This is a genomic window from Ectopseudomonas guguanensis, from assembly GCF_900104265.1.
In the GTDB taxonomy this organism is placed as follows: domain Bacteria; phylum Pseudomonadota; class Gammaproteobacteria; order Pseudomonadales; family Pseudomonadaceae; genus Aquipseudomonas; species Aquipseudomonas guguanensis.
In genome coordinates, this window is record NZ_FNJJ01000013.1 from 56,982 (window position 1) to 168,033 (window position 111,052).

The window sequence follows — 111,052 nt, forward strand, 5'->3', positions numbered from 1 at the left end:
GGCAGAGGGCGAGCAGGGTTTTATTGTTCTTCATGGGCGCTCTCGATGGTTTTTGTTGAGGCAGTCAGCTGCTTCCCGCAACACAGATCGCGTCCATCCCATGACGCGTACCGCGCCAGAACGATGGCAGGAAACATGCCAGCACCTCTGGTTCGCCAGCGAGCGCTCTATCTCGGTGGATTGGCGGCGCCAGAGAAAATCCGGCGGCGGGGTCGCCAGCGGGGTTCTGTTACGTGATGACACGTCGAACCATGCGCAAAACCGCCGCAGAGGAGGGGCTCGCGGTCGCTGGAACGCCCTTATGGCAGCGGCCCGGGATATGGCTCGCCCCTCCGCCAATCGAAGGATGGGGTGGCATTTTGATGCGCCTTGACAGTTCGCCGTGGGCTTCTCTAGGATGCGCCCTGCGCCGATTTAAACAGCTACTTGCGGGGCGCCACAGGGTGTTGTCATCAGCGCCTGAAATTCCGCTAAAGCGCTGGTTCGGTGTCGCCTCCCACCGCTGCCCAGCGGGATTCTCGAGGCGGAGACTCGACCATGATCTGTCCCCAACCGCATATTCGCCTGGCGCCCATCACTTCGGGCCTGCTGCTGCGCAATCCGCGCGTACTGCTTGGCGGTAGCCACCAGCCCACCTTGCTGCGTTATCTCGAAGGCTGGCCCAAACGCTGGGCCGGATCGCGTGCCTTTCGCATCCAGTTCGTGCAGAACGGCGAGTCCCTAAGTCGTCTCGCGCGCGACAGCTTCGATCTGGCCGTGATCCAGGCCCCCGGCGCCGATGAGCTTGAGCAAACGGTTAGCGACCTGGTGCGCGTGGCGCGTCAGGGATTGATCACCCGGGGGTAGGGTGGGACGGCGGTAACTCGTAGGGTGCGCCGTGCGCACCGAATGCCCCGTTTACCGGCGGTGCGCACGACGCACCTACGCTTTAAGTCGATGTAGAGCGGGTGCAACCCGCCAGAGCGACCATGGCGGGTACACCCGCCCTACGCGGCGCAGTGTCTAGGGATATTCGATCTCGACGATGTAGCAGGTTTTCTCGCCGGTGGGCGTGTGCACGCGCACTTCGGCGTCCAGTGGCTTGCCGACCAGAGCGCGGGCCAGTGGCGAATCGATACTGATCAGCCCCTGCTTCAGATCCAGCTCATCCGGGCCGACGATGCGGTAGCGCGACTGTTCGCCGTCCTCGTCCTCGATGGTGACCCAGGCGCCGAAGTACACCTTGTTCGGATCGGACGGTTTTTCGCTGATGACCTTGAGCTTTTCCAGGCGCTTGGTGAGAAAGCGTACGCGGCTGTCGATTTCGCGCAGCATCTTCTTGCCGTAGGTGTACTCGGCGTTTTCCGAGCGGTCGCCCTGGGCTGCCGCTTCGCTCACCGACTGCGTCACCTGAGGCCTGCGCACATGCCACAGCTCGTGCAGCTCGGCGCGCAGGCGCGCTTCGCCTTCAGGCGTGATCAGGGGAGTACCAGCAGGACGAGGGGGGCGATAGCGGCTCATGGCGTCTCTGAAAGATGAAAGGGGCGCCAGTCTAGCAAACCCCTTCCTTCAAGCTCAGCCTTCGCGCAGCACGCTCAAGGGGCTGGCATTCAGTGCGCGGCGGGTGCCGAGCACGCCGGCCAGGCCGATCAGCAGCGCGCCGATCAGCGGCAGCAGGAGCAGCCATGGGTGAGGTTGCCAGCTCATGTCGAAGGCATAGCGATAGAGCAGGAAACTCACCAGCTCACAGCCCAATGCAGCGAGCAGGCCGGCGGCCGCGCCGAGCAGGCCGAACTCGGCACGGCGAGCGCTGATCAGCAACTTGCGCTCGGCACCCAATGCGCGCAGCAGCGCGCCCTGGCGAATGCGCTCGTCCAGCGTGGCCTGCAGCCCGGCCAGCAGTACGGTGATGCCGGCGGCGAGCACGAACAGCAGCACGTATTCGATGGCCAGGGTGACCTGGGCGAGGATGCTGCGCAGCTGCGCCAACAGCGCGTCGACCTGCAACAGGGTGACGCTGGGGAAGGCGCGGCTGAGCTTGATCAGCTCGGCATCCTGGCCAGGCGGCAGGTAGAAGCTGGTCAGGTAGGTGGCGGGCAGGTCCTGCAGGGTCTGTGGCTCGAAGATCATGTAGAAGTTGGGCTGGAAGCTGTCCCAGTCCACCTGGCGCAGACTGGTCACCTGCGCTTCGCGCTCGATACCGCCGACGTTGAAGCGCAGGCGATCGCCCAGTTGCAGTTGCAGGCTTTCGGCCAGCTCGGCCTCGACGGACACGCCAGGCAGCTCGCTGGTGTGCTCGGCTCCCCACCAACTGCCGGCGCTGATCAGGTTGTCCGATGGCAGCTCGTTGGCCCAGGTCAGGCTCAGGTCGCGCTGGATGGCGCGCTCGCCGCGGCTTTCCTTGGTCACCAACTGGCGCACCGGCTCATCGTTGATCATGATCAGCCGGCCCGGCACCACCGGATAGAGCGGCGCAGGATGAGGCGACAGTTCGGCCAGGCGGGCGGCGAAAGCATCACGCTCGGCCGGCAGCACGTTGAGGGCGAAGTGATTGGGCGCATCGTCCGGCAACTGGTCCTGCCAGGTGTCGAGCAGCTCGCCGCGCAGCAGGGCGATCAGCGCCATGGCCAACAGGATCAGGCCGAACGCCAGCGATTGACCGGCCGCCGCCAGAGGATGGCGCAGCAGTTGTCCCAGCCCCAGGCGCCAGGGCAGGGCGGCGCGCTGCAGCAGGCGGCGCAAGCTCTGCAGACCAATCAGGAGTAAGCCGCCTAGCACCAGCGCCGCCAGCAGGCCGCCGCCGAGCAGCGCCAGCGTCAGTTTCAGATCCAGGCTCAGGCGCCACATGATCAGCCCCAGCGCAACCAGCGCCGCGCCGTATACCAGCCAGGAGCTGGCCGGCACCGGCAGCATGTCACGACGCAGCACACGCAGCGGCGGCACGCGGCCGAGAGCTGCCAGCGGCGGCAGGGCGAAGCCGGCCAGCGCCACCAGGCCGGTGGCCATCCCGGCCAGAGCAGGCCACAGATCGGCGGGCGGCAGATCATCGGGAATCAGGCCGCGCAACAGATGGAACAGCACGTGCTGGCCGGCCCAGCCGAGCAGCGCGCCGAGCACGCTGGCGAGCAGCCCGAGCAGGGCCAGTTGCAGGCCGAACAGGACCAGCGCTTCGCGTCGTGACAAGCCGAGGCAGCGCAGCAGGGCGCTGGCGTCGAAGCGCCGTGCGGCGAAGCGTGCCGCCGACAGCGCCACGGCGACGCCAGCGAGCAGCACCGCCGCCAGGCTGGCCAGGTTCAGGTAACGCTCGGCACGGCCAAGTGCGCCACCGACCTGTCGATTGCCATCGCGGGCATCCTCCAGTCGCTGATTGGGTTCCAGGCCGGCCTCGACTGCCTGACGGTAGGCTGCCAACGCGTTGGCATCGCCACGCCAGAGTTCGCGAAAGCGCACACGGCTGCCAGGTTGCACCACCTCGGTCGCAGCCAGGTCGTCCAGATGCATCAACACCCTGGGCGTCAGGCTGTAGAAATCGCCAGCGGTGTCCGGGTCATAGGTCAGCACGCGACTCAGGCGCAGGGTCTTGGCGCCTATCTCCAGCTCATCGCCGATCTTCAGGTTCAGCGCCACCATCAGGCGCGCTTCGGCCCAGACTTCCCCCGGCCGAGGCCCTGGCCCCACCTCTTCGCGGGCATAGGGTTCGGCTGCGCTTCTCAGTTCACCGCGCAGCGGATAAAGGCTGTTGGCGGCCTTGACGCTGGCCAGCTGAATACCATCCTGTGCCGCAACGACGCTGGAGAACTCCACCGCCTGGGCGTGATCGAGGCCCAGCTTGAGTCCCGCATCGATCTGTTCCTGACTGGCTGGCGTGCTGCCGCTCAGGCGCAGGTCGGCGGCGAGAAATTCGCTGGCGCGTAGCAGCATGGCGTCGTTCAGGCGCGCACTGAAGTAGCCGATGGCGCTGCTGGCTGCCACCGCCACCAGCAAGGCGAAGAACAGCACGCGCAACTCGCCGGCGCGGGCGTCGCGCAGTAGTTGGCGGGCTGCGAGCGAAAACAGGCGGGCGAAGGGCACGCGTTTCATCAGGGCTCCACGCGGTCGATCAGATGTCCGGCTTCCAGGCGGATCAGACGCTGGCAGCGGTGCGCCAGGCGCTCGTCATGGGTGACCAGCACCAGGGTGGTGCCACGCTCCTGGTTGAGCTGAAACAGCAGGTCACTGATGCGCTCGCCGGTATGGCTGTCGAGGTTGCCGGTGGGTTCGTCGGCGAACAGCACGTCCGGCTCGGCGGCGAAGGCGCGGGCGATGGCCACGCGCTGTTGCTCGCCACCGGAGAGTTGGCGTGGGTAGTGCGTCAGGCGCTGGCCGAGGCCGACGCGTTCGAGCAATGCGCGCGCACGCTGACGGGCATCGGCATGACCTTCCAGCTCCAACGGCAACATCACGTTCTCCAGCGCATTGAGGCTGTCGAGCAACTGGAACGACTGGAAGACGAAGCCGACATGTTCGGCACGCAGACGCGCACGCTGGTCTTCATCGAGTTCGCTGAGGTTGTTGCCGGCCAGCAGCACGGCGCCGGCGCTGGGCAGGTCGAGGCCGGCGAGCAAACCGAGCAGGGTGGATTTGCCGGAGCCGGAGCTGCCGACGATGGCCAGGCTGTCGCCCTTGTTCAGCTCGAGCTCGAGATCGTGGAGGATGGTCAGCTCGCCTTCCGCGCTCTCGACCACTTTGCTAAGGTTCCGCGCAGCGAGAATGCTCGAAGTCATGGAGATTCCAAATGCGTGCATGGTGGCTCAGTGGTGCCTTGGCCCTGATGTTCTGGGCTCAGGGAGCGGTTGCAGGCACCCTGCTTGTGGTCGGCGATAGTATCAGCGCCGCTTTTGGCCTGGATAGCCGCCAGGGATGGGTCGCAATGCTGCAAGAACGCCTTCGCGAGGAGGGTTTCGAACACTCGGTGGTCAATGCCTCGATCAGCGGTGATACCAGCGCAGGCGGCGCCGCGCGGCTCTCTGCGCTGCTTGCCGAGCACAAGCCGGAGCTGGTGATCATCGAGCTGGGCGGCAACGATGGCCTGCGCGGCCAGCCTCCCGCGCAATTGCAACAGAATCTTGCGTCCATGGTCGAGAAGTCGCAGCAGGCAGGGGCCAAGGTACTCATTTTGGGGATGCGCCTGCCCCCCAACTATGGTCAGCGTTACACCACAGCCTTCGCCCAGGTGTTCGCAGATGTTGCTAAGGCGAAAAAGGTGCCGCTGGTGCCATTCTTCCTCGAGGGCGTCGGTGGCGTGCCGGGGATGATGCAGGCCGACGGCATTCATCCGACTCAGGCTGCGCAGGCGGTGTTGCTGGATAACGTCTGGCCGACGCTCAAACCCTTGCTGTGAACACCGCTTTGCTGCGGGAAAACTGCACGGGCAGAGGCTTTTCCGCCTGAAGCCTTTCGGCTAATGTGGCCGACCTGTCACGGAGCCCCAGATGCCGCGTCCCGCCTGGTCCCTTTATGCCTATCAACTGATCGAGCCGGATGAGCAGCTGGACCTGTTCGCCTGTCGCGAGGTGCGCGTGCATCTGGTGGCTCGTCAGTTGCGCCTGGGTGGGCATGCCGATCGCACATTGTGTGGCGGTTTGTTACCGGCGCAGCCGCGTTGGCGGGCGCTGGAAAAGGTCTGGCTGCGCGATCGCCGGCTCTGTCCTGACTGTCTGGCGACTTTCCAGGCGCAGCGTCAGGGCCTGTGCTCGAACTGGGCGGATGGCTGAGGTCTGCCCGGCCGTTTAACGGCGGTGTACAATCGCCGCAATATTCATTCAATTCTTCAAGGGACTCCCGGATGTTGTCGCGCTTTTCTGCGGTCAACCGCTGCCTGACTCTGGTCGCACTGTGCTCCAGTGCCGCAGTGCAGGCTCTCGAACTTCCATTGCCGCCGCCAGGCGAGGACGTGGTGGGCCAGGTACAGGTGATCAAGGCCAAGTACGAGGACACCTTCGCCGATCTGGGAACGGCCAACGATCTCGGCTATCTGGAAATGGTCGCTGCCAATCCGGGCGTGGACCCCTGGCTGCCGGGCGAGGGCACCGAGATCATCCTGCCGACGCGCTACGTGCTGCCACCGGGCCCGCGTGAGGGCATCGTGATCAACCTGGCCGAGTACCGCATGTACTACTTCCCGAAAGGGCAGAACGTCGTGCATACCTATCCGCTGGGTATCGGTCGTGAAGGTTGGGGCTCGCCGCTGGGCGTCGGCCGCGTGACGCTGAAGACGCCGAATCCGGCCTGGTATCCGCCCAAGTCGATCCGTGAGGAGCACGCTGCCGACGGCGACATCCTGCCCACCGTGGTGCCGCCTGGCCCCGACAACCCACTGGGTCCGTACAAGATGACGCTGTCGTTCCCCGGCTATCTGATCCACGGGTCGAACAAGAAGTTCGGTATCGGCATGCGCGTCAGCCACGGCTGCTTCCGCATGCTCAACCACAACGTGCTGGAGCTGGCTGCCATGGTCCCGGTGGGCACGCCGGTGCGCATCATCAACGAGCCGTACAAGTTCGGTGTCAGTGCCGGCAAGATCTATCTGGAAGCACATGCGCCGCTGGATGACGAGGGCGATCCGTCCGTGGTCGACAAGCACACCGCAGTGATCAACGCCTTGCTCAAGCGCGACGAACTCAGCGGCCTGCGCCTGGATTGGGAAATGGTGCGCGAGGTGGTGGCTTCCGAAGACGGCATGCCGGTGCCCATCGCCACCCAGGCCGAGAGCGTGGTCGCCAGCAGCGACAATCCGTTCTGATCTTCAAGTTGTCCAGAAACCCGCCCGCATTCGCGCCGGCGGGTTTTTTATTGCCGCCATGCCGTGGACATGGCATGGGTTGCAGGCAACAAAAAAGCCGCACCAGTTGCCTGGGGCGGCTTTCGGAAAAACGAGTCGCAGATTACTTGCGGCTGGCTTTTTCCAGCATGCGCAGAGCACGCTCGTTGGCTTCGTCAGCGGTCTGCTGAGCTTTCTGAGCAGCAGCCAGGGCTTCATCAGCCTTGCGGTAGGCTTCGTCGGCACGGGCTTGAGCGCGAGCAGCTGCGTCTTCGGTAGCAGTCAGACGAGCTTCGGTTTCTTTGGACATGCTGCTGCAACCGGTAGCCAGAACTGCGGCCAGAGCCAGAGCAGAGAATTTCAGAACGTTGTTCATCGTGTTCCCCTTGAGGTGGAGTTTTCCATAAAAAGCAATTCCCCAACTGCGGGAAATTAGCCGGCGTACATACTACCTATTACTTTTAGTAAGTAAACGGAGCGAAGGCAAGAGTTGCAATTTTTTTTTCATGTGGCAGGGCGCTAAGGCCTACGGGCTGCGGGGGTTGGCTAAAAAATAGTCAGTTACGCAATCCATACAGCAGGACGCTTGTGCGAACTGTTATAAGTGTCCTGGCTTGCAACTAAAACAATAAAGAGGGGAATGCGGATGCTTGGCAATTTGGGGCTCTTGCTGGGGCTGGCGCTACTTATCTTCATGGCGCTGCGTGGGGTGAACATCTTCATCGCGGCATTGCTTTGTTCGATTCTGGTGGCGCTTACCAATGGTGTCGCCGTACCTCGCGCATTGCTCGAGCACTTTCCATTCGGCCCATTGGGTGCATTCACCTTCGCCGGCAAGTTTTTCGTGCTGTTTCTCTGCGGTGCGATCTTCGGCAAGGTCATGGCGGCGAGTCAGGCCGCAGGCAGTATCGCCCAGGCCATTACCCGTGGATTGGGTACGCAGCGCACGCTGTGGGTGGCGATGCTGGTTTGCGCTGTGCTGACCTACGGTGGCGTGGTGGTCTTCGTGGTGATCTTCACCATGTATCCACTGGGTATCACGCTGATGCGCGAGGCCAATCTGCCCAAGCGCCTGTTCTGTGCCGCCACGGCGCTTGGTGCCGGCACCTTCACCATGACGGCGCTGCCTGGCTCGCCTTCGATTCACAACGTGATCGCCGCCAGTGCGCTGGGCACCGACCTGTTCGCCGGGGCCTGGATCGGGCTGTTCGCCTCCCTGGTGATGATCGTCCTCGGTATGGCTTATCTGCAGCGCGAGTGGCGTCTGGCGCGTGAGCGCGGCGAGGGCTTCGAGCCCAACGCCCAGGACGAGCGTATGCAGCAATTGGCCGGCGCCCCGGGAAGCGGGCCGCACTGGGGGCTGGCGCTGGTGCCGATCGTCGTGGTGCTGGGGATCATCCTGCTGCCGCGCCTGCTTGCCCTGTCCGGTGCGGTCGTGCCGGGCGAGGGGGCGCTGGGTGGGCTTCTGGCCTTCAGTCAGGCGCAGCCGATCCTCTGGCCCAGCCTGGCCCTGGTCATCGCCACGGGGGTGGCTGTGCTGATGTTCCCGGCCTTGCGTCGCAATACCGTGGCTTTGCTGGGGCAGGGGGCGGACGACTCGATCATGCCGCTGCTCAATACGGCGGCGGTGATCGGCTTCGGCGGGGTCGTCACCCAGACCGCAGGTTTCGCCCAGTTCGCCCAGTGGATACTGGCGGTGGACCTGCCGCCGCTGCTCTCGGTGTTCGCCTCGGTCAGCGTGGTGTCGGGGATCGTCGGCTCGTCCTCCGGTGGCTTGCAGATATTCATGCAGACGCTGGCGCCCCGTTACCTGGAGATGGGTGTGGAGCCCGAGGTGCTGCATCGTATCGCCAACATCACCGCTGGCGGTCTGGATTCGTTGCCGCACTGCGGCGCGGTGATCGCGATGCTGATGATCATGGGGCTGACGCACAAGCAGGCGTACAAGGACATCTTCGTCATCACCGTGCTGATACCGGTGATTGCAGCGTTGCTCTGCATCGCGCTGTTGAGCTTCTGATTGCTCGTGGCTGGGTCGACCTGCGCCTGATAAGCTTGGTCAATTACACGGGCGCAAGCAGGATATGAAGTTTGCGCTTTTGCCCAGGCAGCGGTATGAAGTCAAAGCGGATGCGCCGCTAACGGTTGCGGCTAGAGGAGAGAAGATGAGCGAGGGGTTGTCCATTCATCATGACCAGGCGAGTCACCAGTTCGTGACCACGGTCAACGGTGATCGTGCCTATCTGGCCTACATGGATCTGGGCAAGCAGACGCTGGACATCTATCGCACCTTCGTACCCAACGCCCTGCGTGGCCGCGGCATTGCCGCGGCCTTGACCGAGCATGCTCTGCGGTATGCAGAGGGCAATGGGTACACGGTGATTCCATCGTGCTCCTACGTCGAGCGCTATATGGAGCGGCGTTCGCGGCACCAGTAGGACTGCTCGGAGCGGTGGGCTGAAACCCACCCTACGTGTGAATGCGGATATGAAAACGCCGGGCGATGCCCGGCGTTTTCATTGGTGCAGTCTCGGTCAGCCGCGTTGACGCTTGGGCAGTACATCCCTGAGCTTGGCGTGCATGCTGCGCAGACTCTTCTCGGTGGTGTCCCAGTCGATGCAGGCATCGGTGATGGAGACGCCGTACTTGAGGTCGCACAGGTTCTTCGGGATCGACTGGTTGCCCCAGCCCAGGTGGCTCTCGACCATCAGACCGACGATGGAGTTGTTGCCTTCCAGAATCTGGTTGGCCACGTTCTCCAGCACCAGCGGCTGCAGGGCTGGGTCCTTGTTGGAGTTGGCATGGCTGCAGTCGACCATGATATTCGGACGGATGCCGGCTTTGGTCAGTTCCTGCTCACAAATGGCCACGCTGACCGAATCGTAGTTGGGTTTACCGTTGCCGCCGCGAAGTACCACATGGCCGTAGGCGTTGCCCTTGGTGGTGACGATGGACACGCCGCCTTCCTGGTTGATACCGAGGAAGCGGTGCGGGCTGGAAACCGACTGCAGCGCATTGATCGCCACGGTCAGGCCGCCATCGGTGCCGTTCTTGAAGCCGACGGCCGAGGACAGGCCCGAGGCCATTTCGCGGTGGGTCTGGGATTCGGTGGTACGCGCGCCGATGGCTGACCAGCTGATCAGGTCCTGCAGGTACTGCGGGGAAATCGGGTCGAGCGCTTCGGTGGCGGTGGGCAGGCCCATCTCTGCCAGGTCGCGCAGCAGCTGGCGGCCGATGTGCAGGCCATCCTGGATCTTGAACGAGTCGTCCAGATACGGATCGTTGATCAGGCCTTTCCAGCCGACCGTGGTACGCGGCTTCTCGAAATACACGCGCATGACCAGAAACAGCGTGTCGGACAGCTCGGCAGCCAGCACCTTGAGGCGCTCGGCGTACTCGTGAGCGGCCTTGATGTCATGGATGGAGCAGGGGCCGACGACCACGAACAGGCGATGATCCTTGCCGTCGAGGATGTCGCGTACCACCTGACGACCATGGGCGACGGTCTTCAGCGCGGCATCGGTGAGGGGGATTTCGCGTTTGAGCTGATCGGGGGTGATCAGGGTTTCGTTGGAGGCGACGTTGAGGTCGTCGATCGGTAAATCAGCCATCGTGCTATTCATCGGGTCAGGTCGTCAGGTCACGGGTGCCGGCCGCCAGCGATCCCCTATGGCGGTGCACAGCTAGTTGGCGCAGGGGGGAGCCGAACCTTAGCGCGTACCGGGCTGCGCGACAATGGGCGTTAAGTTCAATGGGCCTCATAGTTTGGCCGCATGAGGTAGCGGATGACCGGCTGAGGGGGGCTGTGCTGCCTTCAGGCGAGATAGGGAAACTCGGCGGCATGCTTGGCGATCCAGTCCCGGGCGCATTGCTCGATGGCCATGGGCTGACCTGATTGCTGTTCCAGCTGCTGTCGGTAATGCTGGATCTGGCAGACCTGCTCGACCATGCGCGCGCGAAACAGGGTGTCCTCGTCGATGAAGGCAATGCCCACCAGATAGCCGTTTTCCTGGCGCCGGCACCAGGCCACGACACCCGGATAACGCGCCTGATCGCCCAGCAGCGGAATGCGCAGTTCGACCGAGGTACCGCGGCGAAAGCCGCGCAACGAGTTGCATGCAACCCCGCCCAGGCTGATATTGTTCAGCCGTTGCCGAGGCACGCAGGCCTGTCTGCGCAGGACCAGTTCCACCGGCATATCGCTTGGATGACGCAGAAACTTACGCATGAACACCGACCTTGAATGCAGGCAAACTGACATCAGTGAATTCAGTATAGCGACGCAGCTGGAATTGACCGACCTGAATGCCGACCGCCGCCTGCTCGATCTTCCCGGCACCTCGCTACTGGTGTTCACAAGCACGGGCTGTGCCAGCTGCCGCTGGGCGCGCCGGAGCCTGCCTGGCATGCCGCTTCCGCTCGAGCGCCTGTGCTGGATCGATGCCGGGCACAACGCCGGTTTGGTGGCGCGTTACGAGGTCTTTCACCTGCCCGCGCTGTTTCTGGTCAAGGACGGTCATTTCCTTGGCGCATTGCAGGTGCGCCTTACCCATTCCGATCTGCTAGCCGCCATCGGCGAAGCCCTGCTTCGCCCGGCTGAGGAGCTTCCCTGATGTCGCAACCCCCCGCGCCGCGTATCGGCATCATCGGCACTGGTGCCATTGGCGGTTTCTACGGCATGTTGCTGGCACGTGCCGGCCATGACGTGCACTTTCTGCTGCGCAGCGAGTACCCGGCCGTCGTCGAGCATGGCCTGCAACTGAACAGCGCCGTACACGGCGCCCTGCATCTGGCGCCGGTGCAGGCCTATCGCGATATCGACGACATGCCGCAATGTGACTGGCTGCTGGTGGGCGCCAAGACCACGGCCAATGCCGAGCTGGCGCCGCTGATCGCCCGGGCAACAGCGCCTGGAGCCAGGGTGGTGCTGCTACAGAACGGTCTGGCCGTGGAAGACGAGTTGCGTCCGCTGCTGAATGACGACCTGCATCTGCTCGGCGGGCTCTGCTACATCTGTGTTCACCGCAGTGCGCCGGGCGTGATCGAGCACCAGGCGCTGGGGGCGATCAACCTGGCCTATCACTCCGGTCCGTTGCACGATGATGAAGCGCGCCTGGCGCTGGCCGAGCAGGGCGCGGGTCTGCTGCGCAGTGCCGGTCTGGACTCGGCGGCGATGCGCGATCTGGCGCAGACGCGCTGGCAGAAGCTGGTGTGGAACATCCCGTACAACGGCCTGTCGGTGCTGCTCGATGCCGATACGCGGCGCCTGATGGGGAATGCCGACAGCCGGGCGCTGATCGCCGACATGATGCAGGAAGTGGTACGGGCCGCTCAGGCACTGGGGTATGCGATGCCGGAAAACTATGCGGACAAACTGCTCGCGGCGACCCAGCGCATGCCCGATTACCTGCCAAGCATGTACCACGATTTTGCCCAGGGGCGGCCGGCCGAACTGCACGCCATCTATGAAGCGCCGCTGGCGGCTGCCGATGCAGCGGGTTTCGATATGCCCAAGGTGCGTGCGCTGTATCAGGCGCTGCGTTTCATTCAGGCTCGCCGGGAGGCCTAAGCATGGGCAAGGGGCTGGGGGACAAATTGGTGCTGGCGATTTCCTCGCGGGCACTGTTCGATCTGAGCGAGAGTCACCAGATCTACGAGAGCGAAGGGGTGGAAGCCTACCGCCGCTATCAGATCGAGCATGAGGACGAGGTGCTGATGCCGGGCGATGCCTTCCCGCTGGTGGAGAAGCTGCTCGGCTTGAACACTCGGCTCAGTGAACAGCGCGTCGAGGTCATTCTGGTGTCGCGCAACAGCGCCGATACCGGTTTGCGTGCATTCAACTCGATCCAGCATTACGGCCTCGGCATTTCCCGCGCCGCCTTCGTCGGCGGTCGCAGCCCCGATCCCTATCTGGCGGCCTTTGGTTGCCATCTGTTCCTGTCGACCCATGCCGACGACGTGCGCAATGCACTGAAAGCCGGCTTCGGCGCGGCCACCCTGCTTTCCGGTGGTACCCGGCGGGCCAGCAGCAACGAGCTGCGCATCGCCTTCGATGGCGATGCCGTGCTGTTCTCCGACGACTCCGAACGTGTCTATCAGAGTGGCGGCCTCAACGCCTTTCAGGATCATGAGCGCGAATCTGCCCGGCAAGCCTTGCCAGGTGGCCCGTTCAAGCCGTTTCTCGCCGCGCTGCATGCGTTGCAGCAGGAGTTTCCCGAAGCCGAATGCCCGATCCGGACGGCGCTGGTCACTGCGCGCTCGGCGCCGGCGCACGAGCGGGTGATCCGTACGCTGCGTGAGTGGAACATCCGCCTGGACGAATCCTTCTTCCTTGGCGGGCTGGACAAGTCGGCGGTGCTGGAAGCCTTCGCCGCCGACGTGTTCTTCGACGACCAGACCGGGCACTGCGAAAGAGCGCGCCAGGTGGTGGCGACCGGCCATGTGCCGCATGGCGTCAGCAACGAGTTGCTGCCCTGAACTCGGCGCGCGCAGGCGTGCGCGTGCCTGCATATAGCCATTCGTCCTAAATAACGTCGCCGATCTTGCTTTGTCTGATGCGCTGCTAAGCTCATTCAAGGGCCTGTGCCAGCAGTCGAGGAGGCCGCGTGATCCGCTCGATACTTTATGCCACCGATCTGGGGCTCTACGCCTCCTACGTCCTGCAGCACGCCCTCGCACTGAGCCGCAGCTTCAAGGCCGATCTGTACGTGGTGCACGCGGTGGAGCCCATGGGGTTGTTCGCCGAATCCGTGCTGCAGACCTACCTGGACGAAGATACCCTCGCCGAGCTGCGCAGCAATGGGCTCAATACCGTCATGGCCAGTATCGAGCAGCGCGTACTGGAGGGCTTTCGCGACGAGCTGGGCGACGGTCAGCAGGACCTTCAACTGATCAGCGCGGTGCGTGTGCTGCAGGGAGATCCGCCTGCGGTGATTCTCGAAGAGGCGCAGAAACTTGGGGTGGATCTGCTGGTCGTAGGCAGTCACAGCCATGGCACGGACCTGACCGTACCGCTGGGGCGTACGGCCGCGCGTATCGTGCAGTTGTCGGAGGCACCGGTGTATCTGGTGCCCATGCTGCAGCATCGTGGACACGGGGAACTGTGAAGGACGGAGGTGTAAAAAAGTTCTATGCTGTTCGATTAAACCAATAATATGGTTATATACGGCATTGGCGGCAGTTGCCTGCCTTACTGCTCTGAGGGAAATCTATGAAGCTTCAGCAACTGCGCTACATCTGGGAAGTCGCGCACCACGACCTCAACGTATCGGCTACCGCTCAGAGCCTGTACACCTCGCAACCAGGGATCAGCAAGCAGATTCGCTTGCTCGAGGATGAACTGGGCGTGGAAGTCTTCGCCCGCAGCGGCAAGCACCTGACCCGCGTGACCCCGGCCGGGGAGCGCATCATCACCACGGCCGGCGAGATTCTGCGCAAGGTCGAAAGCATCAAGCAGATCGCCCAGGAATTTTCCAACGAGAAGAAGGGCACGCTGTCCATCGCCACCACCCATACCCAGGCGCGCTATGCCCTGCCGCCGGTGATCAGCGCCTTCATCAAGCAGTACCCGGACGTGTCGCTGCACATGCATCAGGGCACGCCGACACAAATTGCCGAGATGGCAGCCGACGGCAGTGTCGACTTCGCCATCGCCACCGAAGGTCTGGAACTGTTCAACGACCTGATCATGATGCCCTGCTATCGCTGGAACCGCTGCGTGGTGGTGCCGCAGGGGCATCCGTTGACCAAGCTGCCGAAACTGACCCTCGAGGCCCTGGCCGAACATCCCATCGTCACCTACGTATTCGGTTTCACCGGGCGTTCGAAGCTGGACGAAGCCTTCAATCATCGCGGCCTGACGCCCAAGGTGGTGTTCACCGCGGCCGACGCCGACGTGATCAAGACCTACGTACGCCTGAACCTGGGCGTGGGCATCGTGGCCAAGATGGCCGTCGACCCCAAGCTGGACCCGGACCTGGTGGTGCTCGATGCCGACGACCTGTTCGAGCCCAGCGTGACCAAGATCGGCTTCCGTCGCGGTACCTTCCTGCGTGGCTTCATGTGCGACTTCATCGAGCGTTTCGCCCCACACCTGAACCGCGACATGCTGGCCAAGGCGGTGCAGTGCCACAACAAGTCCGAACTCGAGGACCTCTTCGCAGGTGTCGAGCTGCCGATGCACTGACGCAGCACCAGAACGAAACATGGCGCCCAAGGGCGCCATGTTTCGTTTCAGCCGGTGATCAGTGGCTCAGGTGCAGGCCGCACTCACGGTTGTCCTCGCCCTTGGTCGGATCGAAGTAATCGAAGTTGTTCGGCAGGTCGTGAGCGACCAGGTACTGGTAGAGGTCCTTGGAAGACCAGTGCAGCAGCGGGGCGACCTTGATCAGACCGTCCGGGTTGATGCTGATCGGCTCCATCTGCGCGCGCACTGCCGTGTCGGTGGCGCGCAGGGCGGTGAACCAGACGCTTGGCGCGGTTTCGCGCAGGGCGCGGGCGAAGGGCTCGAGCTTCACTTCTTCGGTGAAGGCGGCGTGGCGCGGATCGTCCAGGCCGGGCACCGGGCCGTCGATGGCTTCGCGATGGGCGCGCGAGCGCTTGGGCAGGTAGGTGATCAGATTCAGGTTGAGCTTGCGCGTCACCTCGTCGGCGAAGCGATAGGTGGCTTCGGTGTTGTAGCCGCTGTCCATCCAGACCACCGGGATATCCGGTTTGACCTGGCTGACCATGTGCAGGATCACCGCTTCGAACGGGCGGAAGTTGGTGGTGCAGATGGCAGGTTTGCCCAGTCCGATGGCCCACTGCACCAGTTTTTCAGGCTGGTTGCCGAATTCGGCATTGAGCGCGTCCAGGTCGAGTTCCATGCTGAGGACTCCAGATCGTGTGCGAGAGGGCGCGATGGTAGCAAAGGCCGGTTATGCGGCTAAATAACCAAGACTATTGTCGAGCTTTCTTATGGTTATAAGAGGCCGCATTGCACGAGCCCAGCCCAGCGGCTACAGTGCCGGCTCCTTTTTGGCTCAACCGAGGAGTGGCCTGTGGAAATCGCGTGTCTCGACCTGGAAGGCGTACTGGTCCCGGAAATCTGGATCGCCTTCGCGGAAAAAACCGGTATCGAGTCGCTCAAGGCGACCACCCGCGACATCCCCGATTACGACGTGCTGATGCAGCAGCGCCTGCGCATCCTCGACGAGCACGGCCTGAAGCTCAAGGACATCCAGGATGTGATTGCCACGCTCAAGCCGCTCGACGGCGCGGTGGAGTTCGTCGACTGGCTGCGTGAGCGCTTCCAGGTGGTGATCCTCTCCGACACCTTCTACGAATTCTCCCAGCCGCTGATGCGCCAGCTCGGTTTCCCGACCCTGCTGTGCCACCGCCTGATCACCGACGAGAACGACCGCGTGGTCAGCTACCAGCTGCGTCAGAAGGACCCCAAGCGCCAGTCGGTCATCGCCTTCAAGAGCCTGTACTACCGGGTGATCGCGGCGGGCGACTCGTACAACGACACCACCATGCTCAGCGAAGCCCATGCCGGCATCCTGTTCCATGCGCCGGACAACGTGATCCGCGAGTTCCCGCAGTTTCCGGCGGTACACACCTTCGATGCGCTCAAGCAGGAATTCCTCAAGGCGTCGAACCGCAAGCTGAGTCTGTAAGATCGATGCATGAAAAACGCCGCGATTTCGCGGCGTTTTTCGTTTGCGGGCTTATTCGGCTTCGGCCGACAGGCGCTCCAGCGTCTCCAGCAGCACCTTCACCTTGGTGATCGACTCCTGATACTCGGCCTGCCAGTTGGAGTCGGCGACGATGCCGCCACCGCCCCAGCAGCTGACCACGCCGTCCTTGACCAGCAGGCTGCGGATGGCGATGGAACTGTCCATTTCGCCGCGTACATCGAGATAGAGCAGGGAGCCGCAGTAGAGCCCGCGCCGGGTCGGCTCCAGCTCGTCGATGATCTGCATGGCGCGGATCTTCGGCGCGCCGGTGATGGAGCCGCCGGGGAAGCTGCCAGCGATCAGGTCCAGGGCATCCTTGCCGGGCGCCAGCTCGGCGGTCACGCAACTGACCAGATGATGCACGTTGGGGTAGCTCTCCAGGGCGAACAGCTCGGGCACCCTGACCGAGCCGATGCGGCAGCTGCGGCCGAGATCGTTGCGCAGCAGATCGACGATCATCAGGTTCTCGGCGCGGTCCTTGCGGCTGGCCAGCAGGTCCTGCGCCTGGGCCTGATCGTCGTCTGGGTCATTGCCGCGGCGTCGGGTGCCCTTGATCGGGCGGGTTTCCACCTGGCCCGCGCTGACCTTGAGAAAACGTTCGGGCGACAGGCTGACAATGGCGTCGCCACCACCCAGGCTCTGGAAGCCCGAGAACGGTGTCGGGCATGCCTGGCGCAGCGCCTGATACGCCGCCCACGGATCGCCCGCGCAGGGCGCCTGAAAGCGCTGGGCGAAATTCACCTGATAGCAGTCGCCGGCGAGGATGTAACGCTGGATGCGTTCGATCGCCTGGCGATAGCTGTTCTGATCGAGATCGGCCTGGAACGGCCGGGTCAGTCGGAAGGGAGTCAGGTTTTCGCCATGGGGGGCCTCGAACAGTGCCTGTAGACGCTCGCGCTCGGCCTGCGGCAGGCTCGGGTGATACAGCAGGGCGCTGGTGCGGAGCTGGTGATCGCTGATCAGCGCCCAGGCATAGAGACCGAAGCGCGCATCCTCGAGCCCCAGGTCGTCGACGCTCTGCTCGGGCAGGGCCTCCAGGCGGCGGCCGAAGTCGTAGGACAGGTAACCGATCAAGCCGCCGACGAATGGCACCTCCTGTTGGGCTGGCGCCTCGGCCTGGCCAAGGCTCTGCAGGGCGCTCCGCAGTCGCTGGAGGAAATCGTTGGCCGATTCGTCGGCCGCTGGCGCCAGTTCTGCCAATGGCCAGGCGCTCATAAGGTCATAGCGTCCACGCTCGGCATGCGGACGTCCGGCATCCAGCAGGACGGCACCTGGGGCCTGGCGAATGCGCCGGAAGTAGTCGCTGGGGTCTGTCCGGTAGGGAAGAGGGTGCAGGGAGCAGCTGGGCATGCGTGGCAGTCGGGAGAGATGAAAAGGCGATTGTAGTGCGCCGCTAACATTCATCCTAGAGCTTGCGCCGGGTTTACTCGGCTGCGTGCGGCTGATTAGTATGGCGCTATGCCAGGACGTTGAATCCAGGGGCTGCCTTCGAGTGGAATGAAGAGCGGACCCCGATAACAGAACAATAATTTACAAGGGATCCAGGCCATGGATGTAGTTATAGGTCCAGCCGCCGGAAGCCTGCTGCGCTCGAAACTGTCGCCGCCTCAGGCATCCGCGGACTATCTGGCAAGACCCCAGGTCGAAGCCGCGCTTTCGGCCCATCCCCATGCCCGTCTCGTGCTGTTCTGTGCGCCAGCCGGCTTCGGCAAGACCACCGCACTGGCGATGCTCGGCGAACAGCGTCGGCAGGCCGGCAGTGCGCTCGCCTGGCTATCGCTGGGCTCGGATGATGACGAGCCGGTGCGTTTCTTCCAGCAACTGATCGAAGCATTGGGGCGCGCGCTGCCGGGCCTGGGTGACGACGCCCTGGGCTACCTGCGCAATACCATGCGCGTGCCGGTCGAGGCGGTGATGGAAAGCCTGCTGGCGGACCTTTCGCAGCGCTCGGAGCCGCTGCTGCTGGTCCTCGATGATTTGCATCTGATCCAGGATGGCGAGCTGCTGGCCGCGCTCAATCGCCTGGTCAAGCTGGCACCACCGACGTTCACCCTGGCCATCGGTAGCCGTTCGCAACCGGCCCTGAGCCTGGCCACCTTGCGCGCCAAGGGCCTGCTGCTGGAGCTTGGCAGCGATGAACTCAGGCTCAACCCGCAAGAGGCGCGCAGCTATCTGGAGCGCAGCGGCCTGCAGCTCAACGCCGAGACCTTCGGTGCCCTCTACAGCCATACCGAGGGCTGGATGGTCGGCGTACACCTGGCCGCCCTGTGGCTGCGCAATCACCCGCAGCCGACGGAGCGCATGGCCGAGCTGGGCGCCGACAAGCATGCGGTCGGCGACTATCTGCTGCGCTCGGTGTTCGAGCAGTTGCCCGCCGAGCGTCAGGAGCAGTTGCTCGCCCTGGGCGTGGCGCAGCAGCTCAGTGGCGACCTGGCCAATGCGCTGACTGGCCGCCACGACGGCCAGCAGTTGCTGGAAGACCTGGAAGCGATGCAGCTGTTTCTCCTGCCCATGGACCGCGAGCGCCAGTGGTATCGCTTCCATAACCTGTTCGCCGAGTTCCTGCGCAGCCGCCTCAAGGAGCGTGACCCGGAGCGCTTCAAGCAACTGCACTTCAATGCCAGCCTGTGGTTCACCAATCACCACATGCAGAACCTGGCCATCGAGCACGCCTGCCTGGCCGAAGATGCCGAAATGCTCGCCGCGCTGGTCGATGGCTGCGGCCTGGAACTGATCAACCGCGGCCAGCTCAATCTCATCTACAAGTGGCGTCAGCACGTGCCGGACGAGATCGCCGCGCGCTTCCCGGTGCTGGTGCTCGCCGACGTCTGGACGCGGGCGACCGAGCTGGGGCTTGGCGAAGCCAACCGCATGCTCGACGAACTGCTCGAACGCTGGGGCGAATCGCGCGCCAAGGGGCCCTTGAGTGACAAGGTTCTGGCGACCCTGGCGATCAAGGCGGTGATCGCCCTGCAGAAGGACGACCTGGACACCTGCGTCAGCCTGGCCCGGCGTATCGAGGCGCAGCTCGGGCAGCACACCGCGTTCCTCGAAGTGGCCATCCTCACCGTCGGCGCCCTGGCCAACGTCATGCTTGGCCAGGGCGAACAGGCGCGCAAGCTGCTGGCGCTGGCGCAACAGCGCAATCACTTCCTCGAAGGCCGCTATCTGGACATGCAGCTGGCCAACGTGGAGGTCCTGCTGTGTCTGGAGCAGGGGCGGGTGAAGCAGGCGCAACTGCTGTTCGAGCAACTGCATGGGCGCATGATGCCCTGGTTCGGCGAGAAGTCCCGGGCCCTGGCATTGCCGACCATCACCGAGTCGCTGGTGGCCTACCACCAGGGCCGTGTGGAGGGTCTGCAGGAGCGGCTGCGCTGGGCTCTGGCCACGGTCGACGTGATCAACCCGATCGATCTGTACGCCCAGGCGATGCTTTGCCTGGCGCGCATCCAACGTCTGCAGGAGGCGCCGAAAGAGGCGGTGGCGACCCTGGTGCTGATGCAGAACCTGGCGGCGCGCAACCATTCCTGGCGCTTCTACGCGCAGGCGGTGGGCGAAGAGATCGCGCTGATTCTGCAGGAGCCGGCAGCCGACCGCTGCAAGCGCGCCGAGCAGCGCCTGAAGTCGGTGGACTGGGCCAAGCTGGCGGGCCATTACAGGCAGCGCAGCTTCAATCCGGTGTCATGGGTGCTGGGCCTGACCCGCATTCGCCTGCAGCAGGCACGCGGGCATTACAGCGAAGCGCTGCATGAGATCACCCAGCTGCGCGGCCAACTGCAGAGTGGCTGGCACGCTTTGCAGCGTCTGCGTCTGGACCTGCTGGCGGCGCTGAGCTATCAGCGTCTGGGTTACCAGGAACGTGCGCAGAGCCTGCTGGTGCAGTGCCTGATCGGCGCGGAGCGAGAGGAGGCGCGCAGCCTGTTCATCGAGGAGGGCGAGGCCATCCGCCAGTTGCTCCAGCAACTGGAAGCGGCCGAGCGCCAGCCGGCCTTGCAGGCCTTCATCCGCAGCCTGCTGAGCGCCTGGCCCGGCCAGGATTCGCGGCAGCCGCAGGACGTGCCGGAGGAAGGGCTGACCGAGCGTGAGCGCGAAGTGGTCTGCCTGGCTGCCAAGGGCATGTCCAACGAAGAGATCGGCCAGCAGTTGTCGCTGGCCCTGGGGACCGTCAAATGGCACCTGCACAACATCTACGAAAAGCTCAAGGTGCGTAATCGCACCCAAGCCATCCGCCGTGCCCGCGAGCTGAGCCTACTCGAATCATGACCAGTCAGAATCCCGCCTGCCAAACGGCTGCCCCGCTGTTGCGCACCAAGCTGTATCCCGCCCATGCCGAGGGCGCTCCTCTGCTGCAGCGCTCGGCCTTGCTCGAGCGCCTGCTGGAGGCGCGCGAGCAACGCCTGATCGTACTCAGCGCACCCGCCGGCTTCGGCAAGAGCACCGTCCTGAGCCAGCTGCGCAGTCGCTTGCAGGGGCAGGGCGCGCGCGTCGCCTGGTTGTCCTGCGATGAAAGCGACGGTGAGCCGGCGCGGCTTCTGCAATATCTGGTGGCCGCGATCGGGGCGGTCTGCCCCGGCTTCGGCAGCAGTGCCACGGCGCTGCTGCAGGGCGAGGTCAGCTGGCCGCTGGAGGCGGTCATCGATGCCTTTCTCGACGACCTGCGAGGGCTGTCGGACGACCTCTATCTGATGCTCGACGACTTTCACCGGGTTCACCATCCCTCTCTGGGCCAGTGCTCGCGCTATCTGATCGAGCGTCTGCCCAGGCAGGTGAGGCTGGTGGTCAGCACCCGTCATCAGCCACGCTTTCTCGACGAGCAGCCGGCGCTCGGCGCCTGGGCGTTCTGGCTCAAGGCCGAAGACCTGCGCCTGACGCGTGCGGAGACTGCAGCCTACTTTCGCGACATCAAGTGCATCGTTCTCGAAGAAAGCGAACTCGACCAGCTGTATGCGCGCACCGAAGGCTGGATCACCGCCTTGCATCTGGCGGCCCTTGCCCTGCCGCGTCAGCGCGATCGCGCCGCCTTTCTTGCCGGCCTCTCCGGTGCCGAGCGCAACATCGCCGATTACCTCGCCGAAGACGTGGTGGCCAGCCTGCCCGAAGCCCTGCAGCTGTTTCTCGACCAGACCTCGGTACTCGACGAATTCAATGCCGAGCTGTGCAATGCGCTGACCGGGCGCCAGGACGGCCGCGACATGCTGCGCCGCCTGCAGGGCGAGCAGCTGTTCGTGATCGCCCTGGACGAGCAGGGCGAGTGGTTCCGTTATCACCACCTGTTCGCCGAGTTCCTTCAGGGCCGCCTGGCCAGGCGCGGCGATCCTGCGCACCTGCTGCATGCGGCGGCGCGCTGGTGCGAAAGCCACGACCTGGCGGACAAGTCGATCAAGTACGCCCTGCGCGCACGTGACTATGCCTTCGCCGCCGAACTGCTGGAGCGCCAGGGCGCCAGGCTGATCGCCGGCAACCGCGTCTACGGCATTCTCGCCATTCTCAAGGACATCCCGCCGCTGGTGATCACCGAGCAGCCGGTGTTCCAGATCTTCTATGCCTGGCAACTGGCCTTCGAGCAGAAATTCGCCGAGTCCGAGGCACTGATCGAGGAAGTCAGCACGCGCCTGACCCAGGGGCGTGGCAAGGGCATGCACTTCGGCCTGATCGAACTGCTGGCGGCCGCCCAGGTGCTCAAGGCGCTGGTACTGCTCTATCAGGACAAGCTCGAGGCCTGCCTCAAGGTTGCCGGCCACTGGCTGTCCCTGGTGCCGCAGAACCAGCCGGTGTTCCGCGCCAGCCTGGCCTGCGTGCAGGCCGCGGCATTCGCCCTGCTCGGCGAGTTCGGTGAGGCGGCCAAGGCCATTGCCGTGGCGCGGGAGAACCTGCGCCAGTGCGAGAGCGAATACCTGCACGTGATGGCCAGCCTGATCGAGGCGCTGATCTGCAAGGAATATGGCGAGCTGGAGCGTGGCCGCGCGCTGGCCGAGTCGGCACGGGCGCGGGTCGAGCAGGTGTTCGGCCGGCGCAGCCGGGTCGGCGGGCCGCTCGGGCTGGCCTACGCCGACCTTCTGTACGAGCAGGACCGGCATGGCGCAATCCTCGCCGAGCTGCCGCTGGCCACCACCTGGCGCGATGTCGCCACGCCGGTGGAGCTGATCAGTCGCGGCAAGCTGGTGATGGCACGCGCCCGCTTCTTCGCCGGCGCGGCCGAGCAGGGGCTGGAGGAACTCGATGAGTGGCTGGCCGGTCTGCAGGGGCCGGGCTACGAGCGGGTGTTCGCCATCGCCATGGGCTGCAAGGTGCAGTTCCTGCTGTGGCTGCGCAGGCCCAACGAGGCGCAGCGCATCTACCTGCAGCTGGAGCGCCACCTCGCAGCGCTGCCCATCGAACGCTATGGCGATGCGCATACGGCACTGGCGCTGAGCGAGGCGCGCCTGGCGCTCAGCGAGCGCAGGGTGGAAAAAGCCCAGGCCAGCCTGGAGGCATGCCTGGCCAAGCAGGGCGCGGAGCACCAGCGCGACCGACGCCTGCGTCTGAGCCTGTTACTTTCTGTGGCGTACTGGCGCAAAGGTAACAGCGAAAAAGCCTTCGCGCTGTTGCGGACGACGCTCGAGGAAGCCTGGCAATGCGGCTATCGCCGCCTGTTCCAGGACGATGCGCTGTGGCTGCTGCCGCTCTGGGACGCCTGGAAAGGTGCCGAGCCCAAGCGCGCCGCAGCCTGGCAAGGCGTTGCCGAAACGCTTCGCGAGCAGTGCCGCAGGCTGGCCATCGATCCGGACAGTTTCGATGAAAATCAAGATGTTAGTCATCGCGAGCGAGAAATCCTGCGGCTCGTGGCGGCCGGTCTGTCGAATCGCGATATCGCCCAGGCCGTGCATCTGTCCGAGGCCACCATCAAATGGCACCTGCATAACCTGTTTTCCAAACTGGGCGTACGCAGCCGTACTCAAGCCGTGCTCAAGGGCAAGAGTCTGGGGCTGCTGAGCGAGGCGTGAAGGGCGGCACGGAAAAACGAGCGGCATGCTCCATCCCTTGGATGGGCTGGCAGCTGGATGGCGGGTCAGTAGCTTGTAGCCATCTCGAAGCGCGATGCGTTTCGTGAATCCAAACCTGGCGTACCTAGGGAAGCCGCGACAGGTCTGGTGATCGGCATGGGCCGATCAGGCTGCTCGTGACAGGACGTCACCGGCAGAGCCCGGGGACCCCCCATTTGAACTGTGGAGATAACAACAATGATGACCCTGAAAAAACTCGCTCTTGCCGCCGCCGTCATGACCGTCCCGTTTATGGCTCAGGCGCAGATGCAGTCCCTCGACGACGCAGCCCTGGCCGATGTGACCGGTCAAGCCGGTATCAGCATTGCCGGTAACTTCGATGCCACCATCGGCTCCATCGTCTACACCGACACCGAAGCCGGCGTCACTGACGGCAGCAACAGCCTGAGCCTCAATACCGTCACCCTGTCCGGCTTCAACATCAGTGAAAACAGCCCGCTGACCATCGACGTGGTCGACAACAAACTGGAAATCGGCCTGCCGGGCATCAATGGCGGGGTTTCGGTTGAGTCGGTGAAGATCGGTGCCAACAGCATCGGCGGCGTGGCCATCAACGGTCTGGACATGGCCGGCTCCACCGTCAAGATCTGGGGTCACTGATCCTCGCCTGATCTGTTGCACAGGGGCTCTGCCGCCATGGCGGGGCTCCTGCCTCGTTCTACGCAGTTGCGGATTGACCAATGATCGAGATTCTCGTGGGCAGCCTGATCGGTTTGTACGGTTTCAGCGAGGCTGTCGACATCAAACCGCAGCCCGCCGGCACCGTGAACATCACCCAGCCGCTGGTGCCCAACGGCCCGCTGCGCGAGTCGGTGGTGCTCGAACCGATGAGCCAGCTGCAGTTTCGCAACGTCATTCGCCAGGCCTATGACTACAGCTGCGGCTCTGCGGCGCTGACCACGCTGCTGGATTACTACCTCGGGCGCAATCTGGAAGAGCGCCAGGTGATGGAGGGGCTGCTGCATTTCGGCGAGGCCGAGAAGATCGTCGAGCGCCGCGGTTTCTCCCTGCTCGACATGAAGCGCTTCGTCACTGCCCTGGGCTACAAGAGCGGTGGTTTCCGCGCCGGCTTCGATGACCTGGCGCAACTGGAGCATCCGGCCATCGTGCCCATCGAATACGCCGGCTTCAAACATTTCGTGGTGGTGCGCGACGTCTACAACGAGCACGTGTTCGTCGCTGACCCGGCACTGGGCAACATCAGTTTCACGCGCGTGCGCTTCGAGGAAATCTGGGATCAGAACGTGCTGTTCGTGATCTTCCCCAGCGGCAACGAGCCGCCCAACGCCATGGCGCTGACCGACCGCGACCTGCGCATCATCGACGACCGTACCATCAGCATGCTGGCTTTTCGCGAGTTTCCGCAGATGGCCAAGTTCACCACGAATCAGGCCGACCAACTGGGGTCGGGAGGCGACATCCAATACATTCGCCGCAAGTGATTTGCCCGGCATAACAATAACGATCTGGGGATAGCGTCATGGGAGTTTGGGGGTATGCATGGCTGGCCATGCTGACGCTGGTCGCGGCACAGCCTTTGCTGGCCGAGGAGGCCACGGTCGACGATGCGCGCGATGCGTTGAGCAAGAAGGAGGATGACGCCGACAGCGCCAAGGCGCTGGAGGAGGTCTTCCAGGCGGCAGAGAAGAGCTACACCTTGCTCAAGAAGGGCGAGCGCACCCTGACCTACGGCTTCGACTATTCGCTGCTGCGCGACACGCAGATCCAGACCGTGCGCACCGGGCAGAACGTGTTCAGCGTGATCGGCCAGAGCGAGGCGCAGCACACCTTCACCAACTCCTTCACCTTCGACTACGGGGTCTGGGACAACCTCACCTTCAGCATGCGCCTGCCGTTCGTGGCCAAGTACGACACCGAGCGTGACCTGAACAGCTACAGCCTGGGCGATATCTCCGCCAGTTTCCGCTGGCAGCCCTGGTCGTCGGTACGCGGTCGGCCGGTCACCACGCTGTTCGCCACCCTCGGCCTGCCCACAGGCGACAGCCCATACGACGTCAGCCTGGACAACGGCCTGGCCACCGGTAACGGCTACTACAGCCTGGGCGTGGGGGCCAACCTGTCCTATGTGATCGATCCGGTGGTGCTGTTCGGCTCGCTTGGCTACACCTACAACCTGCCGGTGCGTGATGCTGATCAGGTGCGCGGCGGCCGCCTGCTGAAGGAGGTCGATCCGGGCTCCAGCCTGTCGATGAGCATGGGCTTCGCCTATGCACTGTCCTATGACGTGTCCCTGGCCACGTCCTTCCAGATGGCCCACAACCTGGCGCCGAAGTTCAAGTTCAGTGACGCCACGCTCGAGGGCCGGGAGCAGACCAGTGCGGTGATGAACTTCTCACTGGGGCTGCGTACCGCGCCCAATACCATCGTCAACGTCAATGCCGGTTTCGGCATGACCGAAGATTCGCCCGATGTCCTGCTCGGGGTTTCCATGCCCCTGGATATCAAGGGTCTCAAGGCCGAGTAAGCAGCGAGCGAACCTGACATGACTCATCTAGCCAAGCTGCAGGCGCTGCTGCTGGTGGGGCTCGGCGCGGCCTGCGTCCTGCCTGCCCAGGCGCAACTGGCCAACAACCTGACCATCGGCAACCCCAAGGCCATGGCCATGGGCAACGCCGTCACTGCCGATGTCACCGGCATCGATGCGGTGCACTACAACCCGGCGGCGCTGAGCAAGCTCAAGGGGCGGCAGACCACGGTCAAGCTGCTCAGCGGCGTGATGGACATCCGCGCCAAGTTCGACGCCAAGGAAGACTACGGCTTCATGGGCTACGACGATGACCCCTTCAAGCATTCCAGCAGCCGCACGCTGACGCCGACCATGTATCTGCCAGGCCTCGGCGGCATGACCGAGCTGCCGGTGCTGGTGGCGCCGCTGGCCGGGCTGTCGATCAACCCGCCGGGTTCGAAATTCACCTTCGCCACCAACGTCTATGCGCCGATGGCTCTGGGTTATTCGCGCGATTCGGACAGCGATCCCGGGCGTTTCCAGGGGCGTCAGGTGTCGTTGCAGCGCATCACCTACTTCTCGCCATCGCTGGCCTATCAGGTCAATGACGAGCTGTCGCTGGGGTTGTCCATCGGCTTCTCGCATCAGGCCGTGGCGCTCAACCAGGACTTTCGCAACCCCGGCATGCTCACCGGTCTGACCCGAATCCTCAACGAGGCGCTGTGCCTGCCGGGGCTGGAAGAGATCACCGGGCCATTCATCAACGTCTGCAATGGCAAGATCGGCCCCTTCGACTCGCTGGCCAATCTCGATCTGGATCTGCAGCAGAGCCTGTCGCCGACCTACAACCTGGGCATTCTCTGGGAGCCCAGCGACTGGTTCGCCTGGGGAGCGACCTACCAGAGCGAGGCGCGCATGAACCTGCAGGGCAAGTACCGCGTCGACTACAGCGAGGACTGGGCAGGCTTCTGGTCCGGCCTGCAGGGCTCGCTGTTCGGTCAGATCCTCAGCCCGCTGTTTCCCTACGGCGCGGACGAGGAGAGCGGCAACGCCTCGCTGAAACTGACCTATCCGGACGCCTTCAGCACCGGCATCAAGCTGCGCCCGTTCGACAAGTGGCAGTTCAACCTGGACCTGCGCTGGGTCGGCTACAGCGACTGGAACAGCTTCGAGATCGAGTTCGATCGCGAGCTGGATCTGCTGCGCATCGCCAAGACCTTCGGCGGTGGCAAGGCCACCGATCGCAGCCTCATTCTCGACCGTGGCTACCGCGATACCTGGAGCTGGGGCGTCGGTGCGCAATACGACGTCAATGATCGCCTGGCCCTGCGCGCCGGCTACGAATATCGCCCCTCGGCCATCCCGAAGAACCGGGCGGACGTGCTGGCGCCGGTGGGCGATGCCGATCTCTACGGGCTCGGTCTGGGCTATCGCTGGGACAAGGACACCACCATCGACGTCGGCTTCAACTACTTCGTTTCCAGGCAGAGCATTCCCGCGGGCAGCAGCTGCAACGTCAGCTGCGAAGGCCTGGACAACCTAGTCTACAACCCCTATGCCGGGCTCAATATCGAAACCACGGTCAAGGCCTATATCTTCGCCATGACCTATACCTCGAGGTTCTGAGGCGATGCGCAGTCTGATCTTCATCCTGGCCTTGCTGCCCCTGATGCCGGCCACGGCCGGCAGCCGCTACCTGACCTGGGTCGATGACCTTGGGCGGGTGCACAACACCTTCGTCGACGGCCGTTTCGCCGAGCAGCAGAGCCAGGCCAGGCGCCGCGCCGAACAGAGCGACCAGGCGCGGCTCGGTGACGGTGGTGCCTGGCCGGGCAGTGCGCCAGGCACGGGGGAGAGCAAGCGCCGCTATTTCACCTGGGTCGATGGCAATGGCCAACTGCACAACAGCTTCTATGCCGGCACGCAGCTCGCCGGTGCGTCGGGTCGCGATCAGGTGCTGGCCAGCGGGGAGCGGGCAGGGGAGTACATCGACTCGGCCGTGCTGGAGGGGCGCGGCTTTGCCCGCGACAGCTACGACAGCCCCTATTACACCTGGGTCGACGAACAGGGAAGGACGCACAATTCGCCCGTACCCGCCCAGCCGCGGGCCGTTGCTTCCAGTACGACTGCTTCATCGGTGCGCTACAGCGAAGGCCGGCAGATCGAATTCGAGCGCAGCAAGCCTTCGTTGCCGATGCTCGATGGCCAGCCCACGGCAGCCATGCAGGCGCTGCTGGAAGGCAGCCAGGCACGTGGCGAGAGCCTGTACGGCGAATTGTCGACACGCTGCTGCGGGCAGTTGCGCGATAGCGATTTCAGCGTGCTGTCGGTGGAGGAGCCGCGCTACGAAGAGCTGGATCGTTTCTCGCCCAGCTTCGACTTTCCCATGGGCCGCAGTTACTACGCGGCGCTGAAACTGCCGGCATCGCGGCAGAGTTACGGCCTGCGCGTGCGCAGTTTCGCCAACCGCCAGGTGGTCTACCCGTCGCTGCTGTTTCTCGACGAGGCCAAGCGACCGACCCGCCTGGTCAGCGATGCGGTGTACCGGCTGCACCCGGAAACCTGGTATCGCTACGCCTTCATCGAGGGCACGGTGCAGGTGCGGGCCGAGCGTGGCGAGCGCTATGTCCTGCTGATCACTACCGATGAAGATCGCAGCCTGCAGACGCTGGACAACAAGCCGTTCAAGCGGCCGCTGCAGGATCTGGCGGTGGATGAGGCGGGCATGCAGCGACATGCGCATGCCGACGAGGGGGCGTTCGAGCTGGCGATCGTGCGCTGAGCGCGAGGCGCACGCAGGCGCCATGGCGGGATGTACCTGCCGTGCGCACCAGTGGCGCGCACGGCGTACGAGTCAGATTTCCTTGCTGACGACGTGGCCGAACAGTTCCTGGGAGAAGCGCACGCGCTCCTCCGGGGTTTCCTGAATGCCCTTGGCTTTGAGTTCCTCCAGGTGGGCTTCCACGGCGTGGGCGCGATGGGTCAGGCCGCAGTCGTTGGCGATCTGGATGTTCAGGCCGGGGCGGGCGTTGAGCTCGAGAATCAGCGGGCCCTTGTCCTGGTCCAGCACCATGTCCACACCGATGTAGCCCAGGCCGCACAGCTCGTAGCAGCCGGCGGCGAGCTTCATGAAGCCGTCCCAGTTCGGCAGTTGCACGCCGTCCACCGCATTGGTGGTGTCCGGGTGCTTGCTGATCTTGTTGTTCAGCCAGGTGCCGCGCAGGGTCACGCCGGTGGCCAGGTCGACACCCACGCCGATGGCGCCCTGGTGCAGGTTGGCCTTGCCGTTGGACTGGCGCGTCGGCAGGCGCAGCATGGCCATCACCGGGTAGCCCATCAGCACGATGATGCGGATGTCCGGCACGCCTTCGTAGCTGATGCTCTTGAAGATGGTGTCCGGGGTCACACGGTACTCGATCAGCGCACGGTCGCGGTGGCCGCCGAGCGAGTACAGGCCGGAGAGGATGCTGGAAATCTGCTGCTCCAGCTCCTCGTGGCTGACGATCTTGCCGGATACCGTCTTGAAGCGATCCTCGAAACGGTCGGCGATGACCATGATGCCGTCACCGCCGGCGCCCTGCGCCGGCTTGATGACGAAGTCGTTGCGCCCGGCGATGATCTCGTCGAGCTTGTCGATTTCCTTCTCGGTTTCGATGATGCCGTACAGCTCCGGCACATCGATGCCGGCCTCGATGGCCCGCTCCTTGGTGATGATCTTGTCGTCGACGATGGGGTACAGGTGCCGTTTGTTGTACTTCAGCACATAGTCCGCATTGCGTCGGTTGATGCCCATGATGCCTTTGGCTTCAAGGGCCTTCCACGTCTTGATCAGGCCGAACATGGCGTTAGTCCTTGAGGAAGGCTTTGAAGCGGAACAGTTCGGTCAGGCGGTAGCCGCGGTAGCGACCCATCGCCAGCATGAAACCCACCAGGATCAGCAGGACCGCCGGGAAGGTGAACACGAAGTACACCAGCTCCGGCACGCTCATCAGCAGATGGGCGATGGTGGCGGCGAACAGGGTGCCGATGGCGACCTTGAAGGCGTGGCTGCCGCCACGCTCTTCCCAGGTGATCGACAGGCGTTCGATGGTCATGGTCAGAATCACCATCGGGAACAGCGCCACCGACAGGCCGCGCTCCAGGCCCAGCTTGTGGCTGAACAGGCTGATGGCGGCGATCAGCACCACGACGAAGGTCAGCACCACCGACAGGCGCGGCAGCATCTGCAGTTTCAGGTGCTCCAGATAGGAGCGCAGCGACAGGCCGAGCGCGGTGATCACGGTGAACAGGAAGATGCCGAAGCCCAGCTGGGTTTCGCGGAAGGCGAGGGCGATCAGCACCGGGGTGAAGGTGCCGAGGGTCTGCAGGCCGCCCAGGTTGCGCAGGATCAGGATGACCAGCACGCCGATCGGGATCATGACCATGATCATGAAGGTCTGCTGGGTCTGCAGCGGCAGGCCGTACAGCGAGTATTCGAGGAAGCTGGCGTCGGTGTTCTCGTCGGTCAGCTTGGCCAGGCGGATGGCGTTCATCTCGCTGTTGTTCAGGCTGAAGCTGACCTGCGCCTGGCGGCCGCCTTCGAGGCTGACCAGATCGCCATCGCCGATCCACCAGACCAGGCGGTCGGCCGGCAGACCCTGCTCACCGGTCTCCGGGTTGAAGTACAGCCACTTCTGGCCGTTGAAGCTGCGCAGCCACAGCTCCGGCGACTGCGCCACCTCGGCCTGCAGGCGAATGGTGTGCACGCGCTCCATCGGCACGTGGGCGATGGACAGCAGCAGGTCGACCACCTTGGCCTTGTTGGCGGTGGAGGCATCGCCGCCGAGCAGCAGCTTGACGTTGTCGTCATTGGCGTTGTTGACGCGCTTGATGGTCTCGCTGATGAAGGTTTCGACGTCGGCCGAGTGCTGGCGAATCGGCGCTAGCAGGGCTTCGGCGGCGATCTTCTCGGGGCCTTCGACCGGGATGCTGTCGCGGAAGATCGGCCCTTTGGCCGGCGGTTGTTCGCCGCTGTAACGCTTGGTCAGCACCAGGCGGTAGTAGAGCGTTTGCTTGCCGTTGGCACGACGGGCCGACCAGGTGACGCGGCGGTTGCCGTCGACGCGGTTGACGCTGACGCCGTAATTGTTGGAGATGAAGCTCTCGTTGAGGCTGACGTAATCCTGGTTCAGCGGCGGCACGAACATCTGCAGCTTCACCGGCTCGCGCGGGGTGGCCTGGAATTCGACCTTGGCGTCGATGTTCCACAGATCGTCGGTCTCGTCCTCCGTCACCGGAATGCCGAGAATGAAGATTTGGTATGCCGTAATCAGAACGCCCAGGGTCACCAGGAGGGTGATCAGGACTTTCAGATGCAGGTTCAGAGAGCGCATGGGAATTACTCGCCAGGGGTTGCGTCGTCGGTGCAGTCGGGTTTGCCGGCCGCGTATTTAAGGCTTGGGTCGACCATGGCCTCGAAGTGCTTGAGCGCTTCGGAGCCAATCAGAAGCGGGTATTGGAATGCGCTTCGGTCGGTCAAGTTCACTTCTATCGTGCGCAGGGTCTGCCCCATGCACAGTTCGAGGTCGATTACCGGGCGTGCGGTGTAGGTCTTGTCTTCCTCGGGATCGAAGTCGCCTGCACGTCGTTTGATCTTGCTGATGCGCGCCAGCGGCCGTTCGATGGTCCGCTCGTGGGCTTCGTCGATGGCCAGCACGAAACGCACCCAGGTCTCTCCGTCACGTTTGAAGCGTTTGATGTTGCGAGCGCTCAGGGACGCGGTCTTGGCTCCGGTGTCGAGCTTGGCCGCGACCTGCAGGTCCAGTTCTTCTATGTGGATGTATTCGTTCAGGCCATAGATCGACTTGCCCATGGCCAGAGCCGGGCAGGACAGGGTCAGCAGGCAGAGCAACAAGGAGAAGGGTTTCAGTCTCATGGGTCCTTGAGAGGGTGTTGCCAGGGGCGGGTGAGCGACAGCGTCTGGCGGCATCCTGCCATATAACTGTCTGCCGGGAATTCTAGCAGGCATGGCAAAAGGCGTTGGCCGGGCGTGAGTGCGCGGATTCTAACATGGGGATTTTCCGTGCTGACAGAAGGTTATGCAGCTTTCTGCAAGTCAGGTCTCGCGTTGATGCACTTGTCGACGTGAAACTATTGTCGACAATATGCGATTTATTGTTTGACAGCCATGCTTGTCTGCCATAATTTTTGGGCGTCTAAAGCCATTGGTGTCGACAATCATGCTGCTTGAATCAGATGCTGCCGCCGCGCCTCAAGTGGATTCGGAAACACTTTCCGAGCACGTTTTTCGCCTGATCCAGGCGGCCATCGTCAAGGGCGAGATCGCTCCTGGCAGCAAGATCTCCGAACCCGAGCTGGCGCGCACCTATGGGATCAGTCGCGGTCCGCTGCGTGAGGCGATCCACCGGCTGGAAGGGCAGAAGCTGCTGGTGCGCGTACCACATGTGGGTGCACGGGTGGTGGCGCTCAGCCATGCCGAGCTGATCGAGCTGTACGAAATCCGTGAATCCCTCGAGGGTATGGCCTGCCGCCTGGCGGCCGAGCGCATGACCCAGCAGGAGATCGACGAGCTGCGCCGGGTGCTGGAGCTGCACGAGCAGGACGCCGCCTTCAAGGCCGGCGTCGGCTACTACCAGCAGGAAGGCGACTTCGATTTCCACTACCGGATCATCCAGGGCAGCGGCAACCGCACCCTCGCCAAGCTGCTATGCGACGAGCTGTACCAGCTGGTGCGCATGTATCGCCTGCAGTTCTCCGCCACGCCCAATCGTCCGCGCCAGGCCTTCGCCGAACACCACCGCATTCTCGATGCCATCGCCGATCGTGACGGCGAACTGGCCGAATTGCTGATGCGCCGTCACATCGGCGCCTCCAAGCGCAATATCGAGCGCCACTACAAGGAAGCGCTCGCCACTTCATCCAAGACCCGAGGTGATTCATGATCCAGCTTTCCGCCGGCCAGCGCTTCCGCCAGGCCCTCGCCGAAGAGCAACCGCTGCAGGTGATCGGCGCGATCAACGCCAACCATGCGCTGCTGGCCAAGCGCGCGGGCTTCCGTGCCATCTACCTGTCCGGTGGTGGCGTGGCGGCCGGCTCCCTCGGCCTGCCGGACCTGGGCATCAATACCCTCGATGACGTGCTCACCGACGTACGCCGCATCACCGACGTGTGCGACCTGCCGCTGCTGGTAGACATCGACACCGGCTTTGGCCCCTCGGCCTTCAATATCGAGCGCACCATCAAGAACCTGATCAAGGCCGGCGCCGCCGCCGCGCATATCGAGGATCAGGTCGGCGCCAAGCGCTGCGGCCACCGCCCGGGCAAGGAGATCGTCTCCTGCGAGGAGATGGTCGACCGCGTGCGCGCCGCCGCCGATGCCAAGACCGACCCGGACTTCTTCCTCATCGCCCGTACCGATGCGATCCAGGCCGAGGGCGTGGACGCCGCCATCGAGCGCTGCCAGGCCTACGTCGAGGCCGGTGCCGACGGCATCTTCGCCGAGGCTGCCTACGACCTGCCGACCTACAAGCGTTTCGTCGACGCGCTGAAGGTGCCGGTGCTGGCCAATATCACCGAATTCGGCGCCACGCCGCTGTTCAGTCGCGACGAGCTGGCTTCGGTCGGCGTGGCCATCCAGCTCTACCCGCTGTCGGCCTTCCGCGCGGCGAACAAGGCGGCAGAAAGTGTCTACACCTCGATCCGCCAGAACGGCCACCAGAAAGACGTGATCGAGCTGATGCAGACCCGCGCCGAGCTGTACGACCGCATCGGCTATCACGCCTTCGAGCAGAAGCTCGACGCGCTGTTCGCTGCCGGCAAGAAGTAAACAGTTGGGTGGGCCGGGTGACGATTCGCTTCAGCCCACCGCATCAGCGCTGCCGGTGGGCTGAGGTGGTGGGCTGAAGCCCACCCTACGCACTACGCAGAGCACAGCAGAACAAAAAGAGTCGAGGAGATATCGATGAGCACCACCGAAACCACCACTCCGGGCTTCAAACCGAAGAAATCCGTCGCCCTCTCCGGCACTGCCGCCGGCAATACCGCGCTGTGCACCGTTGGCCGTACCGGTAACGATCTGCACTACCGCGGCTATGACGTGCTGGATTTCGCCAATCGCTGCGAATTCGAGGAAATCGCCCACCTGCTGGTGCACGGCAAACTGCCCAACGTCGCCGAACTGGCCGGTTACAAGGCCAAGCTCAAGGCCCTGCGCGGCCTGCCGGCCGGGGTCAAGGCCGCGCTGGAGCAACTGCCGCCCTCGGCGCACCCGATGGACGTGATGCGCACCGCCGTGTCCGTGCTCGGCTGCCTGGCCCCGGAGAAGGACGACCACAATCACCCCGGCGCCCGCGACATTGCCGACAAGCTGATGGCCTCTCTGGGCTCGGCGCTGTTGTACTGGTACCACTACAGCCACAACGGCAAGCGCATCGAGGTGCAAACCGACGACGACTCCATCGGCGGCCACTTCCTCCATCTGCTGCACGGCGAGAAGCCCCGCGAGTCCTGGGTGCGCGCCATGCACACCTCGCTGAACCTGTACGCCGAGCACGAGTTCAACGCCTCCACCTTCACCTCGCGGGTGATCGCCGGCACCGGCTCCGACCTGTTCAGCTGCATCGCCGGTGCCATCGGCGCGCTGCGCGGCCCCAAGCACGGCGGCGCCAACGAGGTGGCCTTCGAGGTGCAGAAGCGTTATGACAGCCCGGACGAAGCCGAGGCCGACATCCGCGAGCGGGTAGGGCGCAAGGAAGTGGTGATCGGCTTCGGTCACCCGGTCTACACCGTCAGCGACCCACGCAACAAGGTGATCAAGGAAGTGGCCCGTGAGCTGTCCGTGGAGCAGGGCAACACCAAGATGTTCGATATCGCCGAGCGTCTGGAGAGCGTGATGTGGGAGATCAAGAAGATGTTCCCCAACCTCGACTGGTTCAGCGCCGTGAGCTACCACATGATGGGCGTGCCCACCGCCATGTTCACCCCGCTGTTCGTCATCGCCCGCACCGCCGGCTGGTCCGCTCACGTCATCGAGCAACGCATCGACGGCAAGATCATCCGCCCGAGCGCCAACTACACAGGCCCCGAAGACCTGAAGTTCGTGCCGCTCAAGGACCGTAAATAAGATGAATGACACCGTGAATAGCCAATATCGCAAGCGCCTGCCCGGCACCGCGCTGGATTACTTCGATGCCCGTGAGGCGGTCGAGGCGATCCAGGCCGGCGCCTGGGACAAGCTCCCCTACACCTCGCGCGTGCTCGCCGAGCAGCTGGTGCGCCGCTGCGATCCGCAGGATCTGACCGCCTCGCTGGAGCAGCTGGTCTACCGCAGGCGCGACCTGGACTTTCCCTGGTACCCGGCGCGCGTGGTTTGCCACGACATCCTCGGCCAGACCGCGCTGGTCGACCTGGCCGGCCTGCGCGATGCCATCGCAGAAAAAGGTGGTGACCCGTCCAAGGTCAACCCCGTGGTGCCGACCCAGTTGATCGTCGACCACTCGCTGGCCGTCGAGGCGCCGGGCTTCGACCCGGACGCCTTCGAAAAGAACCGCGCCATCGAGGATCGCCGCAACGAGGATCGCTTCCACTTCATCGACTGGACCAAGACCGCGTTCAAGAACGTCGACGTGATCCCGGCCGGCAACGGCATCATGCACCAGATCAATCTGGAGAAGATGAGCCCGGTGATCCAGGCGCGCGGCGGCATCGCCTTCCCCGATACCTGCGTCGGTACTGACTCGCACACACCGCACGTCGATGCCCTGGGCGTGATCGCCATCGGTGTCGGCGGCCTGGAGGCCGAGACCGTGATGCTCGGCCACCCGTCGATGATGCGTCTGCCCGATATCGTCGGCGTCGAGCTGACCGGCAAGCGTCAGCCGGGCATCACCGCCACCGATATCGTTCTGGCGATCACCGAGTTCCTGCGCAAGGAAAGGGTGGTGGGCGCCTGGGTCGAGTTCTTCGGTGAAGGAGCGGACAGCCTGTCCATCGGCGATCGCGCGACCATTTCCAATATGTGCCCCGAGTATGGTGCGACGGCTTCGATGTTCTATATCGACGGCCAGACCATCGATTACCTCAAGCTCACCGGTCGCGAGCCGGAGCAGGTGGCATTGGTTGAGAACTACGCCAAGACCCTTGGCCTGTGGAGCGACGCGCTGAAAACCGCCGAGTACGAGCGTGTGTTGCGCTTCGATCTGGGCAGCGTAGTGCGCAATATGGCCGGCCCAAGCAACCCGCATCGTCGCCTGCCCACTTCGGCGCTGGTCGAGCGCGGCATCGCCGACGAGGCCAAGTTGCAAGCCGGCAAGGGCGAGGAGGCCCAAGGGCTGATGCCCGATGGCGCGGTGATCATCGCCGCTATCACCAGTTGCACCAATACCTCCAACCCACGCAACGTCATCGCCGCCGGCCTGGTGGCGAAGAAGGCCAATGCACTGGGCCTGGTGCGCAAGCCTTGGGTCAAGACCTCCTTCGCGCCAGGCTCCAAGGTCGCCAAGCTGTATCTGCAAGAGGCCGGTCTGCTACCAGAACTGGAGAAGCTCGGTTTCGGCATCGTCGCCTACGCCTGCACCACCTGCAATGGCATGTCCGGCGCGCTGGAACCAAAGATCCAGAAGGAAATCATCGACCGCGACCTGTACGCCACCGCCGTGCTCTCGGGTAACCGCAACTTCGACGGGCGCATCCACCCCTACGCCAAGCAGGCTTTCCTCGCCTCGCCGCCGCTGGTGGTGGCCTATGCGATCGCCGGTACCGTGCGCTTCGATATCGAGCAGGATCCACTGGGCAGCGATGCACAGGGCAACCCGATCACTCTCAAGGACTTGTGGCCGAGCGACGAGGAGATCGACGCCATCGTCGCTGCCTCGGTGAAGCCCGAGCAGTTCAAGCAGATCTACATCCCGATGTTCGATCTGGGTAGCGTGCAGGAGGCAGAGAGCCCGTTGTACGACTGGCGCCCGATGTCCACCTATATCCGCCGCCCGCCTTACTGGGAGGGTGCATTGGCCGGTGAGCGTACGCTCAAGGGCATGCGCCCGCTGGCGATCCTGCCGGACAACATCACCACCGACCACCTGTCGCCGTCCAACGCCATCCTGGCGGATTCGGCCGCCGGTGAGTACCTGGCGAAAATGGGCCTGCCGGAAGAGGACTTCAACTCCTACGCCACCCACCGTGGCGACCACCTGACCGCGCAGCGTGCCACCTTCGCCAACCCGCAATTGGTCAATGAGATGGTCGTGGTCGACGGCCAGGTGAAGAAGGGCTCGCTGGCTCGCGTCGAGCCTGAAGGGCAGGTGATGCGCATGTGGGAAGCCATCGAAACCTACATGAATCGCAAGCAGAACCTGATCATCGTTGCCGGTGCCGACTACGGCCAAGGGTCATCGCGGGACTGGGCGGCCAAGGGCGTGCGCCTGGCGGGCGTGGAAGTGATCGTGGCCGAAGGCTTCGAGCGCATCCACCGCACCAACCTGGTGGGCATGGGCGTGCTGCCGGTGGAGTTCAAGCCGGGTACCACGCGCCTGACCCTAGGTCTGGATGGCACCGAGACCTATGACATCGAGGGCGAGATTTCGCCGCGCTGCGACCTGACCCTGGTGGTCAATCGCCGCAATGGCGAGGTGCTGCGTGTGCCAGTCACCTGCCGTCTGGATACCGCGGCGGATGTCAGCGTGTACCAGGCCGGTGGCGTGCTGCAGCGCTTCGCCAAGGACTTCCTCGAAGGCGCGGTGGCGTGATCGCTCCCTCTCCCATTTATGGGAGAGGGCTGGGGAGAGGGTGGTGCAGGCGGCTCGGTGTTGTCTGATAGACCCTCTCCCCCGGCCCCTCTCCCGCAAGCGGGAGAGGGGAGACAAGCGCGTAGCCCGGATGAAATCCGGGGCAAGGTTGAATGATTCGATCCCGGATTGCATCCGGGCTACTTCAGGACTGCACTCATGGCTCATCTGCCTCAAGTGAAAATCCCCGCCACCTATATCCGTGGCGGCACCAGCAAGGGCGTGTTCTTCCGCCTGCAGGACCTGCCCGAGCGCTGTCAGGTGCCGGGCGAGGCCCGCGACAAGCTGTTCATGCGCGTGATCGGCAGCCCCGACCCCTATTCGGCGCATATCGACGGCATGGGCGGTGCCACCTCGAGCACCTCCAAGTGCGTGATCCTGTCGAAAAGCAGCCAGCCCGAGCATGACGTCGATTACCTCTACGGCCAGGTGTCCATCGACAAGGCTTTCGTCGACTGGAGCGGCAACTGCGGCAACCTGTCCACGGCGGCTGGCGCCTTCGCCATCCATGCCGGCCTGGTCGATCCCGCGCGGATTCCCGAGAACGGCACCTGCGTGGTGCGCATCTGGCAAGCCAATATTCAGAAAACCATCATCGCCCATGTGCCGGTCACGGATGGCCAGGTGCAGGAAACCGGCGATTTCGAGCTGGACGGCGTGACCTTCCCGGCGGCGGAGATCGTGCTGGAGTTCCTCGACCCGTCCGACGATGGCGAGGACGGTGGCTCCATGTTCCCCACCGGCAACCTGGTCGATGACCTGGAAGTGCCCGGTATCGGCAGCTTCAAGGCGACCATGATCACCGCCGGCATCCCGACCGTGTTCGTCAATGCCGAGGACATCGGCTATCGGGGCACCGAGCTGCGCGAGGATATCAATGGCGATCCGGCGCAACTGGCGCGCTTCGAGCAGATCCGCATTGCCGGTGCGCTGCGCATGGGGCTGATCAAGACGGCCGAGGAGGCTGCGACACGTCAGCACACCCCGAAGATCGCCTTCGTCAGTCCGCCCAAGGACTACCGCACCTCCAGTGGCAAGGCGGTGAAGGCCGGCGAGGTCGATCTGCTGGTGCGTGCGCTGTCCATGGGCAAGCTGCACCACGCGATGATGGGCACCTGCGCGGTGGCCATCGGCACGGCGGCGGCGATTCCCGGCACGCTGGTCAACCTGGCTGCCGGTGGCGGCGAGCGCGAGGCGGTACGTTTCGGCCATCCGTCCGGCACCCTGCGTGTCGGCGCGCAGGCCAAGATGGTCGATGGTCAGTGGACGGTGACCAAAGCCGTAATGAGCCGCAGTGCGAGGGTTCTGATGGAAGGCTGGGTGCGCGTGCCTGCTGAAAGCTTCTAGGTTCTGAATGAGAAAAGGCTCGAGGTGTCGAGCCTTTTCCCTTTGTAAACATGTGCTTGCAGCGGTTATTTGAGGCGCCTTTCAACACCTTTCTCCACCAGGATCTTGGCGGAGATTTCCTCCACCGAGAAATGCGTGGAGTTGATGAAGGCGATGTTTTCGCGGCGGAACAGGTTCTCCACCTCGCGCACTTCGAACTCGCACTGGGCGAAGCTGGCGTAGCGGCTGTTGGGCTTGCGCTCGTGGCGGATGGCAGTGAGGCGATCCGGGTCGATGGTCAGGCCGAACAGCTTGTCGCGGTGCTTTTTCAGCGAGTCGGGCAGTTGCAGACGCTCCATGTCGTCTTCGGTCAGCGGGTAGTTGGCGGCGCGGATGCCGTACTGCATCGCCATGTACAGGCAGGTGGGCGTTTTGCCGCAGCGCGAGACGCCTACCAGGATCAGATCGGCCTTGTCGTAATAATGGGTGCGCGCGCCGTCGTCATTGTCCAGGGCGAAGTTCACCGCCTCGATGCGCTCCATGTAGTTGGAGTGCTGGCCAATGGAGTGCGACTTGCCGACGGAATAGGAGGAGTGCGAACTCAACTCCTGTTCCAGGGGCGAGAGAAAGGTGGAGAAGATATCGATCATGAAACCATTTGCGGTATCGAGGATCGCACGAATATCGCGATTGACGATGGTGTCGAAGATGATCGGGCGTGCACCGTCCCTTTCGGCGGCAGCATCGATTTGTTGTACCATGGCGCGCGCTTTATCGACGCTGTCGATATAAGGACGCGTAAGTTTGGTGAATTGAATATTCTCGAACTGCGCGAGAAGGCTCTGGCCCAGGGTTTCGGCCGTGATGCCGGTGCCGTCGGAGATGAAGAAAGCGGTTCGTTTCATTTGCGCCAAAGGCCTTAAGCTGAGATCGATTCTTGGCTATGATAGGCCGCGTTTTTCGCCGGGCCCATGGGGTTCAGGCATTGTTACTTATTCAAGGGCACGGCCACAATCGCGCGACTTCGGTCGTTCGACATTGCGCAGCCCACTGAGCTTTTCCAACACCGTTAGTGGAGAGATCACCTTGGTAGAGTACGTAGTTTCCCTCGATAAGCTCGGCGTCCACGATGTAGAGCATGTGGGGGGCAAAAACGCATCCCTCGGCGAGATGATCAGCAACCTGGCCGGCGCCGGCGTCTCGGTTCCCGGCGGTTTCGCCACTACGGCTCAGGCCTACCGCGACTTCCTCGAGCAGAGCGGCCTGAATGCCCAGATCCACGCGGCCCTCGACGCGCTCGACGTCGACGACGTCAACGCCCTGGCCAAGACCGGCGCGCAGATTCGCCAGTGGGTCATGGAAGCCGACTTCCCGGCCGAGCTGGACAAGCAGATTCGCGAAGCCTTCGCCACCATGAGCGCGGGCAACGACAACATGGCCGTGGCCGTGCGTTCCTCCGCCACCGCCGAAGACCTGCCGGACGCTTCCTTTGCCGGCCAGCAGGAAACCTTCCTCAACATCCGCGGCGTGGACAACGTGATCCGCGCCACCAAGGAAGTCTTCGCTTCCCTGTTCAACGACCGTGCCATCGCCTACCGCGTGCACCAGGGCTTCGACCACAAGCTGGTCGCCCTGTCCGCCGGCGTGCAGCGCATGGTGCGTTCGGAAACCGGCACCGCCGGGGTGATGTTCACCCTCGACACCGAATCCGGCTTCCGTGACGTGGTGTTCATCACCGGTGCCTACGGCCTCGGCGAGACCGTGGTGCAGGGCGCGGTCAACCCTGACGAGTTCTACGTGCACAAGCCGACCCTGGAAGCCGGCCGTCCGGCGATCCTGCGTCGCAACCTGGGCAGCAAGGCGATCAAGATGGTCTACGGCGACGAGGCCAAGGCCGGTCGTTCGGTCAAGACCGTGGAAGTCGACCGCGCCGAGCGTGCGCGCTTCTGCATCAGCGACGCCGAGGTCAGCGAGCTGGCCAAGCAGGCGCTGATCATCGAGAAACACTACGGCCGCCCGATGGACATCGAGTGGGCCAAGGACGGTGACGACGGCAAGCTGTACATCGTGCAGGCCCGTCCGGAAACCGTGAAGAGCCGCTCCAGCGCCACCGTGATGGAACGCTACCTGTTGAAAGAGAAGGGCACCGTGCTGGTGGAAGGTCGCGCCATCGGTCAGCGCATCGGCGCCGGCAAGGTGCGGGTGATCCACGACGTGTCCGAGATGGACAAGGTGCAGCCGGGCGACGTGCTGGTTTCCGACATGACCGACCCGGACTGGGAGCCGGTGATGAAGCGCGCCAGCGCCATCGTCACCAACCGCGGCGGTCGTACCTGCCACGCGGCGATCATCGCCCGTGAGCTGGGCATCCCGGCGGTGGTCGGCTGCGGCAACGCCACCAGCGTACTGAAGGATGGCCAGGGCGTGACCGTCTCCTGCGCAGAAGGCGATACCGGCTTCATCTTCGAGGGCGAGCTGGGCTTCGACATTCGCAAGAACTCGGTCGACGCCATGCCCGAACTGCCGTTCAAGATCATGATGAACGTCGGCAACCCGGATCGTGCCTTCGACTTCGCCCAGCTGCCGAACGAGGGTGTGGGCCTGGCCCGCCTGGAATTCATCATCAACCGCATGATCGGCGTGCACCCGAAGGCGCTGCTGAACTTCGCCAGCCTGCCTCCGGAAATCAAGGACAGCGTCGAGAAGCGCATCGCCGGCTATGGCGACCCGGTCGACTTCTACGTCGAGAAGCTGGTCGAGGGCATCAGCACCTTGGCCGCTGCCTTCTGGCCGAAAAAGGTTATCGTGCGCCTGTCGGACTTCAAGTCCAACGAGTACGCCAACCTGATCGGCGGCAAGCTGTACGAGCCGGAAGAAGAAAACCCGATGCTCGGCTTCCGTGGCGCTTCACGCTACATCAGCGAATCCTTCCGCGACTGCTTCGAGCTGGAATGCCGTGCGCTGAAGAAGGTGCGTGGTGAAATGGGCCTGACCAACGTCGAGATCATGGTGCCCTTCGTGCGTACCCTGGGCGAGGCCTCGCAAGTGGTCGAGCTGCTGGCGAGCAACGGCCTGGCCCGCGGTCAGGACGGCCTGAAGGTCATCATGATGTGCGAACTGCCGTCCAACGCGCTGCTGGCGGAAGAGTTCCTGGAGTTCTTCGACGGCTTCTCCATCGGCTCCAACGACCTGACCCAGCTGACCCTGGGCCTGGACCGCGACTCCGGCATCGTCGCCCACCTGTTCGACGAGCGTAACCCGGCCGTGAAGAAACTGCTGGCCAATGCCATCGCCGCCTGCAACAAGGCCGGCAAGTACATCGGCATCTGTGGCCAAGGCCCGTCGGACCATCCGGATCTGGCCAAGTGGCTGATGGAGCAGGGCATCGAAAGCGTGTCGCTGAACCCGGATTCGGTACTCGATACCTGGTTCTTCCTGGCCGAAGCGCAGCCCGCCTGATACCCGTCGCTGAACCGGAAAAAAGGGCGGGTCGAACCCGCCCTTTTTGCTGATCAGTCCCCGAGCCGTCGCCAGCGATTCGAACATCGCTCCGGCGGTTTTTTATGAGTGTCGTTCCTCTTTGTGGCACAGCGCCAGTGCGGTTTCCGATTCATGCAAAGCAGTAGTGAGCTTTTTCCCGTTGCCCTGATCAGCGCCGAACTGCGTGGCGATCTGAGCGAAGACGTCTATCTTCTCAAACCCAACAACAGCCCGGACTCCAGCGTCGAGCTGGCCCTGACCCGGCTGGGGCTGGCCGGCAGCGAAGGGGCGCGCGGCGTGCCCGTGGTGTTGCTGCATGGCAGCTTTTCCAACCGGCGTTTCTGGTATTCACCCAAGGGCATCGGCCTGGGCGCCCACCTGGCGCGTTCTGGTTTCGATGTCTGGATCGCGGAAATGCGCGGTCACGGTCTGTCGCCACGCAATGACAGCTACCGCGACAACAACGTGGCGCAATACGTGCGCTACGACCTGCCGGCCATCGCGGGCTTCATCTTCGAACAGACAGGACAGGCCGCGCACTGGATCGGCCATTCCCTGGGCGGGGTGATCCTGGCGGCGGCGCTGGGTGGCGGTTATCTCGGGCAAGCGCACGCGCGCTCGGCTGCCCTGTTCGGCAGCCAGATAAGCCGCATCTACTGGCCGCTGAAGGTGCCGCCGGTGGAGTGGGGCGGGCGCCTGCTGCTGCGCGCCTTTCCCTACCTTTCCGGGCGCCGTTTGAAGCGCGGGCCGGAGGACGAACCGATCGGCCTGGCGCTGGAAACCCTGCGCTGGCTCAGGCTGTTCGGGCGTTTCGGCGATGCCGAGCGTGATTGGTGGGCAGGCCTCGCCCAGGTGCGTATACCGATCCTGGGCGTGGCGGCTGCAGCCGATCATCAGGATCCCGCCTGGGCCTGTCGCAAGCTGCTGGAGCAATGCAGCGCCGCGCCGACGCAATTTCTCCTGCTGGGCAAGGACACGGGATTCACCAGCGACTTCGGACATGTCGAAATGCTGGTCAGCAAGGACGCCCAGCGCGAGGTCTGGCCACTGGCCGAATACTGGCTACGGCATCTGCAACTGCCCGCGGAGTTTGCCGAGCAGGCCTCTGCGGCGGGTGCTTGAGCTAGAGTGACCGTTCCTTCGGCGATTGCTAACCGGTACTATGACGCATCATGCGTTGGTGGTCATTTCCGGGGCTATCGCCCGTTCGCCGTTCATTGCGAGCGAAGCGCGGTGCTGAATTGTTCCGTTGCAAGCAGGTCCATGCAGGTGGCTGCGTTCATCCATTCTCGAAAGGAGTTTTGTCATGCACTACATCACCCCTGATCTGTGCGATGCCTACCCGGAGCTGGTCCAGGTCGTCGAACCGATGTTCGCCAATTACGGTGGTCGTGACTCCTTTGGCGGCCAGATCGTGACCATCAAGTGCCACGAGGACAATTCGCTGGTCAAGGAACAGGTCGATCTGCCCGGACAGGGCAAGGTGCTGGTGGTCGACGGCGGCGGTTCGCTGCGTCGCGCGCTGCTGGGTGACATGCTGGCCGAGAAGGCCGCCAGGAACGGCTGGGAAGGCATCGTGGTGTACGGTTGCATTCGTGATGTCGACGTGATCGCCCAGACCGACCTGGGGGTCCAGGCGCTGGCCAGCCACCCGATGAAGACCGACAAGCGCGGTATCGGCGACCTGAACGTGCCGGTGACCTTCGGCGGCGTAACCTTCAAGCCGGGCGAATACCTGTATGCCGACAACAACGGCATCATCGTTTCCCCGCAAGCGCTGAGCATGCCGGAATAAGTCGATGCAGGATCAGGATTCGTCGCTGCTGCACGCCTTCGTGCTCGATGGGCGGGGCGGGGCGCGCAGCATCAGTCGCAGTGAGCTGGACTGCCTGCAACTGAGCGGGCAGGAAAGCCTCTGGCTGCACTGGGATCGCAGCCACGAGCAATCGCGGCGCTGGCTGCGCGAAAGCAGTGGGCTGGATGAGTTCAGCTGCGATCTGTTGCTGGAGGAAAACACCCGACCGCGTCTGTTGCCGTTGCCGGGCAACGAGATGCTGATCTTCCTGCGTGGCGTCAATCGCAATCCCGGCGCCGACCCGGAAGACATGGTCTCGGTGCGCATCTTTGCCGATGCCCGCCGGGTGATCTCCCTGCGCCTGCGTCCGCTGCTGGCGACCGATGTGCTGATCGCCGATCTGCTGGCGGGCAAGGGGCCGAGGACCTCTTCCGAGCTGCTGCTTGAGCTGGCGCGCCAGCTCACCATTCGTGTCGATGATCTGGTCAACGAGCTGAGCGAGCAGCTCGATGTCGAGGAGGTCGGGCTGGATGAGGATGAGCGTTACCGTCCCAACCACGCTCTGATGCTGCAGGTGCGCCGACGTGCGGCCAGTCTGCGCCGCTTTCTCGCGCCGCAGCGCGATCTCTATGCGCAGTTGGCGCGCAACCGGCAACCCTGGTTCGTCGAGGACGACGGCGATTACTGGAATGAGCTGAACAACCGCCTGACCCGCTATCTCGAGGAGCTGGAGCTGATTCGCGAACGCGCCAATCTGGTTCTCGAGGCGGAAAGCCGGCGCCTGAACGAGCGCATGAACCGGCTGATGTATCGCTTCAGCATCACTGCCGTACTGTTTCTGCCCTTGACCTTCATTACCGGTCTGCTGGGCATCAATGTCGGCGGCATTCCCGGTGCCGAAAGCTCAGTGGGTTTTCTTGTCGCCTGTGGCCTGATATCTGCGCTGGCGCTGGGGCTGCTGGTACTTTTTCGCCGTTGGCGTTGGCTGTGATGTGTGACTCATCCGCTGGCTGCTGCGTCTAGCCGTGACATCCCGTGAGGTGCGCATGCACGATCCATTCGAAGAGTCTCTACGCGATTTGCTCAAGTCCTCGCCGTCCAGCCATGACGACGATGCTTGCCTGCACCGGGTTCTCAAGACCGCCAACCGCCAGGTCGGTGCTGGTGATCTGTTCAGCCTGATGGGGCACTGGGCGCAGGCCCTGATGATCGCCCTGAACAACGGTTCGGCGCATGTCGCGCCGGTATCGCGCCGTACCCAATCCTCTGCTTCTGCTGACAAGGCCGACTGAAATGGAACTCGATCCCTGGACCCAAAGCCTGATCTCCGCGATGACCGCCCTGTGGACCAAGGTGGCCGGATTCATTCCCAACCTGTTCGTCGCACTGGTGCTGGTGCTGCTCGGCTTCGTCGTCGCCAAGTTGCTCGACACCCTGTTGTCCAAGCTGCTCGGCAAGGTCGGACTGGATCGCCTGATGATGGGCACCGGCCTGACCAAGCTGCTGGCGCGCGTCGGTATCCACGCCTCGGTTTCGACGCTGATCGGCAAGATCGTCTACTGGTTCGTGCTGCTGATCTTTCTGGTTTCCGCCGCTGAATCGCTCGGCCTGCAGCGTGTCTCCGCCACTCTCGACGTGTTGGCGCTGTACCTGCCCAAGGTTTTCGGCGCGGCTCTGGTGCTGCTGGCAGGCGTGCTGCTGGCGCAACTGGTCAGCAGCCTGGTGCGTGGCGCCGCCGAAGGGGTGGGTCTCGAGTACGCCAATGGCCTGGGCCGGGTGGCGCAGGGGCTGGTGATCATCATCAGCATCTCGGTTGCCATCGGCCAGCTGGAGGTCAAGACCGATCTGCTCAACAACGTCATCGCCATCGTGCTGATTTCCGTCGGCCTGGCGGTGGCGCTGGCGCTGGGTCTGGGCAGCCGCGATATCGCCAGCCAGATCCTGGCCGGCATCTACGTGCGCGAGCTGTATCAGGTCGGGCAACAAGTGCAGGTTGGTGATGTCGAAGGCCAGATCGAAGAGATCGGTACAGTGAAAACCACCCTGTTGACCGATACCGGCGAGCTGGTATCGGTGGCCAATCGAGTGATGCTCGAGCAACGCGTGAACAGTCGCTGACGCCAATCTGTTATTTTATGCAGCTGCCCGACAGGTGTGACCTGCCGGGCACTTTTCGTCCTGACCGTCGGCCCGACTCGTTTTGAACAAAGCTCAAGCCCTGCCCACGCGCTACGACCCCCGCGAGCTCACCGATGAAGAGCTGGTGGCGCGCGCCCACGACGAGCTGTTTCACATCACTCGTGCCTATGAAGAGCTGATGAGGCGTTACCAGCGCACATTGTTCAACGTTTGTGCGCGCTACTTGGGGAACGAAAGAGATGCCGACGATGTCTGTCAGGAGGTGATGCTCAAAGTTCTTTATGGCCTCAAGAACTTCGAGGGCAAGTCCAAGTTCAAGACCTGGCTCTACAGCATCACCTACAACGAATGCATCACGCAGTATCGAAAAGAGCGACGCAAGCGTCGATTGATTGACGCCTTAAGTTTGGATCCGCTCGAAGAAGCTTCCGACGAAAAGACACCCAAAGTCGAGGAGCGAGGCGGTCTGGATCGCTGGTTGGTGCACGTCAACCCGATCGACCGCGAGATTCTGGTGCTACGTTTTGTCGCAGAGCTCGAGTTTCAAGAGATTGCCGACATCATGCACATGGGCTTGAGCGCAACGAAAATGCGCTACAAGCGAGCATTGGATCGGTTGCGGGATAAATTTTCGGAAAATTCCGAAACTTAGTTCAGCTTCCTGACCACTAAGGGAGTGGCGAACCCTGATAAAATCGCCGCCAAGTTGCCGACTGATGTTCGCGGCGACTTATTAACCACCAAGATGGGGATTTAACGGATGAAAGTAAAAAACACCTTGGGCGTAGTCATTGGCTCTCTCGTTGCCGCTACTTCCTTCGGCGCGCTGGCACAAGGCCAAGGCGCTGTCGAGGTGGAGGGCTTCGTCAATCGCTACTTCGCCGACTCTCAGCGTGACTTCGCTCACGATGAAGGCAACCTGTTCGGCGGCAGCATTGGCTATTACCTGACCGACGATGTAGAGCTGGCGCTGTCCTACGGCGAGTACCACGACATTCGTGGCACTGGCGCTCTCGGCAGCAAGAACATCAAGGGCAACCTGACCGACCTGAAGGCCATCTACCACTTCGGTCAGCCGGGTGTGGGTCTGCGTCCCTACGTCTCCGCCGGTTTCGGCCATCAGAGCATCGGCGACGCCAACAGCGGCGGCCGTAACCACTCGACTCTGGCCATCGCTGGCGCCGGTGCCAAGTACTACTTCACCGAGAACTTCTACGCCCGTACCGGCGTCGAGGCTCTGTACAACATCGACCAGGGCGACACCGAGTGGCAAGCTGGTGTGGGTGTGGGTCTGAACTTCGGCGGCGGCAGCAAGCCGGCCCCGGCTCCGGCTCCTGTAGCCGCAGCTCCGGCTCCGGCACCCGAGCCTGCTCCGGAGCCGGCTCTGGAAACCGTTCGCGTCGAGCTGGACGTCAAGTTCGACTTCGACAAGGACCGCGTGAAGGAAGAAAGCTACGGTGACATCAAGAACCTGGCTGACTTCATGAACCAGTATCCGCAGACCACCACCACCGTTGAAGGCCACACCGACTCCGTTGGTACCGACGCCTACAACCAGAAGCTGTCCGAGCGTCGCGCCAACGCCGTACGTAACGTGCTGGTCAACCAGTACGGTGTAGACGGCAGCCGTGTGAACGCTGTTGGTTACGGCGAGTCCCGTCCGGTAGCCGACAACGCCACCGACGCTGGCCGCGCCATCAACCGTCGCGTTGAAGCCGAAGTGGAAGCCCAGATCAAGCAGTAATGCTTCTGGTGCTGTAAGGAGAAACCCGGCCTCGGCCGGGTTTTTCTTTTTCTATTGGCTGTTGCTGGGGGCAAGGAAAGCTCGGAAGCCTTGTACGGGGCGATCCGCTTTAGCTGACCAACCACTGCTGGTGGGCTGAAGCCCACCCTACGGCCTTAGCATCCGCCCCAACACTTCAGGCAAACATAGCCTTTCTTTTAAACGTTTTACTGACGACAAAAAGCCCGCCGGGGGCGGCGGGCAAAAGACGACTTCGCAGGAGCGCGAAGCGGTCAGGCATGCAGGAGCTGGGGCATACCGAGCTGGCTACTGGCGCGGGCGACTTCGCCGATCACCAGAATGGCTGGACTGCGCAGAGCGAAGGCGCGGGCGTCTGCGGTCATATTGGCCAACTGGCTGCGGCATTCGCGCTGCTCGGGTAGCGAGGCGTTCTCGATCATCGCCACCGGCATTTCGCCGCTCATGCCGCCGACGAGCAGGCCGGCCTGAATGTCGGCCAGCTTGGCCACGCCCATATAGACCACCAGCGTCGTACCGCTCTGCGCCAGCGCCTGCCAGTTCAGCGAGCTGTCATCCTGGGTATGGGCGGTGACCAGGGTCACGCCGCGCGCCACGCCACGCAGGGTCAGGGGAATGCCGCAGTTGGTGGCGCCAGCCAGACCGGCAGTGATGCCGTTGACCATTTCCACTTCGACGCCGTACGAGGCGAGCCAGTCGGCTTCCTCGCTGCCGCGGCCGAAGATGCACGGATCGCCGCCTTTGAGGCGCACCACGCACTTGCCCTGGCGTGCGTAGCGCAACATCAGGCGATGGATGAAGGCCTGCGGGGTGGAGCGACAGCCGCCGCGCTTGCCCACCGAGACGATACGCGCGCCCGGGCAATGTTCGAGCACGGCCGGGTTGACCAGATCGTCGATCATCACGATCTCGGCCTGATTCAGCGCCTTGACCGCCTTGAGTGTCAGCAGCTCGGGGTCACCAGGACCAGCGCCAACCAGCCAGACTTTCGCATTCATATCGCTTACCTCTCGTTGGGTGTCGCGGGGGCGCCTAGGTCGTGCGCACCTGGATATCGGTGTGATTGGTGCGCATGGCGCACCCTACGCATGTGTCGCCATCCGCTGTTGAGCCAGCAGGCGTTTGATTTCGGGTACGCAGGAGCCGCAGCTGGTGCCGCACTTGAGCTCGCGTTTGAGGCCGTCCAGGTCCAGGCCACGTGCGATGCCGGCGCATACCGCGCCTTCGCTGACGTTCAGGCAGTTGCACAGGGTCTTGCCGCGCGTGTTGACGCCAGCGTTGCCCGGCGGTGCGGAAACCGGGGCGAGCAGCCAGCGGCGCAGGTCGGCGTCGGCCTGGCCGTCCAGCCACAGGCTTCTGAGCCACTCGCTGGCGGCGGTTTCCCCGGCCAGGCGGATGCTGACGATGCGCCCGTCCTCGATGCGCACGCGCTTGCCCACCGCGCGGCGCGGATCGTCGTAGGCCAGTACCGGGCCCTGGTTCAGGCGCAGTTGGCGGTCGATCTGCGCCAGCAGTTCGGGCTGTGGCGCCACGGCGCTGGCAGCGCGGATCAGCAGGGCGGGACGCTCGCGGCCGGTGAGGGTGAGGCTGGCGTAGGCGAAGCTCTCGAACAGCGGGCGCAGGGCCTCGAAGCGACTCTGCACCTCGCCCTCGACCAGGGCGAACAGCTGCCAGGGCAGCTCGACCTTGTCCACCTCGACGCCGGCATGCTTGAGTTCCGGCTGCTTTGACAGGGGGTCGAAGGCCGGCTGGGTCAGCACGTTGGTGCCCAGGCCCTTGAGGAAGCGGTCGCCCCAGTGCATCGGTAGCCAGGCCTGGCCTGGGCGCACCGACTCGTCGGCCTCTACCTGCAGGATCAGGCTGCCGCGGCGGCTGCGCAGCCTGACCAGATCGCCATCGCGCAGGCGGCGGCGACGCAATTCATCCGGATGCAGGCCGAGCACGGCGGCCTCGACATGGCCGAACAGGCGCGCCGCGGTGCCGGTGCGGCTCATCCCGTGCCACTGATCGCGCAGGCGGCCGGTGTTGAGGGTGAGCGAATAGCGCGCCTCGCGCTTTTCCTTCGCCGCGCGGTACGGGTCGGCATGGAACTGCGCACGCCCGCTGACGGTGGGGAAGCGGCCGTCGGCATAGAGCCGCGCGGTGCCTTGGCGCGCGCCAGGCGCAAACGGCCATTGTTGGGGACCTTGATTATCCAGCAGCGCGTAGCTCAGCCCCGAGAGGTCGAGGTCGCGCTGGGCGGTCAGGTGCTTGTATTCCTCGAACAGCGCTTCGCTGTCGGCGAAATCGAACAGGCTGGGCAGGCCGGGGCGGAGCAGAGTTTCCAGGCGACGGGCGAAGTCGCAGGTGATCGACCAATCGGGCCGCGCATCGAAGGGCGCTGGCACGGCGCGGCGTACATGGCTGACGCGGCGCTCGGAGTTGGTCACCGTGCCTTCCTTCTCGCCCCAGCTGGCGGCGGGCAGCAGCAGGTCGGCGTAGCGGCAGGTCTCGGTGGTGAAGAAGGCTTCCTGCACCACGACGAAGGGGCAGGCGGCCAGGGCCTCGTGCACCTTGCTCTGGTTCGGCAGCGACTGCGCCGGGTTGGTGCAGGCGATCCACAGCGCCTTGATGCGGCCGTCGTGCACTGCATCGAACAGCTCGATGGCGGACAAGCCGGGCGTCTGCGGCAGGGCGTCGACGCCCCAGTAGGCGGCGACTTCGGCGCGGTGCTCGGCATTGCCGGCCTCGCGGTGACCCGGCAGCAGGTTGCTCAGGCTGCCGGTCTCGCGACCGCCCATGGCGTTGGGCTGGCCGGTCAGGGAGAAGGGGCCGGCGCCGGGCTTGCCGATCTGCCCGGTGGCCAGATGCAGGTTGATCAGCGCGCTGTTCTTGGCGCTGCCGGAGCTGGACTGATTGAGCCCCATGCACCACAGCGAGAGGAAGGAGGGCGCGCGGCCGATCAGTTCGGCGCAGCGCTGCAGATCGTCCAGGCTGATGCCGCAAAGGTCGGCGGTGACCGCCGGGCTGTAGTCGCGCACCAGCTTCTTCAGTGCATCGAAGCCTTCGGTGTGGGCGTCGATATAGGCGCGGTCGATCCAGCCCTCCCATAGCAGGATATGCAGGATGCCGTGGAATAGCGCCACATCGGTGCCGGGCAGGATCGCCAGGTGCAGGTCGGCCAACTCGCAGGTGTCGGTGCGCCGCGGGTCGACGACGATGATCTGCATCTCCGGACGGCGGGCCTTGGCTTCTTCCAGGCGGCGGAACAGCACCGGATGGGCGTAAGCCATGTTGGAGCCTGCGATCAGCAGGCAGTCGCTCTGCTCGATGTCCTCGTAATTGCAGGGTGGGGCGTCGGCGCCGAGGCTGCGCTTGTAGCCGACCACCGCCGAGCTCATGCACAGGCGCGAATTGCTGTCGATATTGTTGGTTCCCACCAATGCTCTGGCCAGCTTGTTGAAGGCGTAGTAGTCCTCGGTCAGCAACTGGCCGGAGATATAGAAGGCGACGCTGTCGGGGCCGTGCTCGCGGATGGTCTCGGCGAACACCGCTGCCGCGTGATCCAGGGCGCTGTCCCAGTCGGTGCGCGAACGGGCCAGGCCCTTGCCCAGACGCAGCTCGGGATGGAGGGCGCGGGCGTCGAGGTCGCCGGTCAGGTGCAGGGTCGAGCCCTTGCTGCACAGTTTGCCGAAGTTGGCCGGGTGGCTGGGGTCGCCGGCGACGCCGAGAATCTTCTCGCCGTCGTGCTCGATCAGCACGCCGCAGCCCACGCCGCAGTAGCAGCAGGTGGAGGCGGTGACTTGAGTGGGGCTGGCCATATTCGTGGTTCCTGCAAGGCGCGGGGAAGTTCTGGTGGGAGGGGCTTCAGCCGCGACCGTCGCCGCTGAAGCGCCTCCCACGAGGCGGGCTAGTTGCGTTGCGCGAATGCCAGCAACACGCGGCCGCTCTCCACCTTGGCATGGTGCCGGTGGGCACAACCGACATCCGGCGCCACGGCCTCGCCGGACTCCAGCTCGATCTGCCAGTTGTGCAGCGGGCAGGCCACGCGCTTGCCGTAGATCAAGCCCTGGGACAGCGGGCCGCCCTTGTGCGGGCAGCGGTCATCCAGCGCGAAGACCTCGTCGGCGGCGGTACGGAAGATGGCGATATCGCCCTTGGGACCGCTGACGATGCGCGAGCCGAGCACGTTGATTTCGTCCAGGGCGCAGATATCCAGCCAGTTCATACGGTGGCCTCCTCGATTTGCACCACCTTGATGGTGTCGAACTCTTTCTTCAGTTGCGGCGTCTCGATGCGCTCCTTCCACGGGTCCTGCTCGAACGACAGGGCGTAGTGCAGGCGCGCGGCCAGGGCCTTGCGGTTGGCTTCGTCTTCCAGCACCGCCTTCTTGATGTGCTCCATGCCGACGCGCTGCATGTAGTGCACGGTGCGCTCCAGGTAGAAGGCCTCCTCGCGGTACAGCTGGAGGAAGGCGGCGTTGTATTCGCGCACTTCCTCGGCGGTCTTCACCTTGACGAAGAACTCGGCCACCTCGGTCTTGATCCCGCCGTTGCCGCCGATGTACATCTCGAAACCGGAGTCCACGCCGATGATGCCGACGTCCTTGATGCCGGCCTCGGCGCAGTTGCGCGGGCAGCCGGAGACCGCCAGCTTGACCTTGTGCGGCGACCACATGTTGAACAGGTCGTGCTCCAGGTCGATGCCCAGCTGGGTGGAGTTCTGCGTGCCGAAGCGGCAGAACTCGCTGCCGACACAGGTCTTCACGGTGCGGATGGACTTGCCATAGGCATGGCCTGAGGGCATGTCCAAGTCCTTCCACACGGCCGGCAGATCGTCCTTCTTGATACCCAGCAGGTCGATGCGCTGGCCGCCGGTGACCTTGACCATGGGCACGTTGTACTTGTCGGCGACGTCGGCGATGCGGCGCAGCTCGGACGGGTTGGTCACGCCGCCCCACATGCGCGGCACCACCGAGTAGGTGCCGTCCTTCTGGATATTGGCGTGGGCGCGTTCGTTGATCAGGCGCGACTGCGGGTCGTCCTTGGCCTCGCCCGGCCAGGTGGAGATCAGGTAGTAGTTCAGCGCCGGGCGGCAGGTGGCGCAGCCGTTGGGCGTGCTCCAGTTGAGGAACTCCATGGTCTGCGCCATGGAGGTCAGATGCTGCTCGCGGATCGCCTTGCGGATCTGCCCGTGGTTGAGCTCGGAGCAGCCGCAGATGGCCTTCTCGCTCTTGGGCTTGACGTCGGCGGCGCCGCCGACGGTGCTGATCAGGATCTGCTCGACCAGGCCGGCGCAGGAGCCGCAGGAACTGGCGGCCTTGGTGTGCTTCTTGACCTCGTCGACCGAGAACAGGCCGTTCTCCTGAATCGCCTTGACGATGGTGCCCTTGCACACGCCGTTGCAGCCGCAGATCTCCATGCTGTCGGGCATGTTGGCGGTCTTGTCGGCGCCCTGGTGGCCGACGTCGCCAATGGCGCCTTCGCCGAACATCAGGTGGTCGCGAATCTCGCTGACGTTGTGGTTCTCGCGGATCTGGCGGAAGTACCAGCCGCCGTCGGCGGTATCGCCGTACAGGCAGGCGCCGACCAACACGTCGTCCTTGATCACCAGCTTCTTGTAAACGCCGCCGATGGGGTCGGACAGCGTTATCGTTTCCGTTCCCTCGCCGCCCATAAATTCGCCGGCGGAGAACAGGTCGATGCCGGTGACCTTGAGCTTGGTCGAGGTCACCGAGCCCTGATAGCGGGAGAAACCGAGCTGGGCCAGGTGATTGGCGCAGACCTTGGCCTGCTCGAACAGCGGTGCCACCAGGCCGTAGGCGATGCCGCGGTGGCTGGCGCACTCGCCGATGGCGTAGACGCGCGGGTCGAAGGTCTGCATGGTGTCGTTGACCAGGATGCCGCGGTTGCAGGCGATGCCGGCGCTCTCGGCCAGTTCGGTGTTGGGACGGATACCGGCGGCCATCACCACCAGGTCGGCGGGAATCACCTCGCCGTCCTTGAACTTCACCGCGCAGACGCGGCCCTCGCCGTTGTCCAGCAACTCGGCGGTGTGCTTGGGCAGGAGGAACTTCAGGCCGCGGTCTTCCAGGGACTTCTGCAGCAGCTCGCCGGCGGTGCGATCCAGCTGGCGCTCCAGCAGCCAGTCGCCGATATGCACCACGGTGACGTCCATGCCGCGCAGCTTGAGGCCGTTGGCCGCCTCCAGGCCGAGCAGGCCGCCGCCGATGACCACCGCGTGCCTGTGGGTCTTGGCGGTTTCCATCATGGTCTGGGTGTCGGCGATATCGCGGTAGCCGATCACCCCCTGCAGGTCCTTGCCCGGAATCGGCAGGATGAAGGGGTTGGAGCCGGTGGCGATGAGCAGGCGGTCGTACTCGGCCTCGCTGCCGTCGTCGGCAATCACCAGGCGCTTCTTGCGATCGATCTTGACCACCTTGCGCCCGAGCAGCAGTTTGATGCCGTTATCGGCGTACCAGTTGAGATCGTTGAGTACGATCTCCTCGAAGGTCTGCTCGCCGGCCAGTACCGGCGAGAGGAGGATGCGGTTGTAGTTGGGGTGCGGCTCGGCGCCGAACACGGTGATGTCGTAGAGATCGGGGGCGAGCTTGAGCAGCTCCTCGAGGGTGCGCACACCCGCCATGCCGTTGCCGATCATCACCAGCTTGAGTTTTTGCATGCCGGCCATCTCCTGAAAAATCACGGTAGAAAAGAAAAAACAAAAAAGGCGTCCCGCTAGTCACCTAGCGAGGACGCCTTTGTCCAGGTCCCGTTCTATCGGGAAGTGCAGCCTTCTTCGTTGAAGGTCGCGCTTTATGTGTTTGCTGCCAGTAACAATGCAGTGCCTGTGCCAACTTTCTCGAAGCTCGGTTTTCCCGGCTTTTCAGCGACTTGGCGTGTCTGCCGGACGGGGCTTGTGCACCTTTGCGAGGCGTTTTGCGCTGCTTTGGTGCGGCTCGGGCTATTTAAGCAGCAACACGGCCAACAGCAGGTTGAGCAGCAGCGACACCAGCGCCACGCTGCGCCAGACCAAAAGCGGCTCGCGTTCCAGCAGCGGTCGTGGGTGGTTATTCAGGGATTGGCGCTCGCCGCTTTCCAGGGCCAGTAGCCATTCCTCGGCGGTTTCGAAGCGCTGCGCCGGGGTGGCGGCTACCGCGCGGTTCAGTACCTCGTCGAGCCAGGCCGGCAGGTCCGGGCGATAGCGGCTGGCCGGGGTCGGCTGGCCGAAGCGCGGGTGCTGGAAGGCCTCGACCTCGCCATAGGGATAGTGACCGGTTAGCAGGTGATAGAGGGTCACGCCAGCGGCGTAGAGATCCTGCTGCGCGCTGGGCGGGCTGCCGGCGAAGGCTTCCGGGGCGATATAGCTGGGGGTGCCGGGCAGGGCATGCGCCTCGTCGCGGGTCAGGCCCGGGCAGTAGGCCAGGCCGAAGTCGAGCACGCGCAGTTCGCCGTCGTCGCCGAGCAGGAGGTTCTCCGGCTTGATGTCGCGGTGGATGATATTGCGTCGGTGCAGCAGGCCGAGGGCCTTGATCAGCCGCGGCGCCAGGTCCTGCCAGTCGGCCAGGCTCAGCGGGCCGGCCTGCTGCAGGCGTGCGGCCAGGGTCTGGCCAGCGTACTCGCGCTGCACGTAATACAGGTGCTGGCGCTGCGGCAGGGCGTGCAGCTCGGGAAAGTGGCGGCCGGCGACGCGACGCAGGAACCATTCCTCCTGCAGTAGCGCCGGGCCGGCCTGCTCTTCACCGGCGCGACTGGGCGGCAGGGTCTTGAGCAGCCAGGGCTGGTTGTCCGCGTCGCGCACCCGGTAGATCAGCGACTGGCGCGATTCGCCGAGCAAGCTTTCGACCTGCCAGCCCTCGAACTCCTGGCCGTCGCGCAGACGCGGCGGCAGCGGCCAGTGCTCGAGCTGGGCCAGGGTGTCGGCCAGCGCGGCTTCCGGGAGCTGCTCGACCTGCACCAGCAGGGCGCTGGCGTTGTCCTGGCTGCCGGCACGGTGCGCCTCGTCGACCAGCGCCTGGCAGATCGCCTGGGCATCGTCGCCCTGTAGCAACTCGCCGATGCGCTTGTCGCTGAGGCTGGCCCAGACGCCATCGCTGACCAGCAGGACACTGTCGCCGGCCTGCAGCTCGCCGTCGCGGTAGTCCACCACTAGGTGCTGGTCCAGGCCCATGGCGCGCTTGAGCACGTGCTGCATGCCCGGCTGTTCCCAGACATGGTCCTCGGTCAGGCGCAGCAGCTGGCCGTCACGCCACAGGTAGGCACGGCTGTCGCCGATATGCGCCAGGGTATAGCGGCGGCCGCGCAGCACCAGGGCGGTGAGGGTGGTCAGCAGCGGCTGGCCGCCGCCGTTAGCCTGCAGCCAGCGGTTATGCGCGGTGAGCAGACGGTCCAGGCTGTGCTGCACCGGCCAGGTTTCCGGCGTGGAGTAGTAATCCAGGGCCAGCGCCTGCAAGGTGGCGCGCGCGGCCAGGCCGCCGTCGGCGCACTGGCTGACGCCATCGGCCAGACCCAGCAGGTAGCCCTTGCTGGCGGCCAGGGCCGGCGCTGGAGTTACCACCCGCAGGGCGTCCTGGTTCTCGCTGCGCGGGCCGATGGCGCTGGTTTCGCCGATGCTCAGTTGCAGGGGCATGGGACGGTTTCCGCAGATCGTTGATTTGCCTCGGTGCTTCGGGTCGTAGGGTGCGCCGTGCGCACCAGGTTCGACGATAGAACGCTGGTGCGCATGGTGCACCCTACGGTGGAGAATCGCCCAAGGTTCGCTTACACCCGCGCGGCGGTGACCGCGGCGCTGCCCCAGGTGGTGCGCCAGCGCTGCTTGACCCCGTGCAGGCCGATCCAGGCCAGTACGCCGAGGCTGGCGAACAGCCACAGGCCCAGCTGGTAATCGCCGGTGTGCTGCTTGATGGTGCCTAGGCCGGCGGCGAGGAAGAAGCCGCCGATACCGCCGGCCATGCCGATCAGCCCGGTCATCACGCCGATTTCCCTGCGAAAGCGCTGCGGTACCAGTTGGAACACCGCGCCGTTACCGGCGCCGAGGCCGAGCATGGCGGCGACGAACAGGGCCAGGGCGGCGGTCGAGCTGGGCAGGTTGAAGCCCACCACAGCGATGCACAGCGAGGCGATGGTGTACATCATCAGCAGCGTGCGAATACCGCCGATGCGGTCGGCCAGGGCGCCGCCGAGCGGACGCAGCAGGCTGCCGGCGCAGACGCAGGCCGCGGTGTAGTAGCCGGCGGTCACCGGGTTCAGCCCGTACTGGTCGCTGAAGTAGCCGGGCAGGGCGCTGGCCAGGCCGATGAAGCCGCCGAAGGTGACGCTGTAGAAGAACATGAACCACCAGCTGTCGCGGTCTCCGAGGGCCTTGAGGTAGTCGCCGAAGGCTTTGGGTTTGGGCCGCTCCGGCGCGTTCCTGGCCACCAGGGCGAAGATCACCAGGGTCGCCAGCAGCGGGATCAGCGCCCAGCCGAACACGTTCTGCCAGCCGGACAGCGCCGCCAGGCCTGGGGCGAACAGCGCCGCCAGCACGGTGCCGGAGTTGCCGGCGCCGGCGATGCCCATGGCCTTGCCCTGATGCTGCGGTGGGTACCACTGCGAAGCCAGCGGCAGGGCCACGGCGAAGGCGGCGCCGGCGAAGCCGAGGAACAGGCCGAGCAGCAGCGCCTGCTCGTAGCTGCCGATGCCGATCTGCCAGGCGCAGAACAGCGCGACGATCACCACCACCTGGCCGAGCAGGCCGGCGGTCTTCGGTGACAGGCGGTCGCAGAGAAAGCCCATCAGCAGGCGCAGCACGGCTCCGGCAAGGATCGGCGTGGCCACCATCAGGCCGCGTTGCTGGGCGTTGAGTTCGAGGTCGGTAGCGATCTGCACTGCCAGCGGGCCGAGCAGGTACCAGACCATGAAGCTCAGGTCGAAATAGAGGAAGGCGGCGAACAGGGTGGGGGCGTGGCCGGCTTTCCAGAAACTTGTATTCATCGATCACCTCATCAGCGAGAAGGAGCCCGGCCTGGCGCGGCGAACCGTGGTCGTGGACACGGCGGCCGCGCCTGCCGGGGAGGCCGTGCACTTGTGGTGCAGGGCCCTGCGGCCGAGGCCACAGCAGGGTTGAACGATTGCAGTGCAGGCTCGGATCGCGACGCCTGCGCCGGCCCCGGACGCTGGGGCGAACACGAAAAAAAACGCCGCTTCACCGCAGGCCATGAAGGCCGGGTGAGGCGACGTCTTTGTCGTGAGGGAGGTGGCCGCCGTTGGCTACCTGGTATCAGGGACTAAGCAAGTGCCGGGCCAACCGATCGAAGGCCCTGATAGGGGGCGTTGCGGCATTTCGGCGAGCGCAGGGCTGCCGCAAAACGAGGCGTTTGCGCCGTCAATGCACCCGAACGGGGCGGGTGCTTCGCTCAGCTATGCGACGAGCTGAGTGCAGTTCGTGCTTCGATGCTGGCCAGTTGAGCGATGCTGGTTGCGTGAGTCGGTAGCGGCAGGGTCAGCAGGGCGATTGCCAGCAGATTGCTCAGCAGCCCAGCCTGACGGGCACGGCGGTAGGTGTCGGTCATCCTCGATCCCCCTTTTTCTGTTCTGACCTAGCAGGCTGTTGAAAAACTACCTGCGTTGCCATTGCTGCGTTAAAAACAGGCTCAAAATGCTCATTTACAACTCGTAAACTCCGCTTTTTCGCCTGTTTTTGCCTTGCACTGGCTGCCTCGCCTACGTTTTTCAACGGCCTTCTAGGCGTAGCAGACGATTGGCGATGTGTCACGGTGCTTGCAGCAATAACTGTGCAAGTTCCTGCCAGGGCCTGCTTCGTCAGCGTGCGCCTGGCGCATGAGGAACCCGCTCAGTCGAGCCGATTGACCTTGGGGAACTTGGCACTGAAGGCGTCCGGCATCGGCACCACCTTCGACTGGCGGTAATCGAAGAACACGAAGCCGGACTTGGCCATGGCCACCAGTGTGCCGTCGGCCGGGCGGGTGATGCGGAAGGTGATATCGCCGCCATAGCGGTTGAAGTCCATCACCCCGACTTCGAACAGCAACTGGTCGCGGGCATGGGCTTCGGCTCGGTAGGTGGTGGCCAGATCGGTGACGATGATGCCGGTGCCGTCCTCGTCGGTCTCGCGAATGCCGAACTCGTAGAGAAAGCGCGCCCTGGCTTCGGAGATCATCGAAATCATCGAGTCGTTACCCAGGTGGTTGGCACCGTTGATGTCGGTGACCCGCACGGTGAGCTGGGTGCTGTAGCAGTACTGGTCTTCGGGAAATTCCAGGGTCAGGCGGGCCATGGTCGAGCCTTCGTCGAGAAAAGCGGCGATTGTATGTCGCCGCGTGCCTTAGCGGTGCGTGCTGTTGAGGTGATAGAAGGTGACCCGGCCGCCTTCTTTGTCCGGGCCGTAGTTGTCCTGAATGTAGGCGCCGGCCTTGAAGTAAAGGTACTGGGTGTTCCAGCGGCTGCTGAGCTGGCGATAGACGGCACCCTCGTCGCCGTCGCTGCTGGCTACGCTGACACCGAGGCGGCCGCTGGGCGTGACGCGCAGGTCGTAACCGAAGCGTTCGCCGAGTTGCACGTTGTCGGCCAGCAGTATGTTCTGCACTTCGCTATCACCGGGACGGGGGCGCAGTAACAGTTCCACTCGCCCGACGCCGCGGCGATAGTGGTACTGCACCTTGGCCAGCGGATCGTTCTGGCTGCCCGGCACATCTGTGCTGTGAATCTGACCTATCACCACCTTGTTGCGGCTGGGCACCTGATCCACCTGCAGCACGGCGCTGAGGTAGCTGTCGTTGCTGGCGTGCTGCCAGTTGCTCAGGCTGCCATCGCGCTGGGTTTCGCGCAGTTCGCTGCGGGGGTAGCGGGCGTCTTCGGTGGTCGAGCCGGTGACGGGGACCCAGAACGTCACGCTGCCATCGCCGTTGCGGCGAAAATAGCGGCTCTGGTAGCCGTTGTTCAGACGTTCGGTGGTGATGGTGGTGGGGGTGGGTTCAGTGGGAATCGACAGGTTCCAGGTGGTGAGGTCTAGCACGGTGTTCTCTGCTCGTCGGTTTAAGGCACAGCTTCGTCCGTGAAATACCCCAGAGGTTCCCCGCCCCAGCGCCCGCGCCAGAGCGGTTGTCGTAAACTCAGGCGGCCGGGCGCTGCTGACGCTGGTAGAGGAACTCCAGCACGGCGGTGCGGTAGGCGTGGTACTGCGGGTCGTTGGCCAGCGCCAGGCGGTCGCGCGGGCGCGGCAGCTCGACGGCGAGAATTTCGCCGACGGTGGCCGCCGGGCCGTTGGTCATCATCACGATGCGATCGGACAGCAGCACGGCTTCGTCGACGTCATGGGTGACCATCACCACGGTGCTCTGGGTCTGCCCGACGATGCGCAGCAGCTCGTCCTGCAAGTGCGCGCGGGTCAGGGCATCGAGGGCGCCGAACGGCTCGTCCATCAGCAGCACCTTGGGCTCCATGGCCAGGGCGCGGGCGATGCCGACGCGCTGCTTCATGCCGCCGGAGATCTCGTTGGGGTGCTTGTGCATGGCATGGCTGAGGCCGACCATGTTCAGCGCCTGCTCGGTGCGGGCCTTGAGCTGGGCCTTGCTTTCGCGCGCGCCGAAGACCTTCTCCACGGCCAGATGGACGTTGCCGAAGCAGGTCATCCAGGGCAGCAGGCTGTGGTTCTGGAACACCACGGCGCGCTCCGGGCCGGGCCCGTCGATCTCGCGGCCGTTGCAGATCAGGCCGCCTTCGTTGGCCTCGAGCAGGCCGGCGATCAGGTTGAGCACGGTGGATTTGCCGCAGCCGGAATGGCCGATCAGCGCCACGAACTCGCCGCGGGCGATGCTCAGGCTGACGTCTGCCAGGGCCTGGAAGCGGCCTTTCTTGGTGTCGAAGTGCTTGCTGACGGCGGTCAGCTCCACGAATTTGTCCATCGGAGTTCTCCCGTTATGGCGCTGTGTCCCGGAGTAAATCAGAGACACTTTCATTTAAAACAAAGACTTGGAATCTATTGTTGAACTGCCTTGTAAGCTTGCGTAGCCCGGATGCAATCCGGGGAAACCGAGATCGCACTCCTGATTGCAGCCGGGCTACGGGGTTGGCGAAACGCGCCTCTTCAGCTTGCGTAGTCAAAGCGTTTGGCGATCAGCAGCAGCGTCTGCTCCAGTGCCAGGCCCACCAGGCCGACGATGATGATGGCGATGAGAATGTGCTCGACATTGAGGTTGTTCCACTCATCCCACACCCAGAAACCCAGGCCGATGCCACCGGTGAGCATCTCCGCGGCGACGATCACCAGCCAGGCCACGCCGATGGCCAGGCGGATGCCGGTCATCAGGTGCGGCAGCACGGCGGGAAACAGGATGCGCGTCAGCACCTTGAACTCCGACAGCTTGAGCACGCGGGCCACGTTCAGGTAGTCCTGTGGCACGCTGGCTACGCCGGCGGCGGTGTTGAGGATGATCGGCCAGATCGAGCTGATGAAGATCACCCAGATCGACGCCGGGCCGGCCGCCTCGAACACCAGCAGGCCGATCGGCAGCCAGGCCAGCGGCGAGACCGGGCGCAACAGGCTGATGATCGGCGCCAGCATGCCGGCCAGGAAGGCGAAGCGGCCGATGGCGAAGCCCAGGGGAATGCCCACCAGCGCGGCAAGGCCGAAGCCGACGCCGACGCGGCCAAGCGAGTTGAGGATGTTCCAGCCGATGCCCATGTCATTGGGGCCGTTGTCGTAGAAAGGATCGGCGAACAGCACCAGGGCGGCTTGCCAGGTGCTCAAAGGCCCGGGCAGGCCCTCGCTGTGCTGCGCCAGCAGCGACCAGAAGCCGATGAAGGCGAGGATGCCCAGCAGCGGAGCGATGCCGGCCTTGAACAGCGTGCCGAGGGTTTGCGCGTCGGGTAGCAGCGTCGCGATGCTCGCGTGCTGCTTGGCGACTGGGGGTAATGGCGTTTTCAGGGGCGCATTCATGCTCACCTCCGATCAGGCTTTGATGGCGAAGGAATCGGCGTAGGCGGCCGGGTTGCTGCCGTCCCAGACCACACCGTCGATCAATGTGCTGCTGCGCAGCGGGCTGCTCGGCACGGCCAGTTTCAGCGCGCCGGCGGCCTCGGCGTAGAGCGCGGTCTGGTTGATCTGCGCAGCCACGGCCGCGTAATCCGGTGCGTCCTTGAGCAGGCCCCAGCGCTTGAACTGGGTGAGGAACCACATGCCGTCGGAGTGATAGGGGAAGTTGACGCTGCCGTCCTTGCAGAAGGCCATGGCATGTTCGTCCTTCCAGCTGTTACCCAGACCATCCTCGTACTGGGCGAGGAAGCGTGGCTCGATCACCTGCACCGGGGCGTTGACGTAGGCCTTGCCGGAAATCAGCTTGGCGGTGCTCTTGCGGTTCTCCTCGCTGGCCTCGATGAAGCGGCTGGCGTCGAGAATGGCCATGATCAGCGCGCGCGCCGCGTTGGGATACTGCTCGATGAAGGCGCGGGTGGTGCCGAGCACCTTCTCCGGGTGGTCCGGCCAGATCTGCTGGGTGGTGGTGGCGGTGAAGCCGATCTTGTCGAAGATCGCCCGCGCGCCCCAGGGCTCGCCGACGCAGAAGCCGTCCATGTTGCCGACGCGCATGTTGGCGACCATCTGCGGTGGCGGCACGACGATGGTCTTCACGTCGCTCATGGGGTTGATGCCCAGGCTGCCGAGCCAGTAGTACAGCCACATGGCGTGGGTGCCGGTGGGGAAGGTCTGGGCGAAGGTCAGCGGCGTGCCGCCTTTCTTCACGTGCTCGGCCAGCTGCGCGCCGTTGGTCACACCGGCGTCGCGCAACTGTTTGGAAAGGGTAATGGCCTGGCCGTTCTGGTTCAGGCCCATCAGCACCGCCATGTCCTTCTGCGGGCCGGCCAGGCCGAGCTGGGCGCCGTACATCATGCCGTAGAGCACGTGGGCAGCGTCCAGTTCGCCGGTGTTGAGCTTGTCGCGCACGCCGGCCCAGGAGGCCTCCTTGCTCGGGTTGATGGTCAGGCCGTATTTCTCGCCGAAACCCTGTGTCGCAGCCACCACCACCGAGGCGCAATCGGTCAGGGGAATGAAGCCGACCGTCAGCGCGGCCTTCTCTGGCGCATCGGAGCCGGCGGCCCAGACCGCGCTGCGCAGCGAAGCAGGGGCGGACAGGCCGAGCGCGGCGATACCGCTCACGGCGCCGGCCAGGGCGATGGATTGCTTGAGGAAGTTGCGGCGGCTGGTGTCCAGCGGCTTGTTCGAATCACGATCAGTCATGGGTCTAATCCTTGTCAGGCGCATAAACAAAAACGGCGTACGCCAGGCCACCTCAAATGAGAGGGGGTGACCTGACGGACGCCGTTGTCCGTGATCCTCGGCCCGCCGCCGTTGGCGTGCTACGCAGGATGGTTGACAGGGACTTAGCAAGGGGCTTGCCAGCTTTCATGCAGAACGGCCGAGCAGCGCCATGCGGCGCCTGGCAGGTATAGGCTGGATATAAGCCGGCCAGCAGCTAGCCTTTTTTAATCAAGAAGTTGCGGCTGCTTGTTGAGATCGCTTGGCAACATGCACGGCGAGCGAGCGCGCGGCTCGCCGTGCATGTTTCTGAGCCAATGCCGTGCATGGGCAGGCGACGCTGAGCCTTTTTGGTTCGCCTGGAGGGCTCAGGACGCCGGTTGAACGCGCGCCTCCTCGACGAAATCGCGCAGCCAGCGCAGCACTTCGACGGCTTCCCAGCGGGCCGGATCGAACAGTGCGTAGGCCAGCCCCTGATAGCCGACCACGTCCAGCTGGCGGTGGTAGCCGGCGCGCTGCAGCAGGGCCTCGATCTCGGCGAAACAGGTATTGAAGTGCTGACGATTGAAGGGGGTGCGGCTCTCGGTGACGATGCCCTCGAGCTGCAGCTCCTCGACCATCTCGCGCACCCGCTCCAGCGGCATGCGGTTCACCCGGTGTTTCAACTGCAGTACGTCCAGCATGGTAGCGCTCCTGTGCAAACGGTCATTTACCTGTGATGCCAAGCCTAATCTAAAAATACTGTACAAATAAACAGTATTGAGGAATAGTAAGGCCACTGCAGACCTGTCCGCCCGCAAGACGGGCGCCTTGCGAGAGGAGAATTGGCAATGCAACAGATGCTGATGACGATTGTGCTATCGGTCTTCCTGTACGGCTGCGCTCAGCCCCAGGTCGAGCGACCGCAGGCCAATGGCGCGTACCTGGTAATCGAGGGCGAGCAAGCCTGGGCCGTGCTGGTGTCCGATGGTCGCAGAGTGGAGGAAGCCGGTCGGGTGCTGGATGTGATTCGCCTGCCCAGCCATCACTCCAACATCGCCGCCAGTTACGTGATCGACACCCCCAATTGCGGCAAGCTGCAATGGCTGACCGAGCGACATGGCGCCGCGGAGGGTGAAACCACGCTGCTGCCGGCCGCCTTCAACGAACAACTGGGCAACCCCAACTGCGTATTGAACCAGGGGCTCAGCCGGGCCTGGACGGCGCTGGACTATTCCGGCTGAGCGCAGCGCGCCCCGACATTCGACAGCCGAGACGCGCAAAGAAAAAGCGCCGCGACCTTAACGGAAGCGGCGCTTTTCATTTATGCGTTAGCGCGTGCTTACAGCAGGTGTTGCTTGTCCATCTCGATGGCGGCGTCGAGGGTTTCCAGCAGCGCCTTGCGCACCTTCAGCTTGGTGTTCTTGTGCGCGGTCATGTTGATCTTCTTCATCTGCTGCGCCACTGCCTGAGCGGTGGCCAACAGTTGTTCGGCCGGCACGATCTTGTCGAGGAAGCCGGCATCCACTGCCCCGGCAGGGTCGAACATCTCGCCATTGATCACCGAACGATGGAAGGCCGACTTGCGCAGGCGGTCGCGGGCCAGCTCGATGCCGACATGGTGCATGGTCATGCCGATCTGCACTTCGTTCAGGCCGATGTTGAACGGACCTTCCACGCCGATACGGTAATCGGCGGACAGCAGGATGAATGCCCCCTTGGCCACGGCATGACCCGGGCAGGCGACGATGATCGGGTAGGGGTGAGCGAGCATACGCCGCGCCAGGGTAGAGCCGGCAGCCACCAGGTTGATCGCATTCTGCGGGCCAGAGGTCATCACCTTCAGGTCATAGCCGCCGGAAAGAATGCCTGGCTGACCAGTGATGATGACGATGGCGCGATCCTGCTCCGCACGATCGAGCGCGGCATTGAAGGCAGCGATCACGTCAGGGGAGATGGCATTGACCTTGCCGTTGCTCAGGGTGAGGGTGGCGATGCCGTCCTCGAGTTGGTAGCTGATCAGGTCGCTCATGGCAGTTTTCCTTGTTAGGGCCTTTGGGGCGAATGTGGGCAGAAGGTACTCAGCCGGGCCGCTCTGGTAAAGCGCCGTGGCTGACTGGTGGGTCAGTGTTTTTGCCTATCGCGCCGATGCCGGATGGCAATTGGCGGAACGATGTCGCGCGGCAATAAGGTGTAGCGAACCTAAGGAGAGCTACCCATGAATGTCCTGTACTCCATCCTTTATGTCATCGCCGTGATTGGCCTGTTGCTGGCAGCAGTCCTGTTCAGCGAGAACCAGCTGCTGCGCAGCCCTACGGGCGTCCTTATGCTGTTCGGCGCTGGCCTGTTCGCCTCGCTGGGCTTCCTGTTGTTTGGCCATACGCGCTTCGACGAGCAACCCTCCAGCGAGCAGGACGAAAACCCGCTCCGCTCTTAAGCGCATGAATCCTTTAAAAAAAATTTGCCATCGGGAAAACATTCGACTACATTAGCGCGCCTCGACGGGGTAAACGCCAAAACGTCGAGATCCGGTGAAGTGTCCGAGTGGTTGAAGGAGCACGCCTGGAAAGTGTGTATACGGGAAACCGTATCAAGAGTTCGAATCTCTTCTTCACCGCCACTTTCGCAATACCTAAAGCCCTGAAAGCTGAGAAGTTTTCGGGGCTTTTTGCTTTCTGGCTTTGGGCAGGTGTCGAAGAAGTGTCGAAAGCCCGGTTTACTCGTAGTGCGACCAGAGGCGGAGCACTTTGACGGTCTGTTCATCCTGCAGCACCTGATAGACCAGGCGATGCTGGATGTTGATACGTCTGGAGTAAGCGCCGGCCAGATCCCCGACAAGCTTTTCGTAGGGCGGAGGGTTCTGGAACGGGTTTTCTCGCACGACTTCCAGCAGTGCCTTTGCTTTGTCTTTCAAGCCCGCCGAAGCGAGCTTCTGTGCGTCTTTCTGTGCCTGTTTCGTGTAAACGAGCTGCCAAGTCACCAGTCCAGTTCCTTCGCACATTCATCTACAGGTTCGGCCATGCCTTCCTTGATGGATTCGCGCATGCCAGGAATAGAGAGCAGGTACAGGGTTTCCTGAATGGCGTCCCAATCCTCAGCCGAGAGCAGGACAGCATTTGTCCGCTTGCCAGAGATCAGAATGGGCTGGTGAGATTCGGCGGATTGATCCATCAGCCGATAGAGGTTGGTGCGTGCTTCGCTTGCTGTAAGGGTGCGCATGGAGCAGTTCTCCTGAGTCATGCCGCAAGCGTACGCCAAAACGTACGACATGTTAATGCCCCTCGTCGGTTAGTGGGTTAAGTCGTAATGCGTCCTGCAGGTGATCGGGCGACAGGTGCGCATAGCGCATGGTCATTGCCAGTGACGTATGCCCAAGGATTTTCTGCAGCGTCAGGATATTCCCGCCCCGCATGACGAAGTGACTGGCGAAGGTGTGCCGCAATACGTGCGTGGCCTGGCCGGCCGGGAGCTTGATCGAGGTCTTCTCCAGTACGCGGCTGAAAGTCAGCATGCAATTGGTGAACAGACCGTGTCGTTTGAAGTAGACATGCAGGGCTTTCTCCAGTGCGCTATCGATCGGAATAGACCGGGTCCGCTTCGACTTGGTGTTGGCGAAGGTCACCATGCCGTTTCGCACTCGCTCAGGTGTCAGCGCCTGGGCCTCTCCCCACCGGGCACCCGTACTCAAGCAGACGCGAGCGATCAGGCCAATACCTGGGCTGGTAGTGCGTTCATCCAGGGCATCGAGTAGTTCAGCTATCTGGCAGGTCGAGAGGAAGGAAATAGGGCGTTCCTGTAGGCGTAGCGGACGGACCTTGGCCAGTGGGTTGGGGTAGTCGATATCGCCCAGGCGGTGCAGCTCGTTGAACAAGGCTTTCAGATAGCCGAGCCGGTTGTTGAGCGTCTTGCCCTGGATGCCAGCCTTGAGCAGCGCGTTTCTGGTTTCACAGAAGGCGTTGCCGGTGAGCTTGACCGCGATGGGGTCGCCGAGGTCTTTGGCCAGGTTCTGCAGGGTGCGGAGGATCGCGGCACCATCAGCCAGGGCATGGCCGTGCAGTTCGTGATACCGGATGCAGAGTTCTGAAAGGCGGCGACGGTCTTTCGGCTTGGGCGTCCAGGCGGGCGACTCGATGCAATTGGCCCTGCAGGTCGCTTCGAAGCGCTGAGCCTCACCCTTGGTCTTGAAGGTCTTGCGAAAGCGCCGGCCTTTGATGGGTTCAACGTCGACCTTCCAGCGGCCATCGCTGAGTTGCTCAATTGCCATGATGTCGGCCCCGGCCAAGAGCGTGAACGTCAGCGTGTTTGTCTTGTTTGTGTATTTGGCAAACAAACATCAGACAGCACGCCCCCAACGCACATGCCGTTCTTCAAGGATGCCCTTGATGTGCTTATACAGGCCGTCTTCGTCCATGCCTTTGGCGGCATAGTGGTCGCGGATCACCGGCCAGCACTCCCAATCCTTGAGCCGATAGAAAGCCTTTCTAGCGCCCACTCGCTCCCGTGCCAGCAGGCTGACGAAGTTTCCCAGGAATAGCTCGACGTTCTTGCCGGAGAAGCCCCGCGAGGTCTTGTATTGGCGCTTGTACTCGGTTTCGTCCACCAGGGAATCGACCGGCAGATCCACGCGCACATCGTCACGGATCAGCGTCCAGATGGGTTCGAAGTAGCCAGGGCGAGCCAGCAGCTTGAATTGGCGCAGGCCATAGCGCCACAGGCCGTCTAGGTGCGGAGCAAAGGCAGCGTAGCTGTTGGTTTCGATGGTCTCGCCGCTGTGCAGATCGAACGAGCCGGAGGCGAACTGCTGGATAACCGAGTGGTGGTAACGCAGCTCGACGCGCCACACGTCCTGATCAGGGTTGTAGTTATCCGGGTCGCCTTCATCGAAGCTATCGCGACGTTTCCAGATGCCTTCCCAATAGTCGAGCTTGTCAATGGAGCGGGCCTGTTCGGTCTTGTTGTAGATCCCGAGCTGGACGCCTCCCGCTGAGCCGAACAGGTAGGACTGGCCTTTGCCGTAGGTGGCTGATTCCAGCGTCCACTGGATTTCCTTGATACCGGAGATATCACGGGCAGCACGTGCGCGGCAGTGCATGCGGGCGACCAGATCAGCAGGCGGTTGCCATCCCTGCAGGTCTAGCGCGAGGTGAACGGCGCACTGGTTACGCTCGACGTTGGTCAGGACGTGGCTGGCGTAGTAGTCGAGGCGCTCCTGCAGGCGCTCGGGGCAGAATTGGTCGATAGCGTGGGGCGAGACTTCGATTTTCAGGTGGGGGCCGATGTTCTCGATTTTGGCGTTGAAGTTCTTCACCAGCAGGATGATGCCCAGGTCAGCATTCTGGAGCTTGTACTGGTAACCAGAATCCTTGCTGACGCGACCCGAGTGCCAGCGCTGGCCAGCGAAGTCGACGATGGTCCCTGGCTTGTCGAAGAGACACATGATTTCCGGGCGGATCAGGCCGCGATACAGCTGGCGGACGGTATCGACGCTGCAAGCCAGGATTCGGACGTTGGAAAGGTCAGTTATCCGAGCGGTCATGCTGTCGAAAAACAGCCTACCGGTCGGGGTTTTCTTGAACTCACGATCAACGCGGAGTTGGTCTTTAACTGCCATTTCTAATGCTCCAAATAGTGCCGAATTGACACGTTTAACCTTGGTTTATCTGACGTGCTACAGGGACGTCAGCGGCGTGCGCGCCGCTCGCTCCCTCTGAACTGAACCGCTCGCTCGCGGCGCGCTCACCGCCACGGCCTTGCCGCGTATTCGCTGTTGGGAACAACATTCACCGGTAAAGCGCTAACCGTAGGAGGGGGCTTGCTGGTACCGGTAGAGCCGATGGCTGCCGCGGCAGAAATGCCGTTGAGATCCTGCCGAGTGCCGGAGGCATCTCGTTGCTGGGGGCGGCCAGGGCAAAGGGCTGTTGCGACGTAACCCATGGGGTGGCTGATGTGAACGACGCAAGGGCCGAGGATGCGCACCAGATAGCCCAGGTTGCGTAGTTCGCCGAGGGACTGGCGCAGAATCTGGCCATCAGCATCGATGACATCGAACTGGCCAAGCTCGCGAATCTGGCCATCGACATTGGCAACCATGACGGCACGAACGGCGAAGGTGCGAGGTGCGTAGGGGTGGTTCAGCTCACCAGCCAGTACATCAGGCGGCTCGTTAACCAGAAGATCACCAGCAGGATCAGTGCGCGTATCAGGAGGAAGCGCAGGACTCGCCACACCGGGCGAAGCAGCTGGAACAGCAGATTTCGCAGGGGCTTGAGCGCCGCCAGGAGAGCCGAACTTAGGCGTACCAAGAGATAGTAAAGCGACAAACAGACAGGCAATAAATGCCAGTAGAAAAAGTAGCTTAGGCGACTTGAGCAGGCTTTTTCCGGCTTTGGTGTCTTGGGCCTTTCCGGTGGCGGTGGATTGGTAGAGCCGGAAGGTGTCGGGCTTGATTCGTTTGTATTCAATGATGGTGCCTTCGGCGGGTGGCCGGTTGAGCTGGGCGTCATGCTGGGCCTCCTTGTAGCGACCTTTGATGCCGATGACGGCAAGGTTGGAATGCTTGTAAGCCATCTCGCAGGTCATGCGGATGTCGTCGCGGATGTAGCTGATGTTCGGGGTGGTGAGCACCACATCCCAGTTCCAATGGCGGTGGCGGGTCCAGCCGTCGAGCCAGTTCATGGGCCGGTCAGCGGCTTGGGCGGCTTCGGAACCGCCCGGGAAGTCGAAGCGCTCGAGGTCGCGTTCGCGCCAGGCTTTGGGGAAGACCAGCTGGGTTTCATCAAAGATGATGAACGCGCCGCGGGGTGCCCACTGGAACCACGTGCGCATGCGCTCCATATCGGCTTGCTGCTCAAGGTCGAGGTTGATGATATCGACCCACTCCGGCAGATCAGGCATGACCTGCAGCACCCGCTCCAGGGTGAAACCGCGCACGTTGGTGATGATCAACCGACCCTCTTTGAGGGCCGGCACGGCGTCGTCTTGAATCGCACCACAGGTCTTGTAAGAGCCGTTGGGGCCGTGGTGGATTTTGATCGACATGGTTAGCGCCCTATGAACGGTACGAACTTGAGGGCGAAGCGGGTGGAGAGCGCTGAGAAGATGATGTTCAGCGCTTGAGGTATGCCGAAGAAGTTGAGCGCGCTGACGACTTCGGCTGGCAAGGCGCCCCAGCGCTGCCGCACGGCTTCGGCCAAGCCGATGTCTTGCATGACCCCTTGGGCCGCTTCATAGGCCACTTCCAGGGCGAGCAGTTGCACCTGTACCCAGGAGTAGATCGCAGCCTTGGTCAGCAGGACCAAGCCGTCTTTGACGAAGGTGTAGATGCCAGAGCTGAGGAAGTCCCACACGAACTGGAAGAACGCGAGGACTTGATCGAGAAAGCCGGAAAGCCAATCGAGCATGGTGGTTACCCTCTGAGGACGATGATGGCGGCCAGGGCGACGGCCGCCAGGAGAAGCACGTAGCGCAGGTAGGAGAGCTGGTCGGAGTAGTCGGCCGGACAGATGCGCAGGGAGACACCGCCGGTACTGATGGAGAAAACTTCGCAAGGGAGCGAGCCGCTGCTATCGCTGAGGTTGAGGTCGAACACGCCCTTGAACAGGGCGCTGTATTCCCCCAGTTTCTGGTCCAGTTCGGCGCGGGCGTCAGCGATGCGCTGATCCCACTCGCTCAGGCCTTCGGCAAAGCTGCCGACTTCGCCTTGCTGGAGACCACGAGTAGGCCCCGCAGGGCCTTCGCTATCCTGATCTTCGCCATCACCATCGCCATTGCCGTTCCCAGTGCCCGAACCATCTTTGATGCCGCCTGAGCTGCTGCAATTGGGTCCAACGCACTTGGAGCTTTCGGAGGTGACGTTGCCATTGGCATCTTTGGTGGTGTGGCTGACGTTGGTCGTAACTTGGGTTGAGCAGGAGCCAACGCCCGAGCAAACGACCTTGGTTTGTGTATCGGTCTTGGTCGTAGTGGTGGAACCATCAGCGTTCTGCTTGGTTTCGACCTTGGTGTCGGTCATGGTCCCGGTAGAACTCGGGCTCTTGCCGTGGCAGGTGAACTTCCCGCCATTGACGTGGCTGGCGGTGCCGCAGTTGGTGTAATCGCCTGGCTTGCCGGAGTAGTCAGAGGACTTGCACGCCAGATGACCGCCAAGGCTGTCTTGCACGAAGACATACACGCAGGGTTCTTTTTCGTTAACGATAGGCGCGTCAGGCGGCAGGCACTCTTCACCCTCAGGGCATATATCACCCGGCTCGACTGGTGGCGGAGCAAATACAGGCGGCGGACCCTCTGCGACTTCACCGGTGAAGTTGACCGCTACCCGGCATTCGACCGGGGCAGGCCCCAAGCTGATGGTGCCGGTCTTCTTCGGGGCAGGTGCTTTGCAATGGCTGAAGTCGAGAACGTTGGCTACGCAACCTTGCTGAACAATAGGCGGCGGCGGGATGGGGTTGCCGTTGTCATCGACGGCGACGACGACGCTCGTAAAACGAGTGGACTCAGAGAAATGCTTGCACTGAGAAGGCTTATCCGCTTCGCGGAAAGGTACGCATTCACCTTGGGCGTTTTTGATTTTGGGAATCGTGGCGCCGCCAATGAATTCTTCACCGCACTTTTCTCCGTTGGGAACTTGTGGGGCTTCGCAAACACCATTGCCAGGATTGTAGGTTGTGCCTGATGGGCAAGAAGTGCCCTGACGATCTACGTGGACTGCGTTATTAGATGAAACAACGCCAGCAACATCAGTTCCTGCCTTGCCGCGAGCTTCATAAACACAACGAAACCTCACAGATGACAGCAGAACCATATCAGTAACTGAGTGGGTGTATTTCGGGGAGTAACCATCCAGCCAAGACATATATTGGTCACATGCGCCGCGCGGAGACGCAGAGGTAAAATGCTGTGCCTGCGCAGAAACCCGCCAGTAGTAATCTTCAGCACTAACACTCTGAGAGCAGAGCAAAGAAAGCAGCAAAGCTGCCGCAGTGACCCAAGCGCGATAACGCATCCTCACACCCCGTTGAGGAACATGAGACACAGCGCCCGGGCGGTGGGCTGCAGAAATAAACAACTCATCGTTCATGGCAGCATCCAAAGAGAACCCCGCCGAAGCGGGGTCTGTTGCAACGGCTCTGTTGGTCAAAAGAACTCGCCGATTCGAAAGCCGGTGATGAAGGCACCGGCTATGAAGGCGCCGAGCATTACTGACCAGAGCATTGGTGCAGGCCCTTAGGCTTTGCGCAGCATGGAGAACACCACGCCGACGCAGGCCAGAACGGCCAGTGCCAGTGCGATGTAGCCGGCGATGGTGCTGGCGTCGGCCTGGCCTTCCTGGATCTGCGTCTGGATGGCAGCGGTATCGACCACAGCGGCGAAGGCCGGGACGGTTGCGACGGAGACGACAGCGCCGATGCAGGCGTTGCGAGCGAAGCGACGAGCACGACCGAAAGCGGTGGCGCCGTTTTGCAGCTGGGTTTTCAGTTGTTTCATGGTTGTTACCTCATGCGTCGTAGGACTGATGCGACCAATCCACCGGAAAGGCCGATTGCAAAAGCCATCAGCGTCCCGCCAAAACCAATGCCGAACGCCTCTGGCGAAAATCCCCCTGAGACCAAGATGTCTACATAGCCAGCGGCCTCGGGAGGGATCAGGTAGGCCTGTTGCCATCCGTACTGCGAGCAGGACACCGACGCATCTGCGTTGATGGTCCACTGCATGCACACTTGAACGGCAACGACCGACATACAGCCCCCTTACTCGGCCAGGCTGGGGTCGCGGACGACCTCAGCCATGTCCTGGCAGTCGGGGCAGATGGTTTGGTGGGGCGCCGTGCGCAGATCGGGCAGCAGGTCGGCTTGTGGTGCCGGCTGCTGGTAGAGCTGGCCCATGGGCTGCCCGCAGCAGTCGCACAGCACGCGATCAACGATCAGCACGGCGGCGCCCTCCCGTCAGGCCTTGGCCGGGTCCGGCTGAGTGCCGGTCGGCTTGGCTTGTTGTTGGGCGGCGAGCTTGCGAGCCTCGGCGGCAGTGTCAGCAGCGCCAGCGCCACGGGCAGCCTTGGCCGACTCGACGTGCAGGACGATGAACTTGCCGGCGTTCTTGGAGCCGCGTTCGATTTCCACGGTTACGCGGACGGTTTCGAGCACGTCGAGGCCTTTGCAGGCGCCCCATACTTCTTCGCGGACGTCTTCGGATACCTGCATCGAGAGCAGGGAAACGCCCAGGTCCTTTTCGCCGTCCGGTTCATCGCCAAAATAGAGTTTGATCAGGTCAACGTTGTCGAACTTCACGCGCTCAGCGCTGATGAATGCCAGTTCCATAGTGGTGCGTGCCATTTGTGTTTCCTCGCTTGGTTGCGCCTTATTGCGCGGGTTTGCCTTTCAGCAGGCCGAGCGGGTCCACACGGGCAAACTTCTCGTTTTTGCCCGGATGGGGTTCTCGACTTGCCGAGGTTTTCAGTTAGCGCCGCTGGTGCAGCGGGTTGGGTTCAACACCAAGGGCTTTGCCCTTGTCATCCCACTCTTGCCGCCGAGGGCTCGGGAGCGCGGGGCGGTGGAGCTGCCCCACACTCACGAGCGGAGGCTGTTTAGGGTGGTGGGCGCTCAAGGGTGCGCTCCGCCCGTGCTTCCGTTTGTCCGAACGGTGGAGCGTGTTCGGACAAGCCGGGAGCGCGGCCCTTGACCGACATAGCAACGAGCGCGGCGGTCAGGCCTTTTAAGAAGCCGCGTGTTTCCGCCTGGGTATTGGCTAGGCGCGGGTCTGCAGGGCGGGTGGTGCGGGCACCATCCATGCGGCCAAACCAGTAGGCGACGCCGATGCAGTTAATGAGCAGCAGGCCGAGCATGACGATAGAGGGAGTGTCGAGAACGATCATGCGATCACCCCACCAGTTCGAACGGTTCGCGTAGCGGCACGAAGGGCGTTGGTTTGCCGGTGTCGTGCACAACGTGCCAATACTTGGGCGGTCGGTTGCTTGGGGTGTGTTTCGCGCAGATGAAGGCAGGCGTCAGCTTCCAGCGTCCACCGACCTTTAGGACCGATACGGGGCGGCACTCGGTGCAGGGTGTGGACGGGCAGGCTGCGGGGCGAGCCGTTTCGCGTCGGGACCAGCACACAGAGCAGTCGCAGGCCTCGGGGTGCGGCTGGTGCAGGTAGCGGGAGAGGTTCATAAGTCATGCCCTCACCTGGGAGGCCGGAGGTTTGGCGGATCATGCCGTCCACTCCTGTTCCAGCAGCCAGGTGCGGAGCAGGGCGCTATTGACCATGCGGCGCTTGCCTAGCTTTACGGTGGGGAGAACGCCTTTCATTGCCCAGGCACGCGCGGTGCCGTAGGTCAGGCCGTTGCGGTCGGCCCAGGACTCGACGGTTTCCACGTCCTGTTGCGGGCCTATCAGCTTCGAAGGTTCCAGCTCTTCCAGTTCCATGCTCGTTCCGTCACTATTCGTGTCATTAGGACAAAATGTCCTAGCGACAAATTATTTGTCGTCGTCAGCAATCCTAATGACAAAATATTTGTCTATCAAATAATTTGTCATTGCTTTTTAGAGCATTTTGGAATGATCGAGGAGAGGCTTAGAACTCTTGTCCGCCATATCGGCCCATCGAGGCTGGCACAGGTAACTACGATCAAAAATCGTCGCAGATGGCAGACGGTGGCCACCGAGATGAAGGTGAAGACCCGAATCGAGGATCTAGAAGAGCTACTCAAAGCCTTCCCTCAATACGAGCTATGGCTCTGGAAAGGTGAGGTAGACCCTTCTAGAGGCCAGGTTTCACCTGGATATGAAGACGCCGATTCAAACTTGCACGATCAAAGCGCGGGATAGCGATTACAGAAGAAGTGGCCAAGCGCTGGTTTAGGCGTGGCAAGTAGATAGGGATATAAGCAATGGCAAGATTTCTCAATACAAGCGCAACAAACTATTTTCTCGAAGAGCTGATCAAGAATGCCAAGGAAAGGCTGGTTCTCATAAGCCCATTTCTCAAGCTAAATGATCGAATAAAAGAGCTTCTCATAGATAAAGATCGGTTAAAGATCGACGTTCGCATTGTCTATGGTAAAAGCGAGCTTCAGCCGGAAGAAATACGATGGCTGAATGAGTTGGCTTATGTTCGGACTAGCTTCCGCAAAAACCTGCATGCAAAGTGTTATATGAATGAAGAGTTGTGCATTATTAGCAGCCTGAATTTATATGAATTTAGTCAGGTTAATAATAATGAGATGGGTGTGCTGATCGAGCGCGGCTCAGATGCTGAGTTGTATAAAGATGCCTATGAAGAAGCGCAGAGAATAATCCGAATCAGCGAAGAGGTGCGGATCAGCCTTGAGCGAGTCAACAATGACGCTGAGAAGGATGAGGATGGCTCAGAAGAAGAAAAGACAACCAAGCTAACCTCCTCGAAGCTAGGTCAGCGATACAAACTAAAGGCCGCAGAGTTTTTAGATAAAATGGTTGAGTTGGGCTATCTAGAGCTCAATAGTGGTAAGCACCAGCTGACAAAGAAAGGCGTGGATGTGGGTGGGGAGCTAAAGGTGAGTCCAAAATTCGGGGCTTATTTCCTATGGCCTGAGGATATTACGCTGTGAATGTATGTGTTCTGCTTTGCCGGAAGCAGGGCAGATAGCACTGAATGCGATCAGGCTAATTCAAACTTGCCCAATCAAAGCGCGGGGTAGCGATTACGGCACGAGTTGCTAGAAGTTGGTTCGCTCGAAAGGCTTGATTTAAAGTTGTGCTGCCCTTAGTTGTAAGCTTTGTGAGTTAGGGTTTTGGAGGAAAGTAATTAGATGGCGGATGCTGAAGAGAATCTTAAGGATTATGAGGTTATTGCAAGCTTCTATGAAAATGTCGGGAAAATGTTAACGGCTATTTTTAAGACGCAGCAAAGCTTGTTGGGAGCTAGTGTCGCAGATTGTCTGCAGGAAATTCATAGCTTTGCGTCGGATTACCCTCCGCACGAACTGATAGACTCTCCAAATGCTCTGCAGGTTCTAGATGTTAGTGCATCTATGCTGTTGAAAGATTTGAATGCACTAAAAGACTCGAAGCTCAGGGGGGATACGATTGAATTAAGAGAGATTTTGGTTAAGACGATACAGTATTCCTTGCGCCCTCTAATAAAAAGAAGAGTAGGTGATATTCCTTTAGCTGAAGCGGAACGAGCCAGGGAAAAGAGAGAAATCGAGCTTTTGACAATAAGAGCTCGTGAGCTTATTCGGCAAATGGCGAGTCAGGTTCTAGAGGTTGAAAGAATTAAGAATACTACTGCGGAGGTTATAAGCAGGACAGATGCAGATGTTAAGAGCTTAATCAGTAGGGTTGACGGAATTGAGTCGCTGGCAGATGAAAAGTTATTGAATATTGATAGTCTCTATGAGGACTCGCTGCGAAACGTTATTGATAAGGAAGAGCAGGTTAATCAGATGCTTGGGCATCTGTCGGGGCGCGCGATATCAGGCGACTTTGAAAATAATGCAGCAGATGAAAAGGGCATGGCGAACAATCTTCGTTATGCATCTGTTTTTTGCATGTTTTTAGTTGTTTTGATTGCGGGATATTCTTTTTTTGAAAGTACTAAAGAAGGCTTCGATTGGGGAAGTCAAATTAGTAGATTTCTGTTAATGCTCTTAATTACCGTTCCTGCTGCTTATCTTGCTCGAGAGTCAGAAAGACACCGTAGGCAGCACTATAATTATCTCCAGAAATCGCTTGATTTGAAAACTATAACGCCATTCCTTGCTTCTCTTCCTGAAGAAGAACAGCATCGAATTAAGGCGCAAATAGCAGGTAAGCTTTTTGTTTCTACTGAAATAACTGCAAGTCCGCTGGAAACCTTTCCAATTAATACGCAGGAGCTAATTCTTGAGCTGCTAAAGAAAATTGAGTTGACGAGCGCAAAGGCAGCCAAGTAGCAAGTGATTTATAAAGGCAAGGAAGCAATATGAAAACCGACTGGGACGACGCACCGGACTACCTACGCAGCAAGAAAAAGCCCGGTCCATGGCGAATGGTGGTCATCCTGGGCGTGGGTTCCGCGATTACCTGGGGCGTGATTGCGTTGTTTGCCAAGTCAATCGTGATCAATGTGGATCAGCTCAAGCAGGCGATCCACGTAGACGGCAAACCCCTGTTCAGCCAGCAACCGGCGCCACAGCCCTACAGCGAGCCGGAAGAGCCTATAAGGCTGCCATCCATTCCCATCGATCCACCAGCGCAACGGGTTGCATACGAGCCGGTAAGCCAGTCTCAGCCATACGCCTCGATGGAATGGACTGAGGAAGAAAAGGCGAGGGCGATAGCCAGTTCTCAGAACGTGTTCAGTGACAAGAACTACACGCTCAAGCAGCCGGCCAGCACCTACTCACCACCCGCAACCCATCGTATAGCCCAGGCACCCCAGCAAACGCAGCAGCGCCAGACCAGACAGGTGAGCAACGAGCGTACATCACGATGGATCAAGAGCTGGAACGGAGGCAGCAACTACCTGGCGGAGTGGCTATCGGTGAACAACTACATCGACGGCACCAGCGTCTGCGCCAATCACCGGCGCGGATCAATCGATTACCGAGAATGCCGCAAGGCCGCCAAGCAGCACTTTCACGAACAGTGCAGAACCTGGCGTGCCCGCTATGACAGTGACCGCAAGACGCATAGTGATCGCATGAAAACACGCTATTGCTCTGCGGCGAGTAGCTTTAATCCGATGGGGTAGAGGATTAGATTTATGTGGATCAATTAGAATGCTATGAAATAGTAGTGATCAATTCTGCGGGATACTTCATGTATAGATTCATCCTCAACTCCAATTTCTTTCAACAAAGCAACTGTTAGTAGTGCGTCGAGAAATACAAGATTTTCGATGAGGGCGGAGTCGTCAATTGAGTAGTCGTTTGCATGGGTTATATCATTTCTAAGCTTGCAAATTTCCGATATTTTTTCCTTGTTAAATTTCCATAGATTTCTTGTCTTGCTTGGAAGTGTCTTGTAAAATTCTTGTATACATTTTTCGGTATTGTACTTGGATTTGTTTAGCCGCTTCATTCCCCTAATGAAGCTCACTGCGTCTTTGTTCGATATTTTCTTCTGCAGAAGTGATGATTTCGTCTCTGCGCATATCTCGTTTATTGTCTCATCGCTAAAATGCTGCTTCTCTATGATGCATAGGTTTTCTAGTATCCTAAAGTACCCTAGAAATGAGTCCTCAGGATTGGTCATCCTGCTATATTTGAGGTATTTGTAGAAATATTCTTGGGATTTATCTTCTAGCTCGAAATAATTTCTTATGTAATCAATAAGGAAGCGGGTTTTTCCTAGCAATTGAGCTTTGTCTGGTTCTGAGTAAGGATACAGAATTGTGTCGATTTTTCTCTCTTCGGGAAGTAGGGTGTATAGATATGTCTTATGTGTACCGCTATTTAAAATTATTTGATTAATATTCATTCCTTTGTTTGTTATGAAGGAGAAGAAGCTATAGATTTTTTTAATTTTGTTTATGGCGTCTTCTAGTGATAGTGGTTCGCAAGAGTAATAGTGTATGTATGGTGGGAATTTCATTCCAGCGTGGAAATTTGGTAGAGAGTATGATTTTTCAATGCTGTATGATATGCCTATTGTGTCTTGGTTTTTGAGTCCTACCTTGAACTCACTAATGGAACCATTGTAGTTGGGTGGGGTTATTTGGCTTGCAGCTATTTCGCGCTGTTTTTCTGTCTGGCCAATCCATTTTTTTATTGTGTCGGAATGTATGGTAATACTGTGATAATTTGATCGGTTCGCTTGGTGTTTATGTGACATTGCCACGCATTCAATGGAATACGTAATTTGAATTGATGATATGAGTTTGGGGTGAGTTGCCAGAAGCATTCCTGACCAGTTATTCATTGTCAGGCCAATAAGTTTAAAATGCTCTCGTGTTGAGTGGCATTCTAGCTCTTTATTTTCTGGCTCACTATAAGGCCATTTCCTGTCCTCGAACTCATCACCTGAAACTACTAGTGTTATTTTTTTTGGAGTTATCTTGAGTGATCCAAAAAATGTTCCGCCGGAAGTTGGTATGGTGACTTGCGTTTCGTAGCTGCTTCCCAGCTTAAGCTCTGTAATTTTTTCATGTCTATAGTTTTATTGTTTAAGCCAAGCAGGCATATCACGCATTTCGTGCAGCACGCGCCAAACATCGATGTGACTGTGTTGCTCGACATAGAACACTAGGTACGGGTAGCGCTGGAGCGGCCAAGAGCGTAGGCCGGGCAGATCCAGTTCATGGGCGTAGCGAGCAGAGCCGGAAGCAGGGTGGCGGCTGATTTGCTTATAAGCTCGCTCCAGGGCATCAACGAAGCCTAGCGCGGCTCTCTCGGCCTGTTCTTCAAGGTAGTAGGCAATGGCGTTGTCTACGTCTCGGTTAGCTAGCTCACGCGGGATGATGGGCTTTTGCTTCATCCTTGAGCGTTCCGCACGCGGGCGCGGAGCGATTCGAAGTAGTCTGCATCAGCAGGAGCGGCTGGAGCAGATGCAGCACCGGCAAGCAGCAGGCTACGAAGGTGTTGGCGGTCTTGATCCTTACGAATCAGTTCGCGGACGTATTCGCTGCTGGTGCCGTAACCGCGCTGGTTCACTTGCTCATCGACGAAGCTTTTAAGGGCGTCCGGCAGGGAGATGTTCATGGTGCTCATTGGGCGTGCCTCTTGCCAAATTTTGCCAAAGATCATAGCGCGGGTTTTGCTGGCGGTGTCGAAAAAGTGTCGAAATCATAGAGCCAAATAGCGACGAATCGAGCAGGTGAGGAGAGTGCAAGGCGCGTAATGAGCGGGTTTGGTACGGATTGAGACGCAATCGAAACGGGTTCGAATCTCTTCTTCACCGCCACTTTCGCAAAACCCCTGCAGGGAAACCTGCAGGGGTTTTTGCTTTTCTGGTCCCGTTTTTTTTCGAGCTGCGCGCCCGCAGAATGCGTACACGTATCCTGTTGATGGGAATTCGGGTGCTGCTGTCTGAACGCAAATTGCGTTTTCTGCGTCTTTCTTGGTCAGTTCACGTGTGTCGACGGGCTTTTGCTTAATTCTTGAGCGTTCCGCACATGCGTACGGAACGGCTCGAAGTAGTCCGCGTCGGCTAGGGCGGCAGGAGCGGATGTTGCGCTCGCAAGCGGCAGGCTATGAAAGTGTTGGCGGCATTGATCCTTGCGAATCGACTCAGGCATGGGCTCCTTACCGGCGCCGTGATCTCACTGGTTCACTTGCTAATCGGTGAAGCTCTTGAGGACATCCGGCAGAGAGGTAGTCATGGCGCTGATTGGGGGTGGCCATTCTTGCCAAAGGCTACGCGCGCTGGCTTGTCAGCATGGCGTGATGGACTGCCGGGTTTGCGCTGGTCGAGCGAGGTGCTGGCAGCCGCCGTATCGCTAGATGTGGGCTGACAAGGCGCGTTTGCTGGTGGGGTTGAACACTTCATCGCGGAGCATGCGCAGGTCCACGGCGTCTTGGTTCAGGCGGTGAATCAGCCGCAGCATGTGCTGGCGTAATACTTCGTCCCGGGTGCTCTCAGCGGCTCGCATCAATGCGAAAGCAGCGTCCTCGTTATTGGCTGCGATGGAATCCAGTGTCTTGCGTACATTGCGAATCAAGGTGAAGCCCTCGGTTTCAGTGGGCTGCAAGGTACTGGGCAAGTGTTTCTAAAATATTGCAACGAATGGGTTGGCAGACCTATGGACACTGCAGAAAAGACGGCTATTTTCATCAGTCTGTAATGCGCTTCGGCGAGATTGTGTAGGCGCTCCATGAAAGTTGGTGCGACTCATACCTCTTTAGGCAAGGCCAACCGCATGGTTGGCCTTTTTTTGCGTGTTCGGCTCTGGATCCGTATCTCATGGAGGCAGTATGGACATCTCAATCGAGCAATCAGGCGGTGCTGATTCCGAAACATGGTTGGTCACTGCAGGTTCGCTGAGGCTCTATTTCAGAAACCAGCGTTCTGCCTTGGAGTTTGCCAGCAAGCTCAAGGAGCGGGTCGACTCGCCACATTCGTTGCCCGAGATCGAGGTAGGGGCTTTCGAAGAAGTTGCAGAGATGAGCTGTACGGGCTAACTGCTGTGGGCCGTGTCGCAAACACTACGCCGAACTGATTCGAATCGAGCCCGACGGGGGAAGCAGAAAGCCCCTATCGAGCGTTCACTTGAGCGGCGGTCGTCGCCTTCTGGGGGAGAAAGGTGCGTTGCGAAGTCTCGCCTCAATCTGGTCCGGTTGCCCGCTCAGCGGACCATTGGCAATAACCATGGTCACTATCGAGAACGCTGATTTCTATCTGGCGAGCCGGTGGCCTACTGTCGATCTCAACAAAGGTTGAGTTGGATTGGAGGTCGCTATGCCCCGTATCGATGTGGTGTCCCTGGTTGGTAGCGCCGTGCCGGCTGAGCTGAGAGCCGATGGTCATATGGTGTGCTGGCTGCTGATGGTCGATGGTCAACCCAAGGCCGGTCCCTTCGCTTCGCGGGAGGCGGCGCTGGCTTGCCAGGCGGTGTGGCTGCTCAGCACCGCTGCCCGGCGCGAGGGTGATTCGCTGCTGGCCTGATTACCGTTTTACCCCGCGCTCGCTCCAGCGCTCCCCTTGGCCCGCCTCTGGCGGGCTTTTTCTTGTCTGCCGGGTAGAATGGCGATCATTTGCTCGAGGGGCGCCGTGTGGCCAGGTGGGACATTTTCTGCAGCGTGGTGGACAACTACGGCGACATTGGCGTGACCTGGCGGCTGGCTCGGCAGCTGGCGGCGGAGCAGGGGCATGCGGTGCGCCTGTGGGTCGATGAGCTGAGCGCCTTCGTGCGCCTGTGCCCTGCAGCGAGTCCCGACACCGAGAGTCAGCTTTGTTCGGGCGTCGAGGTGCGTCACTGGCGCGAACCGTTCCCCGCGGTGGATCCGGCGGAGGTGGTGATCGAGGCCTTCGCCTGCCAGTTGCCACCCTCCTATATAGAGGCGATGACGGCCTGCGGCGCGCGGCGCCTGTGGCTGAACCTGGAATACCTCAGCGCCGAAGACTGGGTTGCCGGGTGTCATGGCCTGCCATCACCTCAGCCGGGCGGTTTACAGAAGTTCTTCTTCTTCCCCGGGTTCGTGGCGGGCACGGGGGGCTCGCTGCGTGAGGCCGAGTTGCTGGCGCGGCGGCGCGCCTTTCAGGCCGATGCGTCGGCGCAGCAGGCGTTTCTGCAATCGCTCGGTGTGGTTCGGGAAGCCGGGGCGCGCTTGATCTCGCTGTTCGCCTACGAGAATGCCGGGCTGGCGGGCTGGCTCGATGCGCTGGCGGCCAGCTCGCAACCGACTCAGCTGCTGGTGCCGCAAGGCAAGATTCTCGCCGATCTGCAGGTCTGGCTGGGCGATGTGCGGCTGGCGCCGGGTGATCAGCGCCGGCGCGGCAATCTGCAGATTCATGTGCTGCCTTTTCTCGCGCAGGAGGATTACGACCGTCTGCTCTGGAGCTGCGACCTCAATGCGGTGCGCGGCGAGGATTCCTTCATCCGTGCGCAGTGGGCCGGGCGGCCGCTGCTCTGGCATATATACCCGCAGGAGGAGGGGGCGCACTGGGACAAGCTGGAGGCTTTCCTGGCGCTCTATGGCGCCGAGTTGCCGTCGGACGTCGCCGCTGCGCATGCCAAATGGTGGCACGCATGGAATGCCGGCGAGGGGATGGAGCAGGCCTGGCCTGCGCTTCTGCGCGCGTGGCCGGTATTGCAGCAACATGCCGAGCGCTGGTGCGATTCGCAGGCCGCTCGGCCGGACCTTGCCACAGCGCTGGAACAGTTTTACCTAAATTGGCTATCATACGCGGCCTAGATTTCTGTACCTCCCGCATATTTCGGATATCCGCATGAAAACTGCACAAGAAATGAGAGTCAACAGCGTGGCCCTGATCGATGGCCAGCCGTGGCTGATCCAGAAGGCCGAGTTCACCAAGTCCGGTCGTAACAGCGCCATCGTCAAGATGAAGCTGAAGAACCTGCTCAACGGTTCCAAGACCGAGACCGTCTACAAAGCCGACGACAAGATGGAGCCGGTGATTCTCGAGCGCAAGGAAGTGAACCTGTCCTACATCAGCGGTGAGGACTACGTGTTCATGGATCCGGAGTACAACTCCTACGAGCTGCGTGCCGAAGATCTGGAAAGCGTTCTGCCGTTCATCGAAGAAGGCATGACCGACGTCTGCGAAGCCGTGTTCTTCGAAGGCAAGGTGATCTCCGTCGACCTGCCGACCACCATCGTGCGTCAGGTTGTCTACACCGAGAACGCTGCCCGTGGCGACACTTCCGGCAAGGTGATGAAGCCTGCCAAGCTGCGCAACGGTACCGAGATCAAGGTTGCCGAGTTCGTCGACATCGACGACTGGATCGAGATCGATACCCGTGACGGTTCCTACAAGGGCCGCACCCAGGCTCCGGCCTGAGCTTGAACGCTACGAAGAACCCGGCCTAGGCGCCGGGTTTTTTGTGCCTGATTTTCAGAGCGCTATCGCGGCTGAAGCCTTATTGCTGTGGAGCAGCGAGGCTGGCCTGTAGCGCCTGGTCCCAGGGCGGCGGGAAGCCGAAGCGCTGCTTGAGAAAACTCAGCAGCAGCCGTGTGCGCGGGCTGGCTTCGCGCTCCAGGCGCAGGGCGTAGATGCTCACCGGCTCAGCGGCCGGCAGGCCCTGCTCGCAGAACAGCGGGATCAGCTCGCCGCGCTGCAGGTGCTCGCTGCTCATCCAGGTTGGCAGGTGGGCGACGCCCAGGCCGGCGAGGGCGCTGAAGAGTAGGGTTTCGGCGTTGTTACTGGTCTGTCGCATGCGCTTGGGCTTGCACAGCTGCAGCTTGCCGTCGACTTCGAAACGCCAGGCGTAGGGCGGGGCGAGGCTGTCCCAGTCCAGGCCGTCGTGCTGTTCCAGCTCCAGCGGACTGCGCGGGATGCCGCGGCGGCGCAGGTAGTCGGGGCTGGCGCAGACGATGCGGGTCATCGACGCCAGTGGCGTGGCGACCAGGCGACTGTCCGGCAGCGGGCCGATGCGTACGACGATATCCACTTCGCCCAGATGTTCGCCCAGCAGATCGGTGAAGCTGTCGATCAGACGCAGCTGCACGTCGAGCCCGGGGTTGGCGCGCAGGAACTCGGCAATCGCTGGCGCCAGGTGGCGGCGGCCGAAGGGCGAGGGCGCATCGATGCGAATCAAGCCTTCCGGTGCCCTGCTCAGTGACACCGCCTCGGCCCTGGCCAGGTGCAATTCGGCAAGGATGCGTCGGGCGCGTTCGGCAAAAGCCAGGCCCGCCGGAGTCACCCGCACGGCGTGGGTAGTACGGCTGAACAGGCTGCTGCCCATGGCCCGCTCCAAGGCGTCGATGCGCCGCGCCACCGCCGAAGGCGTGAGCGGGTGACGCCGGGCAGCGGCAGAGAAACTGCCGGTTTCCAGCACGTCGAGAAAGAGTTCCAGTTGGTCGGTCAGGGCATCGGGATTCATGGCAGTCTGCTTATGCGTAATCAGCAAAGCCATTTTGCGTTGCTATGCGTTTCCGCGCTAGCCGTGGCTGCTTAACATGCACGCCACAGTTTGGAGGTGCCATGAATCTGTTCGACCTGTTGCTCAATCTATTGCTCGGCCTGGGTCTGGGGACCCTGGGCGGTTTGTTCGGCATCGGTGGCGGGCTGATCGCCATTCCGGTACTGGGCATTGTCTTCGGGCTGGATCAGCAACTGGCGCAGGGTACCGCGCTGGTGATGGTGGTGCCGAACGTGATGCTGGCGATCTGGCGTTACCATCAACGCAATCGCATCGACCTTCGCTATGCACTGCTACTCGGCGTTACCAGCTTCGTCTGCGCCTGGCTGGCCTCGTTGTACGCGGTGGAGGTGGATTCACGCACCATGCGCTGGGCCTTCGTTGGCTTCCTGCTGGCGCTGGCAGCCTACAACCTGCTGCGCATGCTGATGGCTCAGGCACCAGCCAGCGGCGAGCTGCGTCATCACTGGGGCTGGTTCGGCGTGCTGGGCGGGGTTTCCGGTGCCATGGGCGGGCTGTTCGGTGTCGGTGGCGCGGTGGTGGCGACGCCGGTGCTGACCAGCGTCTTCGGCACCACCCAGGTGGTGGCGCAGGGGCTGTCGCTGTCGCTGGCGCTGCCCAGCACCGGGGTGACGTTGCTCACCTATGCGCTGCATGATCACGTCAACTGGTGGATGGGCGTACCGTTGGCCGTAGGTGGCCTGCTCAGCATCAGCTGGGGCGTGCGCCTGGCCCATTCGCTGCCGGAGCGCCTGCTGCGCAGCCTGTTCTGCGGCTTCCTGCTGTTCTGCGCGCTGCTGCTCGCGCTGGAGTCGGGCGGCCGTCTATAGGCGAAAACCTTCGACGATATGATCGGCCAGGCATTCGGTAACGGGTGACTGACTGCTTTCGTTGCGCAGCAGCACGATGCTGGTCAACGGCAGCAGCGGCAGGCCTTCGGCTTCGCCGAGGATGCGCAGATCCGGCGTGATCAGGCTTTGCAGCTGTGCGGTGACCGCCAGGCCGGCGCGCACCACGGCGAAGATCGCCGACAGGCTGGGGCTGGTATAGGCGATGCGGTAGGGGCGGCTCATCGCATCCAGCGCGTTGCAGGCCCACTCGCGGCAGAAACAGTCGGCGTTGAACATGGCCAGTGGCATGGGGTTCTGCTCGTGTGGCGTGAATCCCTGGGCCACGGCCCAGGCGAAGCGCTCCTGACGCAGCAATTGGCCAATCTCCTTGCCGGGTTGGCGGGTAACGATGGTCAGATCCAGATCCTGGCGCAGCAGCAGCTGGCCGGAGGGTTCACAGTGCACCTCCACCTGCACCAGCGGATAGGCCTGGGCGAAGCGCGAGAGAATCTCCGGCAGAAAACGCATCACATAGTCGTCCGGCGTGCCGATGCGCACGGCGCCGACCATATGCGGTTCGCGCAGGGTGTTGAGCACTTCGCCGTGCAGCTTGAGAATGCGCCGCGCATAACCCAGCAGCACCTGGCCTTCGGGTGTCAGTCGTACATGGCGGCCGTCGCGCTCGAACAGCGGCCGCTGTACCACATCTTCCTCCAGCCGCTTCATCTGCATGCTCACCGCCGATTGAGTGCGATTGACCGTTTCCGCGGCGCGGGTGAAGCCGCCGGTGTCGGCAATGGCAACGAAGCTGCGCAGCAGTTCGGTATCGATACTGGGGTGGTAGGCCATTCATCAATCCTCGAGATGGATAGCATAAGAAACATTCGTTGGATTGATCTTAAGTGCGGACCGACACTGACGCCAACCCCACAGGGAGGGCGAACAGATGAAAGGTCAAAAAGGTTATGCGCTGGCTCATGCCATCCACTTCGAACGTCTGCCGTCATTGGCCGGCGTTTGGCGTATGCTGCGGCGCTGGCGTCAACTGGCTCGTGAGCGGCAGCAGTTGGCTCGGCTTAGCGATATGGCGCTCAAGGATCTGGGTTTGTCCAGAGCCGATGCGTTGCAGGAGGCCGAGCGGCCGTTTTGGGATGATCCGCTGAGAAAGTGACGGGTAATGACTGGAGTTATTGAATGAGCGCGGTACGCAAGGGCGCCGATCTTTTCCTGTTCCAACTGATGCTGCTGCTGTGCGCCATCTGGGGCAGCCAGCAGGTGGCAATCAAACTGGCGGCGGACGACATCGCGCCCATGCTGCAGGTAGCCTTGCGCTCCGGCATCGCCGCACTGCTGGTCGGCCTGTTGTTGATCTGGCAGGGCGGTTGGCGTGAATGGCTGGGTTCTACCTGGTTGGCCGGCGTGCTGGCGGGTGTGCTGTTTGCTCTGGAGTTCTTTTTCATCGCGCTGGGTCTGCGCCATACCACGGCCTCGCATATGGCGGTGTTTCTCTATACCGCGCCGATCTTCTCGGCGCTCGGGCTGCATCTGCTGCTGCCCAGCGAGCGTCTGCGGCGTCTGCAGTGGCTGGGTATCGCGCTGTGTTTTGGCGGTGTGGTGATGGCCTTCGGCGTTGGCGGCAACTGGGCCGGAATCGATGCCGGCATGCTGCTTGGCGACGCGCTGGGACTGTGCGCCGGCATGGCCTGGGGCGCTACCACGGTGGTGGTGCGTGGCTCGCGCCTGTCCGAGGCGCCGCCTGGGTTGACACTGTTTTATCAATTGGCGGTGGCCTTCGCGCTGCTGCTTGGCTATGCGTTGGCGGTAGTCGATCTCGGCCAGTTGCGCTGGAGCCCGATCGCCATCGGCAGCATTCTGCTGCAGGGCGTAGTGGTGTCGTTCTTCACCTACCTGACCTGGTTCTGGCTGCTGCGCCGTTACCTGGCCTCGAACATGGCAGTGTTTTCCTTCATGACCCCGCTGTTCGGCGTCAGTTTCGGCGTGCTGGTGCTGGACGAGCCGCTGACGCTGAACTTCATTATCGGCGCAGCTCTGGTGCTGTCGGGCATCACCCTGGTCAGCAGCGAGGCCTGGCTGCGTCGACGCTTCGCTGACTGGCGTGGATCGCCGCAACGATCCTGATAGCTCGCTCGCACAAGGAGTCTGGAATTTGCCCGCTTATCATTTGGCCCAACTGAACATCGCCTGGATGAAGGCGCCGTTGGAGTCGCCGGAAATGGCTGACTTCGTCGCCAATCTGGAGCGTATCAATGCACTGGCCGAAGCTTCGCCCGGCTATGTCTGGCGTTTGCAGGACGAGGCGGGCGACGCCACGGCGATCCGCCCGTTCGGTGATGAGGTGCTGGTGAACCTGTCGCTCTGGCGGGACGTGCAGTCGCTCAGCGATTACGTCTACAAATCGGCGCACACCGAGATGCTCAAGCGCCGCCGCGAATGGTTCGGGCGCGTCGAACAGGCGCACCAGGTATTGTGGTGGGTGCCGGCCGGGCATCGTCCGGACGTGGTCGAGGCGGCCGAGCGTCTGGCGCACTTGCGCGAGCATGGCGCCACGCAGCAGGCCTTCACCTTCCGCCATGCGTTCGCGGCGCCGGCCTGATAGGCTGGGTCGCCATGACGCTCTCACTTTCTCTCGCCGAAGCGCGCCGCCTGGCCCTGGCTGCTCAGGGTTTTGGCCGTACCCCGCGCGGCGCCGTCGCCCATAAGCATTTGCAGGCGCAGATCGAGCGTCTCGGCGTGCTGCAGATCGATTCGGTCAACGCCCTGGTGCGCTCGCATTATCTGCCGGCGTTTTCCCGCCTTGGCCATTACCAGGCCGAACATCTTGACGAGCTGGCCTGGGGGCGGGCGCGCCGTCGGCGCCTGTTCGAGTACTGGGGGCACGAGGCTTCGCTGTTGCCGCTGGAACTTTACCCGCTGCTGCGCTGGCGCATGCGCCGGGCCGCCGCTGGCCAGGGCATCTACCCGGGCCTGGCTCGCTTCGGCGCGGAGCGGCGCGATGCCATAGAGACCGTGCTGCAGGCCGTGCGCGAGCGCGGCGCGCTGGGCGCCGGCAGTCTGTCCAGCCGTACCGAGAAAGCCGGCCCCTGGTGGGACTGGAGCGCGGAAAAGATGGCGTTGGAATGGCTGTTCGCGGCAGGCGAAGTCACCGTTGCCGGCCGTCGTGGGTTTGAACGCCTCTACGATCTGCCGGAGCGCGTCATCCCTGGCGAGCTGCTCAATCACGCCGAGCTGGAAGAGGGCGAGGCGCAGCGGCGCCTGTTGCTGCGTTCGGCCGATGCGCTGGGTGTGGCGACGGAGAAGGATCTGCGTGACTACTACCGGCTCGATGCCGGCGACAGCAAGCGCCGCATCACCGAGCTGGTGGAGGCGGGCGAGTTGCAGCCGGTCGCGGTGCAGGGCTGGCGGCAGCTGGCCTACTGTCGGGGTGAGCCGCGCGTACCTCGACGTATCCGTCACAGCGCGCTGTTGTCGCCGTTCGACTCGCTGATCTGGGAGCGTGATCGCACCGAGCGGCTGTTCGGCTTCCGCTACCGCCTGGAGATCTACACCCCGCAAGCCAAGCGCGTATACGGCTATTACGTGCTGCCGTTCCTGCATCACGAGCGTCTGCTGGCCCGTGTCGACCTGCGCAGCGAGCGCGCCGCCGGGCGCCTGGCGGTGCATGCCGTACATCTGGAGGAAGCGGTATTGAGCGAGGAGGCGCGCCTGGCACTGGGCGATTCGCTGCGTGCGCTGGCGCACTGGCTGGGTCTGGATGAGGTGTGGCTGGCGCCGAGCGTGAAAACGCTCGGCGTACCTCTTGCCTAGCGCCGCACCTGTTTGAGCGTTTCGGCGATCATGAAGGCCAGCTCCAGCGACTGGTCGGCGTTCATGCGCGGGTCGCAATGGGTGTGGTAGCGGTCGGACAGACCGTCCTCGGTAATCGGGCGTGAGCCGCCGATGCATTCGGTGACGTTCTGCCCGGTCATCTCGATATGGATGCCGCCGGCATAGGTGCCTTCGGCCTGGTGCACGGCGAAGAACTGCCGGACTTCGCTGAGAATCTGCGCGAAGTCGCGGGTCTTGTAGCCGCTGCTGGCCTTGATGGTGTTGCCGTGCATGGGGTCGGAGCTCCACAGCACCTGGCGGCCTTCTTCCTTGACCTTGCGCAGCAGGCGCGGGAAGTGCGCTTTCACCTTGTCCGCGCCCATGCGCACGATCAGGTTGAGGCGGCCCGGATCGTTGTCCGGGTTGAGCGTGTCGATCAGGCGGATCAGTTCGTCCGGGTCCATGCTCGGGCCGACCTTGACGCCGATGGGGTTCTCGATGCCGCGCATGAATTCGACATGGGCACCATCGAGCTGGCGGGTGCGGTCGCCGATCCACAACATGTGCGCGGAGCAGTCGTACCAGCGGCCGGTGAGGCTGTCGCGACGGACGAAGGCCTCTTCGTAGTTGAGCAGCAGCGCTTCGTGAGCGGTGAAGAAGCTGACTTCGCGCAGCTGCGGCGCGCTGTCCATGCCGACGGCACGCATGAAGGCCAGGGTTTCGTCGATGCGATTGGCCAACTGATGGTACTTCTCGGCCAGCGCCGAGTTGGCGATGAAATCGAGGTTCCACTGGTGCACCTGATGCACGTCGGCGAAACCGCCCTGGGCGAAGGCGCGCAGCAGGTTGAGGCTGGCGGTGGCCTGGTGATAGGCCTGCAGCAGGCGCTCGGGGTCGGGCACGCGGCTGGCGGCGTCGAAGCCGATGCCATTGACGATATCGCCGCGGTAGGCGGGCAGGGTGACGCCGTCGATGGTTTCGCTGCCGGACGAGCGCGGCTTGGCGAACTGGCCGGCCATGCGCCCGACCTTGACCACCGGGCAGCCGGCGGCGAAGGTCATGACGATGGCCATCTGCAGCAGCACCTTGAAGGTGTCGCGGATCTTCGCGGCGGAAAACTCGGCGAAGCTCTCGGCGCAGTCGCCGCCCTGCAGCAGGAAGGCGCGGCCCTGGGTGACCTCGGCGAACTGGCGGCGCAGCTCGCGCGCCTCGCCGGCGAAGACCAGCGGCGGATAGCCGGCCAGGGTCTGCTCGACGCGGGCGAGGTGGGCGGCGTCAGGGTATTCGGGCTGCTGCTGAATGGGCTTGGCCCTCCAGCTATCGGGGCTCCAGGCGTGCGACATGCTGCGTCTCTAGCGATTGATCAGGCGGAGGCGCATGGTAACCGATAAGCCCCGTCACGTGAGGGGCTTCGCGCCGCTGCGGCCATATCGAATCGGGTCAAGAGTGCACTGGGCAGCAACCGACCATGGTATCGACGTGTCAGTTGCTCGAGGACTGCAGCCATGCAGCCGACGTTGAATTATCACGTGACCCGGGGCCGTTTCTTCAATGACAATCGACGCTTTGGCCCGGCTTCTGTGCTGGGGGATTTCACTGTGGGAGAGGTATCGATGCCAGGCTTGCCGCCAGAGGACGAATTGCAGGACGAGGTTCTGCTGGCCGAAGTGCGCGATGCCTTCGGGGTGATTCGCGTGGTGCAGATTGGTGCCTACCGCTTTCTCGAGTTCGGTGATGCCATCGAGCAGAGCTGCGTGTTCCAGGGTGATCCCAGCTGGCTGGAGTATGACTACACCCGCGCCATGCTACTGGGGGCGCTGTGCCACGATGCGCCGGAGACCGCGCTGTTTCTCGGTCTGGGCGCCGGCAACCTGACTCAGGCCTGCCTGAAGTTCCTGCCGTTGGAGGATGTCGAGGCCATCGAGCTGCGGCCGGACGTGCCGCGCCTGGCCATGGAGTTTCTCGGCCTCGACGACGATCCGCGGCTGACCATTCGCATCGGCGATGCCACCGAGCTGCTCGACAGCGCGGAAACCGCCGATCTGATCTTTCTCGATCTGTACACCGACCAGGGGCCAGGTGTCGGTCATCTGGCCTGGCGCTTTCTCGACCGCTGTCGTGAAAAGCTCAACCCGGGCGGTTGGTTGATCATCAATCAATGGGCCGGCAACGACGGCAAGCCACTGGGTGCGGCATTGCTGCGCGGGCTCTATCACCGGCATTACTGGGAATGCCCGGTGAAGGAGGGCAACGTGGTGCTGTTGATCCCGGCCGACCTCGACCAGCGCCTGAACATGGGGCGTTTGCAGATGCGTGCGGGTGAACTGGCGCCACGCCTGGGTTACTCCCTGCAACCTCTGATCGAGGTTTTGCGCCCGGCCACCTGAAGCGACGCGTGGTGTGAAACTGCACAAGCCGCCTGAAAGCGGCAGCAGAGAGCGGCGCAGGGAGGTGCAAAAGATAAAAAACAGCACCCTGGTCAGGATTTTCCGGTATGATGCGCGCCGGCCAAATTTCTGGCCACGTTCAGGTAGTGCAACTCGCCCGGGGAATTGACCCCCGGCAGCCAGTCCCCAAGCGGACTATCCTTGACGATTCACTTTCATCACGTTTTCGCAAATCCCCGCCGACCAGGCTGCCAGGGTGACCCACAAGGTCTTGCACGGCATGCGCAGCTTTGGAACATGGGTCTTTGCGGATGCACTTGAGGCAGACCCATGACCCAGGAAATCGGCGGCTTCGCCGCGCTCGGACTTCACCCCAATATTCTCGCCGCTCTGACCGCCGTCGGTTACGAAGAGCCGTCCCCGATCCAGTCGCAGGCCATTCCAGTGATCCTCGCCGGCCACGACATGATCGGCCAGGCGCAGACCGGTACCGGCAAGACCGCCGCCTTCGCCCTGCCGCTGCTGAGCAAGATCGACCCGGCCAAGCGCGAGCCGCAGGTGCTGATCCTCGCTCCGACTCGCGAGCTGGCCCTGCAGGTGGCCACCGCCTTCGAAACCTATTCCAAGCAAATGCCGGGCGTGAACGTCGTCGCCGTCTACGGCGGCGCGCCGATGGGCCCGCAGCTCAAGGCCATCCGCCAGGGCGCGCAGATCATCGTCGCGACCCCGGGCCGTCTGGTCGACCACCTGCGTCGTGACGAGAAGGTGCTGTCCACCATTCAGCACCTGGTGCTCGACGAAGCCGACGAGATGCTCAAGCTGGGCTTCATGGACGATCTGGAGATCATCTTCGAAGCCATGCCGGAAAGCCGCCAGAGCGTGCTGTTCTCCGCCACGCTGCCGCATTCGATCCGCGCCATCGCCGAGAAGCACCTGCGCGAGCCGCAGCACATCAAGATCGCGGCCAAGACCCAGACCGTCTCGCGCATCGAGCAGGCGCACCTGATGATTCACGCCGACCAGAAGACCAACGCCGTGTTGCGTCTGCTGGAAGTCGAGGATTTCGACGCGCTGATCGCCTTCGTGCGGACCAAGCAGGCCACTCTGGATCTGGCCTCCGCGCTGGAAGCCAAGGGCTTCAAGGCCGCTGCGCTGAACGGCGACATCGCCCAGAACCAGCGTGAGCGCGTGATCGAGTCGCTCAAGGATGGCCGTCTGGACATCGTCGTCGCCACCGACGTCGCCGCCCGTGGTATCGACGTGCCGCGCATCACCCACGTGTTCAACGTCGACATGCCGTACGACCCGGAATCCTACGTGCACCGTATCGGTCGTACCGGCCGCGCCGGTCGCGATGGCCGTGCGCTGCTGCTGGTGACCCCGCGCGAGCGCCGCATGCTGCAGGTGATCGAGCGTGTCACCGGGCAGAAGGTGGGCGAGGTCAAGCTGCCGAACGCCCAGCAGGTGCTCGATGCCCGTATCAAGAAGCTGACCAGCAGCCTGGCGCCGCTGGTCGCTGACGCCGAAGGCAGCCATGGCGATCTGCTCGACCGCCTGACCGCCGACATCGGCTGCAGCCCGCGCGCCCTGGCCGCCGCGCTGTTGAAGAAGGCCACCAATGGTCAGGCACTGGATCTGGCCAGCGTCGAGCGCGAGCAGCCGCTGGTGCCGGGTGTTGCTGGTGCACCGCGTGAGCGTCGCGAGCGTGATGGTGATCGTGGCGGTGAGCGCGGTGAATACCGCGAGCGCCGTGCGCCAATGCCGCTGGCCGAAGGCCGTGTGCGCTGCCGTACCGCGCTGGGCACTCGCGACGGCATCGCCGCGAAGAACCTGCTGGGCGCCATCCTCAACGAGGGCGGCCTGGCGCGCGAAGCCATCGGTCGCATCCAGATCCGCGAGACCTTCAGTCTGGTCGAGCTGCCGGAAGACGGCCTGGACCGTCTGCTCGGCAAACTGAAGGACACCCGCGTGGCCGGCAAGGCGCTGAAACTGCGTCGCTACCGCGAGGATTGATCCGGCAGGCTTGATGCCTTGCCACAGGATCAAAAAAACGCCGCGCCCTACACAGGGCGCGGCGTTTTTGTTTCTGCGCCGCCCTGTCAGCCGGTCTCGAGATTGGCCCTGGGCGCCAGGCGGTCGAACACCTCGGGCGTCAGCGCCGCTTCGCCAGCTTCATCGAGCACTTCGCGCGGGTGCTCGCTGCCGGGGATGCTGCTGTCGAGCATGCTCAGCAATTGTGCGCCGCGCGCGGTGAGGATGAAGTTCTCGCCGTTGCCGCCTTCTTCCTCCGGGCGCGGCTCGATAAAGCCGTTCTCCAGCAGGCGCGCTTCGTAGCGGGCGGCCTCGGCGCGCAGGTGGTCGAGATTGTCCACGGGCTGGCCGGCATTTTCCTGCTCTGCGGCCAGGTCCTCGGCGTAGCGACGCGGGGCGAAGGGTTTGCCAGCGGAGTTCTGCGCCTCGTGCAGCAGGCGTTCGATCAGGTCCCAGTCATGTTTCATGGCGGTACTCCCTAAGCGATGGGCTTATAGGGTCCGACTTCACCGACGCGGTACGGTTCGACCCAATTGCCGAGCGGTCCGTGCAAAGCAAAACGCCCCGAACCAGTCGGGGCGTTTCGGTCGCTTCTGCCAGCGCTGATCAGGCGCGGCGACGGAACAGCGGCAGCGGCTGATCGGCTGAGGCCTGATAGACCTCGCTGTAGTCCTCGAAGGCCTTCAGCGCATCAAACGGGTCCTTGTCCGCGCGCAGGGCGAAGGCATCGAAGCCAACGCGCTTGAGGGCGAACAGCTGATCGCGCAGTACGTCGCCAATGGCGCGGACTTCGCCCTTGTAGCCGTAGCGGGTGCGCAGCAGGTAGGCGGTGGAGGAGTGACGGCCATCGGTGAAGGCGGGGAATTCCAGGGCGATGACCTGGAAATGCGCCAGGTCATCGGCGATTTCCTCGATCTCGTCGCCGGCTTCCAGCCATACGCCGAGGCCGCCGTCGCGGGCTTTCAGCGCATGGGCATGCTCGCGCCACAGGTTCAGCGGAACGATGATGTCGTCGCAGTTGGGAATGACGTCCAGGGTCACGTCCTTGGCCAGCAGGTGCCAGGTTTCGTCGACCACCTGGCCGTTCTTAATGATTCGCTGCATAGACGCGCTCCTTGAACGGGTCGATACCGACACGGCGGTAGGTATCGAGGAAGCTTTCTTCTTCGGTGCGTTGCTCGACGTAGACCTTGATGATCTTGTCGATCACGTCCGGCATGTCGTCCTGAGCGAAGGAGGGGCCGAGGATCTGCGCCAGGCTGGCTTCACGACCGGCGCTGCCGCCGAGCGATACCTGGTAGAACTCCTGACCTTTCTTGTCGACGCCGAGGATGCCGATATGGCCCACATGGTGGTGACCGCAGGCGTTCATGCAGCCGGAGATGTTCAGGTCGATATCGCCGATGTCGAACAGGTAGTCGAGATCGTCGAAGCGGCGCTGAATGGCTTCGGCCACCGGGATCGACTTGGCGTTGGCCAGCGAGCAGAAGTCGCCACCCGGGCAGCAGATGATGTCGGTCAGCAGGCCCACGTTCGGTGTGGCGAAGCCTTGTTCGCGCAGCTCGCCCCACAGGGTCAGCAGCTGACGCTGCTCGACGTCGGCGAGGATGATGTTCTGGTTGTGGCTGTTGCGCACTTCACCGAACGAATAGCGGTCGGCCAGGTCGGCGATGGCGTCGAGCTGCTTGTCGGTGACGTCGCCCGGCGCCACGCCGGTGGGCTTGAGCGACAGGGTCACGGCGACGTAGCCGGGCTTCTTGTGGGCGAAGGTGTTGCGCTGGCGCCAGCGGGCGAAGCCCGGGTGCTCGGCGTCCTGCTGGGCGAGCAGGGCGTCTTCGTCCTCCAGGGCCAGGTAGGCCGGATCGACGAAATGCGCGGCGACGCGGGCGACTTCGGCCTCGGTCAGGGTGGTCGGGCCATCCTTGAGGTGCGCCCACTCGGCGTTCACGCGCTCGGCGAACACCTCGGGAGTCAGCGCCTTGACCAGGATCTTGATGCGCGCCTTGTACTTGTTGTCGCGACGGCCATAGCGGTTGTACACACGCAGGATGGCGTCGAGGTAGCTGATCAGGTGCTGCCAGGGCAGGAATTCGTTGATGAAGCTGCCGACGATCGGGGTACGGCCCAGGCCGCCGCCGACGGAAACGCGGAAGCCCAGCTCGCCGGCTTCGTTCTTCACCGCTTCCAGGCCGATGTCATGCACTTCGATGGCGGCGCGGTCGCTCACGGCGCCGTTGACGGCGATCTTGAACTTGCGCGGCAGGTGGCTGAACTCGGGGTGGAAGGTGGACCACTGACGGATGATCTCGCACCAGGGGCGCGGATCGACGATCTCGTCCTTGGCCACGCCGGCGAACTGGTCGGTGGTAGTGTTGCGGATGCAGTTGCCGCTGGTCTGGATGGCGTGCATCTGCACGGTGGCCAGCTCGGCAAGAATCTCCGGCACGTCTTCCAGGTCCGGCCAGTTGAACTGCACGTTCTGCCGGGTACTGATATGGGCGTAACCCTTGTCGTAGTCACGGGCGATCTTGGCCAGCATGCGCACCTGGGTGGACGACAGCAGGCCATAGGGCACGGCAACGCGCAGCATGGGCGCATAACGCTGGATATAGAGACCGTTCTGCAGGCGCAGCGGACGGAATTCCTCGCCGCTCAGCTCTCCGGCGAGGTAGCGGCGGGTTTGATCGCGGAACTGCTTGACGCGATCCTCGACGATCTGTTGATCGTACTGGTCATATACGTACATGAAGGGTCCTGTTTTCAGGCTACTTACTGCCAATCAGCGCGCACGGCCGCGCACTCCCCGAGGAGCCGGGGCACGATACCAGCTCAGGTTTATGCGTAAAAGTGATGTTTGAATATATAAACATAGCTTTAAGGAATAAGACTGTCGCAGAGCATAACCAGATGGTTTGAGCGAAGGCCGAGGCTGGTCTTAAATGCAGTATGCGTCACCCACAATCACAAGAAGAGGGGGAGCCATGAGCGAACACACCGATATGGACAATTCCGATAGCGTCGTCGATGCCTGGGCGATCTTCTGCCTGATCCTGTTAGCGGTAGGCACGGCGGTCTTCTGGGTCAGCGGGCAATGAGAACGAAGGCCGGCGCGCATTAGCGGTCGGCCTTTTTTCATTTGCGCCCTATACTGCGCTCCGTCAACTGGGGAGGGGGCGTCGTGATCAGGTGGGTGTTGGGCCTGTGGTTGCTACTGTGCTGCGCTTTGGCGCCGGCGCAATCGCCTGCGCCATCGGTGGTCTTTCTCAATCCCGGTTATTCCAACGAGCCGTTCTGGACCGATTACACCCTTTACATGCAGGACGCCGCAGGCGATCTGGGCATCGAGCTGAAGGTACTCTACGGCGAGCGAGACCCGGCGCGCATGCTGCACAATGCCCGTCAGGTTCTGGACGGTTTGCCTCCCGATTACCTGATCTTCACCAACGAGCTGTTCCTCGGCCCCGTGTTGCTGCGCCTGTTCGAAGGAAGCCCGATCCGTCTGTTCGCCCTGCACAGCACGCTTACCGACGAGCAGCAGGCCCTGATCGGCGGCAGCCGTGAGCGTCATCGCAACTGGCTGGGCAGCCTGGTTCCCAATGACGAAGAGGCCGGCTACCTGATGGGGCGCGACCTGATCGCACTCAGCCGCGGGCAGCCGGCCGAGTTGCTGGCATTCTCCGGGGTCAAGCAGACGCCATCCTCGATACTGCGCCTGGCCGGCCTGCAGCGCGCGCTGAACGAGGCGCCACATGTGCGGCTGGTGCAGGCGGTGCAAGGCGAGTGGCAGGAGCAGCGCGCCTATGAGCAGGCGCTCAGCCTGTTGCCGCGTCACCCGGAAGTCAGCCTGATATGGTCCGCCAACGATGCGATGGCCTTCGGCGTTATTCGGGCCGCTGCCGAACAGGATCGGGCGTTGCACTATGCCGCGCTGAACAACTCGGCACGGGTGCTGCAGGCGCGGATCAACGGGCAGATCGAAGTGCTGGCGAGCGGGCATTTTCTTCTGGGTGCCTGCGCCCTGGTGATGCTGAGCGATCATGCCCGCGGGCTGGACTTCGTCGAGCGCGGCGGCAAGGATCAGGAGGCCCGACTGCTGCGCATCATCGATCGGGAGCAGGCGCAGAAGCTGCTCAAGCGTCTCGGAAAGTCGGATATCGGCCTGGACTTTCGCCGTTTCAGCGCAGTGACGCAGCCTCGGCTGCAGCATTATGACTGCTCGATCGCTGCGCTGCTGGACTGATCAGCCAGTCGCCATGTGCAGGATCAGTTTTACCGCGCCCAGCAGCACCACCACGAACAAGGCAGTGAACAGCACGCCGAGCAGAATGAAATGACTGGGTTTGCCGCGGCTGAAGTCGCGGCTGCGGTTCTTCCCGCTCTGCACGCCAAGCGCGGCTGCCAGCACGCTCTGCAGCATCTCGCGCAAGGTCAGTGGTTGCTGTTGCGGGTCTTTGTCCTGATCGGTCATGGTCTGCCTCTCCTGCGGTCCTGCAAGCATAGTCCGCAACCGACGGGGCAGCGTGAGGGGCTAGGCTGGCTTCGGCGAATCAGGCAATCTGCCTGGCGCTGACCACCGACGCCGACCATGCCTGACGACTTCTTTGCCGACGATACCGCGCAGACCGAGCGCACCCGCGACACCATCCTGCGCTATCACCTGAGCTGGAAACACCGCGACCTCGAAGCGGTGCTGGCGCTGTATCACCCGGACATCGAGTACAACGACTTCTATCAGCAGCGCTGCATGCGTCTGGCCGAGCTGCGCGAGTACGTCGAGGCGAACCTGCCGCGCCGCCCGGGCGAGTTGCTGGAGCATGTCGACCGTATCCGCATCGACGGTCACACCGCCTTCATCCAGTACTGCACCAGCCTGCAGGGCGGGGAAGGGCTGGTGTCGTTTCGCACCGGCGAGGCCATCACCGTGCGGGATGGGCTGATCTGGCGCATCAACGAGTACGCCACCCTGGTGCATGAGGCGCGCCGGTCCGGCGAGGCGGCCCGTATGCGACCGGCGATCAGCCGTCTGGGGCTGTCGACGCGTCAGCTCGGGCAACTGGCGCAGGACCTTCAGGATTATTTCCAGCGCAGCCGGCCATTTCTCGACCCGGAGCTGGACCTGCAGCAGGTGGCGGCGGCCACGGGTTATAGCCGCAACCAGATTTCCCATCTGCTCAACCAGGTGTTGGGCGAGAGTTTCTATCGCTACGTCAATCGCGCTCGCCTGCAGTACCTGCTCGACGGCCTGCAGACGGGTAGCGACCTGAAACGTATCGACGAGCTGGCCTTCGCCGCCGGCTTCAACTCGCTGTCGGCCTTCTACAACTGTTTCAAGCGCCACACCGGGCTGTCGCCGAAGGCTTATCTCAGGGAAATTTCCTCGCGGGCACGCACGCAAGACAGCGCCTGATCGGCGCTACTAGCCTTGCGTCATCAATCGATGACGGAGGCGTGGATGAACTGGCGCAACATCAGTCTGTGGATGGATCAGCTCGATGATCCACTGCAGGCGCGGCCCAGCCTGCAGCACGATATTCAGGCGGACGTAGCCATCATCGGCGCCGGTTATACCGGCTTGTGGACGGCCTATTACCTCAAGCGCCAGGCGCCGCAACTGCGGGTGGTGATCGTGGAGGCCGAGACCGCCGGTTTTGGAGCCTCCGGCCGCAATGGCGGCTGGCTGATGGGTAACCTGCTTGGCGAAGACCGCTTGATGGCCAGCTTGCCGGCGAACGAACGCAAGGCGTCCTTCGATCTGCTGCACGCTATTCCCGACGAAGTGGCCGAGGTGGTGGCCCGCGAAGGCATCGACTGCGACCTGCGCAAGGGTGGCGTGCTGTATTGCGCCGCGCGCTATCCGGAGCAGGAAGTGCGCCTGCGCGATTACCTGGAGCACTTGCGTGAGCTGGGCCTCGGTGAAGACGATTACCGCTGGCTGTCACCGAGCGAGCTGGCCGCGCAACTGCGTGTCACCAATGCCTATGGCGCGCTGTACAGCCCGCATTGCGCGACCATTCAGCCTGCCAGGCTGGTGCGGGGTCTGGCGCGTAGCGTCGAAGATATGGGCGTCGAGCTCTACGAGCTCAGCCCGGTGATCGACTGGCAGCCAGGCCAGGTGCGCACGGCACAGGCTCGCGTCACGGCTGATTGGGTGGTGCCGGCCATCGAGGGATATGCGGCCACCTTGTCGCCGCTGGGCCATTACCAATTGCCGGTGCAGAGCCTGATCGTGGCCACCGAGCCGCTGCCGACGGACATCTGGGCCGGTATCGGCCTGGAGCGTGGGCAGGCGTTCAGTGAATTCAGCCGGCAGGTCACCTACGGCCAGCGCAGCCGCGATGATCGTCTGATCTTCGGCGCACGCGGCGGTTATCGCTTTGGCGGCCGGCTGCGCAGCGATTTCAACCTCACCGAAGAAGAACTGGGCCTACGCCGCTATTTGATGGGGGAAATCTTCCCGCAACTGCGCAATGTGCGCTTCAGCCACTCCTGGGGGGGCAACCTGGGCATGGCACGGTGCTTCCAGCCGCACATGCTGCGCGACTCGCGCAATCGCATCGCCTTGTCCGGCGGCTATGGCGGCGAGGGCGTCGGTGCCAGCAACCTCGGCGGACGCACCCTGGCCGATCTGATTCTGGGCCGCGACAGCGAACTGCTGCGCCAGCCCTGGGTGCTGAGTGACAGCCCCATCTCCCGCCTGCGCCGCTGGGAGCCCGAGCCGTGCCGCTGGCTCGGTTACAACGCGATCATCCGCAGCTTCGTCCACGAGGACGAAGTACTCGCCAACCCGCGCAGCCCTGCCTGGCGCCGACGTCTGGCGCAGGCGCTGGCGGCGCGTATGGAAAGCCTGATGGGCTGAGCGAATGCCAGCCGTTCCTTTATCTGGAGTCCCCATGAATATCACCCACTTTCGTAACACACCCAGCGTCTGCCTGGACGAGTCCAATCCGGTTGCCGCGCCCCTGAGCGAGCCGGTGGCGGTTACCTCGACCATCAGTGTCGAGCGCAGTGACGGCGTCGAGACCGGTGTCTGGGAGTGCACCCCAGGGCGTTGGCGTCGGCAGATCGTGCAGCAGGAGTTCTGTCACTTCGTGGCCGGGCGCTGCACCTTCACGCCTGACGACGGTGAGCCCATCGAGATTCGCGCCGGCGACGCCCTGATGATGCCGGCCAATACCCTTGGCATCTGGGACATACAAGAAACGGTGCGCAAGACCTATGTGCTGATCTTCTGACTCGGCGCCTTTTCAGTACTGCCTAAAACAACAACTCATGAGGTATTCCATGCTGAAGAAACTCCTGCCGTGCCTGATCCTGGCCGGCACCGCCCATGCCGCTGACAGCGTGCGCATCTACAACTGGACCGACTACATCGCCCCGGACACCCTCAAACGGTTCGAAAAGAGCAGCGGTCTGGGCACCCATTACGACGTCTATGACAGCAACGAGACGCTGGACGCCAAGCTCATGGCCGGTCGCTCCGGCTACGACGTGGTGTTCCCCTCCAACCACTTCATGGCCCGGCAGATTCAGGGTGGTGCGCTGAAGAAGCTCGACCGTAGCAGGCTGCCGAACTGGAACAACCTCAACCCGGTGCTGATGAAGGCGCTGGAAGTCAATGATCCGGGCAACGAGCACGGCTTCCCTTACCTGTGGGGCAGCACCGGTATCGGCTACAACGTCGACAAGGTACGTGCGGTGCTGGGTGATGATGCGAAGATGGACAGCTGGGACGTGCTGTTCGACCCGGCCACGCTGGCCAAGCTAAACCAGTGCGGCGTGGCGATCCTCGACAACGGCCCGGAAATGCTGCCCATAGCCCTGCATCATCTGGGGCTGCCGCACCATAGCAAGAATCCCGAGGATTATCGGCGCGCCGAAGCGCTATTGATGGAGATGCGCAAGAACGTGCGCTATTTCCACTCGTCCAAATACGTGGGTGACCTGGCCAACGGCGAGATCTGCATGGCGGTAGGGTTCTCCGGCGACATCATGCAGGCTGGCGCCCGCGCCGCCGAGGCGGGCAACGGGGTGAAGATTCAGTACGAGATTCCCAGGGAAGGCGCGCCGATCTGGTTCGACATGGTGGCCATGCCGGCCGATGCGGGTAACGAGGAGGGCGCTTATGCCTTCATGAACTACCTGCTGCAGCCCGAGGTGATGGCGGCCATCAGCAACCATGTGAAGTACGCCAACGGCAACGCCAAGGCCGACAGCCTGGTCGAGCCCGCGCTCAAGGCGGACCCGACCGTCTATCCACCTGATAGGGTGATGGACAAGCTCTACACGCTGGAGGCCATGCCGCTGCAGATAGACCGGGTACGCACGCGCATCTGGAGCAAGGTCAAGAGCGGCGTCTGATCGCTACGATTAAAGAGCCCCGGCATGCCGGTAATGCTGTTCACATAAGAAATGGTCGTACGCGATTAGTCCCCTCGCCCCTTTGGGAAGAGGGTTAGGGCGGGCCGCGTTCGGAGAGGGGAAAACCGGCAGTTTGTGGTGTGCTCAGCCCTCTCCCCCAGCCCCTCTCCCATAAATGGGAGAGGGGAGCCACACGCTTGCAACCTTAAGTGAACAGCATTACGGCATGCCGGGGCTTTTCGCGCGTGCGGATTGGCTGCGCGTGGTTCAGACCTTGAAGCGGCCCAGCAGGCGATCCTGCTGACCGACCTGCTCCACCATCGAGGCGCACTGCTGCACCTGCTGTTCGGCACCGCCAGCCAGTTCATGGCTGATGTCGCGGATGTTGGTGGTGTTGCGGTTGATCTCCTCGGTGGTGGCGCTCTGCTCCTCGGCGGCGGTGGCGATCTGCAGGTTCATGTCGTTGATGCGGGTGATCGCTTCGCGGATACGGCCAAGCATGTCGTTGGCCGCGCTGGCCTCTTCGGCAGTCTTGCTGGCCGTGTCGCGGCTCTGTTGCATGCGGCTTTCGGCCTGACGCACGCCGCCTTGCAGCTGATCGATCATCTGGCGAATTTCCTGGGTAGCCTGCTGCGTGCGCGAAGCCAGCGAGCGGACTTCATCGGCGACCACGGCGAAGCCGCGACCGGACTCGCCGGCACGAGCGGCTTCGATGGCGGCATTGAGCGCCAGCAGATTGGTCTGCTCGGCAATGCTGGTGATCACCTGCAGGATCGACTCGATGTTGTGGCTGAGCTTGGCCAGCTCGTTGATGGCGTGGCTGGTTTCGTCCATCTCGTCGGCCAGGTGGCGAATCGCCGAACTCGACTGCGATACCACGCGCACGCCGTTCTCGGTTTCCTCGTTGGCGGCAACGGCCGCCTGGGCCGCGGCCTGGGCGTTGCGCGCCACTTCCTCGGCGGTGGAGGCCATTTCCTGCATGGCGGTGGCGAGCTGGTCCAGCTCCTGCAGCTGCTCCTGCAGACGGCGAGCAGCCTGCTCCGACTCGTTGGAGGTCAGGGCGGTGCTTTCGCGGACCTGATGAGAGCTGCCCATGACATCGCCGATCAGGGTCTGCAGGGTCTGCAGGAAGCGGTTGAACTCCTGCGACAGCTCGCCAATCTCGTCGTTGCTGGTGATCGCCAGGCGGCGGGTCAGGTCGCCTTCACCGCTGTTGATCTCGCGCAGCGAGCTGTTGAGCAGGCCCAGCGGCTTGAGCAGGCTGTTCATCAGCAGGCCCAGTACCAGCAGGCTGATGGCCACGCCGACCACGGTGCCGACAACTGCCAGCCAGGTCAGGCGGTTGGCCTCGGCCATGACCACGCTCTCGTCCAGCACCACGCCGATGTACCAGTCCATGCCGCGCAGGTTCGGCAGGGGGGTGAAGGAGATCAGCAGGTTCTTGCCGCCGGCGGCGACTTCGCGCAGCTCCTTGCCCAGCGCCGGGCTCTGGCCGTCGAACAGTTCGCTGTAGGACTTGCCGTTGTAGTCGGCGTTGGGGTGGGAAATGATGTTGCCCGAGCGGCTGAGCAGGAAGGCGTAACCAGCGCCGTTGAAGTCCAGGGTGTTGACCGCGTCGGCTACCGACTGCAGGCGGATGTCGCCACCGAATGCACCGAGAAACTGGCCTGCATCGGTGATTCGGGCGACCGCGGAAATGAGGATTTCATTGGTGGTGGAATCGACATAGGGCTCGGTCAGCACGGCCTGGCTGCCAGCCTTGCCTGTGGCATACCAGGGTCGTTTGCGCCCGTCCCAGTCTGCGCTCGGTTTCCATTCGTCGCTGTTCTTGATCGGTTTGCCGTCAGCTTCCAGGGCACCGAAGACCAGGATGAACTCGTTCTTCAACAAAGGTGCGTTGAAAATCCGCTGAATTTCATCCGTGCTGTAGTTGCTATCTATGGTCTGCGCCATAAGGTCGATCAGGCGTAGCTTGGCGTTGAGCCAGTTCTCGATCTGACGGGCCAGGGCATTGCTCGACTCGGCAATGCTCGATTCGACCTGGCTGCGCAGCGTCTCCCGCACCTGGCTGACCTGCAGCAGCGACAGCAGGCTTATGGTGAGAAAAAGCACGGTAGCGGCGGCGATACCGACCTTGTGGGCGATTTTCATGAATGGGGCTCCAGGGCGCAAATACGACAGGGCTGCATCCATGCAATGCGGTTCATTACAAACCTAGTACAGTGCTGGCATTCTGCTTGCCAGGCATTGATCCGTAAGCTTCTTATCGGTCTGCAGTGACGATTCTTGAGCCTTTGCCGCGATTTCCCTGGAGGCGGCTGGTATTGACCACATCCACTGCCCGCGCACGCAACTGGCCGCAACCGCCATCCACATCCTGGCCGGCGGAGTTGCGCACCTTGGTCAGCACGCCGCGGCTATGCAGGTAGCGCACCATCTGCACGATGCGCTCGCCGTCGGGGCGCTGGTAGTCATCGGCTTTCAGGCTGTTGTAAGGGATCAGGTTGAGCACGGCGAACTTGCCCTTGAACAGGCGCAGGATGTTGTCCATCTCCTCCTGGCTGTCGTTGATGCCCTTGAGCAGCGTCCACTGGTACTGGATCGGGTAGTCGATGCTGCGGGCATAGGCCTCGCCCAGTTCCATCAACTGCTCGGGGTCGATGCGCGGCGCTCGCGGTAGCAGGCGCTGGCGCAGCTCGGCATCGGTGGTGTGCAGCGACAGGGCCAGGGCAGGGCGCACGCGCTGTTTGGGCAGGCGTTCGAACACGCGTGGGTCGCCAACCGTGGAGAAGACCAGGTTGCGGTGACCGATGCCGCCTTCTGTTCCGAGCAGGTCGATGGCCTCCAGCACGTTATCGAGGTTGTGCGCCGGCTCGCCCATGCCCATGAACACCACTTTCTTCACCGCGCGCCGGCGACGGCCCAGTACCACCTGCGCGACCATCTCGGCGCTGCTGAGTTGGCGCAGCAGGCCGCTCTTGCCGGTCATGCAGAAGGTGCAGCCGACCGCACAACCGACCTGACTGGAGATGCACAGGCCGTCGCGCGGCAACAGGACGCTCTCGACCATCTGTCGGTCGGCCAGCTCCACCAGCAGGCGCGAGGAGCCGTCCGCGCCCGGGTGCTCGGCGCTGACCCGGGCCAACTGCTCGAGGCTGGCGGCGATGGCCGGCAGCCCCTCACGCACCGTAAGCGGCAGGAAATTCTCGGTCTTCTGGTGCTTGGTACCGGTGTCCAGCGCCTTGCCCTGCAGCCAGGCACGGGTAATGCGCCCGATATGCTGGGGTTTGGCGCCGAGGTCGGCGAGGCGTTGGCTGAGTTCGGTGAGCTGCATGGGGCGCGCATGCTATCACTTGGCCTGGGCGTCGACCACGTCGAAGCGCAGCACACCGATCATCTGTCCGGCCTCGGTGACGACTCGCACCTGCCAGCGGCCCTCGGGTGAGGCGGGGAAGTTGAGCTTGTGCGTCCAGGCGCGATAGCCCTCCTTGCGCCCGCCGCTGATGTCCAGGGCGATGCGATCGACTTCCCGGCCGTTGTGCTGCCAGACGTGATAGATGCGCTCGTCGAGGCCGCGCGGGGCATTGATCGAGGTATAGGCGTAGAGCCCATCGTCATGCATCTGCTGCGGCGTGATGCGCGCCAGACTGAGGCCCGGGGCACGCTGCGCGCCATCGAAGCGATCGCTGATCGCCACCTCGGTCAGCCACAGTGTGGCCGGCGGCACCCACACCCGTGCCAACCACCCGGCGCCGGCCATTGCCAGGGGCAGGGCGGCCAGCAGCAGGATGCGACGCCAGCCGGCACCACCGATCAGCCCCGGCAGGCTCGGCAGCGCCAGCAGCGTGGCGACCAGCAGGGCGATGCGGTAGCTCTGTGGCGTGCTGAGGTGGAAGATGATCGGCAGCGCGGTGAGCATCACCGCGAACAGCGTCAGACTGTGAAAGATCAGCAGCAGCCAGCGCCTGGGCGCCAGCCATCGGTAGTAGATCGGATCGGTGATCGAGGCCAGCGCAGCGATCGCCAGCAGGCCACTGAACAGCAATTGCCCACTGTTCCAGGTGGTAGTGATGAAGAAGAACGGCAGGACGAAGAACAGGCTCTCCTGATGGATCATCTGCGTGCCGTAGCGCAGCAATGGCAGCGGCAGCTCGAAGCCGAAGCGCTGGGCAATGCGCTCGAGCAGCAGGTTTTCCAGGATCAGCCAGACCCAGCTGACCACCAGCACCACGCCCAAGACCTTGGCCAGATGCGCCTGGCGGTCGACTAGCAGGAAGCTGGCCACGCCCGAGCAGAAGCCGAACAGCGCGACCAGGCCGGGATAGCGCTTGAGCAGGGCAATCAGAATGGGAATACGGTCGAGCAGGACTTTCATGAAAACGGCGCGTCTCTGTGTTGGCCGCGCATGCTAGGTAGCGCGTGCTTTGGGCGCAAGCGAGTCGTCAGCTGCGCTGGCGATGCCGCGCCGCTTGCGGCACTATTGCGCCCCCGTTTCACCACCGAGTCCGAATACGATGAAATTCATCCATCAACGCGAGCATCTGGAAGAGGGCGATCTGGTGGTCATCCAGTGTTCGCAACCCTGCAACATCCGCCTGATGAACGATGCCAACTTTCGCGCCTTCAGGAACCGTGGTCGGCACAGTTACCACGGCGGCGCCTTCATCAAGTTCCCGGCGAAGATTCGCGTACCCTCCAGCGGCTTCTGGAACATCACCCTGGATACCGTCACCCGGCGTGCCGTGAGCATGACGCGTAAGCCGCAGATGGAGTACAGCATCAGGGTCGTTCGCCGCCCGGGCGCCTGATGCGTGCTCGGCGCGCCCCGTGGCAAGGCACTCAAGAAAAAGGCTAAACCCTGGCCGCCGAGGCAGGGTCACAACTGATGAATCCGAAACCATAGAGGGAGCATCAGCATGTTGAAATTTCTCGGCAGCACCGTTGGCATCATCTTCATTATCGGCCTGATCGTGGTGATCGGTCTGTTCAAGCTGATTTTCTAAGCGCGTGCTCAAACCCTTCCCCGCTGCCTTCGGCAGCGGGGAAGGGGTCTTTCAAATGCGGCGTCTGTTTTCGAAATACTGCGCGCAGGTCATGAAGCCCTTGCTGTCGACACGGCCGTTGACGTCGAAATTCACGTAGTAGGGCTGTTCGTGCCCGTCGACGTTGAGTACATAGTTGTTGCAGGTGCTGCCGCTGAGACTGTGCTCGGCCTCTGAGGAGGGCGGGCCGCCGAGGGTGCGTACCTGTTCCCTGGTCATGCCGTGGTCGACCTGCTTGACCAGAGGTTCGTTGCGAAAGGTCACGTAATCGACCGGGTTCTCGATGGTCGAGCAACCGGTCATCACGGCCGCTACGGCCAGTACTGCAAGGCTGTGCTTGTACATGTCATCGCTCCGTCGAATGAGCCAATTGGCTCGACATGAGTTGGAGGCGTGTTCATGCAGCGGAGTTCGTGTTTTTCGATGATCGGCGCGAGTCGTCTCCCTTCGAATGAAAAGAGCCCGCTTTCGCGGTAATGCTGTTCAATTAAGGTTGCACACGTTTGGCTCCCCTCTCCCATTTATGGGAGAGGGGCTGGGGGAGAGGGCAGAAGACACCGCAAAACCGCCAGTCTTCCCCCTCTCCCTAACCCTCTCCCCGGAGGGGCGAGGGGACTGATCGAGCTCGACCATTTCTTAAGTGAGCAGCATTACCGCTTTCGCGGGCTCGTTTGCATCAGTCGTCGTAGCCGAGGTTCGGCGCCAGCCAGCGTTCGCTGACGGCGATGTCCTGACCCTTGCGCTTGCTGTACTGCTCGATCTGATCCTTGTCGACCTTGCCCACGGCGAAGTACTGCGCCTCGGGGTGAGCGAAGTACCAGCCGGATACGGCGGCGGCCGGGAACATGGCGTAGTGCTCGGTGAGGAACACGCCGCTGCGGCCGGCCTTGTTGTAGTCGGCTTCGGGGTCGAGCAGCCTAAACAAAGTGGCCTTTTCGCTGTGATCCGGGCAGGCCGGGTAGCCAGGGGCAGGGCGGATGCCCTTGTACTGCTCGCGGATCAGCGCCTCGTTGTCCAGTTGCTCGTCCGCCGCGTAGCCCCAGTACTCCTTGCGCACCCGCTCGTGCAGCCACTCGGCGCAGGCCTCGGCCAGGCGGTCGGCGAGGGCCTTGACCATGATCGAGTTGTAATCGTCGCCCTTGGCCTCATAGGCCTTGGCCACTTCCTCGGCGCCGATGCCGGCGGTGGTGATAAAGCCTCCCACATAATCCGTAATGCCGCTGTCCTTCGGCGCGACGAAATCGGCCAGGGACAGATTCGGCTTGCCATCGGGCTTGATGGTTTGCTGACGCAGGTGGTGCAGGGTGGCGAGCTGTTCGCCGTTGTCGCCGTAGACTTCGATATCGTCGTCACGCACCTGATTGGCCGGCCAGAAGCCGAAGACGGCACGGGCCTTGATCAGCTTCTCGTCGATCAGCTTCTTCAGCATCGCCTGGGCGTCGTTGAACAGGCTGGTGGCGGCTTCGCCGACCACTTCGTCGGTGAGGATGCGCGGGTACTTGCCGGCCAGATCCCAGGAGATGAAGAAGGGCGTCCAGTCGATGTACTCGGCCAGCACATTGAGGTCTATGTCGTCCAGCACCTGCGCGCCAGTGAAGCCCGGTTTGGGCGCGACGTAGCCGTTCCAGTCGAAGGCCGGCTTGTTGGCGATGGCATCGGCATAGCTCAGGCGCTCGGTGCGAGTCGCGCGGGCGGCGGTGCGCTCGCGCACCACCACGTATTCCTCGCGGGTCTTCTGCACGAAGTCGGCCTTGAGCTCCTTGGACAGCAGCTGGGTGGCCACCCCCACGGCGCGCGAGGCGTCGGTGACGTAGACCACGGCGTCGTTGCTGTACTGCGGGTCGATCTTCACCGCCGTGTGCGCCTTGGAGGTGGTGGCGCCTCCGATCATCAGCGGCAGGGTGAAGCCCTGGCGCTGCATTTCCTTGGCCACGTGGACCATCTCGTCCAGCGACGGGGTGATCAGCCCGGACAGGCCGATGATGTCGCATTTCTCGTCGCGGGCGGTCTGCAGGATCTTCTCCGCCGGCACCATCACGCCCAGATCGACGATGTCATAGCCGTTACAGCCCAGCACCACCCCGACGATGTTCTTGCCGATGTCGTGCACGTCGCCCTTGACAGTGGCCATGAGGATCTTGCCCTTGGCTTCCGGCTTGTCGCCTTTCTCGGCTTCGATGAAGGGGATCAGGTGCGCCACGGCCTGCTTCATCACCCGGGCGGACTTGACCACCTGGGGCAGGAACATCTTGCCCGAGCCGAACAGGTCGCCGACCACGTTCATGCCGGCCATCAGTGGGCCTTCGATCACCTCGATGGGGCGCGCGCACTGCTGGCGGCACTCCTCGGTGTCTTCGACGATAAAGGCAGTGATGCCCTTGACCAGCGCGTGCTCCAGGCGCTTGTCGACCGGCAGCGAGCGCCATTCCTCGTTCTCGACTTCCTTGGCGGCGCCGTCACCCTTGTACTTGTCGGCGATGGCCAGCAGCGCCTCGGTGGCGCCCTCGTTGCGGTTGAGCACCACGTCCTCGACCGCGTCGCGCAGCTCCTTGGGAATCTCGTCGTAAATCTCCAGCTGGCCGGCGTTGACGATACCCATGGTCAGGCCGTTCTGGATCGCGTAGTAGAGGAACACCGAGTGGATCGCTTCGCGCACCGGGTTGTTGCCGCGGAAGGAGAACGACACGTTGGACACGCCACCACTCGATAGGGCGAAGGGCAGCTGGTCACGGATATAGGCGCAGGCTTCGATGAAGTCCACCGCATAGTTGTTGTGCTCTTCGATGCCGGTGGCCACGGCGAAGATATTCGGGTCGAAGATGATGTCTTCGGGCGGGAAGCCCACTTCGTTGACCAGAATGTCGTAGCTGCGCTGGCAGATTTCCTTCTTGCGCGCGGCGGTGTCGGCCTGGCCGACCTCGTCGAAGGCCATCACCACCACGGCGGCGCCATAGCGCTTGCACAGGCGGGCGTGATGCTTGAACTGCTCGACGCCTTCCTTCATGGAGATGGAGTTGACGATGCCCTTGCCCTGGATGCATTTCAGGCCCGCTTCGATCACCTCCCACTTGGAGGAGTCGATCATGATCGGCACGCGGGAGATGTCCGGCTCGCCGGCGATCAGGTTGAGGAACCTGACCATGGCGGCTTTCGAGTCCAGCATGCCTTCGTCCATGTTGATGTCGATCACCTGGGCGCCGGCTTCCACCTGCTGCAGGGCGACTTCCAGGGCCTCGGTGTAGTTCTCCTCGCGGATCAGGCGGGCGAACTTGGCCGAACCGGTGATGTTGGTGCGCTCGCCGACGTTCACGAACAGCGAGTTGCGGTCGATGGTGAAGGGCTCCAGGCCCGACAGGCGACAGGCCTTGGGAATGTCCGGGATCACCCGCGGCGGGTACTTGGCCACCGCCTCGGCGATCGCCTGGATATGCGCCGGAGTGGTGCCACAGCAGCCGCCGATGATGTTGAGGAAACCCGAAGCGGCGAACTCTTCGACTACCGCCGCCATCTCGGCGGGCGACTCGTCGTATTCGCCGAAGGCATTGGGCAGGCCGGCGTTGGGGTGGGCGGACACATGGGTGTCGGCCT

The 111,052-nt window shown here is 62.6% G+C and carries 112 protein-coding genes and 1 tRNA gene (2 of these 113 only partly in view); 56 read left to right on the forward strand and 57 right to left on the reverse strand.

The window, feature by feature from the left end; genetic code table 11:
- Positions 1-34, reverse strand: partial view of a triacylglycerol lipase gene (locus BLS61_RS18295; protein ID WP_090433249.1) — the start only. 920 nt of this gene lie to the left of the window's left edge; 34 of the gene's 954 nt are visible here — the first part of the coding sequence; it begins with the start codon at positions 32-34; the stop codon falls past the left edge of the window.
- Positions 35-537: 503 nt separating this feature from the next.
- Here BLS61_RS18295 and BLS61_RS18300 point away from each other — a divergent pair.
- Positions 538-846 carry a hypothetical protein gene (locus BLS61_RS18300; protein WP_090433251.1) on the forward strand — a complete coding sequence of 103 codons (309 nt, stop codon included), beginning with the start codon at positions 538-540 and terminating at the stop codon, positions 844-846.
- A gap of 156 nt (positions 847-1,002) precedes the next feature.
- Here the strand turns inward: BLS61_RS18300 and greB are convergent, their stop codons facing one another.
- Genes greB through BLS61_RS18315 form a run of 3 tightly spaced genes read right to left on the reverse strand, consistent with a single transcriptional unit; the run spans position 1,003 to position 4,742 of the window.
- Positions 1,003-1,500, reverse strand: a complete 498-nt coding sequence (gene greB, locus BLS61_RS18305; protein ID WP_090433253.1) for a transcription elongation factor GreB — start codon at positions 1,498-1,500, stop codon at positions 1,003-1,005.
- Between the two features lie 54 nt (positions 1,501-1,554).
- Entirely contained in the window at positions 1,555-4,059 is a 2,505-nt protein-coding gene (locus tag BLS61_RS18310) for an ABC transporter permease (RefSeq protein WP_090433255.1), read from the reverse strand.
- Positions 4,059-4,742, reverse strand: a complete 684-nt coding sequence (locus BLS61_RS18315; protein ID WP_090433257.1) for an ABC transporter ATP-binding protein — start codon at positions 4,740-4,742, stop codon at positions 4,059-4,061. The genes BLS61_RS18310 and BLS61_RS18315 overlap by 1 nt, the downstream gene beginning before the upstream one ends.
- Before the next feature lie 11 nt (positions 4,743-4,753).
- On the opposite strand from BLS61_RS18315, the gene BLS61_RS18320 reads away from it, so the two are divergent.
- The 3 genes from BLS61_RS18320 to BLS61_RS18330 all read left to right on the forward strand — a co-directional run bounded on the left by BLS61_RS18320 (position 4,754) and on the right by BLS61_RS18330 (position 6,760).
- The gene (locus BLS61_RS18320; protein WP_090433259.1) at positions 4,754-5,359 is read left to right on the forward strand and encodes an arylesterase; all 606 of its coding nucleotides are present in this window, start codon (positions 4,754-4,756) and stop codon (positions 5,357-5,359) included.
- Positions 5,360-5,450: 91 nt separating this feature from the next.
- Positions 5,451-5,732: a hypothetical protein gene (locus BLS61_RS18325; RefSeq protein ID WP_090433261.1), complete on the forward strand. Its 282-nt coding sequence runs from the start codon at positions 5,451-5,453 to the stop codon at positions 5,730-5,732.
- A 71-nt stretch (positions 5,733-5,803) separates the two neighbouring features.
- Positions 5,804-6,760 carry a L,D-transpeptidase family protein gene (locus tag BLS61_RS18330; RefSeq protein ID WP_090433263.1) on the forward strand — a complete coding sequence of 319 codons (957 nt, stop codon included), beginning with the start codon at positions 5,804-5,806 and terminating at the stop codon, positions 6,758-6,760.
- A 142-nt stretch (positions 6,761-6,902) separates the two neighbouring features.
- Here the strand turns inward: BLS61_RS18330 and oprI are convergent, their stop codons facing one another.
- Positions 6,903-7,154: an outer membrane lipoprotei OprI gene (gene oprI / locus BLS61_RS18335; protein ID WP_003239826.1), complete on the reverse strand. Its 252-nt coding sequence runs from the start codon at positions 7,152-7,154 to the stop codon at positions 6,903-6,905.
- Positions 7,155-7,424: 270 nt separating this feature from the next.
- Here oprI and BLS61_RS18340 point away from each other — a divergent pair, with 270 nt between their 5' ends.
- Positions 7,425-8,798 (forward strand): GntP family permease, encoded by a 1,374-nt coding sequence (locus tag BLS61_RS18340; RefSeq protein ID WP_090433265.1) that lies wholly within the window; start codon positions 7,425-7,427, stop codon positions 8,796-8,798.
- A gap of 145 nt (positions 8,799-8,943) precedes the next feature.
- Positions 8,944-9,216 carry a GNAT family N-acetyltransferase gene (locus BLS61_RS18345; protein ID WP_090433267.1) on the forward strand — a complete coding sequence of 91 codons (273 nt, stop codon included), beginning with the start codon at positions 8,944-8,946 and terminating at the stop codon, positions 9,214-9,216.
- 96 nt (positions 9,217-9,312) lie between these two features.
- Here the strand turns inward: BLS61_RS18345 and BLS61_RS18350 are convergent, their stop codons facing one another.
- Together BLS61_RS18350 and BLS61_RS18355 are read right to left on the reverse strand one after the other, a co-directional pair.
- Positions 9,313-10,389: a 3-deoxy-7-phosphoheptulonate synthase gene (locus BLS61_RS18350; protein WP_167358754.1), complete on the reverse strand. Its 1,077-nt coding sequence runs from the start codon at positions 10,387-10,389 to the stop codon at positions 9,313-9,315.
- Between the two features lie 203 nt (positions 10,390-10,592).
- The gene (locus BLS61_RS18355; RefSeq protein WP_090433271.1) at positions 10,593-11,006 is read right to left on the reverse strand and encodes a PilZ domain-containing protein; all 414 of its coding nucleotides are present in this window, start codon (positions 11,004-11,006) and stop codon (positions 10,593-10,595) included.
- On the opposite strand from BLS61_RS18355, the gene BLS61_RS18360 reads away from it, so the two are divergent.
- The 5 genes from BLS61_RS18360 to cysB all read left to right on the forward strand — a co-directional run bounded on the left by BLS61_RS18360 (position 11,005) and on the right by cysB (position 14,963).
- The gene (locus tag BLS61_RS18360; RefSeq protein WP_090433272.1) at positions 11,005-11,391 is read left to right on the forward strand and encodes a YbbN family protein; all 387 of its coding nucleotides are present in this window, start codon (positions 11,005-11,007) and stop codon (positions 11,389-11,391) included. The two genes, BLS61_RS18355 and BLS61_RS18360, sit on opposite strands and share 2 nt — an antisense overlap.
- Positions 11,391-12,347, forward strand: coding sequence for a putative 2-dehydropantoate 2-reductase (locus BLS61_RS18365; RefSeq protein ID WP_090433274.1), 957 nt, complete (start codon positions 11,391-11,393; stop codon positions 12,345-12,347). The genes BLS61_RS18360 and BLS61_RS18365 overlap by 1 nt, the downstream gene beginning before the upstream one ends.
- Positions 12,348-12,349: 2 nt before the next feature.
- Positions 12,350-13,255: a 5'-nucleotidase gene (locus BLS61_RS18370; protein ID WP_090433276.1), complete on the forward strand. Its 906-nt coding sequence runs from the start codon at positions 12,350-12,352 to the stop codon at positions 13,253-13,255.
- Positions 13,256-13,383: 128 nt separating this feature from the next.
- Positions 13,384-13,884 carry a universal stress protein gene (locus BLS61_RS18375; protein ID WP_090433278.1) on the forward strand — a complete coding sequence of 167 codons (501 nt, stop codon included), beginning with the start codon at positions 13,384-13,386 and terminating at the stop codon, positions 13,882-13,884.
- A 104-nt stretch (positions 13,885-13,988) separates the two neighbouring features.
- On the forward strand, positions 13,989-14,963 hold the full coding sequence (gene cysB, locus BLS61_RS18380) for an HTH-type transcriptional regulator CysB (RefSeq protein WP_090433280.1): 975 nt from the start codon (positions 13,989-13,991) through the stop codon (positions 14,961-14,963).
- A 58-nt stretch (positions 14,964-15,021) separates the two neighbouring features.
- On the opposite strand, the gene BLS61_RS18385 is transcribed toward cysB, so the two are convergent.
- Positions 15,022-15,642, reverse strand: a complete 621-nt coding sequence (locus tag BLS61_RS18385) for a phosphoadenosine phosphosulfate reductase domain-containing protein (RefSeq protein ID WP_090433282.1) — start codon at positions 15,640-15,642, stop codon at positions 15,022-15,024.
- Positions 15,643-15,816: 174 nt separating this feature from the next.
- On the opposite strand from BLS61_RS18385, the gene thrH reads away from it, so the two are divergent.
- The gene (thrH, locus tag BLS61_RS18390) at positions 15,817-16,434 is read left to right on the forward strand and encodes a bifunctional phosphoserine phosphatase/homoserine phosphotransferase ThrH (RefSeq protein WP_090433283.1); all 618 of its coding nucleotides are present in this window, start codon (positions 15,817-15,819) and stop codon (positions 16,432-16,434) included.
- A gap of 51 nt (positions 16,435-16,485) precedes the next feature.
- Here the strand turns inward: thrH and pabB are convergent, their stop codons facing one another.
- Positions 16,486-17,844: an aminodeoxychorismate synthase component I gene (gene pabB, locus BLS61_RS18395; RefSeq protein ID WP_090433285.1), complete on the reverse strand. Its 1,359-nt coding sequence runs from the start codon at positions 17,842-17,844 to the stop codon at positions 16,486-16,488.
- 198 nt (positions 17,845-18,042) lie between these two features.
- Between pabB and BLS61_RS18400 the strand changes: the two genes are divergently transcribed.
- The 7 genes from BLS61_RS18400 to BLS61_RS18430 all read left to right on the forward strand — a co-directional run bounded on the left by BLS61_RS18400 (position 18,043) and on the right by BLS61_RS18430 (position 28,786).
- Entirely contained in the window at positions 18,043-20,757 is a 2,715-nt protein-coding gene (locus BLS61_RS18400) for a winged helix-turn-helix domain-containing protein (protein WP_244157977.1), read from the forward strand.
- On the forward strand, positions 20,754-23,477 hold the full coding sequence (locus tag BLS61_RS18405) for a helix-turn-helix transcriptional regulator (RefSeq protein ID WP_090433289.1): 2,724 nt from the start codon (positions 20,754-20,756) through the stop codon (positions 23,475-23,477). The genes BLS61_RS18400 and BLS61_RS18405 overlap by 4 nt, the downstream gene beginning before the upstream one ends.
- A gap of 237 nt (positions 23,478-23,714) precedes the next feature.
- On the forward strand, positions 23,715-24,137 hold the full coding sequence (locus BLS61_RS18410; protein ID WP_090433291.1) for a DUF6160 family protein: 423 nt from the start codon (positions 23,715-23,717) through the stop codon (positions 24,135-24,137).
- A gap of 80 nt (positions 24,138-24,217) precedes the next feature.
- On the forward strand, positions 24,218-24,979 hold the full coding sequence (locus tag BLS61_RS18415; RefSeq protein WP_090433293.1) for a C39 family peptidase: 762 nt from the start codon (positions 24,218-24,220) through the stop codon (positions 24,977-24,979).
- Positions 24,980-25,017: 38 nt separating this feature from the next.
- Positions 25,018-26,022, forward strand: coding sequence for a transporter family protein (locus BLS61_RS18420; protein WP_090433295.1), 1,005 nt, complete (start codon positions 25,018-25,020; stop codon positions 26,020-26,022).
- 18 nt (positions 26,023-26,040) lie between these two features.
- On the forward strand, positions 26,041-27,630 hold the full coding sequence (locus BLS61_RS18425; protein ID WP_090433297.1) for an outer membrane protein transport protein: 1,590 nt from the start codon (positions 26,041-26,043) through the stop codon (positions 27,628-27,630).
- Between the two features lie 4 nt (positions 27,631-27,634).
- Complete coding sequence (locus BLS61_RS18430) at positions 27,635-28,786, forward strand: MalM family protein (RefSeq protein WP_090433299.1); 1,152 nt, start codon at positions 27,635-27,637, stop codon at positions 28,784-28,786.
- A 72-nt stretch (positions 28,787-28,858) separates the two neighbouring features.
- Here BLS61_RS18430 and BLS61_RS18435 read toward each other — a convergent pair whose 3' ends face one another.
- Genes BLS61_RS18435 through rloA form a run of 3 tightly spaced genes read right to left on the reverse strand, consistent with a single transcriptional unit; the run spans position 28,859 to position 31,918 of the window.
- Positions 28,859-29,845: an alpha-L-glutamate ligase-like protein gene (locus BLS61_RS18435; protein WP_090433301.1), complete on the reverse strand. Its 987-nt coding sequence runs from the start codon at positions 29,843-29,845 to the stop codon at positions 28,859-28,861.
- 4 nt (positions 29,846-29,849) lie between these two features.
- Complete coding sequence (rloB, locus tag BLS61_RS18440) at positions 29,850-31,376, reverse strand: osmotic stress tolerance membrane protein RloB (protein ID WP_090433303.1); 1,527 nt, start codon at positions 31,374-31,376, stop codon at positions 29,850-29,852.
- Between the two features lie 5 nt (positions 31,377-31,381).
- Positions 31,382-31,918 carry a retropepsin-like aspartic peptidase RloA gene (gene rloA, locus BLS61_RS18445; protein WP_090433305.1) on the reverse strand — a complete coding sequence of 179 codons (537 nt, stop codon included), beginning with the start codon at positions 31,916-31,918 and terminating at the stop codon, positions 31,382-31,384.
- A 304-nt stretch (positions 31,919-32,222) separates the two neighbouring features.
- Here rloA and BLS61_RS18450 point away from each other — a divergent pair, with 304 nt between their 5' ends.
- The 5 genes from BLS61_RS18450 to prpF all read left to right on the forward strand — a co-directional run bounded on the left by BLS61_RS18450 (position 32,223) and on the right by prpF (position 39,134).
- Positions 32,223-32,945 carry a GntR family transcriptional regulator gene (locus BLS61_RS18450; RefSeq protein ID WP_090433307.1) on the forward strand — a complete coding sequence of 241 codons (723 nt, stop codon included), beginning with the start codon at positions 32,223-32,225 and terminating at the stop codon, positions 32,943-32,945.
- Complete coding sequence (gene prpB / locus BLS61_RS18455) at positions 32,942-33,829, forward strand: methylisocitrate lyase (RefSeq protein ID WP_090433309.1); 888 nt, start codon at positions 32,942-32,944, stop codon at positions 33,827-33,829. Before BLS61_RS18450 ends, prpB begins: the two co-directional genes overlap by 4 nt.
- Positions 33,830-33,964: 135 nt before the next feature.
- A complete protein-coding gene (gene prpC, locus BLS61_RS18460; protein WP_090433311.1) occupies positions 33,965-35,125 on the forward strand; it encodes a bifunctional 2-methylcitrate synthase/citrate synthase in 1,161 nt (386 codons plus the stop codon).
- A 1-nt stretch (position 35,126) separates the two neighbouring features.
- A complete protein-coding gene (gene acnD, locus BLS61_RS18465) occupies positions 35,127-37,748 on the forward strand; it encodes a Fe/S-dependent 2-methylisocitrate dehydratase AcnD (RefSeq protein WP_090433313.1) in 2,622 nt (873 codons plus the stop codon).
- Between the two features lie 198 nt (positions 37,749-37,946).
- Positions 37,947-39,134 (forward strand): 2-methylaconitate cis-trans isomerase PrpF, encoded by a 1,188-nt coding sequence (gene prpF / locus BLS61_RS18470; protein ID WP_090433315.1) that lies wholly within the window; start codon positions 37,947-37,949, stop codon positions 39,132-39,134.
- A 65-nt stretch (positions 39,135-39,199) separates the two neighbouring features.
- Here the strand turns inward: prpF and ppsR are convergent, their stop codons facing one another.
- Positions 39,200-40,018, reverse strand: coding sequence for a posphoenolpyruvate synthetase regulatory kinase/phosphorylase PpsR (gene ppsR, locus BLS61_RS18475; protein WP_090433317.1), 819 nt, complete (start codon positions 40,016-40,018; stop codon positions 39,200-39,202).
- A gap of 181 nt (positions 40,019-40,199) precedes the next feature.
- Between ppsR and ppsA the strand changes: the two genes are divergently transcribed.
- The 8 genes from ppsA to BLS61_RS18515 all read left to right on the forward strand — a co-directional run bounded on the left by ppsA (position 40,200) and on the right by BLS61_RS18515 (position 48,271).
- Complete coding sequence (gene ppsA / locus BLS61_RS18480; RefSeq protein ID WP_090433319.1) at positions 40,200-42,572, forward strand: phosphoenolpyruvate synthase; 2,373 nt, start codon at positions 40,200-40,202, stop codon at positions 42,570-42,572.
- A gap of 153 nt (positions 42,573-42,725) precedes the next feature.
- Positions 42,726-43,715 (forward strand): alpha/beta fold hydrolase, encoded by a 990-nt coding sequence (locus BLS61_RS18485; protein ID WP_090433321.1) that lies wholly within the window; start codon positions 42,726-42,728, stop codon positions 43,713-43,715.
- Positions 43,716-43,899: 184 nt separating this feature from the next.
- A complete protein-coding gene (rraA, locus tag BLS61_RS18490; RefSeq protein WP_090433323.1) occupies positions 43,900-44,388 on the forward strand; it encodes a ribonuclease E activity regulator RraA in 489 nt (162 codons plus the stop codon).
- Positions 44,389-44,392: 4 nt separating this feature from the next.
- A complete protein-coding gene (locus BLS61_RS18495) occupies positions 44,393-45,379 on the forward strand; it encodes a zinc transporter ZntB (RefSeq protein WP_090433324.1) in 987 nt (328 codons plus the stop codon).
- Positions 45,380-45,434: 55 nt separating this feature from the next.
- Positions 45,435-45,680, forward strand: coding sequence for a hypothetical protein (locus BLS61_RS18500; RefSeq protein WP_013715735.1), 246 nt, complete (start codon positions 45,435-45,437; stop codon positions 45,678-45,680).
- 1 nt (position 45,681) lies between these two features.
- Positions 45,682-46,506: a mechanosensitive ion channel family protein gene (locus tag BLS61_RS18505; RefSeq protein WP_090433325.1), complete on the forward strand. Its 825-nt coding sequence runs from the start codon at positions 45,682-45,684 to the stop codon at positions 46,504-46,506.
- An 82-nt stretch (positions 46,507-46,588) separates the two neighbouring features.
- Positions 46,589-47,179 carry an RNA polymerase sigma factor SigX gene (gene sigX / locus BLS61_RS18510; RefSeq protein ID WP_090433327.1) on the forward strand — a complete coding sequence of 197 codons (591 nt, stop codon included), beginning with the start codon at positions 46,589-46,591 and terminating at the stop codon, positions 47,177-47,179.
- Between the two features lie 108 nt (positions 47,180-47,287).
- A complete protein-coding gene (locus BLS61_RS18515; protein ID WP_090433329.1) occupies positions 47,288-48,271 on the forward strand; it encodes an OmpA family protein in 984 nt (327 codons plus the stop codon).
- A gap of 272 nt (positions 48,272-48,543) precedes the next feature.
- Here the strand turns inward: BLS61_RS18515 and cobA are convergent, their stop codons facing one another.
- From cobA to BLS61_RS18575, 13 genes are all read right to left on the reverse strand, one after another.
- On the reverse strand, positions 48,544-49,287 hold the full coding sequence (gene cobA, locus BLS61_RS18520) for a uroporphyrinogen-III C-methyltransferase (RefSeq protein ID WP_090433331.1): 744 nt from the start codon (positions 49,285-49,287) through the stop codon (positions 48,544-48,546).
- An 84-nt stretch (positions 49,288-49,371) separates the two neighbouring features.
- A complete protein-coding gene (locus BLS61_RS18525; protein ID WP_090433333.1) occupies positions 49,372-52,089 on the reverse strand; it encodes a nitrate reductase in 2,718 nt (905 codons plus the stop codon).
- Between the two features lie 89 nt (positions 52,090-52,178).
- Complete coding sequence (nirD, locus tag BLS61_RS18530) at positions 52,179-52,496, reverse strand: nitrite reductase small subunit NirD (RefSeq protein WP_090433335.1); 318 nt, start codon at positions 52,494-52,496, stop codon at positions 52,179-52,181.
- Positions 52,493-54,949, reverse strand: a complete 2,457-nt coding sequence (nirB, locus tag BLS61_RS18535) for a nitrite reductase large subunit NirB (RefSeq protein ID WP_090433471.1) — start codon at positions 54,947-54,949, stop codon at positions 52,493-52,495. The genes nirD and nirB overlap by 4 nt, the downstream gene beginning before the upstream one ends.
- A 282-nt stretch (positions 54,950-55,231) precedes the next feature.
- Positions 55,232-56,896 carry a bifunctional protein-serine/threonine kinase/phosphatase gene (locus BLS61_RS18540; protein WP_090433338.1) on the reverse strand — a complete coding sequence of 555 codons (1,665 nt, stop codon included), beginning with the start codon at positions 56,894-56,896 and terminating at the stop codon, positions 55,232-55,234.
- A 131-nt stretch (positions 56,897-57,027) separates the two neighbouring features.
- Entirely contained in the window at positions 57,028-58,239 is a 1,212-nt protein-coding gene (locus BLS61_RS18545) for a nitrate/nitrite transporter (protein ID WP_090433341.1), read from the reverse strand.
- A gap of 422 nt (positions 58,240-58,661) precedes the next feature.
- The gene (locus BLS61_RS23695; RefSeq protein ID WP_167358755.1) at positions 58,662-58,817 is read right to left on the reverse strand and encodes a hypothetical protein; all 156 of its coding nucleotides are present in this window, start codon (positions 58,815-58,817) and stop codon (positions 58,662-58,664) included.
- A gap of 281 nt (positions 58,818-59,098) precedes the next feature.
- Positions 59,099-59,542 (reverse strand): thioesterase family protein, encoded by a 444-nt coding sequence (locus tag BLS61_RS18550; RefSeq protein WP_003240052.1) that lies wholly within the window; start codon positions 59,540-59,542, stop codon positions 59,099-59,101.
- A 48-nt stretch (positions 59,543-59,590) separates the two neighbouring features.
- A complete protein-coding gene (locus BLS61_RS18555; RefSeq protein WP_090433342.1) occupies positions 59,591-60,280 on the reverse strand; it encodes a polysaccharide lyase family 7 protein in 690 nt (229 codons plus the stop codon).
- A gap of 97 nt (positions 60,281-60,377) precedes the next feature.
- Complete coding sequence (locus BLS61_RS18560; RefSeq protein WP_090433344.1) at positions 60,378-61,169, reverse strand: ABC transporter ATP-binding protein; 792 nt, start codon at positions 61,167-61,169, stop codon at positions 60,378-60,380.
- A gap of 182 nt (positions 61,170-61,351) precedes the next feature.
- Positions 61,352-62,203, reverse strand: a complete 852-nt coding sequence (gene ntrB, locus BLS61_RS18565; protein ID WP_090433346.1) for a nitrate ABC transporter permease — start codon at positions 62,201-62,203, stop codon at positions 61,352-61,354.
- 12 nt (positions 62,204-62,215) lie between these two features.
- On the reverse strand, positions 62,216-63,499 hold the full coding sequence (locus BLS61_RS18570; RefSeq protein WP_090433348.1) for a CmpA/NrtA family ABC transporter substrate-binding protein: 1,284 nt from the start codon (positions 63,497-63,499) through the stop codon (positions 62,216-62,218).
- A gap of 386 nt (positions 63,500-63,885) precedes the next feature.
- Positions 63,886-64,200, reverse strand: coding sequence for a hypothetical protein (locus BLS61_RS18575; RefSeq protein ID WP_012018520.1), 315 nt, complete (start codon positions 64,198-64,200; stop codon positions 63,886-63,888).
- A gap of 147 nt (positions 64,201-64,347) precedes the next feature.
- Here BLS61_RS18575 and BLS61_RS18580 point away from each other — a divergent pair, with 147 nt between their 5' ends.
- Entirely contained in the window at positions 64,348-64,740 is a 393-nt protein-coding gene (locus BLS61_RS18580) for a hypothetical protein (RefSeq protein ID WP_003240067.1), read from the forward strand.
- A gap of 98 nt (positions 64,741-64,838) precedes the next feature.
- Here the strand turns inward: BLS61_RS18580 and BLS61_RS18585 are convergent, their stop codons facing one another.
- Entirely contained in the window at positions 64,839-65,528 is a 690-nt protein-coding gene (locus BLS61_RS18585) for a crotonase/enoyl-CoA hydratase family protein (RefSeq protein ID WP_003240069.1), read from the reverse strand.
- A gap of 186 nt (positions 65,529-65,714) precedes the next feature.
- Here BLS61_RS18585 and BLS61_RS18590 point away from each other — a divergent pair, with 186 nt between their 5' ends.
- Both BLS61_RS18590 and BLS61_RS18595 read left to right on the forward strand, forming a co-directional pair.
- On the forward strand, positions 65,715-65,933 hold the full coding sequence (locus tag BLS61_RS18590; protein WP_090433350.1) for a hypothetical protein: 219 nt from the start codon (positions 65,715-65,717) through the stop codon (positions 65,931-65,933).
- A gap of 93 nt (positions 65,934-66,026) precedes the next feature.
- Positions 66,027-66,116, forward strand: a tRNA-Ser gene (locus BLS61_RS18595).
- 96 nt (positions 66,117-66,212) lie between these two features.
- Here BLS61_RS18595 and BLS61_RS18600 read toward each other — a convergent pair.
- The 14 genes from BLS61_RS18600 to BLS61_RS18670 all read right to left on the reverse strand — a co-directional run bounded on the left by BLS61_RS18600 (position 66,213) and on the right by BLS61_RS18670 (position 74,913).
- On the reverse strand, positions 66,213-66,476 hold the full coding sequence (locus BLS61_RS18600; protein ID WP_074678285.1) for a Txe/YoeB family addiction module toxin: 264 nt from the start codon (positions 66,474-66,476) through the stop codon (positions 66,213-66,215).
- Complete coding sequence (locus BLS61_RS18605; protein WP_074678909.1) at positions 66,473-66,715, reverse strand: type II toxin-antitoxin system Phd/YefM family antitoxin; 243 nt, start codon at positions 66,713-66,715, stop codon at positions 66,473-66,475. The genes BLS61_RS18600 and BLS61_RS18605 overlap by 4 nt, the downstream gene beginning before the upstream one ends.
- Positions 66,716-66,767: 52 nt before the next feature.
- Positions 66,768-67,760 carry a phage integrase gene (locus BLS61_RS18610; RefSeq protein WP_090433473.1) on the reverse strand — a complete coding sequence of 331 codons (993 nt, stop codon included), beginning with the start codon at positions 67,758-67,760 and terminating at the stop codon, positions 66,768-66,770.
- A 69-nt stretch (positions 67,761-67,829) separates the two neighbouring features.
- A complete protein-coding gene (locus tag BLS61_RS18615) occupies positions 67,830-69,107 on the reverse strand; it encodes a hypothetical protein (RefSeq protein WP_090433353.1) in 1,278 nt (425 codons plus the stop codon).
- Between the two features lie 125 nt (positions 69,108-69,232).
- The gene (locus tag BLS61_RS18620; protein WP_090433355.1) at positions 69,233-70,534 is read right to left on the reverse strand and encodes a zonular occludens toxin domain-containing protein; all 1,302 of its coding nucleotides are present in this window, start codon (positions 70,532-70,534) and stop codon (positions 69,233-69,235) included.
- Between the two features lie 2 nt (positions 70,535-70,536).
- Positions 70,537-70,896: a DUF2523 family protein gene (locus tag BLS61_RS18625; protein WP_090433356.1), complete on the reverse strand. Its 360-nt coding sequence runs from the start codon at positions 70,894-70,896 to the stop codon at positions 70,537-70,539.
- Between the two features lie 5 nt (positions 70,897-70,901).
- The gene (locus BLS61_RS23525; RefSeq protein WP_139205570.1) at positions 70,902-72,572 is read right to left on the reverse strand and encodes a hypothetical protein; all 1,671 of its coding nucleotides are present in this window, start codon (positions 72,570-72,572) and stop codon (positions 70,902-70,904) included.
- Between the two features lie 146 nt (positions 72,573-72,718).
- Positions 72,719-72,979, reverse strand: coding sequence for a major capsid protein (locus BLS61_RS18640; RefSeq protein ID WP_090426986.1), 261 nt, complete (start codon positions 72,977-72,979; stop codon positions 72,719-72,721).
- 5 nt (positions 72,980-72,984) lie between these two features.
- Positions 72,985-73,233: a hypothetical protein gene (locus BLS61_RS18645; RefSeq protein WP_090433362.1), complete on the reverse strand. Its 249-nt coding sequence runs from the start codon at positions 73,231-73,233 to the stop codon at positions 72,985-72,987.
- Positions 73,234-73,242: 9 nt separating this feature from the next.
- Positions 73,243-73,422, reverse strand: a complete 180-nt coding sequence (locus BLS61_RS18650) for a hypothetical protein (RefSeq protein WP_090433365.1) — start codon at positions 73,420-73,422, stop codon at positions 73,243-73,245.
- A 15-nt stretch (positions 73,423-73,437) separates the two neighbouring features.
- The gene (locus BLS61_RS18655) at positions 73,438-73,824 is read right to left on the reverse strand and encodes a hypothetical protein (RefSeq protein WP_090433367.1); all 387 of its coding nucleotides are present in this window, start codon (positions 73,822-73,824) and stop codon (positions 73,438-73,440) included.
- Between the two features lie 251 nt (positions 73,825-74,075).
- Positions 74,076-74,363 (reverse strand): hypothetical protein, encoded by a 288-nt coding sequence (locus BLS61_RS23765; protein ID WP_208598823.1) that lies wholly within the window; start codon positions 74,361-74,363, stop codon positions 74,076-74,078.
- A gap of 4 nt (positions 74,364-74,367) precedes the next feature.
- Positions 74,368-74,658 carry a DUF5447 family protein gene (locus tag BLS61_RS18665; RefSeq protein ID WP_090433369.1) on the reverse strand — a complete coding sequence of 97 codons (291 nt, stop codon included), beginning with the start codon at positions 74,656-74,658 and terminating at the stop codon, positions 74,368-74,370.
- 39 nt (positions 74,659-74,697) lie between these two features.
- Positions 74,698-74,913: a hypothetical protein gene (locus tag BLS61_RS18670; protein WP_013715705.1), complete on the reverse strand. Its 216-nt coding sequence runs from the start codon at positions 74,911-74,913 to the stop codon at positions 74,698-74,700.
- 464 nt (positions 74,914-75,377) lie between these two features.
- Between BLS61_RS18670 and BLS61_RS18680 the strand changes: the two genes are divergently transcribed.
- The 3 genes from BLS61_RS18680 to BLS61_RS18690 all read left to right on the forward strand — a co-directional run bounded on the left by BLS61_RS18680 (position 75,378) and on the right by BLS61_RS18690 (position 78,202).
- On the forward strand, positions 75,378-76,076 hold the full coding sequence (locus tag BLS61_RS18680; protein ID WP_090433372.1) for a phospholipase D family protein: 699 nt from the start codon (positions 75,378-75,380) through the stop codon (positions 76,074-76,076).
- 201 nt (positions 76,077-76,277) lie between these two features.
- Entirely contained in the window at positions 76,278-77,402 is a 1,125-nt protein-coding gene (locus tag BLS61_RS18685) for a hypothetical protein (protein WP_090433374.1), read from the forward strand.
- A 29-nt stretch (positions 77,403-77,431) separates the two neighbouring features.
- A complete protein-coding gene (locus BLS61_RS18690) occupies positions 77,432-78,202 on the forward strand; it encodes a hypothetical protein (RefSeq protein WP_090433376.1) in 771 nt (256 codons plus the stop codon).
- Positions 78,203-78,225: 23 nt separating this feature from the next.
- Here BLS61_RS18690 and BLS61_RS23530 read toward each other — a convergent pair whose 3' ends face one another.
- The 4 genes from BLS61_RS23530 to BLS61_RS18715 all read right to left on the reverse strand — a co-directional run bounded on the left by BLS61_RS23530 (position 78,226) and on the right by BLS61_RS18715 (position 81,109).
- Positions 78,226-79,590: an ApeA N-terminal domain 1-containing protein gene (locus BLS61_RS23530; RefSeq protein WP_341844491.1), complete on the reverse strand. Its 1,365-nt coding sequence runs from the start codon at positions 79,588-79,590 to the stop codon at positions 78,226-78,228.
- 18 nt (positions 79,591-79,608) lie between these two features.
- Positions 79,609-79,926 (reverse strand): type II toxin-antitoxin system RelE/ParE family toxin, encoded by a 318-nt coding sequence (locus tag BLS61_RS18700; protein WP_090433380.1) that lies wholly within the window; start codon positions 79,924-79,926, stop codon positions 79,609-79,611.
- On the reverse strand, positions 79,923-80,159 hold the full coding sequence (locus BLS61_RS18705) for a type II toxin-antitoxin system ParD family antitoxin (protein WP_090433382.1): 237 nt from the start codon (positions 80,157-80,159) through the stop codon (positions 79,923-79,925). The genes BLS61_RS18700 and BLS61_RS18705 overlap by 4 nt, the downstream gene beginning before the upstream one ends.
- 728 nt (positions 80,160-80,887) lie before the next feature.
- A complete protein-coding gene (locus tag BLS61_RS18715) occupies positions 80,888-81,109 on the reverse strand; it encodes a hypothetical protein (protein ID WP_090433475.1) in 222 nt (73 codons plus the stop codon).
- Positions 81,110-81,362: 253 nt separating this feature from the next.
- On the opposite strand from BLS61_RS18715, the gene BLS61_RS18720 reads away from it, so the two are divergent.
- The 4 genes from BLS61_RS18720 (at position 81,363) to efp (ending at position 83,910) form a co-directional block, all read left to right on the forward strand.
- Positions 81,363-81,569: a hypothetical protein gene (locus tag BLS61_RS18720; RefSeq protein WP_090433384.1), complete on the forward strand. Its 207-nt coding sequence runs from the start codon at positions 81,363-81,365 to the stop codon at positions 81,567-81,569.
- Positions 81,570-81,846: 277 nt separating this feature from the next.
- On the forward strand, positions 81,847-82,053 hold the full coding sequence (locus BLS61_RS18725) for a hypothetical protein (protein WP_090433387.1): 207 nt from the start codon (positions 81,847-81,849) through the stop codon (positions 82,051-82,053).
- Positions 82,054-82,160: 107 nt separating this feature from the next.
- Positions 82,161-83,303, forward strand: a complete 1,143-nt coding sequence (gene earP / locus BLS61_RS18730) for an elongation factor P maturation arginine rhamnosyltransferase EarP (protein WP_090433389.1) — start codon at positions 82,161-82,163, stop codon at positions 83,301-83,303.
- 34 nt (positions 83,304-83,337) lie between these two features.
- The gene (efp, locus tag BLS61_RS18735) at positions 83,338-83,910 is read left to right on the forward strand and encodes an elongation factor P (RefSeq protein WP_003240094.1); all 573 of its coding nucleotides are present in this window, start codon (positions 83,338-83,340) and stop codon (positions 83,908-83,910) included.
- Positions 83,911-83,989: 79 nt separating this feature from the next.
- Here the strand turns inward: efp and BLS61_RS18740 are convergent, their stop codons facing one another.
- On the reverse strand, positions 83,990-84,952 hold the full coding sequence (locus BLS61_RS18740) for a LysR family transcriptional regulator (protein ID WP_090433391.1): 963 nt from the start codon (positions 84,950-84,952) through the stop codon (positions 83,990-83,992).
- Positions 84,953-85,053: 101 nt separating this feature from the next.
- On the opposite strand from BLS61_RS18740, the gene BLS61_RS18745 reads away from it, so the two are divergent.
- A complete protein-coding gene (locus BLS61_RS18745; RefSeq protein WP_090433393.1) occupies positions 85,054-85,821 on the forward strand; it encodes a sulfite exporter TauE/SafE family protein in 768 nt (255 codons plus the stop codon).
- On the opposite strand, the gene BLS61_RS18750 is transcribed toward BLS61_RS18745, so the two are convergent.
- Positions 85,816-86,670 (reverse strand): LysR family transcriptional regulator, encoded by an 855-nt coding sequence (locus BLS61_RS18750; RefSeq protein WP_090433396.1) that lies wholly within the window; start codon positions 86,668-86,670, stop codon positions 85,816-85,818. The genes BLS61_RS18745 and BLS61_RS18750 overlap by 6 nt on opposite strands.
- A 97-nt stretch (positions 86,671-86,767) precedes the next feature.
- Between BLS61_RS18750 and BLS61_RS18755 the strand changes: the two genes are divergently transcribed.
- From BLS61_RS18755 to BLS61_RS18770, 4 genes are read left to right on the forward strand one after another with little or no spacing between them, the layout of a single operon-like run.
- Positions 86,768-86,992, forward strand: coding sequence for a DUF1127 domain-containing protein (locus tag BLS61_RS18755; RefSeq protein WP_090433397.1), 225 nt, complete (start codon positions 86,768-86,770; stop codon positions 86,990-86,992).
- Between the two features lie 23 nt (positions 86,993-87,015).
- On the forward strand, positions 87,016-87,960 hold the full coding sequence (locus BLS61_RS18760) for a DMT family transporter (RefSeq protein WP_090433399.1): 945 nt from the start codon (positions 87,016-87,018) through the stop codon (positions 87,958-87,960).
- A gap of 28 nt (positions 87,961-87,988) precedes the next feature.
- Positions 87,989-88,435, forward strand: coding sequence for a DUF3291 domain-containing protein (locus tag BLS61_RS18765; RefSeq protein WP_090433401.1), 447 nt, complete (start codon positions 87,989-87,991; stop codon positions 88,433-88,435).
- Positions 88,436-88,449: 14 nt separating this feature from the next.
- Positions 88,450-89,646, forward strand: coding sequence for a winged helix-turn-helix domain-containing protein (locus BLS61_RS18770; RefSeq protein ID WP_090433403.1), 1,197 nt, complete (start codon positions 88,450-88,452; stop codon positions 89,644-89,646).
- Here BLS61_RS18770 and BLS61_RS18775 read toward each other — a convergent pair.
- Positions 89,643-90,989 (reverse strand): class II 3-deoxy-7-phosphoheptulonate synthase, encoded by a 1,347-nt coding sequence (locus tag BLS61_RS18775; RefSeq protein ID WP_090433405.1) that lies wholly within the window; start codon positions 90,987-90,989, stop codon positions 89,643-89,645. The genes BLS61_RS18770 and BLS61_RS18775 overlap by 4 nt on opposite strands.
- A gap of 270 nt (positions 90,990-91,259) precedes the next feature.
- On the opposite strand from BLS61_RS18775, the gene BLS61_RS18780 reads away from it, so the two are divergent.
- Positions 91,260-92,033 carry a spermidine synthase gene (locus BLS61_RS18780; protein WP_024308326.1) on the forward strand — a complete coding sequence of 258 codons (774 nt, stop codon included), beginning with the start codon at positions 91,260-91,262 and terminating at the stop codon, positions 92,031-92,033.
- Between the two features lie 330 nt (positions 92,034-92,363).
- Positions 92,364-94,046 (forward strand): DEAD/DEAH box helicase, encoded by a 1,683-nt coding sequence (locus BLS61_RS18785; RefSeq protein ID WP_090433407.1) that lies wholly within the window; start codon positions 92,364-92,366, stop codon positions 94,044-94,046.
- A gap of 86 nt (positions 94,047-94,132) precedes the next feature.
- Here the strand turns inward: BLS61_RS18785 and BLS61_RS18790 are convergent, their stop codons facing one another.
- The 3 genes from BLS61_RS18790 to BLS61_RS18800 form a co-directional block, all read right to left on the reverse strand.
- A complete protein-coding gene (locus BLS61_RS18790; protein ID WP_090433409.1) occupies positions 94,133-94,531 on the reverse strand; it encodes a transcriptional regulator in 399 nt (132 codons plus the stop codon).
- Between the two features lie 139 nt (positions 94,532-94,670).
- Positions 94,671-95,168: a DUF934 domain-containing protein gene (locus BLS61_RS18795; protein ID WP_090433412.1), complete on the reverse strand. Its 498-nt coding sequence runs from the start codon at positions 95,166-95,168 to the stop codon at positions 94,671-94,673.
- Positions 95,152-96,810: a nitrite/sulfite reductase gene (locus tag BLS61_RS18800; protein WP_090433414.1), complete on the reverse strand. Its 1,659-nt coding sequence runs from the start codon at positions 96,808-96,810 to the stop codon at positions 95,152-95,154. The genes BLS61_RS18795 and BLS61_RS18800 overlap by 17 nt, the downstream gene beginning before the upstream one ends.
- Before the next feature lie 465 nt (positions 96,811-97,275).
- Between BLS61_RS18800 and BLS61_RS18805 the strand changes: the two genes are divergently transcribed.
- Positions 97,276-98,304, forward strand: coding sequence for an ABC transporter substrate-binding protein (locus BLS61_RS18805; protein WP_090433478.1), 1,029 nt, complete (start codon positions 97,276-97,278; stop codon positions 98,302-98,304).
- On the opposite strand, the gene BLS61_RS18810 is transcribed toward BLS61_RS18805, so the two are convergent.
- Positions 98,305-98,532 carry a DUF2970 domain-containing protein gene (locus BLS61_RS18810; RefSeq protein ID WP_090433416.1) on the reverse strand — a complete coding sequence of 76 codons (228 nt, stop codon included), beginning with the start codon at positions 98,530-98,532 and terminating at the stop codon, positions 98,305-98,307.
- Positions 98,533-98,649: 117 nt separating this feature from the next.
- On the opposite strand from BLS61_RS18810, the gene BLS61_RS18815 reads away from it, so the two are divergent.
- The 4 genes from BLS61_RS18815 to BLS61_RS18830 are packed head-to-tail and all read left to right on the forward strand — an operon-like array spanning position 98,650 to position 102,422.
- Positions 98,650-99,471, forward strand: coding sequence for a helix-turn-helix domain-containing protein (locus BLS61_RS18815; protein WP_090433418.1), 822 nt, complete (start codon positions 98,650-98,652; stop codon positions 99,469-99,471).
- 45 nt (positions 99,472-99,516) lie between these two features.
- Positions 99,517-100,920 carry an NAD(P)/FAD-dependent oxidoreductase gene (locus BLS61_RS18820; RefSeq protein WP_090433420.1) on the forward strand — a complete coding sequence of 468 codons (1,404 nt, stop codon included), beginning with the start codon at positions 99,517-99,519 and terminating at the stop codon, positions 100,918-100,920.
- A gap of 34 nt (positions 100,921-100,954) precedes the next feature.
- Positions 100,955-101,296, forward strand: a complete 342-nt coding sequence (locus BLS61_RS18825) for a cupin domain-containing protein (protein WP_090433422.1) — start codon at positions 100,955-100,957, stop codon at positions 101,294-101,296.
- A gap of 49 nt (positions 101,297-101,345) precedes the next feature.
- Positions 101,346-102,422, forward strand: a complete 1,077-nt coding sequence (locus BLS61_RS18830; protein WP_090433423.1) for a polyamine ABC transporter substrate-binding protein — start codon at positions 101,346-101,348, stop codon at positions 102,420-102,422.
- 267 nt (positions 102,423-102,689) lie between these two features.
- Here the strand turns inward: BLS61_RS18830 and BLS61_RS18835 are convergent, their stop codons facing one another.
- The 3 genes from BLS61_RS18835 to BLS61_RS18845 form a co-directional block, all read right to left on the reverse strand.
- The gene (locus BLS61_RS18835; RefSeq protein WP_090433426.1) at positions 102,690-104,573 is read right to left on the reverse strand and encodes a methyl-accepting chemotaxis protein; all 1,884 of its coding nucleotides are present in this window, start codon (positions 104,571-104,573) and stop codon (positions 102,690-102,692) included.
- 112 nt (positions 104,574-104,685) lie between these two features.
- Entirely contained in the window at positions 104,686-105,756 is a 1,071-nt protein-coding gene (locus tag BLS61_RS18840) for an RNA methyltransferase (RefSeq protein ID WP_090433428.1), read from the reverse strand.
- 15 nt (positions 105,757-105,771) lie between these two features.
- Positions 105,772-106,797: a DUF5924 family protein gene (locus BLS61_RS18845; protein WP_090433430.1), complete on the reverse strand. Its 1,026-nt coding sequence runs from the start codon at positions 106,795-106,797 to the stop codon at positions 105,772-105,774.
- A gap of 139 nt (positions 106,798-106,936) precedes the next feature.
- Between BLS61_RS18845 and BLS61_RS18850 the strand changes: the two genes are divergently transcribed.
- Both BLS61_RS18850 and BLS61_RS24135 read left to right on the forward strand, forming a co-directional pair.
- Positions 106,937-107,230, forward strand: a complete 294-nt coding sequence (locus BLS61_RS18850) for a DUF1883 domain-containing protein (RefSeq protein ID WP_090433432.1) — start codon at positions 106,937-106,939, stop codon at positions 107,228-107,230.
- Positions 107,231-107,338: 108 nt separating this feature from the next.
- The gene (locus BLS61_RS24135; protein ID WP_446682021.1) at positions 107,339-107,425 is read left to right on the forward strand and encodes a small membrane protein YohP; all 87 of its coding nucleotides are present in this window, start codon (positions 107,339-107,341) and stop codon (positions 107,423-107,425) included.
- 51 nt (positions 107,426-107,476) lie between these two features.
- On the opposite strand, the gene osmE is transcribed toward BLS61_RS24135, so the two are convergent.
- Both osmE and metH read right to left on the reverse strand, forming a co-directional pair.
- Complete coding sequence (gene osmE, locus BLS61_RS18855) at positions 107,477-107,809, reverse strand: osmotically-inducible lipoprotein OsmE (protein ID WP_090433434.1); 333 nt, start codon at positions 107,807-107,809, stop codon at positions 107,477-107,479.
- A gap of 331 nt (positions 107,810-108,140) precedes the next feature.
- Positions 108,141-111,052: the 3' portion of a methionine synthase gene (gene metH, locus BLS61_RS18860; protein WP_090433436.1), read on the reverse strand. It continues 799 nt past the right edge of the window; 2,912 of the gene's 3,711 nt are visible here — the last part of the coding sequence; its start codon lies off the right edge, out of view — the gene reads right to left on this strand; it ends in the stop codon at positions 108,141-108,143.

Coding starts and splice junctions, on each gene's coding strand:
- BLS61_RS18300 (WP_090433251.1), top strand. CDS start 538: ATGATCTGTCCCCAACCGCATATTCGCCTGGCGCCCATCACTTCGGGC.
- greB (WP_090433253.1), bottom strand. CDS start 1,500: ATGAGCCGCTATCGCCCCCCTCGTCCTGCTGGTACTCCCCTGATCACG.
- BLS61_RS18310 (WP_090433255.1), bottom strand. CDS start 4,059: ATGAAACGCGTGCCCTTCGCCCGCCTGTTTTCGCTCGCAGCCCGCCAA.
- BLS61_RS18315 (WP_090433257.1), bottom strand. CDS start 4,742: ATGACTTCGAGCATTCTCGCTGCGCGGAACCTTAGCAAAGTGGTCGAG.
- BLS61_RS18320 (WP_090433259.1), top strand. CDS start 4,754: ATGCGTGCATGGTGGCTCAGTGGTGCCTTGGCCCTGATGTTCTGGGCT.
- BLS61_RS18325 (WP_090433261.1), top strand. CDS start 5,451: ATGCCGCGTCCCGCCTGGTCCCTTTATGCCTATCAACTGATCGAGCCG.
- BLS61_RS18330 (WP_090433263.1), top strand. CDS start 5,804: ATGTTGTCGCGCTTTTCTGCGGTCAACCGCTGCCTGACTCTGGTCGCA.
- oprI (WP_003239826.1), bottom strand. CDS start 7,154: ATGAACAACGTTCTGAAATTCTCTGCTCTGGCTCTGGCCGCAGTTCTG.
- BLS61_RS18340 (WP_090433265.1), top strand. CDS start 7,425: ATGCTTGGCAATTTGGGGCTCTTGCTGGGGCTGGCGCTACTTATCTTC.
- BLS61_RS18345 (WP_090433267.1), top strand. CDS start 8,944: ATGAGCGAGGGGTTGTCCATTCATCATGACCAGGCGAGTCACCAGTTC.
- BLS61_RS18350 (WP_167358754.1), bottom strand. CDS start 10,389: ATGGCTGATTTACCGATCGACGACCTCAACGTCGCCTCCAACGAAACC.
- BLS61_RS18360 (WP_090433272.1), top strand. CDS start 11,005: ATGAACACCGACCTTGAATGCAGGCAAACTGACATCAGTGAATTCAGT.
- BLS61_RS18355 (WP_090433271.1), bottom strand. CDS start 11,006: ATGCGTAAGTTTCTGCGTCATCCAAGCGATATGCCGGTGGAACTGGTC.
- BLS61_RS18365 (WP_090433274.1), top strand. CDS start 11,391: ATGTCGCAACCCCCCGCGCCGCGTATCGGCATCATCGGCACTGGTGCC.
- BLS61_RS18370 (WP_090433276.1), top strand. CDS start 12,350: ATGGGCAAGGGGCTGGGGGACAAATTGGTGCTGGCGATTTCCTCGCGG.
- cysB (WP_090433280.1), top strand. CDS start 13,989: ATGAAGCTTCAGCAACTGCGCTACATCTGGGAAGTCGCGCACCACGAC.
- BLS61_RS18385 (WP_090433282.1), bottom strand. CDS start 15,642: ATGGAACTCGACCTGGACGCGCTCAATGCCGAATTCGGCAACCAGCCT.
- pabB (WP_090433285.1), bottom strand. CDS start 17,844: ATGCCCAGCTGCTCCCTGCACCCTCTTCCCTACCGGACAGACCCCAGC.
- BLS61_RS18400 (WP_244157977.1), top strand. CDS start 18,043: ATGGATGTAGTTATAGGTCCAGCCGCCGGAAGCCTGCTGCGCTCGAAA.
- BLS61_RS18405 (WP_090433289.1), top strand. CDS start 20,754: ATGACCAGTCAGAATCCCGCCTGCCAAACGGCTGCCCCGCTGTTGCGC.
- BLS61_RS18410 (WP_090433291.1), top strand. CDS start 23,715: ATGATGACCCTGAAAAAACTCGCTCTTGCCGCCGCCGTCATGACCGTC.
- BLS61_RS18415 (WP_090433293.1), top strand. CDS start 24,218: ATGATCGAGATTCTCGTGGGCAGCCTGATCGGTTTGTACGGTTTCAGC.
- BLS61_RS18420 (WP_090433295.1), top strand. CDS start 25,018: ATGGGAGTTTGGGGGTATGCATGGCTGGCCATGCTGACGCTGGTCGCG.
- BLS61_RS18425 (WP_090433297.1), top strand. CDS start 26,041: ATGACTCATCTAGCCAAGCTGCAGGCGCTGCTGCTGGTGGGGCTCGGC.
- BLS61_RS18430 (WP_090433299.1), top strand. CDS start 27,635: ATGCGCAGTCTGATCTTCATCCTGGCCTTGCTGCCCCTGATGCCGGCC.
- BLS61_RS18435 (WP_090433301.1), bottom strand. CDS start 29,845: ATGTTCGGCCTGATCAAGACGTGGAAGGCCCTTGAAGCCAAAGGCATC.
- rloB (WP_090433303.1), bottom strand. CDS start 31,376: ATGCGCTCTCTGAACCTGCATCTGAAAGTCCTGATCACCCTCCTGGTG.
- rloA (WP_090433305.1), bottom strand. CDS start 31,918: ATGAGACTGAAACCCTTCTCCTTGTTGCTCTGCCTGCTGACCCTGTCC.
- BLS61_RS18450 (WP_090433307.1), top strand. CDS start 32,223: ATGCTGCTTGAATCAGATGCTGCCGCCGCGCCTCAAGTGGATTCGGAA.
- prpB (WP_090433309.1), top strand. CDS start 32,942: ATGATCCAGCTTTCCGCCGGCCAGCGCTTCCGCCAGGCCCTCGCCGAA.
- prpC (WP_090433311.1), top strand. CDS start 33,965: ATGAGCACCACCGAAACCACCACTCCGGGCTTCAAACCGAAGAAATCC.
- acnD (WP_090433313.1), top strand. CDS start 35,127: ATGAATGACACCGTGAATAGCCAATATCGCAAGCGCCTGCCCGGCACC.
- prpF (WP_090433315.1), top strand. CDS start 37,947: ATGGCTCATCTGCCTCAAGTGAAAATCCCCGCCACCTATATCCGTGGC.
- ppsR (WP_090433317.1), bottom strand. CDS start 40,018: ATGAAACGAACCGCTTTCTTCATCTCCGACGGCACCGGCATCACGGCC.
- BLS61_RS18485 (WP_090433321.1), top strand. CDS start 42,726: ATGCAAAGCAGTAGTGAGCTTTTTCCCGTTGCCCTGATCAGCGCCGAA.
- rraA (WP_090433323.1), top strand. CDS start 43,900: ATGCACTACATCACCCCTGATCTGTGCGATGCCTACCCGGAGCTGGTC.
- BLS61_RS18495 (WP_090433324.1), top strand. CDS start 44,393: ATGCAGGATCAGGATTCGTCGCTGCTGCACGCCTTCGTGCTCGATGGG.
- BLS61_RS18500 (WP_013715735.1), top strand. CDS start 45,435: ATGCACGATCCATTCGAAGAGTCTCTACGCGATTTGCTCAAGTCCTCG.
- BLS61_RS18505 (WP_090433325.1), top strand. CDS start 45,682: ATGGAACTCGATCCCTGGACCCAAAGCCTGATCTCCGCGATGACCGCC.
- BLS61_RS18515 (WP_090433329.1), top strand. CDS start 47,288: ATGAAAGTAAAAAACACCTTGGGCGTAGTCATTGGCTCTCTCGTTGCC.
- cobA (WP_090433331.1), bottom strand. CDS start 49,287: ATGAATGCGAAAGTCTGGCTGGTTGGCGCTGGTCCTGGTGACCCCGAG.
- BLS61_RS18525 (WP_090433333.1), bottom strand. CDS start 52,089: ATGGCCAGCCCCACTCAAGTCACCGCCTCCACCTGCTGCTACTGCGGC.
- nirD (WP_090433335.1), bottom strand. CDS start 52,496: ATGAACTGGCTGGATATCTGCGCCCTGGACGAAATCAACGTGCTCGGC.
- nirB (WP_090433471.1), bottom strand. CDS start 54,949: ATGCAAAAACTCAAGCTGGTGATGATCGGCAACGGCATGGCGGGTGTG.
- BLS61_RS18540 (WP_090433338.1), bottom strand. CDS start 56,896: ATGCCCCTGCAACTGAGCATCGGCGAAACCAGCGCCATCGGCCCGCGC.
- BLS61_RS18545 (WP_090433341.1), bottom strand. CDS start 58,239: ATGAATACAAGTTTCTGGAAAGCCGGCCACGCCCCCACCCTGTTCGCC.
- BLS61_RS23695 (WP_167358755.1), bottom strand. CDS start 58,817: ATGACCGACACCTACCGCCGTGCCCGTCAGGCTGGGCTGCTGAGCAAT.
- BLS61_RS18550 (WP_003240052.1), bottom strand. CDS start 59,542: ATGGCCCGCCTGACCCTGGAATTTCCCGAAGACCAGTACTGCTACAGC.
- BLS61_RS18560 (WP_090433344.1), bottom strand. CDS start 61,169: ATGGACAAATTCGTGGAGCTGACCGCCGTCAGCAAGCACTTCGACACC.
- ntrB (WP_090433346.1), bottom strand. CDS start 62,203: ATGAATGCGCCCCTGAAAACGCCATTACCCCCAGTCGCCAAGCAGCAC.
- BLS61_RS18570 (WP_090433348.1), bottom strand. CDS start 63,499: ATGACTGATCGTGATTCGAACAAGCCGCTGGACACCAGCCGCCGCAAC.
- BLS61_RS18575 (WP_012018520.1), bottom strand. CDS start 64,200: ATGCTGGACGTACTGCAGTTGAAACACCGGGTGAACCGCATGCCGCTG.
- BLS61_RS18580 (WP_003240067.1), top strand. CDS start 64,348: ATGCAACAGATGCTGATGACGATTGTGCTATCGGTCTTCCTGTACGGC.
- BLS61_RS18585 (WP_003240069.1), bottom strand. CDS start 65,528: ATGAGCGACCTGATCAGCTACCAACTCGAGGACGGCATCGCCACCCTC.
- BLS61_RS18590 (WP_090433350.1), top strand. CDS start 65,715: ATGAATGTCCTGTACTCCATCCTTTATGTCATCGCCGTGATTGGCCTG.
- BLS61_RS18605 (WP_074678909.1), bottom strand. CDS start 66,715: ATGCGCACCCTTACAGCAAGCGAAGCACGCACCAACCTCTATCGGCTG.
- BLS61_RS18610 (WP_090433473.1), bottom strand. CDS start 67,760: ATGGCAATTGAGCAACTCAGCGATGGCCGCTGGAAGGTCGACGTTGAA.
- BLS61_RS18615 (WP_090433353.1), bottom strand. CDS start 69,107: ATGGCAGTTAAAGACCAACTCCGCGTTGATCGTGAGTTCAAGAAAACC.
- BLS61_RS18620 (WP_090433355.1), bottom strand. CDS start 70,534: ATGTCGATCAAAATCCACCACGGCCCCAACGGCTCTTACAAGACCTGT.
- BLS61_RS18625 (WP_090433356.1), bottom strand. CDS start 70,896: ATGCTCGATTGGCTTTCCGGCTTTCTCGATCAAGTCCTCGCGTTCTTC.
- BLS61_RS23525 (WP_139205570.1), bottom strand. CDS start 72,572: ATGAACGATGAGTTGTTTATTTCTGCAGCCCACCGCCCGGGCGCTGTG.
- BLS61_RS18640 (WP_090426986.1), bottom strand. CDS start 72,979: ATGAAACAACTGAAAACCCAGCTGCAAAACGGCGCCACCGCTTTCGGT.
- BLS61_RS18645 (WP_090433362.1), bottom strand. CDS start 73,233: ATGTCGGTCGTTGCCGTTCAAGTGTGCATGCAGTGGACCATCAACGCA.
- BLS61_RS18655 (WP_090433367.1), bottom strand. CDS start 73,824: ATGGCACGCACCACTATGGAACTGGCATTCATCAGCGCTGAGCGCGTG.
- BLS61_RS23765 (WP_208598823.1), bottom strand. CDS start 74,363: ATGATCGTTCTCGACACTCCCTCTATCGTCATGCTCGGCCTGCTGCTC.
- BLS61_RS18665 (WP_090433369.1), bottom strand. CDS start 74,658: ATGAACCTCTCCCGCTACCTGCACCAGCCGCACCCCGAGGCCTGCGAC.
- BLS61_RS18670 (WP_013715705.1), bottom strand. CDS start 74,913: ATGGAACTGGAAGAGCTGGAACCTTCGAAGCTGATAGGCCCGCAACAG.
- BLS61_RS18680 (WP_090433372.1), top strand. CDS start 75,378: ATGGCAAGATTTCTCAATACAAGCGCAACAAACTATTTTCTCGAAGAG.
- BLS61_RS18685 (WP_090433374.1), top strand. CDS start 76,278: ATGGCGGATGCTGAAGAGAATCTTAAGGATTATGAGGTTATTGCAAGC.
- BLS61_RS18690 (WP_090433376.1), top strand. CDS start 77,432: ATGAAAACCGACTGGGACGACGCACCGGACTACCTACGCAGCAAGAAA.
- BLS61_RS18700 (WP_090433380.1), bottom strand. CDS start 79,926: ATGAAGCAAAAGCCCATCATCCCGCGTGAGCTAGCTAACCGAGACGTA.
- BLS61_RS18705 (WP_090433382.1), bottom strand. CDS start 80,159: ATGAGCACCATGAACATCTCCCTGCCGGACGCCCTTAAAAGCTTCGTC.
- BLS61_RS18720 (WP_090433384.1), top strand. CDS start 81,363: ATGGACATCTCAATCGAGCAATCAGGCGGTGCTGATTCCGAAACATGG.
- BLS61_RS18725 (WP_090433387.1), top strand. CDS start 81,847: ATGCCCCGTATCGATGTGGTGTCCCTGGTTGGTAGCGCCGTGCCGGCT.
- efp (WP_003240094.1), top strand. CDS start 83,338: ATGAAAACTGCACAAGAAATGAGAGTCAACAGCGTGGCCCTGATCGAT.
- BLS61_RS18740 (WP_090433391.1), bottom strand. CDS start 84,952: ATGAATCCCGATGCCCTGACCGACCAACTGGAACTCTTTCTCGACGTG.
- BLS61_RS18745 (WP_090433393.1), top strand. CDS start 85,054: ATGAATCTGTTCGACCTGTTGCTCAATCTATTGCTCGGCCTGGGTCTG.
- BLS61_RS18750 (WP_090433396.1), bottom strand. CDS start 86,670: ATGGCCTACCACCCCAGTATCGATACCGAACTGCTGCGCAGCTTCGTT.
- BLS61_RS18755 (WP_090433397.1), top strand. CDS start 86,768: ATGAAAGGTCAAAAAGGTTATGCGCTGGCTCATGCCATCCACTTCGAA.
- BLS61_RS18760 (WP_090433399.1), top strand. CDS start 87,016: ATGAGCGCGGTACGCAAGGGCGCCGATCTTTTCCTGTTCCAACTGATG.
- BLS61_RS18770 (WP_090433403.1), top strand. CDS start 88,450: ATGACGCTCTCACTTTCTCTCGCCGAAGCGCGCCGCCTGGCCCTGGCT.
- BLS61_RS18775 (WP_090433405.1), bottom strand. CDS start 90,989: ATGTCGCACGCCTGGAGCCCCGATAGCTGGAGGGCCAAGCCCATTCAG.
- BLS61_RS18780 (WP_024308326.1), top strand. CDS start 91,260: ATGCCAGGCTTGCCGCCAGAGGACGAATTGCAGGACGAGGTTCTGCTG.
- BLS61_RS18785 (WP_090433407.1), top strand. CDS start 92,364: ATGACCCAGGAAATCGGCGGCTTCGCCGCGCTCGGACTTCACCCCAAT.
- BLS61_RS18790 (WP_090433409.1), bottom strand. CDS start 94,531: ATGAAACATGACTGGGACCTGATCGAACGCCTGCTGCACGAGGCGCAG.
- BLS61_RS18795 (WP_090433412.1), bottom strand. CDS start 95,168: ATGCAGCGAATCATTAAGAACGGCCAGGTGGTCGACGAAACCTGGCAC.
- BLS61_RS18800 (WP_090433414.1), bottom strand. CDS start 96,810: ATGTACGTATATGACCAGTACGATCAACAGATCGTCGAGGATCGCGTC.
- BLS61_RS18810 (WP_090433416.1), bottom strand. CDS start 98,532: ATGACCGATCAGGACAAAGACCCGCAACAGCAACCACTGACCTTGCGC.
- BLS61_RS18815 (WP_090433418.1), top strand. CDS start 98,650: ATGCCTGACGACTTCTTTGCCGACGATACCGCGCAGACCGAGCGCACC.
- BLS61_RS18820 (WP_090433420.1), top strand. CDS start 99,517: ATGAACTGGCGCAACATCAGTCTGTGGATGGATCAGCTCGATGATCCA.
- BLS61_RS18825 (WP_090433422.1), top strand. CDS start 100,955: ATGAATATCACCCACTTTCGTAACACACCCAGCGTCTGCCTGGACGAG.
- BLS61_RS18830 (WP_090433423.1), top strand. CDS start 101,346: ATGCTGAAGAAACTCCTGCCGTGCCTGATCCTGGCCGGCACCGCCCAT.
- BLS61_RS18835 (WP_090433426.1), bottom strand. CDS start 104,573: ATGAAAATCGCCCACAAGGTCGGTATCGCCGCCGCTACCGTGCTTTTT.
- BLS61_RS18840 (WP_090433428.1), bottom strand. CDS start 105,756: ATGCAGCTCACCGAACTCAGCCAACGCCTCGCCGACCTCGGCGCCAAA.
- BLS61_RS18845 (WP_090433430.1), bottom strand. CDS start 106,797: ATGAAAGTCCTGCTCGACCGTATTCCCATTCTGATTGCCCTGCTCAAG.
- BLS61_RS18850 (WP_090433432.1), top strand. CDS start 106,937: ATGAAATTCATCCATCAACGCGAGCATCTGGAAGAGGGCGATCTGGTG.
- BLS61_RS24135 (WP_446682021.1), top strand. CDS start 107,339: ATGTTGAAATTTCTCGGCAGCACCGTTGGCATCATCTTCATTATCGGC.
- osmE (WP_090433434.1), bottom strand. CDS start 107,809: ATGTACAAGCACAGCCTTGCAGTACTGGCCGTAGCGGCCGTGATGACC.